We start from the raw sequence: 115,343 nt of genomic DNA, 5'->3' as shown, positions 1-115,343 counted from the left end.
CTCATTAAACTACCAACACCGTCAACCACTACCGCGTTTTTATCACCTTTCGTGCGCTTAGTTGCGATTTTCAGCTTAGGGGTTTCTTCTGGCTTATCTTGAACATAATTAAGGAATTGATTAATCCTGACATCACCCGCACCGATTGCCACCATCAAGTCATCTAATTCTTTAAAATTGAAGCGCGCGATAGCCGGCTCTAAGTCTTTGTATGTCAAATCCAGCTTTTGCAATTGGTTGTCGAGTATTTCTTTACCCGCTTGCAGATTTTTATCTCTATCGAGCTGTTTAAACCAATGATGTATTTTGCTTCTGGCACGAGATGAATGGATGTAACCCAACGAGGGATTTAACCAGTCTCGACTTGGCGCGGCATTTTTTTGAGTAAGTATTTCTACCTGATCGCCGGTTTTCAAGGTGTAGGTGAAAGGCACGATTTTCCCAAAAACCTTAGCACCAATACAGCGATGACCAACGTTTGAGTGAATGTAGTACGCGAAGTCCAGCGGCGTCGCCCCTAATGGCAAATCAAAAATATCCCCTTTCGGAGTAAATACGTATACACGATCTTCAACAACTTGATTTTTTAACTCATCGGCTAATTCGGTTGCATCAACGACTTCTTCTTGCCACTGTAACAGTTTGCGTAGCCAGCTAATTTTTTGCTCATAACCAGAATTACGCCCAGGTAACGCACCTTCTTTGTACATCCAGTGAGCTGCGACTCCCAGCTCTGCATCTTGATGCATCGCTTCGGTGCGAATTTGGATTTCCACAGTTTTACCTTCAGGTCCAAACACGACCGTGTGGATGGATTGATACCCGTTTTGTTTGGGCGTGGCGATGTAGTCATCAAATTCTTTGTTTAAATGCTTCCAGTTAGTGTGCACTATACCCAATGCACCATAGCAATCTTGTAGCTCATCAACCACAATTCGCATCGCACGAATATCAAACAGCTGTTCAAATTCGTAGCCTTTTTGCGACATCTTTTTGTAAATACTGTAGATGTGTTTTGGTCGACCATAAACTTGCGCTTTAATGCCCGCATCTGCTAGCTTTTGCGACACTAGGTTGACCATGTTTTCCATGTACGCCTCTCGGTCAAGGCGTTTGTCTGCCAGTTTCTTCGCTATGCTTTTGTACGTATCCGGCCTTAAATATCGGAAAGACAGATCTTCTAGTTCCCATTTTAATTGGCCAATTCCAAGTCGATTTGCAAGTGGTGCGAACGTATTGGCTGCAGATTTAGCTGCAATCACCCGTTCTTCTTCGGAAGCATTTTTAACCGCACGTAAATGACATATTTGCTCTGCCAGTTTGATCACTACCGCGCGGACATCTTCTACCATCGCCAGCAACATTCGACGAATGTTATCTACTTGTACTTTACCAGAGCTTTGGTGCGCTAACGTACTGATGGTTTCCATCTTTTCAACACCTTGCAACAGCAATGAGACATTACTGCCTAAGTGTTCTTCAACCACTTCAAGACTGATACTGCCAGACACAAAATAGGGCGTCAGAAAAGCGGTAGCCAAAGATTCACTATCGAAGTTCAAATCCGCTAAGATTTCAACCATTTCAATCGCATTATTGAGGTGCTCAGTTGACTCATCCGTCGAACAAAGTGCATAAGCCCTGTTTAACCATTCTCGCTGATCTGTAGTTAGCTGTAAAAAATTTAGGCGCGCATCAAACTCCAGCGGCAGCTGTGCTTGGTGTGACTGGCGAGTAGCAACCATGTTCATTACCTCCTTAGGAACAGGGCCATCGTTTCAATATGACTGGTGTGAACAAACATATTCATCAAACCGACTTTATTTAGTTCAAAACCTGCTTGGCTAATCACTTTACTGTCTCTGGCCAAGGTCACGGGGTCACAAGAGACATAGAGTATTTTTTTGAACTGAGTCAAAGGCAACTGTTTTAGTACCTCCAAAGCGCCAGGTCTCGATGGATCCAATAGCAGTATATCAGCGTGAGGATCAAACCATGGCGCGGAAGCTATCGACTCGGTCAAGTCAAAACGATAAAACTGACAATTCGTTATCTGGTTAGTTTGCGCATTTTGCTTAGCCATTGCAACCGATTGCGCTTCACCTTCGACACCAATCACTTTGTTTGACTGTTTTGCGAGCACTAATGAAAAATTACCAACACCGCAAAACAGATCTAACACCTTTTCAGAACCCGATAACTCGAGCCAATCAACAGCCTGCTGTAACATTTTTTCATTCACTTGTTGATTCACTTGAATGAAGTTAGCTAATGTAAAAGACAACTTTAGACCAAAGTTAGCTAACTGATAGTACGGAGTACGAGCATAACTAACCGCCGTTTCGCCATCATCAAAAACAACCACATATTCTTTAAGCTCATCGACAAATTTCTGTTTTTGCTCGTCACTAATTGCGCGAGTATGACGCAGTAAAACAAAGTTGCCGTTATCAGCCTGACACAACTGAATATGGCTCACTGATTTAAAAGCCGACATTTCATTGAGCTTATTTCGCAATGTGTCAAACAAAGTATCAAACGGCTTAACTAACACATCACAGTGTGAAACTTCGACTATTTTTTTGGCCTGCTTTTCACGAAACCCCAACTGTAAATGACCCGATTGTTTATGATGTAGACTTGCTATTCTCGCGGCTCGACGATAATGCTGCGGCTCGGAGCGAATACAAGGTTGCCAAGGGAGCTGGTCAATACCCGCAAACTTGGCAAATAGCATCGTCACAGCTTGTTGCTTGGTTTCAATTTGCGCATCTAGTTGTTGATGTTGCAAGCTGCACCCCCCGCAACGCTCATAATACTCGCAAAATGGTGGCACTCGCTCAGGTGATGGGGTTAATACTTTTACTACTGTTGCTTCAAGCAATTTGGACTTGTCTTGTAGCACCTGCCCTTTTACTTTTTCCCCAGTTAATGCCCCCTCGACAAAACAAACCTTGCCTGCGACCCTCGCCACGCCTCGCCCCTGATGATCCATTGAATCAATTAATACTTCGATATGACGAATTGGCTTAGTTGACTTTTTAGCTCGAAAAATCTGTGCCATGACAGCCCTCTTTGTTTGCTAATCACGCCTGTTAGGGATACTCTTAGTGTCAGATTTATCAGTCTTTTTTTGATATGACCAAACTAAGTTTACGTGACAGTATTTTATTACTTACTTTGCTTCCCACTCTATTAGTGGGCATTTTGCTTGGCGGGTATTTTACTATAAACCGCTATACAGAGCTTGAAGAAATTATCACACAGCAAGGTAATCGCATCGCAGAATCCATCGCCTTATCCGTGGAACACCCTTTATCACAAAAAGATAAGGCTAGACTGCATAGATTGTTAAGTCAGGCGCACAACAAACATGCACCATTGGTAAAGAGTATTGCGCTGTATGACGAAAATAATCATCTCCTGTTAACCAGTAACTATCACTCTGAATTTGATGCGTTAGCTTTCCAAGCGCCTCTAAAACAGCTGCATGCCACACAAACTAAACAGTTTGATAATACCATTGTGTTTTACACCCCAGTAAAAGACACCACGGTTGAAAATACTGACTGGCGTAACACTCAACCTGCGACTCGAGCGGTGTTAATGGTCGAGCTTAGTAAGGATCAAGCCCTTATCGCGCAGCAGCGTGCACTTATTGTTAGCGCGGCAATCATATTTTTGGTTTTCTTGCTTAGTATTGCGCTTGCAATACGTCTATCTCGGTCTATGAGTGGACCAATCGCCAGCTTGCTTCTAGCAACCGACAAGCTCAATGAAGGAAAGCAAAACATTGGCATTAACAACCCTATGTATGGTGAATTTGAATTGCTACGTGAGGGTCTAAATACCATTGCAATGAAAATGTCGCAGCAAAGAGATGAAATGCAGAAGCACATTGATCAGGCGACAAGTGACTACCGAGAAACACTTGAGCAGTATGAAACACAAAATATTCAGCTCAATATTGCCAAGCGTGAAGCGCAAGATGCCAACAAGGTAAAATCTGACTTCTTAGCAAAGATGAGTCACGAGCTACGCACGCCGTTAAACGGGGTAATTGGCTTTACGCGACAACTCTACAAAACCCCCTTGAACAAACATCAGAAAGATTATTTAGACACCATTGAGCTATCAGCGAATAGCTTATTGACCATCATCAGCGACATCCTCGACTTCTCTAAACTAGAAGCTGGCGCAATGGAGCTCGAGACTATCCAATTCGAGCTGCGCGATGCCGTTAATGAAGTAATGACACTACTTGCCCCAAGCGCCCATGAAAAACAGCTAGAGTTTTCCATTGCTATCAATAGCCAAGTGCCTGACAACATTATTGGTGACCCGACTCGATTTAAGCAAGTACTTACCAACCTTATCAGTAACGCCATAAAATTTACTGACAAAGGTTCGGTTAAGGTAGATATTGGCCACCGTGTTATTGATGAAAATCAGACTTCTCTGTTAGTTTCGGTAAGCGACACTGGTGTTGGTATCGCCCAAGACAAACAAGACACTTTGTTTACGCCTTTTGCGCAAGCCGATACCAGTATTACGCGTAAATTTGGTGGTACAGGCCTAGGACTTATTATTACTAAGCACATTGTAGAGGCGATGCAAGGTCGAATCACTTTAAACTCAGCGCCTGGCAGCGGAACTTGTTTTACGTTCAACGCCATTTTTGCGTTGCCTACACGTATCTATAATGACGATCTACCGAATAAGCCTTTGGAAAACAAAAGAGTGTTATATTTCGAACCACAAGAACATACGCACTCAGCAGTACTTAGTCAGCTCGAAAGTTGGCATATGAAGGTAACACCTTGTGCCACTGAAGAAGAGTTCTACAAAGCACTTTCAAAGGACTTTAGTTATGATATTTGTTTGATTGGGACCATGGCGAGCGTTGACCAGATGCAAAGCGTGAAAGGCTACATCAAGCAAGCCAGAAGCGCGGTAGATTACCTGTACTTAATGGTTAATACCATTTCCCACAATATGCGAGAGGCACTGATAGGAAGTGGTGCTGATGCTTGTCTAAGTAAACCTCTAAACCACCGTAAGCTTTGTGAAATGCTTGCGGCGCCATATCGACTGGATCACCCAGATATGACCGCAGAGGAAACGGAAACCGACAATTTGCCATTAAAAGTGCTTGTAGCAGACGATAATGATGCAAACTTAAAGTTAATTTGTACGCTTCTTAATGAACAAGTAGAGTCCGTTGATACGGCGCATAACGGTGCTCAAGCTGTGAGCTTATGTAAATCCAGAAGATATGACTTAATTTTTATGGATATCCAAATGCCCATTATGGATGGGATCAGTGCCTGCAAAAGTATTCGCGAGTCGTCAGTCAATGAAGATACGCCCATTATTGCTGTCACTGCACATGCCCTAACTGGTGAAAAAGAGCAGCTTATGGTCGATGGCTTTAGCAACTATATGACCAAACCCATTGATGAAGATATGCTCAAGCAAATTATCTGTGACCACAGCTCGTCGCTACCGGTGAACAAACAGAAGCACTCTGAAGCACTACAGCATAGCGTGCCTCCATTTGAAAGCTCTCAGCTTGATTGGACACTAGCACTGCAACGCGCTGGTAATAAACCAGATCTCGCGCTCGAAATGCTCAATATGCTGCTATCGAGTGTGCCAGAAACACTACAACAATTAGAGACAGCACAACAACAAAATGACACTCAATCACTATTACGTGTTGTTCATAAATTTCATGGTGCCTGTTGTTATACTGGAGTACCCAATCTCAAGAAGCTTGCCGAAACCATTGAAACCGCGTTGAAGCAAGAACAACCTGTTGATGCCATTGAACCAGAATTATTTGAGTTAGTTGATGGATTGGCAAGCTTGCAACATGATGCTGAACCATCGAAAAGAGAAACGATCAGCTAATAAATTTGAGAAGCAAAACCTGACGCCAGGCTAAGTTAAAACAACTGAATAATGAAACTGTTATATCAATTGCATTAAATAATACCAACCCGCTTAACTAAGTGGTCTATTTTGAAACGGATTGGCAGAACAAAAAAGAGCATGTATTAATTACATGCTCTTTTCGCTTATCGGCAACAACCTTTATTGGTTATTATTCGCCTTCTGAGCTACCAGTTTCTTGATTGTGTAGCTCTAAGCTTGCCGACATCGCAGATTCACGCGTTGTTTTGGCTGAATCATTTCGCAGCTGGTCAATACGGTTTAGATAGTCTTGATCGACGTCACCTGTTATATAGTGACCGTCAAATACCGATGTTTCAAAACGTTTGATCTCTGGATTTTCCTGAGACACTGCCGCTATCAAATCTGGTAATGATTGGTAGATCAATCCGTCTGAGCCAATGCTATCGTTAATATCTTCAAGTTCACGGCCATGTGCAATCAACTCTGAAGCTGAAGGCATATCGATACCATAGACGTTAGGGAAACGCACTTCTGGTGCAGCAGAGGCAAAGTAAACATTCTTAGCGCCTGCTTCTCTGGCCATTTCGACGATCTGTGCAGAGGTTGTACCACGAACAATTGAGTCATCGACCAATAGCACATTCTTGCCAACGAACTCCCGGTCAATCGCATTAAGCTTTCTGCGCACTGACTTCTTACGCATTTCCTGACCTGGCATAATAAAGGTGCGACCAATATAACGGTTTTTCACAAAACCTTGGCGATATGGTAAATCCAATACCGATGCGATCTCCAGTGCGATATCGCAAGAGGTCTCTGGAATAGGAATTACCACGTCGATCTCTTTATCCGCCCATTCGCGTTTAATTTTTTCACCTAACTTGGTGCCCATGTTGACGCGAGTTGCGTAGACAGACATTTTATCAATGTTTGAATCTGGTCGAGCAAAGTAAACAAACTCAAAGATACACGGTGCTGACATCGTTTTATCTGCACAGATTTTTGAGAAGAATTGACCGTCTTCAGTAACATAAATTGCTTCACCAGGAGCCACATCACGCACAAACTCAAAGCCATCAATAGATAATGCAACGCTTTCTGAGGCAAACATGTACTCGGTACCTTGTTCTGTCACTTTTTTACCGAACACCAATGGACGAATGCCATGTGGGTCTCTAAAAGCAACAATACCGTGGCCGATAATCATTGCGATACTGGCATATCCACCCGACACATAAGAGTTTACTTCTTTGATAGCTGTAAACATATCATCAGCGTCTAGCTTCATTTTGTCGCGTTTGCCTAGCTCATGAGCCAAGATATTCAACAAAATTTCCGAGTCAGAAGTAGTGTTGACATGGCGACGTGCTTGCGTAAATAAACGCTCTTTTAAAGACTCGGCATTGGTTAAATTACCATTGTGAGCAAGTGCGATACCAAAAGGTGAGTTTACGTAGAAAGGTTGCGCTTCTGCTGAACTTGACGTTCCTGCGGTTGGATAACGCACATGACCGATACCAATGTTTCCTTGTAAACGCTTCATGTGTCGAGTATGAAACACATCTTTTACAAGACCATTAGCCTTTCTCAGGCTGAACGTATTGTTGTCAATGGTAATTATGCCAGCCGCATCTTGGCCGCGATGTTGCAAAACAGTTAAGCCGTCATAAATCGCCTGATTAACAGGAGAAGTTCCGACTATCCCAACGATACCACACATTAAATATTTCCTCGCCGATTAACGGTTTGCTGAATCTAGAAAGCTTGAGTTATTTTCGAGATAGCTGAAAAACCACTCAACTACAAACCCAAATTCAGGAATTAACATTGATGTCTTCCACCACTGAGTATCAGGTGCACTGGTGAAGGCATCTAGGAAGAACAATAAGGCGCTCACGACCAACACGCCCCGCAAACCTCCAAACACTAGTCCGAAGATTCTGTCTGTCCCTGAGAGTCCGGTTCTTTGTACCAACTCACTGAGAACATGGTTTATCAACCCACCCAACATTAATGTTGCAATAAAAAGTATGGCAATTGCAGCGGCATTTCTCAAAAGGGGTTCTGAAATGAATGTAAGGAAGGTAGATAGATATTGATAAAATAAACTGGAGATAAAAAAGGCGCCGATCCAAACGACAAGTGACATCGCTTCTTTAACAAAGCCTCGTAGCAGACCAAATATTGTCGATAAACCAACAATGGCCAAGATGGCGTAATCAACCCAGATCATAAAAACCAATAAGTCGTTAATTTGGGGCGCATTCTAAAAGACTTAGCCAGCAAATGCCAGATCAATTTGCGACTTGAAATTGGGTTAAACGACCATTGAGCTTAGTTAATTTCTTTAATTCCGGTAGCTTAGCTTCTAATTCAGCCTTATTTAAATCCGGCCCTACAAAAACTTTAGTTAATGTTCCATTGGGCGTTTTCACCGGTTGCGTAAACGCTTTAAAGCCATTGTCTTTTAACTTTTTAGTTAATGCTTCAACATTAGACTTATGTGAAAAGCTGCCCAATTGAATCACGTAAGCCATTTTGGTGAAACTAGAGCTTTGCGGGCGTGCTAGTGTCGACACTTCCACAGTTGATGGACGCTCAGCAATTTCTTTAGCAGGCTCAGCTGACTGCTTGGTAGTCTCTGCCGATGAGTTGTTACTGAGCTCTGTTGTAGACACTTGGGAGTTGTTATCTTCTAGCTTATCGTCATCTGCTTGAATGTCCTCGAGTTCAGGCTCCTCGAGTTTTGGCGCAAGCTCGGCCTGCGCATTTAATTTTTCTTGTAGATCAATGGTTTTGAACTCAGGGCGCTCGGGTATTGCTTGAAATCCTTCTTTGTAGTGGATTTTTTCTCCATCTAAAATATTTGGAATAAAAATCACAGCTGCAACGACAACAATACTGGTACCCACAAGGCGGTTAATAAACACTGAGTTCACTGCTACACTCTCTAGTTTTGTAGATGTTGGATCGCATCAGCGACCGTCAAAAACGAACCAAACACAATCAATGCAGTATCGTCTGAAATAGTTGGCATAACATGCGTTAGTGCCTCAGCAACAGAGTCAAAGCATTGGGCTTGTACTGATTGATCAAGGTAACTTGCAAGATTAGCGGCATTCTCGGCTCTAGGTCCAGATAACGAAGCTAAGCTCCAAATATCAACCTTTGCGGAGATACTTTCAAATACCGCTGCTTTATCTTTATCCGCAAGCATAGCGACTAAGGCATGAATTTTAAAGCCCCTGTCGCGTAGTTGTTGTAATTTTCCAGCAAGATAACGAGCAGACTCAGGATTATGCGCCACATCTGTATAAACTAAAGGTTTTTCACTGAGCTGTTGGAAGCGGCCTTCTACAGATAGTGCACTTAGACAATGGGCAATTTTCGCTTCATCAGGTAACAAGTCTAACTTGGCCAATACTGTCAGAGCAGTAGCCGCATTCTGCGCGGGTATTGCGGGGTTGGCAAACTCATAGTCATAATCTTGGTATTGCCACCTAAACCGATCGATGTTTGGTGTGAAAATGAAATCTCGTTTTGATAACACCAGATCTGCGGCTATTTCTTTGCCGTAATCGATTACAGTTGCTGGAATATCTAAATCACCGACGATGGCCGGCGTTCCGGTTCGAAAAATACCTGCTTTATCGTAACCAACTAATTCTCGGGTATCACCTAAATATTCTTTGTGATCGAGATCGATGGTGGTGATCACTGACGCGAATGGAGTAACGATGTTTGTCGCGTCGTATCGACCGCCCAACCCCACCTCAAGTAACACGTAATCAACCGCAAAGCGTTTAAATATCGCCAACGCACCTAAAGTACCAAATTCAAAATAAGTTAGTGGTAGGTCCTTACGGCCTTCGTCTAACAGTTGAAATGCATCGATATGATAGTGATCATCCAGTTCTTTACCATTGATCCGCACACGTTCATTGTAACGAATTAGATGTGGGGATGCGTAAGTGCCGACAGAATAGCCTTGAGCGAGCAACATAGATTCTAAACAACGAGCTGTCGTGCCCTTGCCATTCGTGCCGCCAATTAGAATTATCTTGCTGTTGGTGTCGAGAATATCAACTTGCGTTGCGACTTGAGCGACACGCTCTAAACCCATTTCAATTGATGCTGGGTGGACGTTATCTAAATAACAAAGCCAATCATCCAACGAAGATGATTGGCTAGGTGGAATTTTTGACATAGTTAGCTCAAATTAAAAAATTTTACGCTACTCTATGCTCTTGTTCTGTCGAAGGCAAGCCCATAAATTTAGCAAGAATACGTGCTAATGAATCACGCATTTCTCTGCGGTCGATAATCATATCTACAGCGCCATGCTCCAATAAAAACTCACTACGCTGGAAGCCTTCTGGTAACGTTTCACGAACCGTTTGTTCAATAACACGCGGACCAGCAAAGCCAATTAATGCCTTTGGTTCAGCCACGTTGATATCACCAAGCATAGCTAACGAAGCTGAAACACCACCCATGGTAGGATCGGTTAATACCGAAATAAACGGTAGCCCTTTTTCACTCATTTTCGCCAACGCCGCACTGGTTTTCGCCATTTGCATTAGTGACATTAAAGCTTCTTGCATGCGTGCACCGCCAGAGGCAGAAAAACACACTAACGGCATATCATGTTCTAAACACTCGTTTACTGCATCTACAAAGCGTGCTCCAACGACTGATGCCATTGAACCACCCATAAATGAGAACTCAAACGCCACAGCGGCAACTGGGATGCCTTTAAGGCGGCCTTTCATTGCAACGAGCGCATCTTTTTCACCACTGACTTTTTGTGCAGCGGTGATCCTATCTGAGTATTTTTTAGAATCTTTAAACTTCAGTACATCCTTAGGCTCGTGCTGCACACCTAGCTCATGACGATCACCATCATCCAAAAATGCTTCTAAGCGCTTACGAGCACTCAAACGCATGTGATGATCACATTTGGGACATACATTTAATGATTTTTCTAATTCTGCTTGATAAAGGATTGAATCACAATCCGTGCATTTTGCCCAAACCCCTTCAGGGATTTCTTTCTTGCCACTTGATTTTGTGGTTCTGGGTAAGATTTTTTCTAACCAACTCATGTGCAACTCTCTTTAGTGCTCTGACTTTTTCATCAGCCTAAAATAATTCGCCAATTAAATCATGAATTAACTTGCTACGATATAAAAAACTGGTCTTAAGAGTCCATGGGCTTAGTCTGCTAGTAAGACTAAATTAGTACTTACTTCGCCACCTAGAACACTCACATCAGCACCACGTTATTTACATTCAAATACTGCTGCCAGCTAATTTACCTTTTAAATCAATTAAAAAGCCTACAGAACTTATGAAAACAAATCATCAGGTAAAAACAACGGCCCTAATGGCATTTTTTCTATTCCCCAGGCTTCAGGGTAATCTACATCAACTAAATACAGTCCGTTTGGCTTAGCTGTCGCGCTTGCCAAAGTTCTATCCTTTGCCGCGAGTAACTCTGCCATCCATTCAGGCTCTTGCTTGCCCGTGCCTATATCTAGTAAACAGCCCGTGATATTTCTTACCATATGGTGCAAAAAAGCATTCGCTTTAATGTCAATCACAACGTAAGGACCAATTCGTTTCACTTCGAGATGATGAATATTTCGAAACGGTGTATTTGATTGGCAATGCACCGCACGAAATGAAGTAAAGTCTTGCTCGCCAACCATAACCGGACAAGCTTTTTGCATTCGTTCAACATCTAACTCGCCGTGAAAATGCGTTACACCACTGCGCAAAATACCGGGTCGATAAGTATGATTGTATATCACGTAACGATATCGACGTGCAGTGGCCGAAAAACGAGCATGAAACTGCTCATCAACTTCTTGCGCAAAACGCACGGCGATATCATCGGGTAGCTGCGAGTTCATACCCAGAGTAAATGCTCCCATAGCGCGCGTCGAATTCGTGTCAAAATGAACTAGTTGTCCTGTCGCATGCACACCTGCATCTGTTCGACCTGCACAAACGATTTCTACGGGGTGATTACAAATTCTGGATAACGCGGTTTCTATTTCTTGCTGGACACTATTTACGTGTTGTTGCCGCTGCCAACCGCTGTATTGTGCACCATTGTACTCTATGCCAAGTGCTACTCGCATAACCTATCTATCACAAATTTTTCCAAAAGTTCATTTTAAGCTATTGGCTACATGAATAAAAGCGCAATAGAAATTCCCCAACATTCAAGTCAACATATAGACAATAAACACACAAAAAATGCACCGCGACTCAAGTTCAACGGTGCATTTTAAACAGCCTCGCGGCTAAATTAGAGCTTAGGACTTTAATTGAGCCTTTAGCTGCTCAGCTTCTTGCTGAACCGATTCTGGACCATTTTCTATAATCTCATTTAAGGTTGATACCGCTGAATCAAAATCTTGGATCTCTATATAAGCCTTAGCCAAGTCTAGCTTTGCAGAGAAACCTTCGTCTTCTAAATCCACATCCGTGGCATTTTCACCAGCAAGTAGTCCTTCAAAGTCTCCTAGTCCCACATCCATATTCGGGTCAGTGTATGGCTCAGTGTCTCCCTCAAGCTCATCACTTTGCTCTAGTAGTTCTTCGATTTCTAAGTAGTCTTCATCGTCTAAAGAGTCGTCTATCTGGTCGCTCTCAGCTCCTTTATCGTCAATGATTTCGTCTTTCAGCAAACTGTCAAAGTCAACTTCAAAATCAGATGCGTCTGCATCTCCTAAACCTTCTGGTTCATCTAGTTCACTTAATAACTGATCAAAATCTTGCTGAGTAAAGTCAGCCATAAATTCCTGTTCTATGGCCGCTTCATCAACATCAATTGCTTCTTCCGGTTCTTCTGTGAGCTCCACATCGTCTTCAAGTAAAGATTCAATTGCAACATCTGAATCCGGCTGGAGCTCAGCATTATCTGAGTCTGCTGATGCTTGTTGCGGTGCGATTTCTCGTTCTGATACGAGGTCGTTCTCTGCTTCATCTTCTCCAGTAAACTCAGGATCTGCTAAGGCACCTTCTTCACCATATTCGGGAAGTGCACTATCTTCATCCGACGTATCGTCTTCAGCCTGTTCTTGCTCAGAGTTAGCGTCAGACGTCGGCGTTTCAGTTATTACGGCACTTTCATCCTCAAGTTGCTCATCGGTTTGCTCAACCTCTGGAGCACCGTCTTCATCAATATCGAGCGCAAAGTCCGGCTCTTCTTCTCCTGCAAACTCAGGATCTGCTAAGGCGTCTTCTTCTCCATATTCTGGAAACTCAATATCTTGCTCATCATCAGATACTTGTTCATTTGGTGTTGCTGAAAGCTCACGGTCTGAGGCGGTATCCTGTTCCACCTCAGTGGTTCCATCAGGCGAACTAGGTTCTGTGGAATTATCATCCTCTATGCCGCCTGTAGTTGGCTCATCAGCAGCACTAATACTTTCCAGATCCAGTTCAAAATCAGTATCAACCTCTTCTTCACTTGCAAACTCAGGATCAGCCAATGCATCTTCTTCACCATATTCAGGGAAGTCAATTTCATCTTCTTGGGTGTCGTCGGCTAATTCTTCTTGAGGTACGAGAGTCTGTTCTGTGCCTGTTGGCTGCTCGACCTCAGAGTCATTTTCATCATCAACACCTTCCGATGTTAGCGCATCTACTGATAACTCTTCATCATCTTGCGCTAGTTCAAAGTCTTGCTCTTCTTGCTCGAAAGCATCATGCAAATCATCGTCTAAGTCATCTAAATCCGGATCCAACGCCATGGCTTCAGCTAATGCTTGTTCAGACTCGCTGATCTCCCCAAGCTCTAACTCTGGGTAACTATCAAGCTCAGCACTTGGCGTCAACGTGTCTTCTTCGGGAAGCTCCTCTTCCAAGGATAAATCGATATCCTCACCTAGTGGGTCGTCACCTAGTTCAATTTCGACTTCTTCTTCATCATATTCCTCAGATAATTCATCTGAATTAAACTCAGAATCTTCTTGCAGCTCATTGAGTAATTCATCAACACTTTTCAGATCCGCATTGTCCAACTCATCTAATTCGCTTAGCGGTGAGTCTAAATCATCATCATTTTCTGTATATGAAGTATCTTCAACTATGCCTGAAAGATGACCTGCTTCAGTAGCATCACCGACACTTGCTGACTCTTCAAGCTCTGTGTCTGATTCAGGATCTTCGGCCAGCTCGGCTTCCGGCACTTCATCTACCAACGTATCAAGTTCATCTTCTGCAAGTTCTGCTTCTGGTTCCGCATCCAGCTCCGCCTCAGGGGCTTCATCTAGCAAGGCATCAAGCTCATCTTCTGCCAGCTCGGCTTCTGGTTCCTCATCGAGCTCTGCCTCAGGAGCTTCGTCTAGTACGGCATCAAGTTCATCTTCTGCAAGTGCTGCTTCCGGTTCCTCATCCAGCTCCGCCTCAGGGGCTTCGTCTAGCAAGGCATCAAGTTCATCTGCTGCAAGTGCTGCTTCCGGTTCTTCATCGAGCTCCGCCTCTGGGGCTTCATCTAGCAAGGCATCAAGCTCATCTTCTGCCAGCTCGGCTTCTGGTTCCTCATCGAGCTCCGCCTCAGGAGCTTCGTCTACTAAGGCATCAAGTTCATCTTCTGCAAGTGCTGCTTCTGGTTCTTCATCGAGCTCCGCCTCAGGAGCTTCGTCTACTAAGGCATCAAGTTCATCTTCTGCAAGTGCTGCTTCCGGTTCCTCATCGAGCTCCGCCTCTGGGGCTTCATCTAGCAAGGCATCAAGTTCATCTTCTGCAAGTGCTGCTTCTGGTTCTTCATCGAGCTCCGTCTCTGGGGCTTCATCTAGCAAGGCATCAAGTTCATCTTCTGCCAATTCGGCTTCCGGTTCCTCATCGAGCTCCGCCTCAGGGGCTTCGTCTAGCAAGGCATCAATGTCATCTTCTGCCAATTCGGCTTCTGGTTCCTCATCGAGCTCCGCCTCAGGGGCTTCGTCTAGCAAGGCATCAATGTCATCTTCTGCCAGCTCGGCTTCTGGTTCCTCATCGAGATCCGCCTCAGGGGCTTCGTCTAGCAAGGCATTAATGTCATCTTCTGCCAATTCGGCTTCTGGTTCCTCATCGAGCTCCGCCTCAGGAGCTTCGTCTAGCAAGGCATCAATGTCATCTTCTGCCAATTCGGCTTCTGGTTCCTCATCGAGCTCCGCCTCAGGAGCTTCGTCTAGCAAGGCATCAATGTCATCTTCTGCCAATTCGGCTTCTGGTTCCTCATCGAGCTCCGCCTCAGGAGCTTCGTCTAGCAAGGCATCAATGTCATCTTCTGCCAATTCGGCTTCTGGTTCCTCATCGAGCTCCATCTCCTCAGGGGCTTCGTCTAGCAAGGCATCAATGTCATCTTCTGCCAATTCGGCTTCAGGTTCCTCATCGAGCTCCATCTCAGGAGCTTCGTCTAGCAAGGCATCAATGTCATCTTCTGCCAATTCGGCTTCTGGAGCTTCTTCTAGCAAAGCATCCATATCCTCTTCAGACATTTCAGATTCTGGCAGCTCTAGATCAGATTCATCCAACTGCCCATCAAGCAAGGCATCAATGTCTTCGTCTGCAAGGTCGTTTGAAAGGTTATCATTACTTTGAGCTTCATCTAATAGTGCGTCAATATCAGGCTCATCGTCTTCTAACTCACCTGAAAATTCAGGCTCTAAGTCTAAATTGCCGTCTAACAACGCATCAATATCTTCCTCAGAGCCAGAGAATTCACTCTCAATTTGGTCGTCTGCTAACTCTTCACTTAGTGCCGCTAGCGCGTCGTCACTAACATCAATTTCCTCACTTTGTGGCTCGTTAAACAGGTCGTCTAAATCGCTATCACTCAATATGTCCTGATCATCATCCAAACTACCTGGTGCATCGCCGGCATCACTGCTATCGTCGAAGTTCTGCTGCATGAAATCGTCATCATGCTCATCATCGAAACTGATATCTTCGTTAAGCAGGCTATCCAACTCGTCTTGGTCTAATGTGTCGTTACCTTCTTCGAAATCTTCTTCTAAAGTATCAAACGAGATTTCGTCGTCTTCGGGCAACATATCATCGTCAAGTTGTACGCTATCATCCAAAGAATCTAAGTTATCATTACCACCTATATCAAGTGGGTCCATTGCAGTAGCTGCGGTTGCGGTTGCCGCTGAAGCCATCGCCACATTTGATACAGAAGATTGAGGCAGAAAATCATCGTCGTCGGTCTGCTGTGCAGAACGCTTTTTGCCTCTAAGGAAAAAAATCAATCCACCTATACCGAGTAGAGCGGGTAGCATACCCAGTAAAATAATACCGAATGTGGATGAGAAGAAGTTTGATAAACTAAACTCTGATTGTTCCTGCTCTTGGATAGATGCCTGCTGTTCAATCATTTCGCTTTGTAGCTCAATCACCGCCTTCAACTGGCGCTGTATTTCACTATCTCTACCAAGCTGGGTTTGCACATTTTTTAGCTCACTTGAAATGTCTCCAAGCTTTTCTTTTAATTTAGTATTCTCTTGCAGGATCTCTTCTACACTACGAACCGAAGACTTAAATTGCTTTTGCAGATCCAGCAAGCGCATGTCTTGTTCCATTTTCAAAGAGCGAAGCTGGTTGGTAAGCTGCTCTTTGGCATCATCTACATCCACCTTACGCGCTTGGGTCACCTTATTGTCTGCTGCATCGATGGCCGCTGGGTCCAACTGACCTTTACGCTTCATTTCCCACAGTTTGTCGTCTTGATCAGACTTTAATTGCGCTAATTGAGGATTAACTCTGCGGATCTCAGCTAAGGTCGGAATACGCAGGTATGCGCCATCGCGCATGTGGTTGAGGTTTTTATCTAGAAACGCATTGGGGTTTTTGTCATATAACGCTTTCATTACCTGGTAAATGGTAACGGAGTCGTCAGGACGTATTTTTTGCGCGATACGCCATAAAGTATCTGTTGGCTTGATTGGACCGACTGAGCGCCCTTGAGCCCCATAATCAACCCCTTTGGGGCCCTTTAACACTGTGTCCTCAAGTGTATAAACTGGTGTCGCAATCAGTGCAACTATCAAGATACTTAAAAAGGCTAAACCGCGCATGCCGATCCTTTATATAGATGTTCAACTAGTTCGCTAAACGACATTTGTTATTATGGCTCTGAAGCAAGCTCTATTCCAAATGCAAACTATAAACCAGATATGTGGGAATATCCATTGCAACGTATTGAAAGTTAAGATTCTTATTTAGCTATATGCAGAGCATCAGATGATGGGAAAAACTGAATATTCGTCAATAAGTTGACATAACGGCAAACTCCTGCCGAGTCGGAGTTTGCCGATTTTTCACTGTTATTGTCTTTACAAATAATTTTCGATTAAGGCTTCAGCAATTTGAATACTGTTGGTTGCTGCGCCTTTTCTTGTGTTATCTGAAACAACCCACAGATTTAATCCTAATGGATGTGATATATCCGCTCTGACACGGCCAACATATACGGTGTCATTACCACTCGCATCAGATACTGGTGTTGGATAATCTTGTTCATCTTCAATGAGTTCAACACCCGGTGCATCTGCAAGTAGCTGCTTGATATGCTCGAGATCGTAAGGCATGCGTGTTTCTAAATGAATCGCCTCTGCATGACCAAAGAACACCGGCACTCTAACCGCGGTAGGATTAACTAACACACTAGAATCACCGAGGATTTTTTGTGTTTCCCACACCATCTTCATTTCTTCTTTGGTGTAGCCATTGTCTTGAAACGCGTCAATTTGCGGTATTACGTTAAACGCAATTTGCTTAGTGAACACTTCGTTTTCCATTGGACGCGCATTCATCAAATTAGCCGTTTGCTTCGCTAACTCATCAACAGCTTCTTTACCCGCTCCTGAAACCGCTTGGTAGGTTGAAACATTAATACGGTCAATACCATAGGCGTCATAAATAGGCTTCAATGCAACTAACATTTGAATTGTTGAACAGTTAGGATTTGCAATGATGTTACGATTTCTAAAATCAGCTAATGACTCTTTATTTACCTCAGGTACCACTAATGGCACATCATGGTCATAACGAAAGTGTGAAGTGTTATCAATCACTACACAACCAGCTTCTGCAGCAATTGGCGCGTACTTTTCTGATACTGAACCACCAGCCGAAAACAACCCGATGTGGGCGTTGGAAAAATCAAATTCTTCTACATCTAACACGGTAATTTTTTCACCGCGAAAGTCTATATCTTCACCTGCACTGCGGCTACTCGCTAGTGGAAAAAGCTGATCAACAGGAAACTTTCTTTCTGCCAATGTTTCGATAATTTGCTTGCCTACGAGTCCTGTTGCACCAAGCACTGCCACATTGTATTTTTGCGACATGACTAATCCTCATTCTTTGATTTATATTTGCTGCTATTGCGGCCGTTATCCACGTTTAATCGTAAAACCCAACTCTGAGAGTTGCGCTTTCCACTCCCCGCCATTGTTGACGGTAATTGTACTAAATTCACGTCTTACCGGATAGCTCTTACGTAACGCGTCAAAACCTGCATGGTCTAATTTTGCTCGCAGAATGCCATCATCTCGACGAATATCATAAACTAAGTGAACTAGGCTAATCACATCTGAGTCATCAAACGTATCACTCAGCCGACAATCGGTCACAGCAGGCGTAGGCAGAAAATCTCTGATTGTTTTACCGGCTTGCAAACCAAAATGCTGACAAACTGCTTCATAAAGCATTTGTGTGCCACGAGCTTTACCTTCTAATGTATGTCCAGCAATATGTACCGATGCATAACGCGTATGCTCAAGCAATGGCTTTAAGATATTTGGTTCATTTTCCCAAACATCTAAAATTAATTCTAACGGCTGGCCCGCTAGCTTAGCATCGAGTAGAGCCTGGTTATCTATCACGTCACCACGGCTTGCATTAATAATAACCATGTTCGGCTTAAGAGATTGAATACGAGATGCATTTAATAAATGAACTGTTTTATGTTCACCTTCCTTTATCAGTGGTACGTGAAATGTCACGATGTCCGCTTGAGCTAAAACGGTGTCGATTGACTGATGCTCTGGCAAGCTGCCTTGTTTAAAACGGATCGGATCACAAAGGATAACGTTAACACCGAGAGCCGCTAACTTTTTTTCTAGGCAGGCGCCGATATTCCCAACACCAACGATGGCTACGGTTTTATCTTTAATGGCTTGCCCTGTTTCTTGCACATAAGCTAGTAACGCACTGATCACATATTCAGCAACGGCAATCGCATTACATCCCGGCGCACTGCTAAAGCCAATATTTTTTTGCTCTAATAGTGCGGTATCAATATGATCAACACCAATTGTCGCAGTACCTACAAATTGTAGCTTTTCCACGCCTGCTAATAATTTTTCATCTACCTGCGTGACTGAACGAGTGAGCAGGATATCCGCCTCAGCTAATGCCTCTGATGTCAATGTTCGACCATCAAAGCGCTCAACATCGCCCAGTTCTGAAAAAAACTCTTCCACCAGAGGCATATTTTGGTCAGCTAAAATTTTCATCGCCGCTCCTACAAGCTTTAGTTGGCGCGCAGTTTATCAGCTGTCAGGGCTAAATGCAGCACCTCTGGAATAATCAACAGTTAGCCTTTTTATCGTTGTCAGTGTCTTTACTACACCCTAACGCAATACCGAAAAACATCACGCAACATGCAAATACCAATGCGGCTTTTAAGCTAAGCTGTGACGGATCATTCAGCATTGAACTAAACACCATAGCAAGCATATTGATACAACAGAGCAATAAAGCCGAGCGCGTAAACCCTCGGTAACCAAAAAACGCAGCCGCAAAACAGCAAATAAGATTTACCACAACAGCCTGAGGATAAATATGAAAGGATGCCACCATGGCAAAAAAACTCGTCAAGACAAACGTGTAAATAATCGTGAACTGCATACATTTCCTCCATGAAAAGTATTGTAGGTCAGTAAGTTAGCTTTGTATGAAAAGAGTATTCGTCGTCTTTAATCTATTGACAACAATAGCTGAGTGTAGATGGCAAAACACAAATAGCAACTGCCAATTTGTACTGCGACTGGCAACGAATTTTGACAGTCTCTCTAATATCAGCGCTAAAAAATTCAAGTTGGCTTTATGCTAACAGTCAGCAGATTAAATAAACTCTGTTCAATACCCAACTTTATTTATCAATGTTCACGTTACAAGCCTGTAACTGCTCTGAGAAAATCATCCAAATATGAGGTTAGTAACAATGTTTACCTGTTTTTAGATAAGTATTGTTCATATAAACGGTTGATTTTAAGTTTATCGTCAACACTGAAACGCTTGAAATAATAGGTTTAACAAGCTAGTCTAACCTGGTGGTCAGACCTCTTATAAGGAAGAACAACATGACTTTAATATTCGTAATCGCGTTGTTAGTCTTGCTGAGCCTAGCAAGTTATCATCGCACTAGCTGGAATACCGCACTCGGTATCGCAGCTGCCACTATGCTAGTAGGTACCTTTAATGGTGCTTTTGGCATTATCTCTTGGCTCATATTCTTGGCTATAGCGGTGCCATTATCCGTCACTAACCTTCGCCAACAATATATCGTTGCTCCCGCTTTCAAGGCATTTAAAAAAGTAACTCCGACAATGTCTGAAACTGAAAAGTCAGCAATCGATGCTGGTACCACTTGGTGGGAAGCAGATCTGTTTTGTGGTAATCCGGATTGGAACAAACTTCACCAGTTTCCTAAGCCTCGCTTGAGCGTTGAAGAACAGGCATTTCTAGATGGTCCTGTTGAAGAAGTCTGCGCCATGTTGAATGACTGGGAAGCAACACATGAGCTGACAGACCTACCGCAAGATGTATGGCAATACTTAAAAGATAATAAGTTTTTTGCCATGATCATTAAAAAGCAATATGGTGGTCTAGAGTTTTCTGCTTATGCTCAATCTTGTGTGCTACAAAAACTAACCAGCAAATCAACTTTGCTGTCTTCAATCGTTGGTGTACCAAACTCTTTGGGCCCAGGCGAACTATTACAGCATTATGGTACTGAAGAACAAAAGGACCACTATTTACCTCGCCTAGCCAAAGGTGATGAAATTCCTTGTTTTGCATTGACCTCGCCAGAAGCAGGATCTGACGCTTCATCTATCCCAGACTTTGGTATCGTCTGTAAAGGAGAATGGGAAGGTAAAGAAGTTCTTGGAATTAACTTAACTTGGAATAAGCGCTATATTACCCTAGCACCTGTCGCTACGGTACTTGGCTTAGCCTTTAAGCTGAGAGATCCAAATGGCCTACTAGGCGATAAAGAAGAGTTAGGCATTACCTGTGCTCTTATCCCAACAAGTACACCTGGCGTTAAAATTGGCCGTCGTCACTTCCCATTGAACGTGCCATTCCAAAATGGTCCCACTCAAGGCGAAAACGTCTTCGTACCACTCGACTTTATTATTGGTGGTCAGAAGATGGCTGGACAAGGCTGGCGCATGCTGGTTGAGTGTCTGTCGGTTGGCCGCGTAATCACGCTACCGTCAAATTCTGCAGGTGGTATTAAGTCACTGGCAATCGCTAGTGGTGCTTACAGCCGTATTCGCCGCCAATTTAAGTTACCGATTGGTAAAATGGAAGGGGTTGAAGAAGCTTTAGCTAAACTCGGTGGATACGCCTACAGCAGTGATGCGGCCGTTACCATGTCTACGGGAGCAGTAGATTTAGGTGAAAAGCCTTCTGTCGTTTCGGCCATTTTAAAATATCACCTCACCGAACAAATGCGAGCGTCAACAATCCATGCCATGGATATTCATGGCGGAAAGGGAATATGTTTAGGCCCCAACAACTATGTTGGTCGAGGCTATCAAGGCGCGCCAATTGCCATCACCGTAGAAGGTGCCAACATTCTCACCAGAAACATGATTATTTATGGTCAAGGTGCTATTCGTTGTCACCCGTTCGTTCTTGCAGAGCTTGAAGCCTGTGGTATTGAAGACAAACAAGCTGCTCTTGAGAGCTTTGATAAATCACTAATGGGTCATATTGGCTTTACGCTTTCTAATTTGGTTAGAACAAAGTGGTTGGCTCTGACTGGTGCTCGTTTTACCAAAGTACCATTTAATGACGAGACTGCGGTTTATTACCGTAATGCAGCGAGATATAGTGCCTCACTAGCGTTAATGTCAGACATTTGTATGGCGGTATTTGGCGGCTCACTAAAACGCAAAGAGCGCATTTCAGCTCGCCTTGGTGATTTGCTAAGTTACCTGTATTTAGTATCTGCAACTCTAAAACGATTTAATGATGAAGGTCGACGCAAAGAAGACTTGCCATTCGTTCAGTGGTCATGTCAAGAGCACCTGTATTTATGCCAGCGTGCCCTAGCCGACCTCATTAATAATATGCCATCTGCGGCACTTCGTGGCGTGTTAAAAGTGCTATTGTTCCCATTCGGTCGACCAGTACGTAAACCGACCGATAAAATGGAACATAAGTTAGCTCATTTACTACAAGTGCCTAACGAGTCTAGAGAGCGCTTAGCTGCACACATCTACCTTAAAGATGAACCTTTGTGTTTACTGGGTAAACAAGAACAAACTCTGAAAGATATTTTAGCTGTTGAGCCACTGTTTGATAAAGTGTGCCGAGGCACAGGCAAAAAGCTACCATTTATGCAACTGGATAAAGTGGCAGAACTTGGTCGAGAAGCTGGCGTACTATCTGAAGAAGAAGCACAAAAACTGGCTGCTGTTGAAAGCAAACGACTTGCTGTTATCAATGTCGATGACTTTGATCCAGCCGATCTTTTAGCGGGTAAAGCAAGAGATCGTTCATCCAAAGCTGACGCTGCGTAACTTTTTATCAAAAGCCACTGCGTGGATAGCTCAAAGGCCCTTGTTAGGGCCTTTTTTATTGCACCTTAGGCAAAACCTCGGGCTCATATAAATCAGCAATTCCGAATAACACTAAATTCAAGTTATGGAATAGAATTCTAAGTGTAGATACCGTTAGCATTTTAATTGTCGAAATTTGGTTGATTTTTATTAAAGATAATGTGTTTTTTAGGCTTTGATGTTGACATACATTGAAATACACATAAGTTAAAAAGGAGTGCAAATTGATTTAAGGGTGTTGACTACGATGGATAAACATGAAGATTCATATCATTTTATTACCCTATTTGGTTCTTGGGAGTACATTCGCAGTCACAACCTTTTGATTGACAGATGTGACCTTACGCCAAAATACCTTGATCCAAGACTTTCCTCATTACTTAGCGTTTTTTTAGAGTCTCAAGGAGAAATGTTAAGTTTTCAACAACTTGATGCCTTATTACCCGAGCAAATTAGCACCAATCCTGAAAATTTATATTCATTGTTACAAAAGCTTAAGCGTGTTTTAGGTGACAGTGAAAGAAGGCCTAAATACATCAAAACGATTCCAAACGAGGGGTACTGCTTTTTCAGTGAAATAGAAGAGTATTACCAACAACTTATGCTGCCTGATAGCAACTCTTCTATTGCCTTCACTGATTACAAAGTCAGCTAGATAAAAGGAAGGTAGCTTAAAACGAACGTCGCTAGCCACGCGACCAAGAGGTGCTTCGTGCTCCTGAAGGCGCATATTAAAAGCATGGGGGTTAGCGCAACAGCAATAAGTGAAGCCCATGAAAACCCTAACATTAAAAGGGTGACAATAGATGCGATGCCACACACAGTTGCACCGACCAGCCAAGCACTTTTCTCCACTTGTGGGTACATGAGTAAACTTTTCCAGTAATGTACCCTGCCAACAACCTCAGGTTTAAGATCTATCATGATACTACTCCACCACAATAGATTAATTACAAGCAGCCCTGGTGTGTAGTAAGTGATTAAATCAGGGCGTTCTACTTTTACGGTAAAACCAAACCACAGAACTAACATCGTAAAAACAATACGCCAAATTACGACATTCAAGTTTTGGGAAAAATAACGTAACCAGTATGTACGTAGCGACGTAACGACCATACTAAAATCAACAAACTTTGGAGAAACAAGTAATGAAATCACCAATAACGCGTAGCTTAGCACCAAAAACAATGGTAATGATTCTATTACTGCACTAACTATCGCCAATGCTACCAAGCTTAGCGTGACCGCTAGCGGCCGATAGATGAACGCAACTGCAAAGGCAAATTGTGTGACGGTAAACCAAACCAATTGCCAAGCCTGAGTGATTTTATCAACGCCTATTGCAATTAGGATAATCATAGACATAAACAGCAACGGGTGTGCGGCCGTAGTTAATAGCACATCACTGACAATCATATGACGCTTGTTAGGGAGAATGGTTGAGTGATAACTACGATGAGGGGAATCTAAAATGGCCGAGCGAAATACATAAAATAGAAAGCTCTGAAAGGTCAACAACGTCCAAGCCATTAATACCGCAGTATGCGGATGATCACTTTGAACAATTTTTCCAATTCCCATAAAAAGCGTAGCCACTGCGCCAAACACGTACACTTGAAACAGCAAAGCGATCATCGCGCCAAAGCGTTGCACCTGCTCCAGTAACTCTTTACTTGCCACCAAAAAGCTGCGTTTACGATATTGATAATATGCCAACATGGGGAACTCCGAGCTAAAAAAGTGGTTTAAGCGCAAAGCCATGCTGCAAAAAGGGCTCGGGCTCATGACTGGTCAATAGTATTTGTCCCTGAAAAGTATCGACTAATGATAGGATTTGCTCCACTCCATGATGATCTAACGCGGCCGTCGGTTCATCCAACAACAGGTATGGGGTGTTTCTACAGATTGCATTAATTAACTGAAGTTTTTTCTTATTCCCTGATGATAACGCTGCGTATTTAGTTTGCAAAAATGAGGAAAACTGAAACCTCTCAACCAACTCATCGGGAAAAGCACATTCCCAAACACGGCAACTAAGGCTAAGTAATTCTTTTGCCGTAAGAAACTCAGGGAAGGGAATACAGTCGGACGCTAAAGCCACCACTGTTTGATGATTTTTTACTGCGATACCATCAAACAAAACTTCACCTGAGCACGCATCATCTAATCCAGCAACAATGCGAAATAACGTAGTCTTCCCCATTCCATTATTCGCTTGAATACAGAGTCTGCTTTGCGCGTATTCTGCTGAGAAGTTATTAAATACCGGTTTAGCCGAAAACTGCTTTGTTAGGTTTCGTATGGTGATCATGCTCAGAAAACTGCTCCTGCTCGCGCTGTGTTTAAGCTCACGAGTGAGCCAAAGTGGACTGCACATTAACTCATCAGAGCTGTTTAAAAATGTTCATAGTTTGAGCGAAAACTCAAAATATAAAACACCATTTTTTTCATGTAGTTATACATAGACTACCACAGAAGTTTGGACCCAGTATAGTACACCGAGCAAATTCTCTACAGATTCTTACAATTAGCCTACATTCATCTATAAACATTACCAGCGAACTTGTATACCCTGCTTTTAGTTGATTAGAAAATAATACTGAAGTAGTTCGTTCATCAGCCAACTTCTAGTATCGGTTTAAATATTACAAAACAAAGTATTACAACTCACAATCAAAGGAGCTTGATATGTTTTTCCGACCAGCAATCGTGACATTTGCACTATTACTAAGTGCGTGTTCTTCAGAGGATATCGAAACGGCAAATTTTGGGTCCGACATATATAAGAATGACTACAATCTAATTAATGCAACAGACTATGAAGTTGCCTTTCATATTGCTAACACAGAACTCGATGGTGATGAAAGAGATGTAGAGAATAGCAAATATCATGTAAAAACTTTGATCTCTGATAGTGATCCCGTACGTATAACCCACGAACACAATACAAACAGAGAAATTAGCTTCTTTGTGCAATCGGTCAATAAACTGGGCATGCTTAAAAAACGAAAGCTAAAGGTCAGCAATGATCGCGATTATCACTTTATTGCTATGCAAGATAACAGCGACGCTATGGATCTTAAGGTACTTAGGCGCGAAAAGAACGACCACGACAATAAATTCACCGTACGTGTGTTAGCAGCGTCTGACCTGACTCTTAAAATAAATGATGCAGTTGTCGAATTAAATGAAGGCAACGTGAGCAACTGGTATCAAGTTGAACAGTGTGATTCTGATATCCGATTGGCTGAAGGTGATTTACCAATAAGCTTATGTAACGCTTCACTCGACCGATCATATTTACTTGTTGTGAATGAGTCTGGACTAAAGAAAATCGCATTAGAGTATTAACTAGTAATTTACGGGGAACTTTGCCAGCTCCCCGTCCAAAAAATAAGGAAAATCGATTCTCAATTATTCAAAAAATCGTCTTAAAAAAAACGACTAGATGAAACAATAATCAACATCAACACCCTTGTAGCTCATGTAGTACGGGATGTTTAGCAGCAAAACTCATCCGACCACAAAAAAAATTAAAACTTTCATAAGTCAGTTTTATTACAATTTCCTGCCCAAAAGTATTAGAATCTATACTCTAATAAAAAATTATTACTATATAATTCATAAACCTAATCAGCACTCGAATCCCCCTTAATCAATTTGTCACATTCAAACATTTCACTTTTGTTAATTAAAAATTAAACCAGGGTTAAGTTAATGGTTTTGCTCTGTTGACAGCTCGGGAACTCGAGCTTAACCTAGCCGCCGTTCTTAAAATTCAACAATAAAAAACGTTATATTCGATTTTTTATTTACAACCTTAATCTTTTTGTAACATAAGTAACAACAATATGTTCGTATAAAAGGGACGTTGGTTTCGCTGTACTCGCCTCGCCTAACTTAACAAAAGCTAGGTAATTTGTATGACATCTTGTTCATAAACAAGCTATTGCCCTTAGTCAGAGTAGGAACGCTATGAACCAATATAATGCCGAGAAGGACGCTATCCGCGTAGAGCAACAACCAGGTAGTATCGTATTTATTGCCAAAGATCAGACCCTTTCTTTAGAGTCTGTGCAACAGTACGCTGCTCAACCTTTGTCAAAGGTGAAACTGGATGAAATAGAGCTTAAAGATAGAATTCAGCAAAACCGTCAATATTTAGACAATAAGTTGCTAAACCAAGAAGATATTTATGGTGTAACGACTGGCTTTGGTAACTCAGCTAGCAACCGTATCTCTACATCGCTCTCTGAAGAGTTACAACAAAATCTCATTGCCTACCACGGTTGCGGTGTTGGTGAATACCTGTCCGAAGAAGACTGCGCGGCTACATTGCTTATCCGCATGAATTGTAACGCCAAAGGCTTTTCCGGTGTAAGCTGGGAGCTGCTCGCACAGATGGAAACTTTCCTAAATAACCGCATCATTCCTGCCATTCCATCTATGGGCTCTGTAGGGGCGAGCGGCGACCTTACGCCACTTTCATACGTCGGGGCTGCGCTTGGTGGTAAACGAAAAGTATATTATCAAGGTCAACTACGCGAAACGGCAGAAGTACTTGAAGAACTGAACATCACTCCTTACAAGCTCAAACCAAAAGAAGGTTTGGCGATCATGAACGGGACTTCAGTAATGTCAGCCATTGCGACTAACGCATTACGAGATATCCGCAGAGCTATCGATTTAAGCTGCAAGTTGATAGCGCTGTATGTCGAACTTATCGAAGGTCGTGCGTCACCATTCCATAAACGTGTGCATGAATTAAAGCCGCATAAAGGACAGCAACTCTGTGCTGAGAAAATTTTAGAGCGCTTGACCAATGTGGAATCAAGATTAGGACGTCGTAACCGCACTGATGACAATATCGAGTTTGGTAAACAAGAAGCCTTTAGACTTCAAGATAGCTACTCTATTCGTTGTTCACCACAAGTGATTGGGCCACTAATCGATGCTGAAATGTGGGCCTCACAAATTCTGACCACTGAGATTAACTCGGTAAACGATAATCCACTGTTTGACGACGAAAATGATCTGATCTTAAACGCTGGTCACTTCTACGGTGGCCATGTTGCGGCAATTTGTGACACCTTAAAACCTCTAGTCGCAAACATGGGTGCATTGCTAGAAAGAGAATTAGGTATTCTTGTCGATGACCGACTTAACGGTGGTATTTCAAACAACCTAGTAGCAAAAGAAGACTTAGGTGAAAAAGCTTGGGTACACCACGGTTTTAAAGCAATGCAGATCACTTCATCTTCACTCGTTGCTGAAGCCCTGAAAAACTCAGGACCTATGTCAATTTTCTCCCGTACAACCGAAGCGTTAAATCAAGATATCGTTAGTATGGGAACTATTGCTGCTCGTGATTTACGCCGAGTTACCGACCTCATCAAGCCCGTTATCGCAATTCAAGCGATGGCTATTCGTCAAGCTTTCTATGTTGACGGAAAAGATAGTAAAGCCAGTAAGTTAAACGATTTATCTAAGGCTTTCTTTGATGAAATCAGCGCGCAGTTTGAGCCGGTTATTGAAGACCGCCCAATGGATGCTGAAATCAACAAAATGGTCGATGCACTGTTTAACAGTTAAGTATTAAACCGCTTTTCTATATCTCACTAGATGCATAAACAGAGTTTGCTGAGCGTGAAATTTGCGCTCAGGGCTCTTGCTTTGTCCAAATTTGGTGAGCAAGAAATTAATTACCCTAACATTCAGAAGGAAAATGACATGAGCACGCTTGAATCTGTAATGCAGTTTATTAAACAAGACATCATCGTAGACAACCTAGAAGTTGTTGACAGCATTGATGAAATTGAGAACGACGCACAACTAATTGGTGATGGTTTAGACCTAGATAGCATCGAAGTACTGGACCTTGTCGTGTCTATCGAAAAGAAATACCACTTCAAGTTTAAAGATTTTCCAGAGCAACTCATTCAAGAAAAAATGAAAAATATCAGCACGCTAGCTGAATTTGTTCATGAGCAAGCAACTGCAGCAGAGCCTGCTTAAAAATCAATTTCAAGCTTGGAAGGAAACCATGCAAACACCTAGCGCCGTTCGCTCACAATTGATTGAACTGATTGAATCTGAATTAGAAATTGAATCGTCACAACTCTCTCAGCTTGTCGATGATGACAATTTATTAGACGCTCCACTGTATCTGGATTCAGTTGATCTGATGCAACTCTCGTCCGCATGCAAAAAAACCTTTTCAGTGAGCGACTTGGGTGAACTCAGCACGGTGACCATCGGCTCCATTGTCACAGCAATTTGCTCGGCAATGGAGCAACATCAAGTGGCTTTATCGCAAGCGACTTGGTTCGAGGAACAACGCTCTCTCACCCAGCACCAGCTTGTGACAATCATTGAACAGTCCAAGCGATTTAATTTCAGTTACCCTGTTGGCAGTCATGTCTATGTTCAAGATAGCAAATCTATCGATGTGATTGTTTCGACCTTGGTATTGTTGGCTAACCAATTTGTGCCAATTCAATCCACCGCAAACTCAGATCAACATACGCAGTTTAGCTGGAAATCTTTGCCGCAGGATGACTCATACAGTGAGTCTCAGGAGTTAACTTTATCTGCGCAATTGGAGCAGCTAATTGATTGCAAAATTGGCTTTGAAACATCAGGAAGCACAGGTGCACCGCAGACTTGGTTTAAAACACTGCGTTCGTTACAGCAAGAAGCCAAATGCTTTCAACAAACCTTTGGTTTCGACAATCTAGAATATGTTACCGCTTGCGTAGATATTCGTCATATGTACGGGTTTGTTTGGGCATTTATGCTGCCATTACAGTTAGCGCTACCGGTGTGTTATCAACTAGGGACGTTACCTTCGTTGGCTCCGTTTCCAGAGCATCGAAACCTACTTATATTGACCCCTACGTTGTTCGACTTTACCTATGAGCAACTCACGAATAAAACCCACTACTTAGTTAGCTCTGGGGCACCGTTTAAAGGCGAGCGCGAACAAAAACTCGCAACCTATATTGCTGAGCATAATTTGACGCTATCCGCCTTTGAAGTACTTGGAAGTACCGAAACGGGAGGGATTGGTTTTAGAACACTAGGCCAACATCGTGAATATTTCACCAAATTTAGTGATGTCGAAATATCCACTGAAGGCGATAACTTAGTGCTGCGCTCTCCATTCTTGGTTAGCGACCAACATGAGTTTTTACTCAAAGATAAGCTGGTATTTATTAATGAGAACCAGTTCACACATGGCGGACGAGCCGACCAAATATTCAAGTATGCAGGAAAGCGCTACTCATTGCAGAGTATTGAACAGGTCCTGTCAGAAAACCTTAACGGTTTAAAAAACAAAGTCTTTTTCATTGAGGATTCAACCCATAGCAAAGGCGGAGAGCTTATCGCATTTGTTGAACAAAAAGCGTCAAAAACGACCGACGCAGCCGACATTCGCGCTTGGTTTAATCAGCTTCCGGTTCCCAAAGTGCATTTTTTGCCCGAGTTTCCGGTCAATGAATTGGGAAAAACCACGCTATCGGCACTGAAGGAGTGTATTTATGAATAATCACGTCACTAAGACCATCGTCACCGGATATGGTGTTATCTGTGCCGCTGGTAAAGATTGCCAATCTTTACTAGAAAGCATTAAAAATAAAAAAACCGGTATAAACCATATTAACCGGTTTAATACCGATGGCTTGCCACATAATGTCGGCGCAATTGTATCTGGTTTTGAAAACACCAATGCTACAGAGCTCGATAAAGATTTAGCAGCGGTGTATGCCATTGAAGCCATCAATGAAGCATTACAAAAAGCACAGTTAGACCTGACGGCTGTCCCAAGTACGCGCATCGCTTTAACATTAGGAAATGCTAACTGCGGCATGTTCTCCTTAATGGCCTCGATAAACCAAGGTTATGACCTAGCGTTAATGCACTTTCCACCTCATCAAATCACCATGAGTATTTGTCGGCACTTCAACATCTGCGGGCCAGTGATGACATTTACTTCTGCATGTACTGCCAGCAGCAGTGCCATTGCTTTTGCCAAACAACTAATCGAAAACGGTCAAGCTGATGTCGTCATTGCTGGCGGTGCTGATGCCTTAAGTGAATTGGTTTATGGTGGTTTTCAATCAGTACAGTCATTAAGTGACACCCCTTGCTCACCTTATGGAACAAACATGGGGTTAAGCCTAGGTGAAGGTGCTGGATTTTTGATTCTTGAAGCAGAACATCACGCTCATGCACGCGGTGTAAAAGGCAGATACCAACTGCTGGCCACCGGTTCAAGTTTGGATGCTCACCATGCAACCGCCCCCAATCCTGAAGGCGATGGTGTTCGTCGGGCTTTTGAGCAAACATTAAGTTACTCACCTGTACCAAATACAGATATTCGCTACATCAATAGTCATGGTACTGGAACACCAGCCAATGACGGCGCTGAACTCAATGGTATCAGCAATGCTATTGGTGCTGAAACTATGGCAGAGATAAAGGTATCCAGTTCAAAAGCCTACTTCGGTCACACGTTAGGTGCTGCTGGGGCGATTGAGCTTATTTCAACCTTAGTTGCGCAAGAGCAAGGTCTACTGCCTGCGACATTACACGTCGATGAAATCAGAGAATGTTGTCAAGCATTCGATATTGTAAAGAACGACCCTATAGAGCTGACTGCCGATGTATTTGCGGTGACTAACTCGGCATTTGGTGGTCACAATACCAGTATGATCTTAAGTCAGCAAACGGTTGAACAACCTGCGATCACCAAGCACAAAGTTTACCTGCTTGGTGCTTCTATGCTGAATGAACAAAGCCTTACAACGTGTCGACAAATTGAACAGCAACGTTTTACGCGATTCGAATTAAAGCGCCAGTGTCCCGAACTTTATCAGCGCCGTATGCCAAACGTCGCACAGTTTGCGTTAGGTGCATGTCATTATGCCTTAGAAGATAGCCATCTTGAGTTTTCTGCCGATGAGCGCAGCAAATTTGGCGCATACTATGCCAATCCAACCGGATCATTGGAGACGCTAGATAAGAGCTTAGAGTCCTACGAATCTGGAATCAGTGAACTTAAAAGTACCCACTTCCCAAATACTGTCGTGAACGCCACTCTGGGACAAATTGCCATTGGTTTTGGCATGAAAAATTCAGCCAGTTGTGTCAGCGATCTGGGTAACGACTTGCTACAATCGCTTTGGAGCGCTAGCTACGACATGCGCGAAGGGCGCTGTGAATACGCTATCGCTTGCTGCTCACAAGATGATACGGAACTGTCACAGCAAATCTGGCAAACCGTTTCTTTTCCATCAAAACTTGGTAACTTCGCCACTTGTGCTGTTCTTTCAAACGGAGAAGGCCTACCAGATGGATACCAACCTATCGCTGAATTCATTGATTTCATTCAGATCAGCAATGTCAGTGATGAACAATATTTCGATGCGTTACTTGACCAGCAGTCAGGCATGTTTTCAAAAATTGGCTGTATCGTTCTAGCCAACCACTTACCTGAACACAGTGCTAAATTACTGAGCGCCATTGACCGACATTTACCCCAAGCGGAATTAGTACAGTTCGAAGCACAACAAGAGTTAGAACACTCCAGCGAGCTTGCCGCTGAAGCCCTATTTTTTGCAGTAAATCAACAAAACTCCAACCCAGCGTTAGATCAAACCCTGTTGCTCAGCGTCAATCTGGCGGGATGTATGACGGGATGTATTTTACGAAAAGTAAGGAACTAGTATGACGACCGTGATCGAAGTTAATCACTTAAGGAAGGTCTATAAAAGAACCGGGAAAGTTGCGGTAGACGATATCTCATTCAAGGTTGAAGAAGGCCAGTGCTTTGGTCTGCTCGGACCAAATGGTGCAGGTAAAACCACGACTCTTGAGATCTTACAAGGACTGCGTAGTGCGACTTCAGGAGAAGTCACACTTTTTGGGCTGAACTGGCAAAAAGACGAGGTGAAACTAAGAGGATTAATGGGCGGCGTAATGCAGCACAATAACCTCTACGAAAAGCTTAAGGTGAGAGAGTGTGTCGAACTGTTCGCAAGCTTTTACCCAAGCTATACACCTATTAATCAATTGCTTGAGCGTTTCAGTTTAACTGAAAAGAAAGAAGCTTGGTTAAGCGAACTCAGCGGCGGACAAAAACAACGCGTGTTTCTGGCGATGGCGGTTGTTGGGCAACCAAAATTGGTGTTTTTAGATGAACCAACCACGGGACTTGACCCAACCAGTCGCCAAGAATTTTGGCACATCATCAAAGACCTAAAAGCCAGTGGTACGTGCGTCATGCTAACGACTCATTACATGGATGAAGCTGAGTTTCTCTGTGATGACTTAGCCATTATTAATTCAGGAAAAATCATCGAGTCCGGTGCGCCAAGTGACATCATTAACCGCACCTTTGAAACGCCAGTCATTAAAGAACCCAGAAAAGCCACGTTGAACGACGTGTTCCTAAAACTTACCGGTTCCTCTATTTCGAAGGAAGAAAGTTATGCATGAGGCAAATCAAGCCAAGCTCTATCCTTTTTGGCAATTAATGATGGTCAATGTACGGCCATTTTTCCGCGACAAAGCGGTATTACTATGGACCTTTGGACTACCTATTTTCATTGCACTGTTATTGATCCAAGCCTTCTCTGGCGGGCCAAAAATGGGCCCGGTCAATGTCGTTATCATGCACGCAGAGCAAATGGAACAATCTTGGCTCAAAGCCATAGAACAAGATCCGCTCGTGACCGTCACCAAGCTTTCGCAGAAAGACTCTATGCAGCTTGAATCGGTATTTGGTTCCGCCCAAGTAGACGCTGTAATTGAAAAGCCTGATGCATTATTAAAGCAACTACAAACACAAGCGAATCCAGAGGTTTACCTTGCGCCCAACGCAATGTACTCGACTCATAATTCCGATGAATCGCTAATGGCACGCAACTACCTGTTGCAGCTCAAAGACAAAGCCAATGGACAAACCATGCAAAGCACTGTGGTTAGTGTCGTCGGTTATCGTTATACCGATTGGCTTATTCCCGGCATTATCGTTTTGCAGATCCTTGGTTTAGCTCTGGTTTCCATTGCTAATAGCTTAGTCTCTGATCGTCAGAATGGCTTTTTCAAACGCTTGCGCCTATCACCGTTTAAACGTCGTGATTACATCATTGGCATCGTCATGGCTCGCCTGTTTTTACTGGTTTTCCAGATGGTGATTTTATTTGTCGCCTTTCATTTCCTATTTGGCTACACGTTACAAGGTAACTTACTGAACATCCTAGTGGTTATGTCAGTGGGTTCGTTTTGTATCTGTATGTTGGGTGTGTTGGTTGGGGCTCGCAGCCAACGTGTTGAAGTGTCATCTGGCATAGCAAACTTGCTGTACTTTCCCTTGATGTTCTTATCTGGCATCTATTTCGATACAGCTAACTTCCCGACAATTATGCGTGAAATCGTGTCGTTCTTCCCAACCACGGCGTTTTTAGATGCGCTTCGTTTGGTAGCGAATCAAGGTGCTGATCTTGCCGCAGTGAGTCGCCAACTAATCATATTGACAGTTACCAGCTTGATTTTCTTTATCATTGTTTATTTCTGTTTTGACTGGGGAGATGAAAAGTCATGATCACAGACAATTTACCACACAAAGCGCCGTTTAAGTTTGCCGATAAAATTATTGAGCATTCGAAAAATGAAATGATCGTGGGCCTAAAATTTATCTCCCACAATGAACCGGGATTACAGGGACATTTCCCTGACGAGCCTATCTTCCCTGGCGTATTGATCATTGAAACCATGGCTCAAATCAGCGGTTTGTGCTGCGACAAGGGCAAGTCAGGAGGCATGCTTTCAACCATTGAGAAAGCCAAATTTAACCGCCCTGTACGTCCGGGTGAAATTTTAAAGATCACAGCAAAGCTCGAAACCGAGTTTGGTGCAATGGCGCGCTTTAAGACCCTTGCTCATGTTGATGATGAGTTAGTGGCTAAAGCAGAGCTCACCATCGTTTATACAAATTAAGGAAGTTGCTTGTGTTTTCAAAACAAACTGTTGTTGTAAGTGGTGTTTCTAGAGGCATTGGTAAGGGCATAGCTCAAGCCTTTTTAGCGCAGGGCGCCACTGTATTTGGGATCTGCCGTTCAACCACACCTATTAGCGGTTTGCAGCATGAGCGCTTTACTCAGCTCAGTGGCGATATTACTGATCGCGGCTTCATTGATGCCGTCGTCAATCAAGCAATTGCAGACACAGGAAGTATTGATGTCTTGGTTAACAACGCCGGGATCACCAAAGACAACCTGTTCTCGCATATGAGCTACGACGAATTTCATCAAGTACTGAGCACCAACTTCATTGGCACACTTAACTGCTGCCAAGCTGTGCTACCACGTATGGTAAGGCAAGGCACGGGCAAAATCGTCAATATGGTTTCCCAAAGTGGGATCAGTGGTCGAGAGGGTCAAGCTAACTACGCCACCTCAAAAGGAGCAATCATTGGTTTGACTCGCACCATTGCTCGTCAGTATGGCCATTGTGGTATTTACTGCAATGCCCTTGCTCCCACTTTTATCGCCACAGACATGATTGATGATATCCCAGAAGCGGTGATCAGGCCGGTATTGCGTCATACAGCACTTGGCCGGGTTGGTACGGTATCAGAAATCGCGGATGCCACATTGTACTTATCTTCTTCTGCTTCCAATTATCAAACAGGTAGTGTGCTCAGACTTGACGGAGGTCTAGCGGTATGATTTCTCAAGCTTTTATCTTATTGCATCCTAGCGGTGAATTTGACAGCAATCTGATTGCACATCTGCAATCGAAAAAACACCCGGTACTACTTATCAGTGCCGCCAAACACATTGTTGATGAATACCCCAGAATAGAAAACATCGAGATTTCAACACCGATAACTGAGCTGCAGTTACGTGAATTGCTTAATTGGTTTGAGATCAATGCAGCACATCAAGAAGTTGCTATTTTGCACTGTGCTAATCGAGTCAATGAAGCAGAATTGCTTGCAGAGCCACACGTAGGCAAAGCTATTGTCGCTCAGCTAGAGCGGGTCTTCGGTACCTTAAATGTACTTGCAGACAGCTTACGCCTGAATGGTGGTAACTTGGTGTTTTTAACCCAATCCGATACTCAAAACTACGAGTTAGAAGCGACCTCAAGCGTCTGTAATCACGCTCAAAATGCGCTAATGATGACACTGGCTCGCGAGTATCAAGGTAGCAAATTTGCAGTCAACAGCTTTGTCTTACCACTACTGGCTACCGATAGCAAAACAGCAAGGACTGAAAAGCGCAAACTGAAAGGCGGTATCTTGGGTGCTAGACCTGCAGTCTTCAGCTATCACGAGCTTGCAGAGTACCTAGTCAACTTCTTAAAAACCAATACCATGCTCACGGGTCAATCCATCGCCTTTACGCCAACCTTGGAGCTAAAGCTATGATGGGCGTAGACCTATACTGCTTTCATCATGCTGGCGGTTCATCATTGTTTTTTAAACAATGGGCCAGTTTGTTACCTGCCGATTGGCAGGTACATGCCATTGATTTACCTGGCAGAGGTATGAAAGCGGGTATGCAACCTTTAAGGGACTGGGATGAGGTACTTAGTCACCTAAGTAGTAGCACGCAAATTTCGCCGCGCAGTGAGCGGCTTTGCGTGTTCTTTGGACACAGCTTAGGAGGAATGGTGGCCTATAAACTAGCCGACCATTTCACTAACGCGGGGGTAAAAAGCGCAGATCTGATTTGCCTTTCCGCTTGCAGAGCACCTTCAATCACGTCTAAAACACAGTATTCATCGTTACCACACGATGAGCTATTAGACACACTGTATGAGCTGGGACTAGTACCAAAACATCGCTTATCTGAAGACGTAAAGCAAATCATCGCGGGTATGTTCCAGAGTGATTTTTATCTCGCTGAGCAGCCTGTGACGACAAACATCAAACTCACTAGCCCTACAGAACTTATTCTGGCAGATCAAGATCACCTAGTTGACACCGATTCATATCAAGCATGGTCAGCATTTTGCGACAGTGATTTTACCCATCACATCGTGAAGGGGGATCATATGTATTTACAAGACCAACCGGAAATCACGACCAATCTCCTCGTCAACGCGGTAGAGCGTCATTTTATAAAACTACAACAAACAAAGATCCACAACCCAAACTGGCAAAAGCCATTGTGTTAACAGGAATAGTAATAAGGATCATATGATGAACTCAATGACAACGAGCGAAAGCATTCAATCACTTAGTAGTAGACAGCTGCATGTATGGCAAGCACAACAATTAGACAGTGATAACCCAGTCTACAATATCACTTGTGCGCTGCAGTTTAGCGGCGATATTAGCCTTGATTCACTCGCCACCGTGTTTGCCCAGTTACAACAACGGCATCCGATTATTTCCAGCAAAGTTATCGAGGTCGATGGGGAACCAAAGCTGCAACTACTCGATACTGCTCCGGTGCTGCTGCCTGTACCTCAATCGCTAGTGACACTCTCGGATGAACGCAAAGCAAAAGCCCTAATTGAACAAGTCATCGACATCAACAAAGAAACATTCCAATTTTATACCGAGCAACAAGAAGACAAGTTGCTATTGGTGATCAAAGGCCATCACATTAATTTTGACCAATGGGCATTGCAAGTGCTGGTCAGCGATTTACTGGCTTTTCTTGAAGCCCAAGTGAATGGCCAAACAGCAGAACTGGCAGCGCTTGACTATCAAGTGATGTTCAAAGAAAAACCCGAGCCAAATGACAGCACCGCTGCTAGTCATGATCTTTATCCGATTGATTTCTGCAACGCTGGTGTGACGCCCGCAACCAATCACTATGATGGTATTAGTTTCCGTGAGGAAAGTGCCGATGCGCTTGCACATATCAAAGCCTGTGCAGCCGAACACGGCGTAACCAGTTTTAGTGTGGTTCTTGCTAGCGTATTCCTGACCCTATTCCATACTACTGGCCAAACCGACTTAACTATTGGCGTACCTATGGCCAGAAGAACACGTCGTACGCGTGCTATTCTTGGTCACTACTCGGATGTTGAAACGGTATCAATTACTGATATCGACCATTATACCGGTTCTAAGCTAATCCAAGATGTCGCTGCACAACTCACCCAGTTATTGTTATCTGGACAGAAAAACCAAGACGCAGCAAAACACATTAACGTAACATGTAACTACTTAGCCAAGCTAAAAAGCAACGGGATCCGCGCAGGGATCACGCCGTTAATGATTGGCCGTAAAGGGGTTGAGCTATTCCTAGGTGATGCACAAAACATTCGCGTACAAGGTATTCCTGTCGAACCCGGTGTATCTCAATTTGATATTGAATTTACCCATTTTGAAACTGACGGTGGCCTGTGTAGAAAAGTAGTTGCCAGTGAAAATACCTTCACGCGCGCTTCTTTAAACCGCATCACAGATATTCAAGTTCGCTACTTAGAACTACTAACCCACTCTGGCGACTTTAATGTTGCAGAGCTACCTATTCTCACTGAATCTGAACAAGAACTCGTGCTTGAGCGCAGTAACCAACAAAACCAACACTTTTTCAGTGACACAACATTACACCAGTGGTTTGCCAAATCTGCTGAACAATATCCAGAAAATCACGCACTGACACACAATGGGAAAAGTTTAAGCTATCAACAACTAGAGCAACGCGCTAACGCCCTAGCCCATCATCTACGAGAGCAATATCAACGACATACAGGAAAGCACCTAGAACCTGACACCTTGATTGCTTTATACATGCAACCATCGTTTGAGATGTTAGTGGCTATTTTAGCTGTGTGTAAAGCTGGCGGCGCGTATGTGCCGCTGTCACCAGATCATGCCAGCGAACGAACTGCTTTTATTTTGTCCGATACTAACCCAGCCTTGCTTATTAGTGACAAAAATGCCGAACAAGAGATCTTAGCCAAATGTACTGAAGCTCAAGTAAATCCGCATTTGGTATTTGCGACAGACGTCACAGAGCTCGTTCACTCCGCGCCAGAAGTAAATGTGTCACCGCAAAATTTGGCCTATGTCATTTATACCTCAGGGACGACGGGACAACCCAAAGGCGTAATGCAAACTCATGAAAATGTAGTCCGTTTATTTACGGCCAATGAGCAAGATTACGGCTTTAACGAAGCTGATATCTGGGTGCTTTATCATGCTTATACATTCGATTTTAGCGTATGGGAAATGTGGGGCGCGCTGCTTTATGGTGGCAAATTGTGCATTGTTGACCCACATCTGATCCGTGACTTTGATGCCTTTGCTGCATTTTGTAACGAGCAGCAAGTCACAGTATTAAACCAAACACCAGCAGCTTTTTACGAATTCAGTGCCGCAACATTACGTGCCAAATTACCACAGACGAAACTGCGTTACGTTATTTTTGGTGGAGACAAGCTGAACCCTGAAATGCTCATCCCATGGTGGAACCAGTTTGGTGATAGTCACCCTTTACTGGTTAATATGTATGGCATCACCGAAACCACGGTACACGTTACCTACAAAGCGCTGAGCTTTGAAAATACCAGCAAGGCTTCTTACATCGGGCGTCCAATTTGGGATATGAAAGCCTATGTTCTCAATTCAAAAATGCAGCTTGTTGAACCAGGTGCAATGGGTGAGTTGTATATTGGTGGCGCAGGTCTTGCGCGCGGTTATCTCAATCGCGATGAGCTCACAGCAGAGCGCTTTATTGAAAACCCGTTTGCAACTGAGCTAGATATCGAACGAGGTCATCAGCGTCTGTACAAAACGGGTGACTTAGCACGTAGATTAGCCGATGGAGAATTAGAGTACATTGGCCGTAACGATAGCCAAGTTAAGATCCGTGGCTATCGTATTGAGCTCGGTGAAATTGAAAGCGCGATAAACGCCCACCCAGCAGTCGCTCAGGCTGTCGTGATCGACAGAGAAAACCAAGGCTCAGCCTATTTAGCGGCTTATATCAAGTTAGCGGATGGGCAACAAGGCGATACACTAGATGAAATTAGCTCCTTTGTTGCGGGCAAATTGCCAGCCTATATGCAGCCAAAAACCTGGACTTTACTGAGCGAAATTCCACTCACAGGAAACGGTAAGTTAGACCGCAAAGCACTCCCAGATCCACAATTTACGAGTCAACAAAACTATGTTGCCCCAAGTAGCGAGTGTGAAGCATTGATATGCAATGCCTTTGCAGAACTACTTGGCCTAGAGCAAGTGGGTATTCAGGATGACTTTTTCTCCATCGGTGGTGACTCGATCCTGAGTATTCAATTGGTTGCGCTATTACGTAAGCAAGGTATTGATCTACAAGTTAAAGATATTTTCGATTGTGCCACAGCCAGTAAACTCAGTGAGCGTGTTGCAACACTACAAGCAACGCAACGTGAGATACTTGCTGAGCACGGCGAATTAAGCGGTGCATTTGATTTACTGCCAGTACAGACTTGGTTCTTCAACAAAGGTCTTGAGTTTGAACACTACTGGAACCAAAACTTTGCCATCCAAGTGCCAAAATCATTGTCAGAAAGCGTGGTTGAAGAAGCGCTTCACTCTCTTGCCATGCAACACGACATGCTGCGCACTACGTTTGTTGAATTTGAAGGAAAGCTACAACAGGTATACGGTGAGTTAAGTACTATGGCGCCGCTGTTCGTTGTCGATGGGGATGACCCTGAATTAATCAACAAACTTAATCAAAAACAAAACCACTTTGACTTGGCAAACGGTCCTCTTTGGCAGGCTAGCCTAGTACGTCGTGCCAGCGAGCCTTACGACTTACTACATTTTGCAGTGCATCATGCCATCATCGATGCGGTATCTTGGCGAATTATCGCACAAGACCTACAAACGCTACTCGACGGCGGTGTACTACTAGAAAAACGCACTAGCTACCGTCAGTGGGTTGACGTGATGCAAAGCTATCTAGAAAGCCACCCTCAAGAAACCGCGTTTTGGAAAAACATCGCAGCGCACACCGCAAGCTATCCACCTTGTATGGCAGCCACCAGCTCAACAGTGTGGCTAGAACTGGATAAAGCACAAACGGCTAGCTTCTTAACCGACGCCAATCAAGGCTTTAACACTCAAGGTGAAGAACTGCTACTGGCGGCGTTATCACAAGCGCTTAGTCACACATTTAACCAGAAACATCATTCTATTACGCTTGAAAGCCATGGCCGCGAAGCATGGCGTGAAGATGTTGACATCAACCAAACTGTTGGCTGGTTTACTTGTTTGTATCCAGTGAACTTAACACAACAAGCATCACTGGCCGACACCATTGTTGATGCTAAAGAGGCACTGCGCCGTATTCCGAATAAGGGCTTAGGTTTTGGTCCGCTGCAACAACAAGCGCAAAGTTTGCAGTTACCGCCAATCAGTTTTAATTATCTCGGCCAAATGGGTGGTCAGTCGCACGCACCTTGGCAGCTAGATAACAGACTACAAACAGCAGCAATTGACCCACGAAATAAGTCAACACTGTTGCTTGATATCAATGCACTTGTGCAAGCAGAGCAACTGAGAATAAAAGTCGACTCACAACTAGATGGCACCTTGACCATGGCATTTAAGGCCAATTTACAGTCAGCTATCGAGCAAGTTATCAGCGCCGCTTTAGAAGCCAAATCACAAGGCGGGGTAAGCACCCCCAGTGATTTCGGTGCAACTAACTTATCAGTGTCTCAATTAGCACAACTGCAATCTTCATTCGTGACGGAGCAAGACGCAACGCCAGCTCCAGCAAGCTCAGAAAAAACTCAAGAATTAGAGATCTAATACCATGTTGAATTTATGCCAAACACTAGCAAACGATAACATCGCGATTTGGGCAAATGGCGACAAGCTTAAAATTGCGCATGGTGATACAGGACTCAGCCAGCAGTGGATAAGCTGGCTCAAAGACAATAAGAACCAACTGCTGGCGTACTTAAATAAAGCTGGAATTGTGTCAGAGCAGGACTTCAATACCGCGCTGAAAAAAGAGCAAGAACAAGCGAATAATATTCGCGCTATTTACCCAGCTACAGCAATGCAAAAAGGCTTTGTATATCATCATCTAGCACAACCTAATGATGACGCTTATCGAGTACAGTTGGTCATCGACTATCAACAATCGTTAGACTTAGATTTATATAAAAAGGCCTGGATTTTGGCGTCTGTCCGATACCCTGCTTTACGTTTAGCCTTTAACTGGGATGACGAAATCATTCAAGTAATCAAAGGTGGTGCAGGCTTCACTGAGCAACACTTCACTTGTTTAGATTTCAGTGCCGATGATGCAGTTTCACAAGAGCAACAACTGCAAGCCTTGTTGGCTGAAGACAGATTGCAACCATTTGACTTAGCCAAACCCGGCTTAATGCGTTTCTATCTCATCAAGCGCAGTGCGGAGCATTACACGTTAATCAAAACTGAGCACCACAGCATCAGTGACGGCTGGAGTTTTCCGGTGATGCTACAAACCGTGCATCAAAACTATGCGCAGCTACAAGATGGTATACCGGTAATTGTGGAAGAAGAAACCGCCTATCTTGATGCGCAAGCACTGTACAAAAAAGAACAATCGAAAAGTGAAAGTTACTGGCAGCAAGAAAAAGCCAACTTTGGCGAGCCTAACGACGTTAATCGCTTATTAACTAAAAATATAGACTTATCTGGTTCTACCGAGATAAAGCAAGCTGGTGAATGCCAACTGGTATTAAAAGACACACTGTATCAAGACTTAAAAGCCTTCTCACAACAACACGGCTGGACCATGAACGTGTTGATGCAGTTTGCATGGCATAAAGTGCTACAAGTCTACTGTCAAGATCAACAAACGTTGGTAGGTACAACAGTTTCAGGCCGAGAGTTGCCGGTCGATGGTATTCATGCCAGTGTCGGACTGTACATAAACACCCTACCACTGGCGCTTGATTGGCATGCGGATGCCAGTGTTGCCGAACAGTTGCAAACCCTCAAAGACAAAATTGCGCAAATGAATGGTCACAGCAGTATCGCGCTTTCTCAGCTGCAAGAGCCAAACTCTAGACTTTTTAATAGCTTATTTGTATTTGAAAACTACCCAACACCCGCGGGCCAAGATGTGCTGCAATGGTCGTTTAACAAAATGGTCGAAAAGGTAGACTATCCACTGACCATTAGCGTTGTTGAGCAACAAAATGTACTGCTATTAAAGCTCAGCTACTGCCAAACGACTTTAGTTCAGTCAAAAGCACAGCGCTTACTTGAACAGGTGCAAATGATATTGCAAGCCATCATTGCTGATCCACAGCAAAACCACCAAGCAATTTCATTAGTCACAGAACAAGACCAGCAACGCCTTATTGCAAACGTTGATGAGCAAGCTGATTATCATAGCAAAACCATCCATCAACTTTTTGCTGAGCAAGTTCAACGCACACCAAACAGCATCGCACTTGTCGAAGGTGAATGCTCACTAACTTATACCGAGCTTGCAGACAAAGCACTGCAATTGGCGCAATACATTGATCAACATATAAAAGTAAACGCGTCACCACGATTCGTGGGCTTATTCTGCTCCCGTTCAATTGATATGGTGATTGCCAAGCTAGCCATTTTGCAAGCGGGCTGCGCCTATGTACCACTTAATCCAGAGTATCCGGATTCACGTATTCAATACATGCTGGATGACACGCAAACCAGCTTGATTTTAACTGAGTCTGCCTTGTTACCTCGCATTGAAAGCCTGTTAGCTGAAGCAAACTTTTCCGCCAATATCGCTGCACTTGATACTCTTGAGCTTGAAAATAGCAGCCATGTCATAGACAGCTCAGTGAGCGTACTTTCTGAAGCGTATGTCATCTATACCTCGGGCACGACGGGTGAACCAAAAGGGGTCGTAGTGCCGCATCAAGGTGTGGTCTCGCTGGTACAAAACACCGATATGATTGACTGTGGCGAACAGGATGTGTTTATTCACCTCTCCAATCCAAACTTTGATGCCGCGACCTTTGAAATTTGGGCTGCACTTCTGAGCGGCGCCAAATTGGTGGTTGCACCCAGTGAAGTAGGTGCCGATCCTGACGCCCTTTCGTCATTAATTAAAACCCAAAATATTACCGTCCTTTGGATCACCCGTACCTTGTTTGACTCATTGTTTATGCAACGTAACGACATTTACGATGGCCTGCGTTGTGTGATCACCGGGGGTGAAGCAATGACACCGGCAATTGCACGTGAAGTGCTGGCCAGACACCAGCGTCCAAACATACTGATAAACGCCTACGGTCCAACAGAAAGTACCACGTTTGCAACTTTCTATAATGCCGAGCAGATCCAGCCGCCTGTGCCTATCGGTACCGCAATTAATCATCGTCATATTCTGCTACTCGACACTCAGTTAAACCCCGTTGCACAAGGCGTTGCTGGAGAGATTTATATTGCAGGTCCGGGGCTGGCTCTTGAGTATCTCAACAAACCAGAGATGACCGCAGCGCGCTTTATAGATAACCCGTTTGTCACTGAGCAGCAGCAACGCGTCGGACAAACTAAGTTATATAAAACTGGTGATTTAGCCCGCTGGTCTGAAACCGGTCAACTGGAGTTTTTAGGCCGTAACGACCACCAAGTTAAGATCCGTGGCTTCAGAATTGAGTTATCAGAAATCGAAGCGCAACTAAACGAGCTTGCGGCTATTAAGCAAGCCGCAGTGACAGTATACGAGCAAGCTGGAAACAAGCAGTTGGTGGCTTATGTGGTACCGCAACAAGGCGATATTAATGTTGAAGCCATTAAAGCACAATTGGCCGAAGACCTGCCAACCTACATGATCCCCAGCTATTTTGAGCAGCTCAACGCCCTACCCGTCAATAACAACGGTAAGCTGGATCAACGTAAATTACCCAAACCAACTATCAATACCAGCAGCAACTTCCAGGCGGCAGGTTCTGAGCTAGAACAACAGCTTTGTGGTATTTGGCAACAAGTTTTGGGTTTAGAAAGTGTTGGGGTGAATGATGACTTCTTCAAAATTGGTGGTGATTCGATAGTCAGTATTCAACTGGTTTCTACGCTTAGAAAAGCAGGCTTTAACTTGCAAGTCAAAGATGTGATCAGTGCTCCGACTATTAAGGCACAAGCTCACTTGATCACCTTTGAGTTAGACAACCAAGTCACCATCCAAGCAGAGCAAGGGTTGTTGTCAGGTAACTTTACGTTACTCCCTATTCAACAATGGTTCTTTGACCAACAACTGCCTCATCCACAACACTGGAACCAAGCGTTTACCATTAACTTACCTGCCAATATTACGCCTGAGCGCGTTAAAGACGCGCTTCACAAGCTAGCAGAGCATCACGATATGTTGCGTTGTCAGTTTGTACAAACAGAACAAGGCGTGCAGCAGTGCTATCATCCACACGTCAGCGACTTTGAATTGCCGCTGATGGATATGAGTGAGTTATCCAAAGAGCAGCGCTTTATGCAACTCACCGAGCTGCAAAGTCGGTTTGATTTGTATAACGGACCGCTTTGGTGCGCAGCGTGGCTATGCGAACAGGAACAACCTAACCAGCTATTTTTTGCCTGTCACCATGCACTGATTGACGTGGTGTCATGGCGCTTGTTCAATCAAGACTTGCAAACTCTGTTACAAGGTAACGAGCTGGGAGACAAGTTAACCAGTTACCGTCAGTGGGTTGATGCAATTGCGACATACCCTCAAGCCAACCCGCAACAACGTCAGTATTGGCAACAAGTACAGCAAGGTTACTCAGCATTCGAAGGCACTGACGAATACCACCAATATCAGGTTGCTCTTGACCCACAAACCACAACACGGCTGTTAAGAGAAGCGAACCAAGGACTGAATACCGATATTAATGACTTATTGCTATCGGCGCTTGGTCTGGCGCTAAGTAAGACCTTCGCGAACACTGTAAACCATATTCAGCTTGAAGGACATGGTCGCGAAGCCATTGCTGATGACTTAGATGTATCCAATACGCTGGGCTGGTTTACCAGCATGTACCCAGTCAAATTAGAAACTGACGAAGATATAACTACCTTGGTGGCTAACACCAAAGAAATGCTACGCCAATTACCAGACAAAGGTGTGGGTTACGGCGCATTCTGCCAAGCAGGATTGATTGATGCAATCACGCCACAAGTTAGCTTTAACTACTTGGGCCAACTAAACCAAAGCCAGCAACAAGCGAGTGATTGGCTGTTAGACGATAGTCAAGCTGGATACGTGATGACCGAGGCCAATGCCAAAGCCGACACATCACTGCTACTGAACATCAACGGGGCAATTCGCGGCGCTGAGCTGAGCTTTAACGTCGTGTCTCGTTTTGACCAGCATCAGTCTCTGGCATTCACCGAGCATTTCAAAGTTGCGTTAGAACAAGTCATTGATGCGATGTGCGAATTAGCAAATACAACCCCCATGCAAACACCGAGCGATTTTGGTCTGCAGGATGTGTCTTTTGCGCACTATCAGCAACTTCAACAACAGTATCAAATTGAAACCCTATGCCCAGCGAATAGTTTGCAACAAGGTTTTGTTTCTCATGCGATTAACTTCCCTGATGACGATGCCTACCGCGTCCAGTTAGTGATGGATATTGAGCAAGACTTACAAGTTGAACAATTTATCGAAGCGTGGCGATTGGCGTCAGTTCGCTTCCCAATACTGCGTACCGCATTTGACTGGCAAGAAACTATGCTGCAAGTCGTCAGCCGTGAAGCCAGCATTGGTGCTGATAATTTCGTTATCGAGGACTTATCAGCATTAAGTCATGCAGAGCAAGAAACGTCTATCGCTGAGTTACAAGCAAAAGACCGATTAAAAGCCTTTGATTTGACTAGGCCAGGCCTGATCCGCTTTATGCTTATTAAACGCAGTGAATCTTTGTATACCATGATAAAAACGGAGCACCACACCATTAACGATGGTTGGAGTGGTCCTTTGATGCTGCAAGCCGTTGGACAGTATTATCAACAGCTATGTGCGGGTCAAACACCCGTAGTAGAAGCTCAGTCTACGTATATTGATGCACAGCGATTCTACCAAGCTAATGCACACAAAACACAGGCGTTTTGGCAACAGCAACAACAACAGTTTGGCACCGCTAACGACATCAGTTCCTTACTTGATACCTCGCTTGACTTGTCACAAATGAAAACCCTGAGCGAAGTTAGCAGCGCGCGCTTTACCTTAACGGGTGCAGAATTCAATAAACTACAGCGCACATGTCAGCAAGCGGGTGTCACTTTGAACGTCGCACTACAGTTTGCGTGGCATAAACTGCTACAAACCTTCAGTGGAGACGAGCAAACCATAGTGGGAAGTACCGTATCTGGTCGTGAAATTCCAGTCACGGGCATAGAACAGGCGGTTGGCTTGTTTATTAATACCTTACCACTGGTTGTTAATTGGCAGTCCGATTTACCCTGCGCTGAAATCCTTAAATCGATTCAAAAAGGCGTGGCTGATTTAAATAGCTACAGTGATATCAGCCTGTCCAAGCTACAACGTGATGGACAGCGTTTATTCCATACGTTATTTGTGTTTGAGAACTACCCTACGCCTGAAAACACCGGCGCTTGGAAATTCCGCGAATCTATCGAGAAAGGTGACTATCCGCTGTCGGTGGTGGCACAAAGTGAAGGCGATACGCTAGAATTCGTGATGCACTACAACCCAGAATGGCTCACCTCCGCACGCGCTGAGTTTATTCTAGCGCAAGTACAATCGGTGCTAGCCCAACTACCACATTGTTTAACGCAAAATCATCACGCCATTAGTTTGGTGACTCCTGAGATGCACTCAACACTGAAAGCCTGGCACGACAATGCAGAACCATTTAGTACCGAGCAAGATGTCGCCAGTTTGGTTGAACAACATGCTGAGCTTCTACCCGATGCAGTTGCTGTTAAAACCAGTTCCGGCTTAACCCTAACCTACCGCGAGCTAAACCAAAAAGCCAATGCGCTGGCGGAGCTAATAGTTGATACGCATCCAGAGGCAAACAGTGGTCTGTTACCCGCGAATACCCCCATCGCGATGTACTTGTCTCGCGGAGCAGAAATGCTGATTTCAATGCTTGCGATTATCAAAGCTGGCGGCGCTTATGTTCCTGTGTCACCTGATTATCCAAGCAGCCGTGTCGAGTTTATTTTGTCTGATACGGGCACCAAGTTAGTGTTAACGCAAGCACAATTCCTCAACCAGTTACAACCGGTGATGGGACAAGCGGAGGATCTGTGGGTTGACGCTCAGGAGTTAGACCTTGTGGAGAAAAATCCAACTCGCCCGCACGACTTGTCGAGATTGGCTTACATCATCTATACCTCGGGAACCACGGGACAACCTAAGGGCGTAATGCTGTCACAACACAATGTGTTGTACTACTTGCACGCTATTACTAGCAAACTGGGTGAACATTACCGTAACATCGACTTCTCGTCTAACTATTGCTTTGACTTGTCAGTTACGACCACTTTATGCCCACTGCTAGCCGGACAAACAGTATGTGTGTTTGAAGGCGATATTCTGGATGCCAAAGCGTATCAAACACACCTGCAGCAACAGCAAGTTGGTTTTGTCAAAACCACACCAAGCCTTGCGGTATCCTTATTACCGGATAGCCCATGTCATGTTCCAGCCTTGCTGTTAGGCGGCGAAGCTCTGACGAAGCAAGCCATTGCAACGTTAGCACCACACGTTGATGCCATTTTCGATGAATATGGTCCGACAGAGGCCACCGTTGGCGCAATGTTGGCTCAGGCTTATCCAAGGGTGCACCAAGGTATCGGTCGTGCCTATCCGAATGTCAACTTACATGTGCTCAACGACGCGTTAAAGCCGTTACCCATTGGGGCGCCCGGTGAGCTGTATATTTCAGGTGCAGGGGTTGCCGCTGGTTACTTAAACCGTGATGAGCTCAATCAAGAGCGCTTTATTGCCAACCCGTTTAATCAAGATCCGGCCCATGCCAAGCTTTACAAAACTGGCGATTTAGTTCGCTGGTTAGAAAGTGGTGATTTGGTCTACCTTGGCCGTAACGATGAACAGGTTAAAATCCGAGGTTACCGTGTCGAACTGGGTGAGATTGCGGCGGCATTAAATGCCCTGCCCAACATCAAACAAGCAGTGGTCGTTGATGTTAAACAGCAAGGTGGTAAAGCCCTTGCGGCTTATCTTGTTACAGACTCAGGTAATACGCCGTCAGTGAATGAGTTAAGAGCAGCATTGGAAGAACAACTTCCTGAATACATGGTGCCCAGCAGCTTTACTTTCTTGGAGCAAATCCCTCTGACTGGTAATGGCAAACTCAACCGTGCCGCATTACCGGCACCAGCGCTTGAAGCACAAAGTCAATATGTTGCACCGCGTAACGATATGGAACGCACCTTGTGTGAGGTTTGGCAGCAAATTCTTGGCATAGAACAAGTTGGCATTGAAGATAACTTCTTCCGTATTGGTGGTGATTCAATCTCTGCAATACGCCTCATGAATGCCTGTAACAAGGCGCTGGATTTAAACATTCCAATTGCAGCGTTGTTTGAGCACACCAATATTGCGGCCATCGTTGCCAATGTAGATTCGCTAAACGACGAAGTGGACATTAAAGCCGAAGTCCAATCACAAGAACAACAAACTAACAGCTTAAGGATTTAACCATGTTGTCATTGCTGGCTGAATTGAAAGATCACAACCTCTCGATCTGGTTACAAGATGGTGGATTAGAGTTGTCATTTGGCGCGACAGCGCCAGATGCAACGCTGATCGGCAAATTAAAGAGCAACAAAACGCAATTGATGGATTATCTCGAGGCTAAAGCGGTATTTTCTAAACAGGCGTTCAACGACTTGCCTGAACTGAATCGCCATCCGCTGTCATTTTCACAAGAGCGCTTATTATTTATTGAGCGCCTTGAAGGCGGTACCAGCGCATACCATATTCCGTTTTTGGTGAAGCTATCTCAACATGTTGATTTGACGTTACTAAGCACGGCAATTAATACGGTGTTATCACGCCATGAGGTACTGCGCAGTGTTTACCTACGTGATGATAACGGCAACGATTACCAACAAGTGATCAAAGCTGAAATCGCGCTAAAAACAGCGCCTATCAACTCTTTAGCAGAGCTAAATGACGCGGTTAAAGCCGTGATCCAAGTCCCGTTTAACTTAGAAAAAGATGCCATGTTCAAAACCTTTGCATGGCAGCTAGGTAGTGACACATACGTGTTGTTTTTGTGGCACCACATTGCCTTTGATGGTTGGTCTGCTGAAATCTTTATGCGTGAATTACATCAAGCGTACTTTATGTTGGCCGCTGGTAAAACCCCTGAATTACAACCGCTTGATCTACAATACAAAGACTATGCAAAATGGCAACGTAAATACATTGCTGGCGAAAAGCTTGAGCAATTATTGGATTACTGGACCAATCAACTACAAGGCGTAGAACAGTTGGAGCTGTATTCGCCTTTGCCTCGTCCTGCACAGTTTCAGTACCAAGGTGCTGATTATCATATTGATTTAGGAGCAGCTCGTAGCACAGCATTAAAAGACATTGCCAAACAACAACAAACCAGTCTTTACGTGGTCATGCTAAGTGCATGGGCACTCACTCTGCAGGCAAGCAGTGGCCAGTCTAAGCTGATCATTGGCACCCCGTCAGATAACCGTCATTTATCTCAAACACAAAATTTGATTGGCTTTTTGGTCAATAGCTTAGCGCTTAAAATTGACTTGGCAGCAGCTTTGTCATTTACCCAAGTAATTGAACAAGTACACCACACCTTGTTGGCCGCTAAGGAACACCAAGACTTACCGTTTGATAAACTGGTCGATGCGTTAAAGCTAGATCGCGACCCATCTCGTCATCCGTTGTTTCAAATGATGTTTGCGCTAGAGCACTTTAAAAATAACAGCGACGACAGCACACAACAGTTGTTTACCCCGCTGGAAGAAAGCCAAGTTAAATCACTGCATAAAGTCGCTAAATTTGATATCAGCTTACTGCTACAAAATGGTGAGCACAGCATTCGTGGTGACATTAACTATGCTACAGCCTTGTATCCAAGTGAATGGATAGCAACGCTCGCGAAACGCTTTGAACTCATACTCGACCAGATGATTGCAAACCCTCAGCAATCCATAAAATCGCTGAACTTACTCGATGAGCAAGCCAAGCAACAACTTGCTCAGTGGCATGACAACCAACACACTTTCAATACTGAGTATGATTTAGCGTGTTTGGTAGAACAACACGCTGCAATAAAGCCTGACGCTTTAGCGCTTAGAACAAATACGGGTAAAGAGTTGAGTTATGCTGAGCTCAACCAAAAAGCCAACGCCCTCGCCGAAGCAATTGTTGCGGCGCACCCAAACGCTGAGCAGGGTTTACTACCGGCGAACACGCCGATTGCGTTGTATTTCTCGCGCGGCCCCGAAATGCTTATCGCCATATTGGCAATTTTAAAAGCTGGCGGCGCGTATGTTCCTGTTTCACCAGATTACCCAACCAGCCGAGTTGAGTTTATTCTTACTGACACCGACACCAAGCTGGTATTGACTCAACAGCAGCACCTAGCAGCTCTATCACCGTTATTAGTCAAGGCGACCGCGTTAAGTGTTGATATGACAGCGTTAGCTGACAAAGTCCAAAACCCAGTTCGCCCCCATGAACTACAAAGACTGGCGTACATCATTTACACCTCAGGTACTACAGGACAACCAAAAGGCGTGATGCTGTCGCAACATAATGTGTTGTATTATTTGCACGCACTGACCAGCAATCTGGGTGAGCAGTACCGCAATATCGACTTTTCTTCTAACTATTGCTTTGACTTATCGGTCACAACCACACTATGTCCATTGCTAGCTGGTGAAACTATCTGTGTCTATGAAGGCGATATCCTTGACGCAGCCGCATTCCAATCTCATTTACAGCAACAACAGGTGGGCTTTGTTAAAACCACACCAAGTTTGGCGGTGTCATTATTGCCGGGTAGTAAATGCCATGTACAAGCGTTGATGCTTGGCGGTGAGGCACTCACAGAGCAAGCTATCGCTGCGCTGGCCCCCCATGTTGATGCCATATACGATGAATATGGACCAACCGAAGCCACTGTAGGTGCAATGCTGGCTAAGGCCTACCCAAGAGCGCATCAAGGCATTGGCCGCGCTTATCCCAACGTGAATTTGCATATTCTAAGTGGAAGCCTTCAACCTATGCCTGTCGGAGCCCCGGGAGAATTATATATTTCAGGTCCAGGAATAGCACAAGGCTATCTCAACCGTGAAGAACTCAATCAAGAACGCTTTATTGCCAACCCGTTTAGCCAGCACCCAGCCCATGCTACTTTATATAAAACCGGGGATCTGGCACGTTGGTTAGATAATGGCGACTTGATCTATCTTGGCCGTAATGATGAACAAGTAAAAATTCGCGGCTATCGCGTTGAACTTGGCGAAATTGCCGCAGCACTGAGTGCTCAACCAGGAGTCAAACAAGCCGTCGTAATTGATATCGAGCAAACCAATGGCAAGGCACTTGCTGCCTACATTGTCACGGAACCAAACGAAGCGTTTTCTATCACCGATTGTAAATTGACTTTAGCTAGCGAGTTACCAGAATATATGGTGCCAAGCAGCTTCACTGTGGTTGACCAGATCCCATTAACAGGTAATGGTAAGCTTGACCGTAAAGCATTACCAGAGCCAACGCTGACGGCGGAAAATCAATATATCGCACCACGCACTGAACTAGAAGCCACACTATGTGAAGTATGGCAACAAGTGCTTGGACTAGAGCAAGTCGGCATTGAAGATAACTTTTTCCAGATTGGCGGAGATTCAATTGTCAGCATTCAGCTAGTATCTCGCTTAAGAGAAGCCGAAATTCGGGTTCAGGCAAAAGAAATCTTTGCAGCGCCAACCCCTGCTCGACTGGCAAGACTGATCACTGCAAACGCTGGCAAACAAGTAGCAATAGACGCCGAGCAAGGCACGTTAACTGGCGATTTTGATTTGCTGCCTATTCAGCAGTGGTTCTTCTCACATCAATTCGCAAAGCCACAACACTTTGCACAAACCTTTGCGGTTGCAATGCCAAACTCGCTGTCTGACGAACAGCTTACTGAGTTACTAAACCAACTGGCACAACAACACGATATGTTGCGAGTTCGCTTTAAACCGCAGACCGCAGGATTTGTGCAAACCTACAGCGAACAAAATACCATGGCCCCGGTGCTCACACTGGATGCTGAAGCCGTGTCTGAAAAACACATTGAGACCAAACTCACTCAAGTACAGGCCAGTTTTGAGCTGCAAAATGGGCCTCTTTGGCAAGCGGTGAGGATCAAGCATGCGATGGCCCACAAAGACCATCTTATTTTGGCTTTCCATCACTTGATTATGGATTTTGTGTCGTGGCGTATCTTGATTGAAGACCTCAATAGCCTATATGTAGGAAAGTCGCTGGGTAACAAGACCTCCAGTTACCGTCAATGGGTCTCGAGCCTCACCAGTTACGCTCAGCAAGCCCACCAGCAGCAACAATATTGGCAACGAACACTGGATAAAAACCAGCCATCTCTGATTGCTTCACAAGTAGCAAAACCACAGCGTATTGTGCTGGATGCACACTATACCGACGCGTTACTGAGCGACGCAAACAAGGGTTATCATACCGAGCCGAGAGATCTACTGTTAGCTGCCTTATCGCTCACTTTGGCCCATCTTAGTGGAGACAATAACCACGTGATCGCGCTGGAGGGTCATGGTCGTGAAGCCATCGACGAGCATATTGACGTCTCACGTACCGTTGGTTGGTTTACTTCATTCTACCCATTGGCACTGAATGCAGGGCAAAGCGTTGAGCATGCGATTGTTGACGCCAAAGAGTCGATACGCCAGTTACCTGATAATGGCGTTGCCTTTGGCAAATTGTTCTTTGATAAAAAAATCAAAGGCCATCTACCTAATGTCGCGTTCAACTACGTGGGCGTGATAGCAGGAGCCCCGAGTAACCCAACGAACATGCCTGATTTCCACCTCGTAGAGGCAAAAACAGGTCAAGCAGTAAGTCCTGAAAACCAAGGAAATTACGTTCTAGACATTAATGCTGCCATCGTCAATGAAACACTAACACTCAACTGCACCAGCAAACTGGATGATGATACGTTTGCGCTATTTGAAAAGCAGTTTAAAGCCAGCCTAAATGCGGTACTGACTCACTGTCAAAAGGTGTTCAATGACGGTGCGAAACACACACCGAGCGACTTTAAGCTCCAGGGAGTAAGCTTCACTCACCTCACTGAGCTGCAAAATCGCTATGATTTACAAGCGGTTTATCCTGCGACTAACTTGCAGCAAGGGTTTGTATTCCATCAACTAAATATGCCTGAAGACACGGCCTATCGAGTGCAGTCGCAAATGCAATATTTTGATGTGATTGACCCTGAGCTGTATCAACAAGCTTGGGCGAAAACATCGGAAAAGTACCCTGCGATGCGCTGTGCATTTGATGTAGAAGAGCGGATGTTGCAACTTATCGTTAAGCACGCGACTGTCGATGAGCACAACTTTCAGTTTATTGACCTCAGCAATTTACATCGTAACGAGCAACAGCAGCAAATTGATGCGCTAGCATTACAGTCACTAAATACACCATTTAATTTTGCACGCCCTGGGCTTTATTCATTGGTGTTAATCAAACGTGCTGAACAACATTTCCACCTGATCAAAACCGAGCATCACAGTATTTGTGATGGTTGGAGTGGCCCGCTCGTAATGCAGACCGTTCACCAATATTACGCGCAACTCGCTGGTGGTGTCACACCTCAGGTATTCGAAGATACAGCGTATTTAGATAGCGCAGAGTATCTGCGTGATAACCAAGGTGCAACGGAAGCGTTTTGGCAGCACCATATGAGTGACTTAAGCAGTGCTAACGACATTAATGCATTGCTTAGCACGCACACTGACCTACAAGCACTGCAAAATAATCAGCAGCCAGCACATTTGGATTGGACCTTAGATGAAGCGTTGCTAACCACACTTCGCCAGCAATGCCAGCATCATTCCATTACCCTCAATGCTGCGGTGCAGTTTGTATGGCATAAGTTGTTGCAGATCTATACCCGTGATGAATTTACGTTGGTTGGCACCACTATTGCGGGACGAGACTTACCCGTTGAAGGTATTGAGCAAAGCGTTGGGGCTTACATCAATACCTTGCCGCTTTATTTAGATTGGCCTGAAAAAGCCACGATTGTAGAACAATTGCAGAAGATCCAATCTGGCATTTTAGATTTAAATACTCATTCCAATATTTCTTTGGCTTCACTGCAAAAGTCATCAGGTCGCTTATTCCAAAGCTTAGTGGTATTTGAAAACTACCCCGATTTAGACGACCAACATGCCGAGCAGAACAAAGCGCGTTGGCAGTTTGACGCTGCACCTGAACAAGTAGAATATCCGCTTGCTTTAATTGCCAGAGAACAGAATGGCCTGTCATTATCGTTGATGTATGATGCCAGCTTGCTTGATGCAGAGCGTGCTGATGTCTTAAAGCAACAGTTAAGTCTGCTACTATCACAAGTGGCACATGACCCCATGGTGATGCATGAGCAACTAGAAGTGATCACCGCAGCTCAAAAAGTGCAAATTTTAGAACACTGGAATAACACGCAAACTCCACTCAGTGAGCATCAAAACGTGGTTCAGCTGTTTGAACAACATGCCACGCTATCACCAACACAGGTAGCGGTTGTTGATGGAGATCTTCATTTAACTTATCAACAACTTAACCTGCAAGCTAATCAGCTCGCCGCTGAGATACTTGAGCAAAAGCAGCAGGTGATGGGCGAAAACGTTCAAGACGACTTCCCTGTTTTATTATTCCAACACAAAACCGCTGATTCTATCATCGCGATTTTGGCGATATTGAAAGCCGGCGGCTGTTATGTGCCATTATCACCAGATTTTCCTGAATCTCGAATCGAGTTTATCAGTCGTGATTGTGGTGCGAAATTACTGGTGACACAAACTGGTTTGGTTGATGCCGTTGAGCAAAGCTGCGTTGGTGCACTGCGTCGCTTATATAGTGATCAATCACTTAGCGGAAGCTCTCAGACACCACTAGACCCCTCGATCATTAGCCCCCAGGATTTGGCGTATATCATTTATACATCTGGCACAACCGGGAATCCTAAGGGAGTAGAAATACCGCATCAAGCACTACTCAACTACGCAACGGATACGTCATTCATCGACGCTGATAAGCTGAATAATGTGTTGAGTCTATCCAGCATGACATTTGATGCGTTTATCTTTGACTGTTTTGTCACGTTGACAAACTGCGGTGCAATACATCTAGCCGAAAAAGACACAGTACTAGACCCAAGCAAGCTAAACGCCTATATCAATACAGCGAATATCGACAGCTTGTTTATTACCACGGCTCTATTCAACCGCTTTGCAAAAGAAGGTTTGTTTGCTAACTCCGCATTGAAACAAATCAACTTTGGTGGTGAAGCCGTTGATGTAGAGATGGTGAAATTAGTCCGACAACAAGCACCTGACTTAACGTTATTTCATGCTTATGGTCCAACAGAAACCACCGTTTATGCGACCGTCTGTCGTTTAAATAGCCTCAGTGATAACACAGCACCAATTGGACATGCTTTAGCGAACAAGTCTGCCTATGTGCTTTCTCCTGCTGGAAAACTGCTGCCAGCAGGGATCATTGGCGAACTCTATATTGGTGGTGCTGGTATGGCACGGCGCTACTTGAATCGCCCCGATCTAAGCGAGCAAGCATTTATAATTAACCCCTATGCGACCGAGTGGCAGCGACAACAGGGTTGGCAAAAAATGTATAAAACCGGCGACTTAGTGAAGTGGCGCGCCGATGGTTTGCTTGAATATGTTGGTCGAGACGACTTCCAAGTTAAGATCCGCGGTTATCGCATTGAACTGGGTGAGATTGAAACTGCCATTAAACAGCAAGCAGATATCAAGGACGCTACCGTACGCGCTGTTGAACACGAAGGGATTAAACGTATCGTTGCTTACTTAGTGCCTGCCCAAAAAGCAGAGTTTAATGAACGACCACTTCGTGAAGCTCTTGCGCAGGTTCTTCCTAGCTATATGTTACCAAGTGCCTTTATGACTGTCCCTGAATTGCCAGTAACCATCAATGGTAAAATCGACAGCAGAGCACTGCCAGAGCCTGTCTTTACACAGCAAGATACGCGAGTAGAACCTAGCACTGTACTCGAACTTCAGCTTTGTAAAATTTGGCAGCATATTATTGGAGTAGCAGACATTGGTATCGAAGATAACTTCTTCCATATCGGTGGTGATTCCATTTTAAGTATCCAATTAATGTCAGCGCTGAAACGCGAAGGATACGCCATCAGCACCAAAGACATTTTTGAGCAACCTACCATAAAGCAACTTGCTGCTTTTATCGAACAGTCTTCAGTACAGGTTGAAATTAACGCAGAACAAGGCGAGCTTGAAGGTAATATCCCACTCCTTGCCGTACAAGAATGGTTCTTATCTTCACACTATGAGGATAAAAGTCACTTCAACCAGTCGGTGATGCTTGGTTTAGATAACAAAGTTAGCTTAGCAAACTTAGAAGCCGCACTAACACAGCTTCATCAGCAGCATGATATGCTTCGAGCAACTTATGAATGCGATGGTACTTCTTGGTCACAACGATACCGAGACAGCAAGCAATGCCCGGTACCTAAGCTATTGAAGTGGGACGCTAATACGCTAACATTTGATGCACTACAAACCCAGCTTACCGATGTACACAGCAGCTTTTCACTGCATCAAGGAGCGTTGTGGCAACCTGTTTATCTCTACAACAATCAAGATGGCATCGACAGGTTGGCTATTGTTATTCATCACTTAGTCGTTGACGGCGTTTCTTGGCGGGTGTTGATTGAAGATCTAACTCGTTTACTTGAAGGTGCAACACCGTCAGCTAAAACCAGTAGCTACAGACAGTGGGCCGAGCTGCTCGCAGCACACCCATTTGAGCCACAAGTGGAGTACTGGCAAAGCATTACCCAAGACGCTCCTACGCTTGATGCTGTCCATAAATTGGAACGCAGCACACTTAGCTTAGAACCAGAGCTCACAGAAAAGCTGCTCCGTGAAGCACCGAGCGGCTTTAATACAGAAATAAACGATCTCTTGATGAGTGCATTTAGCAAAGCCTGGTGCGAAACCCTGCAAGTCTCTCGCTGTCACCTGACCCTGGAAGGCCATGGTCGCGAGCATTTGCAGGATGACATTGATACTTCTCGCACCGTCGGCTGGTTCACAAGCCTCTTCCCGGTGGCACTGAACTATGATGAAGATTTAGCGTCGCTTATCGTTAATTGCAAAGAAACATTGCGTCATATTCCAGACAAAGGGTTAGGATTTGGAGAGCTTGCCAGACGTGGTCTGCTTAACTTTGATGAATTGCCCAAGATCAGCTTTAACTATTTAGGTCAACTAGACAGTAAAGCCAAAACCACAGCACAAACACTACAAATGCTGGGTGAGCCATCCGGTGTCGCCAGTGCGCAGAATAATCATGATGATATGATACTAAGTGTCAACGCTGAAATTAGACAACAGGCGCTGAACATCACTTTTGCCAGTAAACTCGGTAAAACTGTAACCGACCACTTTAAAGCAAACTTTGTTGATGCACTAAATGCAGTCATCGATATTGCTTGTCAAGCAGCAAACTCTGGTGGTGTCCAAACACTCTCGGATATTGAGCCTGCAGTTATTGTAAATCCTGCGGCTCAAGGCTCGGGCTGGTGTTTATTCCCTCCTGGAGGCGGTGGTGCTGAAAGCTACCTGCAATCTCTTGGACCGATAAGTGAACAAAAATTATTATGCTTCAACAACATCTATGCAGCTCAACAAGTCCAAGAAGACAGCTTTGCATACCACTTTTATCACTTTGCTAATTTGGCACAGCAATACCACCGTCATTTAAAGCAGGTACAACCATCTGGACCTTATCGATTATTTGGCTGGAGTTTCGGAGCCACTTTGGCGGTAGAAGTCGCTAAATTACTTGAAAAGCACGGCGACGAAGTCTCTGATTTGGTGTTTGTCGACCCCTGCTTCAACTATCGACACGTAAATGACAATGTGTTTGCGCAGCACCCACAGTGGAGCAGCATCCGGCCAGATAAAATCAACTATGACTATATCAACAATGCGCCGCTACGTTGCTCAGCAAATATCACTTTATTTAAAGCAGGAAAGCCCGTGGAAACTAATGCGGATATGACCCAGCAGCAGCTGATGGTGAATGAAATCATCAACTACTACTGCCTAACACCTGACAACTTAATTGGTGAAGTGATCGCCGACAGCAATATCACCATTCGTCAGCTTCAACAAAGTCACAACGACTGGATTAGGACACCAGAGGATCTCCAGTTGGTCGCTGATACTTTAAACAAAGTTTAACATTTATTTTAGTTAGTTCTTGGTTAACAAAAAGTAAAATAACCCTGTAATAGAAAGACTTATACAAGTCTTTCTATTACTTAATCGATATTGCCAGAATATCTTAGCTCTATTATCACTTTGTTTTAAAAACACTATTTTGTTTTTACGACTGGAAATTTTTCTTAATTAGAGTTATAAACCTAATTCCGGCGATGTTAATAATATGTTTAAAATAAAATATTAAGGAAACACATCATGGCTAAGGAAATTGTAGACGTATTGATTATCGGGGCCGGGCCCGCAGGTACCATGACAGCGGCAAAATTAATAAAGTCTGGGCTTAAGGTCAAAATCGTTGAACGCACTCATTTTCCAAGATACGTCATCGGCGAGAGTCTACTCCCTCAAAGCATGCAACATCTTGAAGATGCGGGTTTTATGGATGCACTGGTTGCCCGTAACTATCAAAAAAAGATTGGTGCAAATTTTAGACAAGGTCAATTTCAAGAATTCTTCGATTTCTCAGAAAATTACACCGAAGGTTGGACGTGGACATGGCAAGTACCGCGTGATGATTTTGATAATGTACTTGCTGAAGAAGTGCAAAAAATGGGCGTTCCGATCGAGTTTGGCAGTTCCGTCATAGACGTCAATATGGAGATTGAGCATCCCATCGTTAAGGTTAAAAATGAAGCTGGTGAAAGCTATGAGGTGGAAGCTCAGTTTGTGGTTGATTCTAGCGGTTACGGCCGAGTTCTCGCCAATTTACTGGATTTAAACGAACCTTCAGCATCACCTACAAGAGGGACTTTATTTGCACAGTTTAAACCCGCAGCTGGCGTCGTTACTGGCGAAGAAAACAACAAAGTCACCATCTTAGTTCACAACAAAGACGTTTGGATTTGGCTTATTCCCTTTTCAGATGGTCGTGTATCGGTTGGCTTTGTCGGCTCTCCTGAATACTTGGAGAGCGAAGCAGGCGATGCAAAAACGCGCTTTTTAGCTTATTTGGGCACGAATAGCGACGCGATGGAAATGCTGGAAGGCATGGAACTGTGTATGGAACCTAAGGAAATTAAAGGGTATTCCAGAGGTATCAAGCAACTATACGGTAAAAACTTTGTACTGACCGGCAATGCCAGCGAATTTATCGATCCAGTATTCTCAGCTGGTGTCATGTTTGCAATAGAATCCGGTGCACGCGCCGCAGATTTAATTGTAAAACAGCTTAATAGCGAGTCAGTAGATTGGCAAAACGACTACGAGCAGCATATGGTGAATGGCATTGAAGTCATGCGAACCTATATCGACGGCTGGTATGACGGTCGACTTAGAAGCCTATTTTTTGCCCACAGCAAGCCTGAAAAAATTAAGAACCAGATTACTTCTGTATTGGCAGGTTATGTTTGGGATCAAACTAACCCATTTGTGAGCAGAAGCGAGAAAACACTCAATTTACTGTCTGAAGTACACGGTAATCTTGAAGTGGTTTAACTAATTTCTAGAGGTTAACAATCTCTAAAATAAACATCTCCAGATGTAGTGTTCGAAGTTTGTAGTGGCACTTGGAGTCAATTCAATCAAGGATAATATGATGAAAAAAAACCTACTACACACGGTATTAACAACGGCACTACTTGCTGGTGCTAGCGCGGGCGTACAAGCTGCTGAATACAAAACAATTCTAATTCATGGCTTTCAACCAGACCAATTAACACGCCCAAACAACACAGACGTTGATTATGAGGGTCAAGAATATTGGTCATCATTTTGGAACCAACACGCTGATGCTCGCATAGACTGGCCATCATACGAGCGTTTACAGGGAAAGATTGCTACAGATTACATTTGGCCGAAACTACGTGCGTTTTCACAGAGCAACCTTTGTAATCCTGGCTGTGTATTTGTAACTCACTCAACGGGTGACTTAGTTGCAAGATACATCATTGATAATCAAGCAACTTGGTTAGAAAATGCTGGATTACAACCACTTAATATCGTTGCTACTTTTGATATGGCCGGTGCTGGCGGCGGCAGTGAATTGGCTGACACCGCAGTTAGCGCTGCAACCTCTGGTGGTGTCGTTGGCGAGCTAACTCGTCAGGCCGTTGAGCTATGGCTTGGTAGCATGCCTGAAGAATTGGGTATCCTATGGGACTTGAAAGTAAATAATGCTCGTCAAGTTGCACAAAACCCAAGCGACAATGCGCCTCGTTTACGCTTTGTTGCTAACTCAGACGAATATTACAACCTCACTGCCGGATTTTTACCGGGCAACGATGATGGTGTAGTCGCAACTCACTCATCATGTGGCGCAAGCAATAAAGGCAGCTTTGGAAGCTGTAGCTCAAGCATCGCACTTAACGGCCAACTGAAAAGCCAAAGTGACGCGGTAACTAGCTTTATGCCTTATCACTATCCAATGCTAATGGGTGATGACTATACCCACGGTAACCTTCCAGATGCGGGTTATCAAGGCAAAGTTGCTCCAGTTAGAACTTCATTTAATGCAGGTTATAAAACCATTCGCTACAACAGCTATGAAGAAACGACTGGTTCTTGGTTCTGGAAAAAAACTTATCGTTATGTTTCTGAATCAAATAACCAGAGTTTTTCTAGACTGATTTTGAATTCTCTTTAAGTTTCTATAAATTATGAAACTAAGCCAGCTATATGCTGGCTTTTTCCCCACACCTCTAAGGAGTGTTATGAAAAAAGTCCACTATGTACTACTTGCGGTATTTTCTGTTTGTTTGATCGCTATCATTATCACCCTTTTTGATCCCCCTCAAGTTGATCCGCAACAGGGTTATATTCAACCTGCTGAGGAGCCAAGCCAAGCACAGCAGACTGCGAGCAAACAAGATGAGATTGATCTCGCAGTAACGCAAGATACAGAGCAAGATATTATCGACACATTACCTCTGCGTGAAGCAGCAAAAGGAGTCGCTGCGATGTATGAGCAATCTTTACGCTCTCCGCCTTACTCCCAGCCATTAAATCCTGCTGATTTTGACCGTTTAAACCCCAATCACTTTTATCCCGTAGAAATGCCGGTTGGCAACACGCAACAAAAAATCGCACTCTCTTTGAACAAATATCGTTTCATTCATCCAGACAAAGTTCAGATACTGGTGCAAGGTGACATAACAACAGCCAATGCAGAACTGTTCGTTATTGATGAAAAAAAGCAGTTAGCTGAGGTGCAACTAGTCCAAACGCCAAGTGGCTGGGTTGCTGAACTAGCAGGAAATAGCACGTGGCCAATTGATTTAAACTTACTGGTTCGCGCTAACACCAACAGCGGACAACCCGTCGCATTAACCGCGAGCTTCAAATACTATCAACCAAGTGCCACACTGCTATCTGTCGGCAAACCTTCTGCGCAAGGTCCAAACATGGAAATCCCTATCGAACTGGATGTCAAAGCGGCTGGTACGTTTCGCATTAGAGCAAACTTATTCGACACTTCCGATACACCAATTAGCCATTTAGTCACCAGAGAAAAGTTGGATGAGGGTAAGCAAACGGTGATGCTTAAGGCGCACCATACCGTCTTGGCTGGGCATTTAAACTCCGATAACCCAGAAACCATGCGGCTAAAAACCTTTGTCATTGAAAAGGTTTCCCCAAGGCCCGGTGAAGTCGCTCAGTTTGGAGACAGTAAAATACAACAACAAGAAATACGCTTCACAGATTTTAATCTTTTGAGCAACGCACCATACAAACCGAATGAAGCCGAGCAACGTCGACTTCAGTACTTACAAAATATGGCAAGTAAAAAATAGCCTCAGTCTTAGGGGCTGTTGATCTTTGCGGTTTGATTTTTGTTCCCCTCAGTGGGTTTTGAGCGCAGCGCTCGACTTGCCGCCTAGTAATCTAAGCAAAAGTTGAGCAACAATGCGCAAAGCGCACTGAGGTGACCTCAACTGGGGTTAGCTTGGATCCATGAGCTCACGAGGTCTAAGCTCGGCGACTCGATAAAGAACCACTGCACTCAACGCAAATAACGCCATGGTTATAAACAGTGTCATTCCAGTGGCAAAATCGAGGATCAAACCACCTAGGATAGGTGCTAATGCATAACCCAAGGAGCACAGCCCAGCGGCTCCAAAGTAACTCGCTTTTAAGTGTTCAGGTGCTAAACGGTCGATATAAATATTGATATTAGTGAAGATCAACGCTTCACTGAAGCTCAAAATCCCTACCGCAATCATCCAACCAACATAATTATCCACTGCATTAAAGGCCATGATAAGTTGTGAGATAATCAAGACGCCACCACCGACATAAAGACGGTTTTCTATTTTCCAATTGCGCGTCACATGCATTAGCGGAAATTGGCAAACAATAATCACGCATGCATTAGTGATAATTAAGCTGGAAATTAGCCAAGCTAAATCTGGCACATCAGCGCGAGTCAGAAACTGCACCAAACTAGAATCCATTTGCGCATAAACGATGTAAATTAAGGTTGTGGCAATAAGTACAAGTAAAAACAAGCTATCTTTGCGTAAAATACCTAGCCATACCGTAAATTTGGGTACCGTTTTACTCAAATCAATTTGACTATTTTTTACCGGACCCGCTTTTACACCTAAATACACTAGTGCAATCAACAACCCGACATACGAAATAGATGTGTATATAAAGCTAAACTGTTCGCCATTTAACCCAGCCCACAAACCGTATAAAGGTCCAAGTGCTGCTCCCACGTTAACCACAAAGTAAAGAATATGTAGTGCAAGCTCTCTATCTTCTGGGTTTTTCAACTCCTCAGTCAGCAATGCTTTACTCGGCGCATCCCATAACGTCCTTGGCAAACACGCCAGAAATACCGCAATAGCAAACAGCCATAAACTTTGTGCCACAGCGAGTAAAGCAAACGAAACAACTCCCACTATCACTGCTGTGTATAACAACTTTGTGCGACCAAAACGATCGGCTAAATTCCCTGCGTAAAAACCAAGTAACACTGCAATGGTAGCCGCCAAGGTAAGAAAAAAGCCCACTTCCGTGGCTGATAGTTGGTAGTTTTGATAAAAAATAACCGCTAAAAATGGCCACACCATATAGTACGCCGAGCGAACAAAAAAGTTACCAACTATCATTACCCACACTAGTGGGGTAAATCGCTTAAGTTGCTTCAACAACGATGGTGATGACATAAATACTCCTTTAAAACGGCAACCTATTCTTGAATTTGCAGATCAAATATCGACCTTAACTAGAAACAATAGATACCTTAAAAGCTCAACCAATCTTGAGGTAAAGTGGAAATTTTAGCACTTTTGTAAAAAATTAGATGAAACCAAGTAGCAAGCTAAATAGGGAGGAAAATATATAGAGCTTAAATAACGGTTTCAATTACTTAGCTATTTAAAACGAGTTATAGATAAAAGTCTACATCACCATTGCAGGCTTAATATTGCAGAATTAACATGAAATAAAGTCGTTTTTATGGTTTATTATGAAGGAAAGCGTCTCGAGTATTGAACTATGCGGTATCTTATTTGGGGCATTATAGGGATCATGATGTCATTTCCCACAAAAGCAACTTTTCCCTCTTCTATTGGGATCTACACTGAGTTTTTTCCTCCATATCAGGTGGAGAAAAACAACGGCCTGATCACGGGCTTTAACACCAATCTGGTCAGACAAATAATGTGGGAAGCCGATATCAACTATAAGATCTACATGCTTCCTTGGCATCGTGCTTTTGAGTTCTCCAAACAATCCCCTTATGACCTTCTCTATTCCGTCGCAAGAACAGCTGGTAGAGAGCATCAGTTTCAATGGATAGCGCCACTTTGTAGCTTGTCGACCTCTTTTTATCATAATGGTCGTACCCCATTGCCATCAAAAATTACCCTAGATAGCCTAAAAGACTATGTGATTGCAGTTCCTGCAAACCAACCCTCAACGGCATATTTAAAGAATAAGGGCTTTATTGAAGATAAAAACTTAATTATCGTCAATAGCTTAACTCAAGGTGGAGGATTGATGGAAAAGGGCAGGATCGATTTCATTTTTGGCGCAGAAAGCTTTATTGAAAGCATGGCCAAACGGTTAGGAATGCAACAGCAATGGCAGAAGGTATTTGAAGTCAACGAGCTTAGTAAACAGCTCTATCTTACCGCCAACTTAGATGCACCAAAAGATTATGTTGAAAAACTTAAAGCAGCTGCTGAAAAGCAGCGCAAGCTAAGCCGCAATCAGCCTAGCCGCTGTCACTAACAAAACTTAAATTTGTAAATTGAATTGCCATTAAGTCGTGTCCATAACCTGCGCCTGCGTTGATCACATGCGGCTTTTAACCTTATTTGTCGCCGTCGCCTGTGCTGGATTATCTGGCCAAAAATGCTTTGGATAGCGCCCTTTCATTTCTTTTTGTACTTCGCGATAACTACTTTGCCAAAAGTGCGCTAAATCCTGCGTTAACTGTAAAGGTCTTTGCGCAGGAGAAAGTAGCTCCATTAACAACCCAAGCTTGCCATTGCATAACCTAGGTGTTTCGGTTAAACCAAAGACTTCTTGCATTCGCACTGAGAGCTTAGCCGGACCTTCTAGTTGGTACTGCACCTTAATACTTGAGCCACTCGGCACTGTTATCTTTTGTGGTAATAATGTATTCAAAGTCTGTTGTACTGACCAATCAATCGCTGCGGTTAACGCTTCTCGTAACGATACTTTGCGTAGCTGTTCTACCGTTTTCACTTCATGTAAATACGGTCCTAACCAGGTTTTTAGCTCCCCCATCAGCTGCGTTTGAGTGAAGTCTTGATAAACACCTTGTTCGTATTTCGCTGCTAATTGAAAACGAATAAGTAGCTGCTCACAGTCATTGTAATCATGGAATATGTTCAGCCCTTTGTGAGTTACTAGCGAAACCCAAGCCTGTGTTCTGGCGCTGATATCTATAGTTTTACTACTTGGCTTGCTGGAAACTACCCAATGTCCCAAATAGGTTCTGTCTTCATGAACAAACCGTTGTGACCTTTCATCAAATTCACAAATCGTTAAATCGGTGAACAAATGGGGTAATTCACTCTCTATTTCAATTGGGGAAAATGCCGTGGCGGAAAAAATTGTCTGTCCATTGTGTCCACCTAAAGACGCGATGGCAAGGTATTCAGCATCTAACCAATGCTCAGGGTGAGCATTTACACCAGCGCCATTTGCACAGACAAAGCCTTGTCCACGTCGTTTAGCGAGCCTGTCTGGAAAAGCCAATGCCACAATGAGGGGTAAGTACTCAATGGTTAAATCAGCTTGAAGCCTCGCCGACGATTTCTTTAACCAATACTGTAACTGTTTTTTAAATACCGGATGTGGACGTTGATATTGGCTTTGTATGGCGACCGATAGCTCAGCTGAACCTTTGATTCTGGCATCAAGCCATGCCAGAAAATAGCAAGCAAGCTCAGTTATTCCTGGGTGGCTAGACTCAAGCTTTTGCGCCTTTAGTAACATATGAGCCAACCTAGGTTCGGTGCCGAATCGTTGCATGCTCGCGGCAAATTTGGTCAACTTATATTGCTCGTCCAAAGCTTCTAACATTTTTAATAGCTCGTTTGCTTGCTGTAATTGAGCTGTGCTTGGGACATCTAACAGAGGGAGCAGCGCGACTTCACTGCCCCACATTTTTGCTTCTAATACTAAGCTACTAATATCTGAACTCAATATTTCTGGTATATCGTGCTCTGCTAATCGATCAAATTCTGCCTGTGAACCTTGTCGATACACAACGCCTGGAGCTAAACGGCCGGCACGACCTGCACGCTGTATGGCCGATGACTTGGAGATAGCAACGGTGACAAGTTCAGTTACTCCGGTTTTCAAATTAAACTGCGCAGCACGACGCTTACCTGAATCAATCACCACACGAATACCTTCAATAGTCAGTGAGGTCTCTGCAATATTGGTAGTAAGTACTACTTTACGTGTACCCTTTGCAGCGGGTGCAATCGACTGTTGTTGCAATTGCTTATCTTGCTCGCCATAAAGGCTGGTTAAAATCACATTATTGGGTAAATTCGACAGCGAATTTGCCACCTGCTGAATTTCACGTTTCCCAGGCAGAAATACCAACACGCTGCCTTGCTGCTCAGACAGTGCTCGTAAGATCAAATTTGGGATAGCTTCTAGCCATTCGCTTTTTTTAGCCAGTGGCTGATATATCGTCTCTACTGGATAGCTTTGACCTTGAGAAGCAATCAGATGGCACTGTAAAAACTGCTGATAACGCGCACCATCTAACGTGGCAGACATGACCAGAATACGCAAGTCTTCACGCAATGCCGCTTGTGACTCTAATGCAAAGGCCAGCGCGGTGTCCGCAGCAAGCGAACGCTCATGAAATTCATCAAAAATAAGTAAATCAACACCTGCCAACTCAGGATCTGCTTGTATCATCCTAGTTAACATACCCTCAGTCACAACTTCTAAACGGGTTTGTGCGGAAACATTCACCTCTTGGCGCATTCTTACACCGACAGTGTGGCCGACTTCTTCTTGTAGTTGTGACGCTAAGAACTGTGCAATGTTACGTGCGGCAATACGTCTTGGTTCAAGCATCACAATTTTATTAAAGTGTCCGTCTAGGATCAGTTGTAGCGGTAACCAAGTTGATTTACCAGCCCCAGGTGGCGCTTGTAGTAACACGGTAGGCTGGGTCGTAAGTTGTTGTACTAGATCTGAGTAAACTTGTTGGATAGGCAGCACGAAATTTCACTCTCAACGGCGGAAAAAGCTAAAGCCGTTACTATACCACTGCCAGTCAACGGTGATCTACGCAGGGCCATGCTAATTTAGCTGCAAAAGTCGCTTATATTCTGTGGCTCAGATACTACCAATTGTACTAATTCTCTAGTCTATTTGGAGAAGGAAATACTCTATTAGCTGCGTCTAAAACTTCTCTTTTAGCACAAAATCTTTTCCCCTAGCCTACACGGAAGTAGCTACCTTAGCGTTAGCAGGATGCGAGAGCGGTGCCAATAACGCTATTTTTCCGCTTCAAAATAGTCCGTTTATTTAATGCGCTTGCCATAAACCACCTGAATTAACGATTAAAATAAAAAAGGCTAGCGCAATAACGCTAACCTTTTCATGATTAGTTTTTTAAGCGCGTAACGCTAAAACAACCGTTGCTCTGTGCTAAAACCGATATTCAAAACCAAGCGACACCTCATCAATATCGTTTTTAGATAGAAAATAATAGCTATAATCAAGTCCTAATGTCAGCGATGTTGAAATCTGGTAATGAACCCCACCGCCAAGATAGCCACTGGTGCCACTATCCTTATAAGTTCGCTTAATACTTCCATCTCGCACACTGTCAATTTCATAGTCCCATTGCCACACACCAATGAATAATTTCCCCGTAAAGTTATTCTCTAATTGCTTAGCGTAGTCTAGTTGCACCGATATCCCTTCAGGCAATACCGGAGCAACTTTAGACAGTAGCTCATGAGCTAACATGGGATCGTTCACCGTGCCTTCAAAGCTCACGCGACCTTCACCTAGATCAATATAGCGCAGCCCAGCGTGCCAACTATCAGCAAATTTATAGAAGGCGCCAATTGACCAGCTCATGTCTTTATCGTCTATTGCTGTCTTTACCAGATCTGAGTGAGGTAGTTCACTGTCAGCATTCGCCTGCCCTAACGAACCAACAAGCTTCCAGTCATTCGTGGTCGCGTGCGCCTGCAAAGCAGTGACACTGCCCACTACAACAATCACAGGAAGCAAAGTGTTGCATCTACGAATCAGCAGCGCTGACACTAACAAGACTAACAACCCGGTCATCGCTCCTCCTGATGAGCTGTTTTCTATGCTAGTAGTCGTTTGCATACTGACACTGACCGATACACTACCTTGTGCCGTCGCACCGTATTGGTCGCGCACCACGTAGGTGATTGTATCAGTACCTTCAAAGCCAGATTTTGGCGTATAGCTTAAAGTATTGTCGGTGTTAATTTGCACAACACCTTGAGCAGCTGTTGCAGAAACTAACTCAAGCGCGGTTCCCTCAGGATCACTGTCATTAGCAAGCACATCAATGACTAGCGGTTTGCCGTTCGTGGTAGCACTATCATCCACAACAACCGGTGCCTTATTAACAATGATAGAAATAGCCGCCGTGCTGTTGGCTGTTCCACCTTGGTTGTCAGTAATTGTGTATTGAATTGTGGCGGTACCGATAAACCTTGGCACCGGTGTGTATCGGAGCTGGTTGTTTTCCACAACCACAGTACCAAAATCAACCGATGCACCGGTAACTGACAGCGTATCTCCATCTGCGTCTGTATCATTTGCCAGTACATCTATCACCACAGGTTGGCCTGAAACGATGGTTACTGCATCAGTATTTGCACTTGGTAACGCATTATTAGTTAAAAGTACAGCAACACCTCCTGGGTCAACAATGGTGCCATTGGCCGTTCCATCATCGTCATTTGGTCCACCGTCAACAATTCGCAATTGGACACACCAGCTACCTTCAACCAAACCACTGAGCCACAGTTCATCCCCTGGAGGTGGACAAAAGCCTGGCTCTCCTTGAGTTGATAGCACTTGGTTATCATCATCCAATACAAAGTTTATCCATTGCCCTTGATTGAACTTACGATACACGGCACCAGCAGGAACTGGGGTGCGTTGTGGTAACACGATGCTGTAAACATCACCTTCTTGAGGTAAACCTGTAGCGATATAATCAAATACCCCACCAAGGTTCTGTGCACTCGGATCGGCTGGCAGTTCTTCAACCAGCAGCTGTAGTCCTCCCGTTTCATTCCGTGCTACGGTTGCGCCTTTGCGAAGGCAAACTCCAGGATCACCCTCGACTAAATATTGGGTTGATTCAAGCGCTTGCTCCTGCATAACGTTGCAATCAGAAATCGCATCTTGGAAATCTGGTATACCGTCACCATCAGAATCTGCATAACCCTCTTGGTCGTCAGGGATTAAATCACCATCGGAGTCTTGACCTGTAAGTGCATCTAATGCCTCTATAATTTCAATATAGATGTCTTTCTTGGTCGCTAAACTCGGGCTGCCATTATCCTCTGCTGTCACCGTCACTTTGTATATGCCGGTGGCTACACTTAGCGGGTTAAATGCAAACTGTTGAGGTTCAGTTGAAGTGTTCTGTAACTGTGCTGATTGCCACGAAACACTCACTAGATCGTTTGGATTCGGATCTGAAGTCTTCGCCGTAATCACCACTAAGCTATCCGACGCTGTAATTAAACTGCGATCCTCTCCATCTTGAGTCACTGTGGTCACAATATCTGGTGCAACGTTGCTTTCGACAATAGTGATTGTCGATGAAGACTTCGCACCAAGATTCAGTGAACCATCTAAAGATATCACTATGGTCTCATTACCTTCAGCTTCACTATCAGCAAAAATGTTGAAGTTAATACTGGTTTGTAGACCTGAGTTAATTACGACTTCGCCAGATTGTAAATCATGATCACTACTGTCGGCAGTGCCCGAGACTGAATAAGGGATGATTACAGGGTAACTGGGTGATGTGCCGTTTAGATAGACATTAATAGAATGGCTGGTATCTTCTGCTACTCGGCTATTTTTCTGGAGCGATACCAGCGGCGTCACGTTAACAGTTTGACTCGCCGTCGCCTGAACTCCTTGAGCACTTTCAGTCTGCCAATAAACTAAATGCTGGCCTGGTGCAAATACGGGGATTCTACGCGCTAAAGACACAGGTAACGGGTTACCATCGGCATCAAACGCAACTGCCGTGCCCAAATCTACTTTGGTATAAAGGCCTTTCGCATTAACGGTAATGTCATCTGGTGCGTTAATCGTTGGCGCATCTCCACCTCCTGCATTCGTGATATTAACCGTTGCTCTCGCGGATGCTCTTGCTTTACTTGCATCCTCAATCACATAAGTTACTAACACCGGACCCTGTGCGTTGGCTACAGCTTGGTAAATTAAACCGCCACCAGAAATACTCACGCTACCTAGTGATGTCTTAGCACCAATAATCGTAAGCGTGTCTCCATCGGCGTCGGTGTCATTATCCAGTACAGGTAATGCGTACTGATTTGCCGGAACCGCCTCAAAAGTAAAACTATCGTCTTGTGCTACTGGCTGGTCATTAATCGCAGCAATGTTGACAGTCACGGTAGCCGTATTGGACTCTAACTCTCCATCGGAAGCACTGTAACTAAATGCATCAGTACCGTTAAAGTTAGGAGCTGGCGTGTAAGTCAACACATTGCCTTGCACGGATACTTGCCCATTTTGTGGCTGACTCTGCACTTCAATCGTAAGTGCATCACCATCAAGGTCTGTAACATCTGCGACAAAGCTCGTGGTGCTGTCTTCATCAATATCGCGTTGCATATCGTTAGCAACAGGCGCCGCATTCACGGGCTGAACAACAATCTCAAATGCGGCTAAGCTCGCTTGTAACTCACCGTCACTGACTGTTATCACAATATTTCCGTAGGTACCCACATCTTCTCGAGTAGGCACACCTGACAAACCGCCAGTTGTACTATCGAAACTTGCCCAGCCCGGTAAATTACTGATACTAAAGGTGAGTCCCGCTGAATCGACATCCGAGGCAGCCGGTGTAAAGCTATAGGCTTCATCTTGACGAACCGATGTATTAGGCGTGCCACTGATAGATGGCGCATCGTTTACCGAGTTTACTAAGATATTGAACGCTGTTAACGCGGCAGTACTTTGACCATCACTAACCGAAATTACGATATTGTTGAAACTGCCACTTTGCCCCTCCGTTGGCGTGCCAGTAATTGTGCCCGTTGAGGTATTGAAGCTCGCCCAGCTTGGTAGGTTGGTAATACTGAAAGTTAACGTATCATTATCAGCATCACTTGCTGTCGGTGTAAAGCTGTAAGCTACATCTTCATCCGCAGATGTTGACGGCGTACCCGAAATCACAGGGGTATCATTTACTGACGTAATGGTAACCGTGATAGTCGCTGTATTCGATTGACCACCTTCACTATCTAGTATGCGATAAGTCAGTGAGTCCGAGCCATTGACATTGGCATTTGGCGTATAAGTAATAGTCCCTGCTGTTTGGTCTATCGCCACGGTGCCAATAGTCGGTTGAGTCACAACCTCAATATTGCCTGAAGGGTTAGTATCCTCTACGTCTGTGGCATTAGCTCTCACTGCTAGCGCCGCTGTCGACGTATCTTCACTAATGCTTGGAGTGAAATTAGCTGCCACCGGTAAATCATTGACTGGTGTAATGGTTATAGATACCGTTGCTTCATTAGATTCAGCCAGTTCCGTGTCTTTCACAGTGTAAGTAAATGAATCTGCACCATTAGCATTGGCATTTGGTGTGTAAGTTACATTACCGTTACTAATTGATACTTGACCTTTCGTCGGTGCTGTTTTTACCGTCACTGAAGTAATATCCAAAGCATTTTCTGGGTCGCTATCATTTGTTAGCACATTCACAGACCCCGCAGTATCCTCGTTGGTTGTCAGAGTGTCATTGCCCGCGGTAGGTGCAACGTTGTATTGCTTAGTCACGGTATCGGTGAACGCATTGCTCTGATTACCAGCGACATCCGTCACCAATACGCTGAGCGTTAATGTACCCTCATTAAGCGTTGTTACATTAATTGCAGTAACCTGCTGACTGGCACTGGTAATAGCAGTTGCGCTGGTGCTGTTTATCGTGTTGGTCCCATCAGATAATTGATAAGTGAAGCTACCTGAACCTTCAAGTCCCGTTAACGTAAAGCTTAATGCAGCTTCATTATCTGCGTTTATGGTAGTTTGGTCGATTGCAGCGGTGACGCCGGTTGGTGCCGTTGCGTCAATCGTTACCGATATACTTGAGCTATCGGTAGTATTACCCGCAACATCAGATGCTCGGGCAAAGATACTTTGACCTCCAGCGGTAAGCGCGGAGCTCGGTGTAATACTCCACGCGCCACCACTTGCAGTGGTACTAGCAATTATTCCGTCAACGTTAGAAATAAGCGTAATCGTATCACCAGTGGTACCCGTTCCCGTGAAGGTTGGTGTGGTGTCGTTGGTTATATTATCAAAATTTGAGCTTCCGCTATCACTAGCCGCCGTTAAATCTGGCGTACTTGGCGCTGTGGGAGCTGTGTTATCAATTGTTACACTCAACGCCCCAGAGCTACTACTCACATTGGTTGCAGTGTCAGTCGCCGTTGCCGTGATGGAGTGCGAAACCCCTGAAGCAAGTGCACTTGTGGTGATTTGCCAATTTCCTCCTGTCGCTGTCGCACTACCAATTATCGTGGCACCACCACCAACTTGATCGCTATATAACCTCACTGTTGAGCCGCTTTCAGCAGTACCGCTAAAGGTTGGCGTGGTATCACTGGTGATGTTATCAGTGGTAGAGGAACCTGTATCCGAACCAACATCTAAATCTGGCGTAGACGGTGCATTTGGAGCCACATCATCGTTCACCGTAATGGTAAATGATTCTTGATAGCTTGCCGTACCATCACTGGTTTGCACACAGATCACATAATCACCAGGCGATGTGGACGCTTGTGTTTGTAACGTACTAGAAGAGAATTGAAAGCTGCCGTTGCCTGTATTGGCGCTACAGCTTCCTCCATCAGAAGAGCCTGCGGTTACTAGCGTATATGTGTGGCTGTCGCCACTTTCAACATCAGTGGTGCTGGCCGTGGCGACCGTAGCAGATACCCCCGTACTGGATTGATCTATGCTGGTTGCTGTTAGCGCAATGTCGGTCGGTGCATCATTCACTGCACTGATAGTCACTGTGGCCTGATTAGTGCCTGTGCTATTCGTGGTGCCATCACTGAAAGTGTAGTTAAGGGTAACCGAAGAACCCGGATCTTCTGAACTATTGCTGTAACCGATTGCCTGCAAAGCACTGTCTACCAAAGCAGATGTTGCACTGCTATTGAAAGCAAGTACCAATGTTCCCGATGAGTTGGTCGTCACAGTACCGATTGACGTACCATTGTAGTCAAACGCGTTACCTTCGGTTAAAGTGCCAAGCAGTCCAGTGTTACTGAATACATCTTCAGCATTCGTACCACCTGAGCGAACGATAGTCAGTGAGGCACCATCGTAGTTACCATTACCACCATTAAGTGCGTCTAGCTCGGTATCAGCAACAGTAACATCGCTATCTATCACAACCGTTGAACCATTTTCAGTGAAGGTACTACCACCATTTAAGCTTGTGAACACCGGTACCGCATTTGCGGCTTCAAAGGTTATCAAGGTATCACTACCAGAATCAGCGACTGTGAACACTAAGTCATTCCCCGGCGCATTGGTGAGTGTGATGCTTATTTCTGGACTAGCAAATGTCGTAGCATTGGTGTCTACTTCTAGTGTGCCAGTACCATTAAAGCGCACATTACTGGTTGTCATGCCTATAAGATTAGTAATGGTGATGGTGTCACCTGCCGCTAAGTCAGCAATGGTATCTCCATTTAAATCACTAGCTTCACCTACAAAGTTGTCATTACCATCATTACCTGTCATCGAGTCAGTGCCAGCCCCCGGGCGAATGGTATCAGCCCCACTACCACCGGTGATGGTGTCTGAGCCATCTAAATCGGTGGCGGTGATTTGCAGTACATCACTCACAAATGCAGAGGCATTGATGGTTAAATCCGCCGTGATAGCACTTCCGCTCGTATTGGTCACAGAAACCGTTTGTCCATCGGCGCTGAAGTTATCTGTCAACGTGACTGAGGCTGTGCTGTTTGTGCCTATTGCAATCCCTTCAATTAAGGAAACTGATGTTGTGGAAAAATCAAACGTGCCGCCATCCATTAATTTAAGCGTTTCTGTACCCGCAGCTCCGGTAATGGCTGTCGAGAAATCACTGAGGTTAGCAGCATCAATGGCAACAGTAGCCGCGCTGCCTAGGTTCAGCGTGCCAATATTGGTGAATACGCCACCACTTACATCGGCGCCGTCACTAGCTAACACATTGTCTGCAACGGTAGCGTCACCCGTTAAAGTACCAGAGTAAGCACTGCCACCAATGGCAAAGGTAACTGCATCTGTGGTCGATGTCGCCGAAACACTGGTAGTACCGTTGGTAACGGTAACTGTTCGAGTATTAGTACTATCATCACCCACTGTATAACTTTCAACGCTGGATAATGTACTGAAATCACCATCTCCGCTGAGTGTAATCGTTTCGCTTCCTGCAGCTGTTATTGTTCCTGTAAATCCGCCATGCTGAGTGGTCGTCATAGCTACAGCTGCACCAGACGCTAGTGTCAAATTGGTCACCGAATTAATTGTTGCTCCGGTAATATCCGCGCCAGAACTCAGTGACAATGTATCTGACACCGTATTTTCACCAGTGATAGTTCCTGTATAAGTTAAGGAACCCAAATTAAATGTGATTGCATCTGATGTTGAAGTACCTGTGACAGAGTGACCCGCATCGCTTACTGTGACGGTTCGAGTGTTAGTTGAATCATCAGATAAGGTGTAGTTTTCCAACGCAGATACTGTGGTTAAGTCACCATCTCCTGAAATCGACACAGTTTCCGTTCCAGTCCCAGTAACCGTGCCAGAAAAAGAAGCAAGCTGTGATACTGTGATGCTTGCTGAACCGCCACTGGCGACCGAGAGGTTTTCAAAGCCACTAACCGTCGCGCCAGTAATACTGCCACCATTAGCAATCGACAAGGTGTCGGTACCACTGCCACCAGCAAGCGTACCAGTTGCCGTAAGCGTACCAACGTTTACCGTGTCGTTGCCGCTACTACCCGTTAGGTTTTGTGCTGCGCTACCCAAAGTAAAGGTATTGGCTGCCGATAACACATAGGTTTCGATTGCGCTGTTACCCGTTAAACCATCACTTGAATCACTAATAGTAATGCTCTCTGTACCCGCAGCCGTCACTGTAGAAAAGTTGTCATGCTGCGCTTCTGTCATCGTAACCGATGCGCCGCTTGATAAAGTAAGCGATTCAAAACTGCTTAGCGTTGCGCCGCTGATATTCGCACCAGAACTCAATTGCAATATGTCAGTGCCAGTACCACCAGAGAGCACGCCGGTGGCTGTAAAGCTCGTCACGTTTACGGTATCTGCAGCACTACTACCGGTAACATTTTGAGTGGCCGCTGCCATTGTAAAGTTCATGGCGCTGCCTAGCACATAGGTTTCAATATCACTATCCCCTGTTAAGGTTTGATCACCATCTCCACTTGAGATAGTGAATTGGTTAGTGCCCGAGCCATTAATGGTTGTAAATGCATCGTGTTGTGTTTCAGTGAGTGTCAACGACGCATCGTTGTCTGGTGTTAACGTCTCAAAATTTGTCAAAGAGGTAAAATTCGCAAGGTTCGAGCCGGTTGGTACACTTAATGTATCCGTACCTGTTCCGCCATCGGCCGTTGACCCAGAAATATGACTTGTATCTGCAATCGTCAGTGTTTCGTCATCACTGGTAAAAGTAATCGCAGGGGATAAGTTAGTGCCATTAGTGGTATTAAAACTGGCTGCAGTACTGCTGGCAGCGGTGACATTACTGACCGATACCGTTGCGGTGCGTGAAGTACTATTATCTGTTCCGTCATTAATAACCACAGTGACCGTTCTGGCGGTCTCATTGGGTGCACTTGAAGTATTGTTGTAGGTAATCGCTTGCAAGAAGGTTTGTACTTCTGAGGCGCTCGCCGTTGCACCTGAAATGGTAATGGTGTCTTGTAAGGTAACCGCAGACGAACCGGAAATACCTGTTAGCGCGTCTTGTGCTGCTGCGCTGACATTAAGCCCTTCAGACGCACCATCTTGATCATTAGTGAGGGTGACAGTAATGGTGGTAATCGTGTCACCATCCGCTTCTGTCACAGCTGCATTGGGAGCAATACTCACCGCTCCGCCCGCTTCAGAGAAAGAAGCGCTGCTGTCGTCACTGCCTGAACTTGAGTCTAAATCAACGACAGGTGCGCTATTGGCTGTAGAAAAGTTGAAGGTCGTATCATCGCTGATACCTGCAAAACTATTACCCGCGGTATCATCTACCGCAGTGGAATCAATGCGGATCGCGTAATTGCGGTTACCGGTTAAACTACTGGTTGGGTTGAGATAAATCTTGTCACTAGTAATACCGATACGCCCTGCACCTGGCGTCGTGGTCGTACCGTCGCTCTCAGTGGTCACACTGAATACTTCAAAGTCACTGCTGCCATCGACATCACGAATGGTGATGTTTCCACTGCCCAGAGCAATATTTTCATCGAAGTCGATAACGATGTCATCGCTTACAGAGACGCTCGTTGCATTATCACTGGGCGTTGAATTAGCACTATCAAATGTCGGTGCTGTTACATCCGCTGTGGTAAAGTTAAAGGTGGTATCGTCGCTAATACCCGCAAAACTGTTGCCCGAGGTATCATCTACCGCGGTGGTATCTATACGAATTGAATAGTTAGTACTGCTTGATAAACTGCTTGTTGGGTTAATATAAATTTTGTCACTAGTAATACCGATACGCCCCGCACCTGGCGTCGTGGTGGTACCGTCGCTCTCAGTGGTCACACTGAAAACTTCAAAGTCACTACTACCATCTATATCTCGAATGGTAATATTACCGCTGCCCAACGCAATATTTTCATCAAAATCAATAATAATATCATTGCTAACTGAGACATTTGTGTCTCCATCACTGGGCGTTGAATTGGCACTATCAAATGTTGGAGCTGTGACATCCGCTGTGGTAAAGTTAAAGGTCGTATCGTCGCTAATACCGGCAAAACTGTTGCCCGAGGTATCATCTACCGCCGTAGTATCAATTCTAACTGAGTAATTCGTGCTACCCGATAAGCTACTCGTCGGGTTCAAGTATATTTTGTCGCTGGTAATACCAATGCGCCCCGCACTCGGTGATGTAGTAGTGCCGTCGCTCTCTGTCGTGACACTGAATACCTCAAAGTCACTGCTACCATCAACATCTCTAATAGTAATATTGCCGCTACCTAGCGCTATATTCTCATCAAAATCGATAATAATATCATTGCTAACTGAGACATTAGTATCGCCATCACTGGGCGTTGAATTGGCACTATCAAATGTCGGAGCCGTAATATCGGCTGTGGTAAAGTTAAAGGTGGTATCGTCACTTATGCCCGCAAAGCTATTACCAGAAGTATCATCCACCGCCGTAGTATCAATTCTAATTGAATAATTAGTGCTACCCGATAAGCTACTGGTCGGATTTAAATATATTTTGTCATTGGTGATCCCAATACGACCAGCGCCTGGAGTAGTGGTTGTACCGTCGCTCTCAGTGGTCACACTGAATACTTCAAAGTCACTGCTACCATCGATATCTCGAATGGTAATATTGCCGCTACCTAGTGCAATATCTTCGTCAAAATCGATAATAATATCATTGCTGACTGAAACATTAGTGTCGCCATCACTGGGCGTTGAATTTGCGCTATCAAACGTAGGATTGGTGTTATCAACCGCTGCCGCGGTAAACACAATATTATCGATGCCTATCCTTGAGTTATTGCCAGTACCTGTGACATGGCTAAATGTGACCGAGTTCACCGCTGTCCAATCAGAAGGACTGAGCGTTGCCAGAAAATCTCCAAGCTCAGCATCGCTAGATGTAATACTTACCGCTGTACCACTATCTGGTGTAAACACATAGCTACCATCTGAAAGGTCTGCAAACTCCGCCATATCAAACTGGGTAATACTGACTGGAGAGTCAAAGGAGAGCGTCCAAGTTCCGCCATTTGGCGTTACAGTGGAAGGAACCATAAAACCAGAAGACACGGTTATATTTCCACCATCTGATTGGGTTGCGGTTAGCGTGATACCACTGACCGTGGTTGTTAGAGTTGCAGTACCAGAGCCTGAGACTGTACTGAATGTATAGGTATCTGCAACAGCCCTTGTGCTAAATAAAATAGCAATTATGAATACAAGTTTAGCAACACGCTGGTAACCAAAACTTGTGCTCAATCGGCTATTCCCCCGACAAAAAATCGAATTAAAATGCATGATTCTACCCTTAATCTAGAGCCAAATAATCGTTTACTGCACCGCCATTTAACGGCATTAATTCCTTTTTGCTCTCTGCAACAAACCAATCCCAATACCTAAAAACTCATATCTAGTCACAAAAATACAGCCATAACTTCAATTATCGCTGAATAATTACCTAATAAATAAACAGCGAAAAAGCAGTCAGCAATTGTTGACTGCTATCGTGTGGTTTAGCTTCTTGATGGATAAACGCCCATCAGTGCCATCAACCAATTCACGGGCAGTATTGGGCTAGTCAAATCAACCGGCAGGTTACCGCCAGTCTGACCCACTTTAACTGTGCCTCCCGTCGATCCGCCCCCTTCAATCACCAAACCTTGAATATCAACTAAATTAAGCGCAGCAAAACCAGGCTTGGCAAAGGCTGCACTGGCGTTCGACGCCAGATAGGTTTCTGATGAAGGCTCTGTTATTGAAGCTGTATTGGTAGCCACTTCCATTCTTCCGGTTACTTCAGGGCTGGGGTTGGGCTCAAAAGCCGCTGCATGATTATGCTCAGGCATTTGTGATATTTGCAGTGTAGTTCGCTCTCTACCCATCTTAAACCCTTGCCTGTATTCTAAGCCCCCGGGCATGAGCCCTTGCCCAACAGGGCTTCTGCCTCGTAAATCAGGTATACCAAATGACGTACGGGCATCTCCCCCATAAATAGAGCCAAGCAATGAAAATAGAGCGGTGTTTTCACTTATTGCTTGTAGTTGTCCCAAGCACATTGCCCAACGCTCAATCGTAAATGTGCCGCCAAACGGCATCATTGATCCAATAAACGGTTCGCTAGCCATATCAATTCCTCTATTTTTATATACTTACCTTGTTTTAACTGTGCGCCTTTCACTGCTTGAGCCAATACACAGCCTCTTTTCGACGAAGTAATCGTCGTTACTGCCTAATACACTTGTTTAACTACCAGTCAGTTCAGTTATTGTGGCTGACCTTCACTTTCTTTACTTTGTTGGGGCAAACCTGGATTAAATACCGGTGGAATAAACAGTTCAGGTAAAGAAACCTGACGTGCCTCGCCTGACATCACTTTGTCCAAACAAATTGTACCCAAGTCATTGACACTTAAATTTAACTCTGCGTCTTCAGTGCTCGTTGGAAAGCGCCAGTACAATTCTGTCGTTTTGTATCTCAATAGCGCCATTTGCTCATACTTATCAAAGTTGCTTGGATCTTCACAAAACCGGTCATGACAGCTTTCTAACTTCTGCTCTCCTAAATACTGCACCAATAAAGAACCCATACCTGGCACATCTACAATCTGGCTCTGACCCCTTTGAATAACCAACTCTGAACGACCTTCCTTTGGAGCAACCTTTTGTGCTCTACTTGGATCAGGTAACTTGCCATCTTCGTAAGGATGGACTAGCAGCTCATATTCAAAACAATTGGTTAAATTTATCTTTATGTTCATCTCTATCTCGCTTCTGAAGTTAATGTCAGAGCATAGTTAGAATGCAGGATTGATAAAAACATCAGCCGGGCTACTATCATGTCCATCTAAACTAAGCTTGTTATGTAATTGGGTTATAGATACTCAACTCCCAAAGTCATCACCAGCGCCACTTTCTAATTCCATTCCTGGGTCTAGACCAAATAGCAGCGCAAATCGATAGCCATCAAAATACCCTTGCTGCGCACCAATAATTTCAAGCTTTATTGCGCCATCCCTTGTTTTGACGACTAATCCTACATTTTTATCTAGTTGTATAATCGTCCCCGGCTTCACACCAGAGATTGAACAATCGACTTGGCTAGCTTGAATCAATTGAAATACGCTTTGACGGAATCTAAGCATCGCGCAAGTCACATCAGCATTACCGGCCCGAACCATATTTACGATTTCACAGGAGCGCTGTTTATACCAATCAATAAATAGGTCTTTTTGCGTAACTAAAGGAGCGTACTTGTTGCTCGTAACTGGCTGTTTTTCCCACGTTAAGTTATTTTCTTGTGCCAACTGAATATAATGTGAGACTAAATATGGGAGCGCTTGCGCAACTTTTTGATGCAGGCATTTTATGGTTTCAAAGGGATGTATATCTATCTCGATACTACAACCAATATCACCGCTATCCAGCTCTTCTGTTACCTTGTGTAAAGTAAGCTTGGTCGATGTTTCGCCATTGCGAATCTGCCAATACAAGGGTTGTGGACCTCGATAATTGGGCAGTGGACTAGGATGAATATTAACGAGGCTGTGGTCAAAATATTGAATTAACGTAGATGTTACTTTATGCCTGAAAAGATAAATAAGTCCGCTGTTTACCTGTAACCTATCAAGGTTCGAAATAAGCGTTTTGTCATCTTGTTTTGAATAGTTAAGGGTCTCGATCTGTTGCTGTTTAAGCCAATGCTGAAGTTGAATTAGGTCGGAGTTAGGCTCGCCATCGGGCAGTACCACACACTTAAGAAGACCCGTGCGATTTAAATGCTCAATCACTGGCAAGCATAGACAACTGCCAGTAAAAACGGCGTATTGCTGCATGGTGACCCCTCCTATATTTTGACTGGCACAAAGCCAGTCAACCCGCTTAATTGATAATAAAACTGCACCGCATCGCCACTGCTCGCAACAAAGTGCGTATGCTCAACCTCCCTAGGTTTGGCATCAACATAAAAAGTCATATCGGGTCTAGGATTGGTAATGCCTGAGTCGTACTGACCCACTACCTCTTGTGAAAATGTCTCGATATGCGCATAGATAGCTAAAATCCGTTGATCCATATCGGCAATACCCGTTGGTAATACAATCTGGTTTGCGGGTATCACCTTAATGCCATCGGCTAGTTCTACTTCACCCATATCTAACAGGCTTGATTTGTTTATGCTCAGTATTTCGCCAAGCTCTACTCGATCTTGCTGTGCTGCTCTGTCTACATGTATTGAGTGGCTGTACTTCACATCTTTCCACTGCTGGTTAAACTCAGTCTCGCCAATGACCATCATGCCCCTGACTGATACGTTCTGTGGGATCATCCAACCGTCAATATTCAGAAATTGAACAAGGTGCTTGGCAATACTCAGCTGGCCCTCTTTAGTAAAACCATGTTGCATCGCCTCTAGAATAAGCAAATCTATCTCTAAGTTTGGAACGTATTTGGTTGCGTCAGCTTCTTCAATTTGCAACACGTAGTCTTCAAGTTGCAGATCTTGAACTAGCTGCTGAAGTGACAAAATTGCACCGGGCTGCACATCCACCAAAATCACTTTGATCTGCTCACTGCTGTAGCGCTTTTCATGTTTGTAATAGCTAAGCAATGGCAACAGTAGAGGAGCAAATGGGCCACATGCAGGATAAAGGATAGTGACGCTTGGTTTATTCTTCAGTTTGGCAGCAATTGCTTTATCAATACCTCGCGCATACCCTTTGATACGGTACACATCTTTTATCGTATGTTTGCAGTTATGCGGAGACATGATCAGGCCGGTTTCCGATACATACTGTCTCGTCAGCACATCTTGGCTTAACTCTGCCATTGCTAATGACTGTACTGCTTGGTCATACATGCTTTCAAACGCTTTCACTAGCTGCTGGTGCGCAACCTTGGTATCGCTTAACACCAAACTCATGGCGTCAACAAAAGATTTTTGTAAGAGTTGTATTCTTTGTTCTGTGGTAATTTTTGACTTTAGTAGCGACTCTAATTGGGTACGAATTGAGTGCTTTAGAAGCTCATCAACACGGGGATCGGCATAGCCGACAGATGTCTTGTTCTGAAATTGTGCTTTTTCCATCAATGCTACCTAGCTAAATAAGGGTCCTTGACAAAAACTACTTAGTTATCAAGTTCAGTCGTTGTTCATTTCCTAATAAATTCAGTCTAGTCAAACACCAAGAAAGCACTAAATTTTATTATTCTTTATTTACTGCAATTTTAACGATAATTGATTCAAATCATCCCTTAACCGGTTACTACTAGAGCGTGTTGATCTTTCAAGTTTATTTTTGCAGCAGTTTGATTGGCATTTATACAAGGCAGAGCCTACGTAGCATAGTGATTCTATGTGAGTCAGGCGATTACGTAGTAGAAATGCCAATCAAGCGCTGTCCTTCGGATTCAACTCAGTGCGCTTTGTGCATTGTTGCTCAACTTTTGCTTAGATTACTAGGCGGCAAGTCGAGCGCCGCGCTCAAAACCCACTGAGGCGAACAAAAACCAAACAGCAAAGATCAACACGCTCTAGCGCCTTAAATGACACGGAAATTTATTATCTACGTCTCACTAGGTCGCAACCCAAGCGGGGGTTTTTAACTACCTGACACGATTAAATTAAGTTTAATTATCTGATAATTATGGATATATTTTTTAATGAATATAAAGAAGTCGAACGCTAGAATTGTGCATAATTAGTCATTTTGACTAAATCAGCTAAGAGGAATGGAGTCATCATCAAAACGCACAGTCCAATGTGGACTTTGCGTGCAGTGCGATGCCTATTTAAGTAACAAACTTTGCCGATAAAGCAGGATTGGTGGCTAGCTATTGATGTACCCAAAGCAATACTCTGGTGCACATATTCAGGAAAGGAAAGTGTAGCCTCATACAAAAACCGATAAGCCCCCAAACAGATTTGGGGGCTTGATTGACCGCTGTTTAAGCGTCGTAACCCAGATTAGGGCCTAGCCAGCGTTGCGCCTCATCCACCGTCATATTTTGCCGCTTGGCGTAGTCTTCAACTTGATCTTTCTGAATGCTGGCAACCGCAAAGTATTTTGCCTCGGGGTGAGAGAAATACCAGCCGGACACTGCAGCTCCTGGCCACATCGCATAGGAGCTGGTGAGCTTCATACCGATGCGGTTTTCAACGTCTAGTAGCTGCCAAATCTTTTGTTTCTCAGTATGCTCTGGACATGCCGGATAGCCCGGTGCAGGGCGAATACCTTGATAGTTTTCGCGGATCAACTCTTCATTACTCAGTGATTCATCCGCAGCATAACCCCAAAACTGCTTACGTACTTGCTCATGAAGATATTCGGCAAATGCCTCAGCAAGTCTGTCCGCAACCGCTTTAACCATGATTTTGTTATAGTCGTCCTGTTTAACATCAAAAGCCGCAGCAAGGTCATCTTCTTCCAGACCGCCAGTAACCGCAAAGGCACCAAAATAATCCGCAATCCCTTTTGGCGCGATATAGTCAGCCAAACAGTAGTTGGCAAAATCGGTTTTTTCTGTCTGCTGACGCAGTTGACAAGACGTCGTTAACACTTGGCTTCTTGATTCATCAGTATAGATTTCAATATCATCGCCAACTCGGTTTGCAGGGAACAATCCAATCACACCGAGCGGCTGCAATGCACCTTCTCGTTCCAATTGGTCCAGCATTTCATTGGCATCTTTGAATAACTGTGTTGCTTCTTCACCTACCACTTCATCTTTTAGAATACGAGGGTATTTACCGGCTAATGACCAAGTCATGAAGAATGGCGTCCAATCGATATACGTACGTAACGTACTTATGCTGACATCTTTAAACTCTTGTACGCCCAACTGTTTTGGTTTGGGAGGCGTATAGTTTTGCCAATCTAATTGTAATGCGTTATCACGGGCTCTAATCAGACTGACCGGTTTCGAACGTGGCTTTTTGCGCGCTTGCTGCTCACGTACTTTCACGTATTCTTGCGCCGTTTTCGCTAAAAACTCTGGCTTTTGCGTTTTGCTGAGTAAGTTGGATACTACACCAACCGCACGACTGGCGTTATTAACGTAAACGACACCTTTATCGTACTGCGGCTCAATTTTCACCGCTGTATGTGCTTTCGATGTGGTGGCCCCACCAATCAGCAACGGTATTTCAAAGCCCAAGCGGGTCATTTCTTTAGCAACGTGTACCATCTCGTCCAACGATGGCGTGATCAAACCGGATAAACCAATAACATCGGCCTTTTCTTCAATTGCTGTTTGTAAGATTTTTTCCGCAGGTACCATTACCCCAAGATCTATAACTTCGTAATTGTTACATTGTAAAACCACACCAACGATGTTTTTACCAATGTCATGTACATCGCCTTTCACCGTTGCCATGATCACCTTACCGTTGGTTTCACCGGCTTGTTTTTCAGCTTCAATGTAGGGATCAAGGTACGCCACTGCACGCTTCATCACACGTGCCGATTTAACCACCTGAGGTAAAAACATTTTACCCGCACCAAACAAGTCACCCACCACGTTCATGCCATCCATTAATGGACCTTCGATAACTTGGATCGGCTTATCAAACTGTTGGCGACATTCTTCAGTGTCATCATCGATAAATTCGGTGATCCCTTTAACCAAAGCGTGCTCTAATCGCTTGGCTACAGGCCATGTACGCCACTCAAGGTCTTCTTTTTTCTCAGCTTGCGCTAGACCAGAAAACTTCGGTGCGATTTCCACCAGTCGTTCGCCTGCACCAGGATCTTTATTTAGGATCACATCTTCAACAGCATCGCGTAGCTCTTTAGGAATATCGTCGTAAACTGCGAGCTGCCCCGCGTTAACGATCCCCATATCCATCCCTGCTTGGATAGCGTGATATAAAAATACCGAGTGGATAGCTTCACGAACCGGATTGTTACCACGGAACGAGAAAGACACGTTAGACACACCGCCAGAGACTTTACAATGCGGGAGATTTTGCTTAATACGTCGCGTGCCCTCGATAAACTCAACCGCGTAGTTATCATGCTCCTCGATACCCGTAGCGACGGCAAAAATATTCGGGTCAAAAATGATGTCTTCCGGTGGAAAGCCCAACTGTTCCACCAAAATTTTGTATGAGCGCTGACAGATCTCAAACTTGCGATCGGCGGTTTCTGCCTGCCCGACTTCGTCGAACGCCATCACTACCACGGCAGCACCAAATCGTTTCAAAATTTTAGCTTGATGAATAAAGGGCTCTTCGCCTTCTTTTAACGAGATAGAGTTAACAATCGCCTTACCCTGAATACATTTCAGGCCGGCTTCTATCACTTCCCATTTAGAAGAGTCCACCATGATCGGCACTTTGGAGATATCTGGCTCCGACGCAATCAGGTTCAAAAACTTCACCATTGCCGCCTTTGAATCCAGCATGGCTTCATCCATATTGATATCAATCACTTGCGCGCCATTTTCGACCTGCTCGCGAGCAACGTCCAATGCCTTTTCGTAGTCTTCTTCTAAAATTAACCGTTTAAACTTGGCCGAACCCGTAACATTGGTACGTTCACCGACATTGGTAAATATTGCAGATGCTTGTGTCATATCGGCTACCTCAATTCAAGTTACAGGCTTCAAGCCCAGCAAGACGCATACGCACTTCTAGCTCAGGAAGCTGACGTGGCGATGTGCTCGCCAAGCCTTTAGCAAAGGCGCGAATATGTTCTGGCGTGGTCCCGCAACACCCCCCCACGATGTTGATAAACCCGTGCTGACCCCAGTCAACAATTTCTTTCGCCATTTCGTCCGCTTCTAAATCGTACTCACCAAATTCATTCGGTAAGCCCGCATTTGGATGCACAGACGTGTAGGTCTCACATACACGTGAGAGTTCTTCAACATAGGGGCGCAACAGATCTGGACCAAGCGCACAATTAAGACCAATTGAAATTGGCTTGATATGACGAATAGAATTGTAGAATGCTTCAGTGGTTTGCCCAGATAGCGTTCTGCCGGATGCATCGGTGATTGTGCCAGAGATCATCACAGGCAGTGTAACGTCTGCTTGCTCAAACGCCAGTTCCACGGCGTAAGCCGCTGCTTTGGCATTTAGGGTATCAAAAATGGTTTCAATCAAAATGAGATGTGCGCCGCCCTCAATCAGTGCCAAAGTCGATTCAACATAGGCCTCAACCAAACGATCAAAGGTAATATTACGAAAACCTGGATCGTTTACATCGGGAGAAATTGAACAAGTTTTGGAAGTTGGGCCTAAAACACCGGCCACATAACGTGGTTTACTCGGATCTTTCGCGGTAATTTCATCACACACCGCACGCGCCAGTTTTGCCGATTCTACATTGATCTCACGGCTTAGCGATGCCATGTCATAATCTTCCATTGAAATCGTGGTGGCGTTGAACGTATTGGTTTCAATAATATCTGCGCCCGCTTCCAGGTATTCACGATGGATTTGTTTAATAATCTGCGGCTGTGTCAGGCTTAACAAATCGTTGTTGCCTTTGATCAGAACATGCCAGTCTTTAAATCGCTCACCACGATAATCTTCTTCTTCTAGTTTGTGCTGCTGGATCATGGTTCCCATGGCACCGTCGAGGATCAAAATTCGTTTCTCAAGTGCAGCTTTAATTTCAGCGCTCACTTGCTCGCCATTTACAACTAAATTACTCGGCATAATTGTTAGTCCTTACGTCTTGGCTAACTAGGTTTATATCATACGGTGTGGTTTGGTAAACGTAATAGTTTAACCAGTTGGAGAATAACAAAAACGCATGGCTTTGCCATGTTTTTGAAGGCGCTTTAGTTGGGTCATCCGCTGGGAAGTAGTTTTCTGGCTTTGGCGCATCGGCCAATTTTTCACAATCTCTCAAATACTCTTTTTGCAAAGTATCCGCATCGTATTCAGGGTGTCCGGTTAGATAAACTTGGCTACCAGAATGGTTTTTCACCAAGTAAGCGCCAACTTTATCAGAGCCAGCCAACACCACCAGATCTCTACATGCTTGTACTTTTTCAAGCTCAATATGCCCGTAGCGCGAATGCGGCACCAAAAACTCATCGTCAAAACCGCGCGTCAACGCGCCATGATCAAAGTAACATTGATGCTTAAACACGCCACACAGCTTGTTGGCTTTGAGCTCTCGCTTTAGACCGTGATGATGGTACATCGCTGCGTGTGCCGCCCAACAAGAGAATAATGTCGAGGTCACGTGATGCTCTGCCCAATCAAAAAATTCACATAGCTCTTGCCAATAGATCACCTCGTCGTATTCAAGGTGAGCAAGCGGCGCGCCAGTAACAATCAGTGCATCGTAATTTTTGTCTTTGACATCAGAAAAGTAGCGATAAAACATATCTAAATGCTGCTCTGAATTATCCGAGCTGCGATGAGTGTCTAGCCGCAAAAGGTCAACATTGACTTGCAGCGGCGTATTTGCCAGCAAGCGAATAAACTGTACTTCTGTCTCTACCTTGTTCGGCATCAAATTTAGAATCGCCAAACGCATTGGCCGGATCTCTTGCGTCGATGCACGGCTTTGTGGCATCACAAATACATTTTCTTGGCGTAATCGCGCGATTGCAGGTAGAGCATCAGCAACAGTAATAGGCATACAGTTCTCCAGACTGATTGAATGCTGACATTATGAACCGAAACAAAAAAAATTCAACCTCTAGATGTATGGACGTCCATACGTTTTTTGAGATGTCGCAAATATTTTTTATGGATGTCGGTTTACCGTATACTCGCACTCTTTCATTAATCAAATAGAACAACATGCTAGCAATTGGTTTAGGGGAAGGTGCGGCGCTTGCTGCTGCCTTTGTATGGGCGTTTTCAACGCTAATTTATAAACGTTTTAGCCATCACTTAAGTCCATTCGAGTTGAACGTTAACAAAGGAATTATCGCCTCTAGCTTGATGGTCATTTGCCTTGTGATGATGCAGGATACTCAGTACCCGCAAACACTTCACAGCTGGGGCTGGCTTGTTGTCAGCGGTATTGTTGGTATCGCCATTGGTGATAGCGCCTATTTTGCAGCGCTACGAAACATCGGCCCTGCCCGTACTTTGGTCATTGAAAGCCTTGCACCTGCAATGGCGGGCGTACTCAATATCTTGCTGCTGGGCGTATATTTAAGCAAGACCGCATGGCTTGGTATTGCGGTCACTACCGCCGGTGTGATGCTCGCCATCAAGCCAAGCAAAAGCCAGCCCGTACTAGACAAAAAACATTATTTTCTCGGCGTACTCTTCGCACTGACGGCTGCTTTTTGTCAAGCTTCGGGAATGGTGCTGTCAAAAGGTGCATTAAATAATGAAAGTATTGGTAGTCTGTGGGCTGCGCTTATTCGCTTAGGATCGGGTACCTTGGCTGTAGCGCTATTAGTTTCCGTATTAAAACAACACAGTTTATCAAAAGCCTTAACCCTAAAAGGTACTGACGGTAAACACTGGCTGTTTATGGCGATTTTCTTGGGCACTTTCATGGGCCTTTGGCTCCAGCTCTTATCAGTCAATCACACCGATCCTGCCATTGCACAAACTATTTTTGCCACTGCACCTTTGATGGTGATGAGTTTTGGTTTATTACGCAAAGAGCCAATGACTAAAACCATGCTTTGTGGTGGCGCACTAGCGCTATTTGGTGTGTTTCTCTTGCTGAGAGGTTAATAACGCTAATCTACATCAATAGATAATCAACTTATGGAAAATTGTTAGTAAAAGGTTACACTTGAGCGCATATTAATTCATCAAGGAATGTCCTATGCGCTCACTGCTTCTGCTCGCTGCTCTTGGTCTTGGTCTTGTAGGCTGTGCTCAACACTCAAAAGAACACACACCCACTGTGTTGGCGGCTTACACTATGCTTGCTCCGTCAACCTCTGACGCTGTGAATATTTACGCCCGTGTTATTGTCGATGGGGTACTCACTAATTCAGGACAGTGCCCAGCTTTATTATCTGAATCAAAAACCGTGGTAATGAAGCTGCGAGGCCAGCGCCCCGATGCAGATAATTTTCCGGTAACGGTATGCGAGGCAAAGCTGCTGGAAAACACCCAATATCAAGTTGCGGGCACCGACGATATTTTAGGTCCCGTCACACTCAACCCAACTCATATCCAAATTTATGGTGATACTGGCTGTAAGCAAAAACATTGCGCTGATGATTCAGTCGCAGAACCATTTAACACACTCGCCGATATTGGCGCAGGTGAAGCCCCTGAGTTGCTGCTCCACATGGGAGATTATAATTATCGCGGCACCGGAGGGGCTTTATCCGGCGACATTTATGCCTACGATGCGGGTGACGGCGATTTTGGCGGTCCTACTTGCGGTTTAGAAGAAACTTACTACAGCCAAAATGCCAAAAACAGCCCAAAGCCGGATACGTGGGTTGCATGGCAAGCGGATTTTTTCAGTGCGACCAAACTATTGTCATCCACCGCTCCTTGGGTATTTGCTCGCGGTAATCACGAATTGTGTAGTCGTGCAGGCATTGGTTGGTTTTACTTTTTTGGCCCCGGTGCCGAACTAGCAAACGGCATCGCGCCACAACGCTGCCCAGATCAAGGCGATTTCAATCAACCACCAGCTACCGCAAGTGCGCATATTCAGATGATTGACCCTTATGCGTTAGAACTGGAAAACCTCAAACTCTGGGTCATGGATACCGCCAATGCTTGTGACGACAAAGCAACCAATTCGCTCACTGCGCAATATCAAGATCAATATAAGCAACTTCAACTCAATGCTGCGATGACACTTGAAAAACCGATTTGGGTAATGAGCCACCGACCAATTTGGGGCGTCAACAACCCTCAAAAGAATGAAACCCTAAACGTGATGTTGCAAACGGCAATATCGCAAACAGAACAAGCCAGTCTGCCTGACTCGGTAGCCCTGTCACTGGCAGGCCACATGCATATTTTCCAATCTTCCACATTTGTTGAAGGTGCCCGTCCTCCACAATTGGTCATTGGTAATAGTGGCGTTAGTCTAAGTAAAAAACTACCGTTTACTCAGTTTGGCTATACCTTAGATAGTCAAAAAGCAACGGTTAATACCCAAGGCAAGCACGGGTTTTTAGATGTACATATTCAATCAGGCAATGACTGGGAAGGAAAAATGCTGGGTAAATCCGCTAAGTCTTTTCTGAAATGCTCAAGTAAGCTTGCAAAAGCTGGCGCGGTTTGCGAACCAGCAAAATAACGTCGAACCGAACCAATCGCTGCGCAGCACTTTGCTGTGCAGCCTCTGTTTTCAATTATCAACCGTCTCTTGTTATCTCCCTCTCGAATTAGCAAGTTTTCCCACTTTTGAAAATCTCACTTTCGAAAACACAAAAACAACCATACTCTTCTATCGATAAAAATATTAAAAACCATAAAAATCAATGTATTAAATATTGGCATAAAGGTTGATTTAGATATTTCAAACTCAGTTAATGCAATAAGAAATAATATGGATATACAAATCAATACGACACCATCAACCAAAAAAACCTGGCAAATCGCGGTCGGAGTATCGGTTATTCTCAGCCTTGTTATTTGGCTGTTGGTCAATCCAAAAGCACAAGCGTCACTGGATGCTGCACAAGCTTGGTCAGCAACCGTGCAAAAAGGTGACTTGGCAATTACCGTTTCTGGCTACGGTCAGCTGAAATCCAAAAAGCCACGCCTAATCACTGCCATGAGCAATGCGACAGTGGAAGAGTTGCTGCTACGCCCAGGTAGCGAGGTAGCACCCGATTCCGTGATCATGCGCTTGCAAGATGCCGCTTTAACTCAATCACTTAAAGACGCCGAGCGAGCACTAAAGCAATCACAAGACCAATATGCACAAACCCAAATTAATCAAAAACTGGCAGTGTTAGCATTGCAGTCTGATCTGGAAATATTAAAAGCCGATCTTGAAAGTGCAGAGCTGGAAGTTGAAGCGCAAGGCAAACTGGTTGGTCAGGGTGTCGTGTCTAGATTGGATTATCAACGCGCGGTATTACAACATCGTCAACTCAAACGACGCATTGACATCGAACAGAATCGCATTACAGAACTCAGTACACTACATCAAGCCAATTTACAGCTGGCACAATCTAATATCGATTCCCGCCAAGAAGCGCTGGAGCTGGTACAGGATCGCGTGGACAAACTCACCGTTACCGCCGGTATCTATGGGGTTTTACAACAACTCGACGTGGAACTAGGACAAAGCGTCAATTCAGGTACTCAACTTGCCTTGGTTGGTAGCAGCACCGATCTGTATGCGCAAGTACAAGTACCACAAACCTACGCACAGCAACTTAAAGTGGACCAAGCGGTCACAATTGATACCCGCAAAGACAACATTAACGGTACGATTGTTCGCATCAACCCAATGGTCAGCAACGGCAATATTGAGGTCGAAGTTGCCCTGCGTGAACCGCTACCAAGCAGCGCCAGACCTGAGCTAAGCATTGCAGCACAAATACACATAGAACAACGCCAATCGGTGCTTTACATCGAAAAACCGATCGGTGCCAAACCATTCTCAACGGGCTTATTGTTCCGCCTAGATGAAAGCGGTCAACAAGCTCAAGCAATTACAGTAGAATTCGGAGCAGAAACCACGCAGTATATCGAGCTGGTTGCTGGCGCTGAGCAAAATCAGCGTTTCATTTTGTCGGATACGAGCCGCTATCAAACTGAATCCGTGATTCAAATAACTCACTAAGGAAAAACCATGAATAATAAACATGTTATTGAACTACAGGACATCAAAAAGAGCTTTATCCAAGGCGGACTCGAGACACAAGCGCTGCGCGGCGTAAACCTACAAGTCACCGAGGGAGAATATCTCTCTATTTCTGGCCCTTCTGGATGCGGGAAATCTACTTTACTAAATATTTTAGGGCTGCTTGATAACCCGAGCTCTGGGCGTTACCACATTGCAGGTGTCGATGTGAGTGGCCTAGATGTAAACCAGCGCGCAACGCTCAGAAACAAGCATATTGGTTTTGTTTTTCAATCGTTTAATTTGATTGATGAGTTGAGTGTATTCGACAACCTCGCGCTGCCACTAAGATACAGCGATCAAAAACTAGCTAGCCAACAACAAAAAGAACGTATTACACACTGTCTCGATTTAGTAGAAATGGGCCATCGGATCAACCACAAACCCAACCAGCTTTCCGGTGGACAACAGCAACGTATCGCTATTGCCAGAGCGTTAGTGAACCAACCAGACGTCCTGTTGATTGACGAACCAACAGGAAACTTAGATTCGAAAAATGGTGACGCAGTGATGAAGATGCTGACTGCTCTCAACCAACAAGGCACCACCATGTGTATGGTTACTCACGATCCGCGATACGCGGATATGGCAAAACGTAAATTGTACTTGCTTGATGGCGTGATGGTCGACGAAGTGAATTTGGAGATGGCGGGATGATAAAACAAGAAAGTAAATTGGCGTTTTCCGCATTATCCAGACTGCCGGGGTTTAGCCTTACGGTGATTTTAACCCTAGCGCTGACTTTAGCCGCGTTGACTGTGGTGATAAATATTAACCATTTTTTGCTGACCAAACCCTTGCCCTACCCTGACGCGGATAAGCTTTGGGTGACCGATCAGAGTGAAACCATCAACGGCGAGACACAGTATGGTTTCCAAATGCTGCCGACGCAGTATCACATTTATAATGATACTCAGTTTATCGATACCATGGCACTGATGCACTTGGTGTCACCTCGCTTAATGGATGCGCCAGAACGCCCACGCGTTGATATGCTGCGTGTCTCCCCAGAATTTTTTAGTTTGCTTGGCATCAGGATGCACAAAGGACGAGCTTTGAATGAAAACGAGGGAGTAAGTGATGAGCAAAAAGTACTGGTTCTGACTTACGAAGCTTGGCTCAGTAAGTTTAATGCCGACCCAAATATCATCGGTAGCTACACCCAACTTAACCAAACTGCCTATCAAATCATCGGCATTGCCGAACCCGATTTTGAGATACCCGAAATATTTGGTGGCTTTCCTATTGCAGGGTTCAGCAGCTTTCCGACTGCGTTAAGTACAACGACCAATTGGGACAGCATTAGCAGCGTATTTAATGGCATTGCTCGATTAAAAGCAGGCGTGAATATATCTCAGGTTAATCAGGTACTCGGTGAGCAGATCAACACCCTTTATCAATCAAGAGAGGGCGTTGCGCCAGATACCAGCATCGGCGCACGATTTACACCATTAAAAGATAAAATCATTGCCCAAAGCGACGAACTGGCTATTTCACTATTGTTCTCCGCAGGAATTTTAGTATTAATTGCCATCACTAACGTAACCAACTTGTTTTTATCGCGTGCTGCGCAAAAACAGCGCACGATGGCAATTCAAGCGGCACTTGGCGCGAAACCTAAGCATATTTTTGTCAGCATGTTGTTTGAAACATCCATTTTGGTTGGTATTGCCACTGCTTTGGGTTTGCTGAGCGCAGAATGGATAAACGTTTGGTTAAAAGCCGATTTAGGCTATTTGTTTAGCCGTATGCAGCAACTCTCTTTAGATTGGCCCACCATCGTGGTCTCTCTCATCTTCAGTGCAATTGTTGCGGTTTTAATTGCATGGTTAACCAGTCGTCAGGTGAATTATCATGCGCTTACCGACACGTTACATGCCAGCGGTAAGGGAACTGGCGCACAAATATCCGCTCGCACACGTCATGTCTTGGTGGCACTACAAGTCACGTTTGCGACCTTATTGATATTCCTAGCAGCAAACAAACTCATTCCCGCTTACCAGCAAATGACCCATCCAACCGGATTTGATACTCAGCAATTATATTTTGCTCGCATTGATGACAGCGGTACTGACATTGAACGTTATGAGTTAAGTAAACAAATAAAAGATCAGTTATCTCAGCTATCGAGTATTACCAGCGTCAGTGCAAGCCATGCGTCTCCGCTAGTGATGGGCTGGGAAAACTATTTGTTTGATGCCCAAGCTGAGCTTATCGGCATCGTCAGTGTGTCATTTTGGGATGAAACTGGTTTTGACACCATCGGTTTACCCATTCAACAAGGCCGTACCTTTTCACCCATAGACCAGTCTGGTGCAGACAATAACGAAATTATTATTTCGGCATCGCTAGCCAAACGCCTCTACGGTGACGAATTAGCCATATGGAAAACCCTTCATGCTGACCGAGAAGAACCTAGACAGGTGGTTGGTGTAGTTAGTGATATGTATGTACCGCGTGGCGATAGAGGTTATACCTTGGAGCGTTATTACTTGCCAGTGCCAACTGGCGCGAGTAACTACATAATTAAAGCCAAAGGTGAACTCAATAAATCACAGCTAGAAGCCGCACTTAAACAAATTCATCCCAGTTTAAATGTCGCCCAATTACGAGCTGTGGATGACATGCTTTCACAGCGACTAAGACAAACTTGGCTACAAGCCATGTTAACGGTTGGACTATTGATACTCACTTTGAGTTTAGCGGGGGCAGGAATTTACGGCGTACTGAACTACAGTGTGCAAATGCGTCGTTACGAGTTAGGTATTCACTTATCGTTGGGTGCTCATACGCAAACTATTTTGCAAATGATACTCAAGCAAAGCTTGATACCGGTGGCTTCTGGCATGGCTGCTAGCGCGGTTATTGGGCTGATTGGGTACTTGGCTTGGTCGCGTTTTTCAGTGCAAGAAGTGACTTTTAGCTGGCTGTCTATCGCCATCGCGATGCTCGTTATGCTTTTCGTTGCGTTATTAGCGTGTTACCTTCCTGCTAGAAAAGTAATTGCACAAGACCCAATTCGTGCACTGAGAAATGAATAAGTAAGGAAAACAGCAGGTAAGCCGGAGCCGCATTCGCTTACCTGCGACACCATCATGCAAGGTACACTTTTAATTGTTGACGACAAAGCAGATGTTCGTCTGAGCCTAAACTTACTGCTGAAAAATCACGGCTTCCAAGTTCATCAAGCAGCAAGTTTAACTGAAGCCAAAAGTCAGCTGCAGTCGCATTCTATCGATGTTGTTCTGCTCGACATGAACTATGAATTCGATACCACCTCAGGGGAAGAAGGACTGGCGTTTTTGTCTGAAAATAAAACGAATAACGCGCCCTTATTTATCGCCATGACCGCGTGGTCGAGTATCGACTTAGCGGTTGCCGCCATGCAAAACGGTGCCTGTGATTTTTTTGCCAAACCTTGGGATAACCATGCGGTGCTAATGATGGTCAAAAAGCACCTTGGCCTTAAACAAATTCAGCAACGTCAACAGCACTCGCGGACAACAACCCTGGCGACGGAGAGTTCATCCACACTATTGTGGTTTAGTCCTGTAATGCAGACACTTAAAAACAAAATTGACCGCGTTGCAAAAACAGGCGCTAACATTTTACTGCGTGGTGAAAACGGCACAGGTAAATCACAAATGGCGCACTACATCCACCAGCAAAGTCAGTTACAAGGTGAATTTGTTAGCACCAATATGGCGGCAATTCCCGAGTCCTTGTTTGAGAGTGAGATGTTTGGGCATGTCAAAGGCGCGTTTACTGACGCCAAACAAGACCGTATTGGCCGCTTCGCCAAGGCACAGAATGGCACACTCTTTTTGGATGAAATTGGTACGCTCAACGAAGCTCAGCAAACCAAACTATTGCGGGTGCTTGAATCCGCTCAATTTGAAGCGGTCGGTTCAAGCCAAACTCAACAAGCCGATTGTCGAATCATTAGCGCAACCAACGCACCATTAGAGACGCTTATCGAGCAAGGCCTGTTCCGTAACGACCTGTACTACAGAATCAACACCATCGAGTTTGAAATCCCCCCACTGCGAGCGCGCTTGGAAGACATCATTTCGCTTGCAGCACACTTTATTCGCTTACACAGTGAGAAATATCAAGTTCCTGAAAAATCGCTGTCTGCTGAAGCAATACAAGTACTTAAACATTACCACTGGCCGGGCAATATTCGAGAACTCAGTCATGTAATAGAACGCGCAGTATTAATGTCGGATAACGAACAAATTCAAGAACAGGACCTGCAACTAAAAAAACAACCAGCAGAGCCAGATTCGGTTAATCAGTTGATGACCTTAGATGAAGCTGAGAAAAAACTGGTCAAAATGGCACTGAAACAATGCCAAGACAACGTGGAAGATGCCGCAGCACTGCTTGGGATCAGCAAAAGTGCGATGTATCGAAGACTCGATAAATTCGCCATCAAAACGCGGTGAGTCAAGTGAAAAAACCAAGCTATGAGCGAGCACTGAATATTACTTTTGCCACAGTGTGGCTACTCATCACCGTATTAAGCGCTGCTTTATGCACTCAATCTGACAAACCATTATTACTTAGTGCAACTGTGGCTATGTTATTTTTATTGCCGCTGGCGCTGATACTCTACAAAATAAAGCAGGTTATTACCCAACCCTTATATCGGCTGAGTTCGGTACTTGAAGCGATCGGTTTGGAAGACTATGGGCAACGTCTAGCCTGTACCGACAAAGACGGAATACTGCACGAGCTGCAACAACAATTAGATGGCCTTAACATCCAGCTCCAAAGCCATAAGTCCGAGCGGGATCATCAAGCCATCACCGTGCTAAGACTTATTGAACAGCTACCCAGTCCTATCGCGGTCTTTGATGAGCACTTAGGTCTGGCGCACGGTAACGAAGCATTCTCAAATTGGATTGGCAAACCGTGGCAAACACGTCGCTTAGCAAAAGCTGAAAAGTTTGGCTTAACCTTAACTGAGGGGCGTTGGCAATTTAACGATACCAGCTTACAAGCGGAATGGCAGATAAAACACAGTAAACTCAAAATTGCCAATGAGAATGCACATTTAGTCGTGCTGACCGATGTACACGCCGTAGTCAGTCAAGCACAAAGAGAAGCATGGCAAAAGATGATCAGAGTATTGAGCCATGAGATCCACAACTCACTGTCTCCAATCAAGTCACTGGCACAGTCACTCAAAGAAATGCCTACCACCGACGAGTTTGAAGACGATGCCCAGCAAGCGTTAGAAGTGATCGTTCAACGTAGCGACAGTCTGATGACGTTTGTTAATCGTTACGCCAGTGTCGCCACCCAACATCACATTAACCTACAACCTCTGCGTGCGAATGCGCTGTTGCCTCCCATCGTCCAACTGTTTGAACCTCAGTGCTCATTACAGCTGAAAAATGATTTTATGCTAAGGGTCGATCAAGCACTAATTGAACAAGTGCTAGTTAACCTTATCAAAAATGCCATTGAAGCCAGTCCTAAAGGCGCTCAGATTATCCTTTGTGGCTATCAAGATGAGCAATATACCGTATTAGAAGTGCTCGATCAGGGTCACGGCATCAAAAACAAAGACAATTTATTCGTGCCGTTTTACACCACAAAACCAAGGGGTAAAGGTATTGGACTCAGTTTATCACGGCAGATTGTTGAACAGCACGGCGGCAAGCTCACGTTAGAAAACAGAAGCCAGCAACAAGGCGCCGTCGCAAAAATCACTTTGCCACGGCGTTAAACTAACACTTGTGGCTGATCAGCCATTAAACTTTGCCCGTAAAACAGGGCTCTGTGCTCCAAATAACGCAGCCAAACTCTATCCATTTGCGATTGAAACAACTTACCACTGTGCCGCGAAGTCAGACCATATTGCAACAGCAGCTCTGCTAACTGTATCGCCGACGTCATGGCATGAAACATCCCTTGTGATGACAGCGGATCAAAACTCATTCCCGCATCACCGAGAGCATACCAACCTTCGCCTGCCAAGTGCTCTAATCGCGACGAGTTAGCGCTCACCATGTGTTTTAACGATGCCGACTGCGGCTCGATTAAATCAATCAAAGGGGCAAACCCTCTCACCTGCTTTGCTTTATCTAAAAACTGTGCCGAACAAGTAATATTTGCCGCTTTAATCACCTCAGCACAGGCTTGCCAAGAAAACACCCGAGGCTGACTTTGCGCCGTTCGCCCTGAAATTGGCGCGCTGTACCACCAGCCGTCAGACTCATCGCTGATCAGCGCAATCCGTTTGTTAGAGCGCACATTGGCAGTGAGCCACAGTGCCATTTGCTTGTCGTATTGATAACGCTTTTGACCTAGCTGCCTTACTACCGCATGAGAACGACCCGTTGCATCGATTAAAATGCTGGATTGTAGCTTGTGTGAACGCTCTGATTGCACAACGTCTAATTGCCACTGTGAAGACGTATAATTAACTTCCCCCAGTTTTGCAGGCCAAAAACAAACGGCTTCACTGTCGCTTAGCTCAGCTCTGAGTTGCTGTTCAAAATACTGACGAGATAAATGCCAACCAAGTCCATCGGGGTTTTTGACATTATCAATCATGGAAGGTTGCGCGACCCCCCAGTACGACAAAATGCCGTGGCTAAGCAAATGCTCAGGTGAGTCGAGCAAATGTAAAAGCGATAGCTTTTTCAGCACCCGTGCAGCGGCGGGTGGTAAGCACTCTCCTACTTTTTCAGGTGCTTGAGCGCACTTGTCAATCACCACCACACGGTACTTTTTGCAAAGTGCCAGAGCGGCAATGCATCCAGCAATGCCCGCTCCAACAATCACAATATCTGCTTTAACAGATTCCATAGCAACTCAGCGCTAGCGCTTTTTATTCAAGCGGTTAGCTTTGTCGGTTTGCGATAAATCAGGACGACACTTAGCCGCAGGTTGACCCGCGAATGTGGCTAACTTATCAGCCTTTGTTTTAGCATGTTGCTCTGACTTAGTCGGGGTTAATCCCACTTGCATGGTGGTTGGGAATCCGGTTACGCCAGTTTGGGTTTTTGGTAGCACAATCGCTAAATCCGCAAAACCGGTGATCATGCTGTTGATCTGCGCTTCATAATTGGTCGATGGGCCAATGGGCAAATCATCAAGCCAGAATTCACGGTCATTAAACGCGGCTTGTCTGGTGTTCATATCCAAACGCTCATCAACTACTTTTTGGTAGTTTTCTTCGTTGAGCATATTGTTTGGCACACGCGCTGGCCAAAAGGTTGGTAAGTAAGGGTCATAAGCTAAGTTGTAACCATCGCGACAACTGGCGGTGTCGGTTTGCCAAGGAATAGCCATCCATCGAGTAATGCCACCAGCGATTTGACCATTAACGATTGGCCCACCCGGTTGCAAGGCGATTTGTGAGGTCATCACCGGACCAAAATTAACATCATGAGTCGGGGCGGTATTTGCGGCATGCCTTAGACGAAACGCTTCGCTATACATGCCTGCAGTGCGCATCGGCCACGTCATTTCGCATCCCGGATGAAAGGCATCGGCAATACAAAATTCCATCGCCGCTTTGGTGAGCATATCCGGCTGTTCTGCCACTGGCAGTTCTTCGATACGTGTTGGCGGTTTGCGCGCTGGGTCATAATCCGCGACAAAGTGACCTTCTACCCACTGTGCAAGGGCATTGAGCTGGATAGCAGTCAATGTCACAAATTGACGCGGAGAATCATTAGCGTCTACCCCCATCGCATCGCCGTAAAGCCAAGGCCACTGCTGCGGAGAAAGTGCTGCATATTGCGGGTTCCAAGTTTGACGTGTGGTGGTGCCTTGATCCGGCGTAAAAGCGGTATCTAAGCGACGGAAGTTATTAAATAAGGTACGACGCGCTTCTTGCCACTTTTCACTCGGATCGTTAAGTCTGGCAAGCCAATGTTCAGAGGTAAAATCAAACGGGCTGTCCCAGCCAAACCCAGCGGCAAATCCGGCATTCACCCATTGTAGGTCGGTAAGGCGTTGGAAAATAGGTAGGATATCTTTGCTAAACGAAGGTTTGTAAGTTGGTGCTGCTAGCATGTCGGCATCTACTGCCACTTGGCGCATTAAGTCCCACATGGTGCGAACAGACTTTTGCATTGGCGCGTAATCTGGCGGCGCACATACCACCCATGCCGGTTTAACCGTTAACGACTGACCTTGATAGGTTACCTCAGCGGTAATTGGGCCGTCGGACGTATCATCATACCAGCCATCGTTATTACCAAAAGTTACCGCAGGTTCACCCTTGAGGTTTTCAGATTTACCATGACCACCGAGCATCAGTAAACGCCCTTTTGAGTCGGTACGCATTTCACCAAGGTAAACATCTTTACCTTCAAATAAACCAAAAAACTTAGAAGTTGCACCGTCGATATTGCAACCTTCAACCGCGCTTTCGCCACCATCAATCAGTAAGGTACTGCGGTCTTTAACTTTTTGGTTGCGCAGTAAACTAGGTGGTGCATCGGCAGCTTCTGGAATATCCAGCGCCAACTGAAATTCATACCAAGACGCTTTTTGGTTAGCCAGTCTCGCTTGCCAGTTAATGCTGGTTTCAGCATCGTGCAACAACTCTTTAACTACCTCGCCTTGGGCATTTAAACCATAAACCCGAAAACGCGCAGCTTGGCGCTTTAACGCCCCTGTGCTATCGCGGTAAAAGCTCATGTCGTTAGCAATGGGTTCATCAACTTCTGGGCCAATAAAGTATTCAGTTGGGCTGTTACCGACGCGCATCACGCCAATTGGCGGATAAATTGCGGCAGATACAATGGTTTGATCTTGGTGATGGGTGTGATGGGTCATAACCATATCCTTTGTGTGGGGGCAAAATAAGTCGCGGCAAAAAAGCCACAAAAATCCCGGACAAGTGTAGACATAGTTCATTGCTTAGCAAATTACGATTGATTACAGGAAGATGTTGTAGTTTGGAAGGAGGTCAGAGCCTGACTTATTACCCTCAATGGTAGTTTAGTAAGGATGACCTATTTGCAGAAAGGAATACTGCCTAAGTCGTTGACGCTTAATCATTAGCGCGTCAGTTACTCAGGCAGCATTAATTGACACCCCACGGAGCGCAGGGAGAAGGGAAAGTAACAAATTTGTAATGTGGAAGTTGAGCGGGATCTCAGCTTGGTAATTGCAAGGCCGTTATACCGCTATACAGATATAAATTGGTCTAGCGCGGCAGCGCGCATACCGTTTTTTTAATGAGCTATTCAACCCAAAGTTCAGTTTGTCTTTGTGCTGACAGTCGACAGGCTTGTGCAAGCTGCGCTTTTGTGACGTTAACGGTTTGATTGTCGGCCAATATCCATGGGGTTGTTTCACTGTCTTCAAGCAGTAATACCGCCCTTGCCATGCGTTGTTGACTCAGCTCGTCACCGTCAAACTCCATGCCGTCTACTTCAACGGTGATGGCGGCGACGTTTTCGGCTCGTTGGGCTTTAAAGCGTTCGCGCTTTACTCTTGCGATGTGTTCTTCTGAATGTGCAACGGTTGCAGGGTGGTAATAGGCGATGCGCTTTTCGTCATCGTACTCTGTTCTGGCTTCGCACTGCTCCGTGGTGAGTTCTTGGTCTATCTCAACAATCACTGGACGATATAGCTTTCTCCTGAGCGCAATATCAATAACAGGTTCGTCAGATATGGTTGGGACATCCATAGGCTCTTCAGGGTTTTCTGCATTATGAGCCTCAGCCTGTTGAATGGCTTGTTGTATCTCCGGTAATGATGCTTGCCATGCTGAATAGGCTTCAGTATGTGCTGCGTCCTCTTGTTCAATGGCGACTGCTAACACTTGGTCAATTTGCTCTCTTGGATGGCGGAGCATGATTTTGGTTTGCACATCCGCATAGGTTACGGGTGTTTGGTTTTGCGTTTCTAGTGGTTCCATTTTCTACTCCTTAACCGTTGTGGGCGATGCCGATTGGCAATTGGGTGTGGTGGCAGAATACTTTGACAGTGTTACCGTTAAGGTCGGTTTTGACGTTTTCACCATCGATAATTGGAATGGTTTGGTCGTCACCCCAATCCGTACCGTTGTGTTTAAGTTCTGCGCCGTGGAATTGCAGGTAAAGCAGGCCGTTTTTTTCTGTAGTTGAATAAAGCGACTTAACCAGCGGAGAATGATTTCCTTGTGCAGGTATAGCGATATCACCGTGTTTAGGCTGGTATCTATGATGAGCGTTTAGTTTGTTGTCATCTACCACCCTATAACCCGCGACCTCTCCAGCGAACACTTGAGCAGGATCAAGCGTTGCTTTTCCTATTAACCCCGTTAAGGAACTCGTTAGTCTATTACCTTCTCTAGGGTTGGAGTGAGTTGAAGCATATACATCACCAACTTTCCCAATTAGCATCGAGTTCTGTGCAGGCTCAGTAAAAGCGGAACTTGTCTGATAGCTCCATAATTCTACTGAGGCACTAGACGGTGCAACAATTCTGCAATTTTTTATGCTAACGATTGAAGAGCTAGTAACGCTCCAACTTTGCCCATTGTCATAAGTTACAATCAATGTCGCATTTTCGTTATTTGATTTGCGATTTAATGAATATTGTTTTGTACTACCATCTGGAATTTCTGGTATCCACTGTCCAATCACGCCATCGGGGAATGTGGCAGCGATATTTTCTGGCGAGCCGATAATGTCTACCCAAGGGAGAGAGTCGAATTCAGCACTTTGAGCTTCGGTTGGGAAAATAATTTCGGCTTTGATTGTACTTGCAGACCCCTCTGAAAACCAAAGGTAGTTTCCTGTATTTTGGTTAATCATAGCTAAATGTTGGTTACTATTTGCTATGCGAAGCTTATCAACAATTAACCATGTGTTAAGTGCTACTCCACCGCCAAATGTTGTCAAATCTGTATCGCCAGCATCTATAAATTTAATCGCAAATGGTGAGCAAGAAACCGTCGAATCTTTCGGGTATGAATCTAAATATCTGGCCGCATCATAGAATATGTCCTTGCCTATTAGCGATGAAGGGGTAACGTAGTTTCTTTGATAAACGTAAATTGTACCCATTGAGTGGTGACAAAAGCCGGTTTTTACCTTTGTAAAAGGTACTTTCTCTTTCCCGCGTAATGTGCCCGCAACCGCTTTGCGCATGGTGTCATCGCGTAGTTGGTTTACATCGAGTTTATTCGCGTTTAGGCGTAGGTCTTCAACTTGGCCTGCGTAAATGGTGTCGTGAAATTTGTACTGGTCTGGACGGCCGCTATACCCTAGGCCAAGGGAAGCCTTGGCAAAGCCAAGCTCCCCCATATTTCCTCCGCCATTATTTGCTAGTCGATTAAAACAGTCAAAAGTTGAGTTTATTGGGGTTAGCTGTTCATGCACTTCATACCATCTATAGTAATACCCTCCGCGAATACGACGTCTACCAGTTCCCATCGGGTTATAACTAGGATGATACGCCCCTTGGTTTAGGCGCTGGACAAGGGCAATCGGAATAGCAAAGCCAGAGTCTGGCCCCTCAGTAATGAATCGACCAATATCTGAATTACCTGGAGAATCCAAATTATTCGAGGTCATAAACATCGAGTAATTCGCTGGGTCATAATCAACCAAATCACGGTCATTGCCTGTATATTTAAATCTTCCTGCAACATTTGAATATGGTTTCCCATGTATACCAAGGAATTTTATGTATGAAGAGCCTTGTGCGTTGGGCCTTACTACTCTCCACGCATCACTCACACCTTCTATTACCCGCATTCTATAACGCACCTGAACATACGCTTTTGCTTCTGGGTCGTAGTAGATATTGTGTTCTGGTTCGCCTAGGAAGGTGGCTTTTTGTTCGTCGGTCAGGGTTGACCATTTCGCACCGTAACCTTTGGTGTTTTGGTCCCATTCACCAAATGTGGAATAGCCTTGTTCGACTAGGTTATTTAACAGTCCAACCCCTTTATAGCTACTTGCGCCGTATTGGACATTGCCCAATGGGTAGACCACATCTTTATCGGCAATTTTTTCATGCCAAGACTCTAAAAACACCAAGTCTTTACGCGAGGTAATGACCTTATTAGTGTCGGTCTCGGAAGCAAAGGCTACTTCAGCATTACTGTGTTGAGTCACAGTGCCGGTTGCCGAGTCATAGGTTTTAGTGCCATCAGGGGCTGGGGGGAAAGATATGGACAAACATTCGATATCTCGTCTATTGGCGGTATAAATTCCATTAAGCGAATGAACTACTCCATCTACAACAGCTTGAGCAGCCTTACTTTTGCTCACACCTGTCATATCTTTATAGTCTCTTCCTATAAACAGGTAACTTTGAAATCCAACCGTATCACTGGCATACATTCCGTGATTAATATGCAAGTTTTGATCAGGTGACGCCTTCCCCCATTCAACAAACCCGCTCCCTGCATATTGCTGCTTGCGCATCTCCCTTAACGCATCAAATTGCGCTTTGGTCATAACATGGGGATTAGGGTTGATGCTTTGTGCATCTGCAATCAGTGATTTAAGCGTGGGTACTTGGTGGGTATTGCCTGCGAGGTCTTTGAATGTGGTTTCGCCGGTTTGGGTTTGCCAATCAACTAAACTTTGATGATTGTGGGATAGGTTGTCGTGGGTTGCTTGATATTTATCGTTTAGCTGCTGATGAGCCGTCGTTACGTCACTTAACGCATTGACTGCATCGATTAATTCGGTGGTCATAGTTACCTCTGGTATTTACACTGGGAATAATTGGTTAATTGTTTGCGAACTGAGAGAGTCGTTAAGTAGCGCCGTAAATGCTTGGTTGAGGTTGGCATTTTGCTGCATCAAGGTGTTGATACTCAGCGCACACAATGCTGCATTGGCTTTGCTATGTAGCGCATCGAGCGATACTTGTGTCGATTGCTGCGACACTTGTTGGCTTGTGCTTTCAAGTTCCGATGCAGTCTGCTCAATGGACTCTGCCAATGAACCTACTTGTGACGCCTGTTGACTGACTTGGTCATGCCTCAATACCATGCGGTCGTGCATGATGGTAGCTCTATTTTCTACCTCAATGGCTTGCTGCTTTGAAGCGGCAGCTCGTTGCGATGCTTGTGCTGCTAACAATGACGATGCTTGGCTGTGAGTTTTATCCAGCGCGACCGTATTTGCGTGTTGTGCTACATTGGTTTGTTGTGTATCAATGGTTGCACGTGCGCTTTCAATTTGCTGAGCTTTTGCAACGACCTGCGCTAGATTTTCATCTACCTGCTGTGATAGCTGCTGCACACCATTGTGTTTGATGACAACTTGACTGTGTAATGCATTTGACTGCTGATATTGTTGGTTCAGCTCAGCAATATTTGGCTCTAGGGACTCCAAGCTTTGCTGATTATGCGCAATCGCTTGCTCCATATCAGCCAGCGCATCACTGGCTTCCAAAGCTGTCTGCGCCAGCTCGGCAATTTTTGTGGGCGTTGGGATTGCGGTTGTTTGACCAAGAAAATTAGTAATTTCATATTGGTCTTCCGTACTGGCAAACCACCCCGTTAATTCCCGCTCGCGGCGATGCCATTTGGCTTGTAGCTCGGTTAAGCTTTTTGCCAAGCGTGCCGTGGTGGTTTGGGTAAAGTTTTGCACTATGCCGTAACGCAAATTGCTAGCACTGCTAGGCGAGTTAAATGCTTGCCCGTCTAGTGTGGCAAGGCGCAACTGGGTGTCGCTGAGTACCTCGGCTATCTGTAATATGTAGTCTTGCTCGTTAAGCTTGATATAAAGCAAGTCCCCGGGTTGTGCCTTTGCAACACTGATAAATTGCGTATGGGCACCCTCTATCACAGCGCTGTTTTGCACAACGCTGATTTTGCCAATTGAGTAGGCCATAATTATCCTCTTTTGTAGATTACGGCGACCTGTTTAACTTGGTCTGGAGAGTCAAAGGTGACGTTGTGGCGCACTTGCGCGATGGTGTAGCGTTCTTCACTTTGAGTAGGTTGGCGCATGCCTTTGCCGGGCATGGAGCTGGAGCAAATTAGGTCGCCGGTTTGCAAGTTGCCGCCTTCGCCGCACACGTTCATAACCCCTTCGCCACCGGCGTTGATGCAAGCCACATCGTACACATAAGCCAACTGTTCCCAGTCTTCTAAACCAACAAGCCCAGCGGGTTGTGACTCTGTTAAATCACGACGACGTGTGTAAATGCCACGGGCAGTAACATCCATCGGAGTATTACTTATTTTGGCAGTACAAATCGCATTAGAGATATTGGCGATATGCACGAGTTCATCATCACACAGAATATCCCCAGGTTCTGGGGCGAACTCTTTCGGCAATAGGGTTTCATGCGCTGAGGTGTGAGGGCCGATTTCACCATTTTTGGCATAAAGCGCCCAAGAGTCTTTCGCTTCGTCAGGGGTTTCAAAATGTGGGTCGATATAAATACCATTTTTATGGTATTGGATATTTAAGCCCCATGACTCTTTCCTTCCATTATTATAAATGGCTAATTTTCTCAGAAACCCTTCTCCATCGGCTAAAAACCTTGTATTAAGTACCCCGCCTTGCGTGATTTTAAGCATCCCAGAATTTGCTGAAATAATAGAGCTTCCACCCGCATCCCAAGTGCATGAACGTAATGTGACGGAACTTATTTCTCCACTGGTAGCCTCAACTCTCCCTTTAAATGTGCCGCTGTTTGCCTCCACATGACCCGAAAACGAGCCACTCGTTGCTTCAACACGCCCCTTAAAAGTACCACTTTCTGCTTCTACTCTCCCCCTAAAAGTCCCGCTTTGCGCATCTATATGTCCTTTAAACGAACCGCTGTTGGCAACCACTTTGCCGTTAAAAGTGTATTGTCCTGCATTGGTGTCGTAGTACACCGACTTGTTACCACCGCTATCAAGAAACTCCACCACTCCTGCTTTAAAGCACATTTTATTTGGGGTAATGGTCATCCCTGTAACTTCACCATTATTATTGACACCGATTTCAGCACGGGCCTCTAACTGGTTAATTTTATTACCTTGCGCGTCTAACGTACTCGCCTGCGCTTGCATATGTTGAAATACACTGGTGGTGCCAGAGGCCGTTGTTACGCTGACATTTTTTACAAAATTAGCCAGTGCACCATGTTCATCTGCTTGAGAAAAATAGGTGTCTCCTAACTGTGAAATTTGCTGGTTAAAGTTAGCGTAAAGGCTGTTTGCCTGAAGACTTATCGCCCTATCGGCTTCGGTTTTGGTGTAGGTGTTGTTTTCTACTCGCGCAATGCTATTACCAATTTCTGAGCGCAACTGCTCTTGCTGGGTAGTAATCGCTTGGTCGGTTTCTGCCGAGGTGTAAAACGTTTGGTCTAGATACGCTCGATTGTTATCAACCTTGCTGTTTAGCTCAGTTTTTGCTTGCGATACTGCTTGCTCAGCGTCGGCCTTAGTAATGTAGTAGGCTTGAATGTCGGCTTGATTATCATCCACCTTAGCATCTAACTGGGTGACTTTAGCGGCAAGCGCCTGCTCTGTCGTTACCAGCGCATGCTCTACCGCCGTGATGTTCGCCTTGTTATCATCAACCTCAGCTTGTACTTTGCTGATCTTGGTTGCTAATGCTTGCTCTTTGTTTGCAAGCGCTTGTTCAACCTGGGTGACCTGTGCTTTATTAGCATCAACCTCAGCTTGAACCGTACTGATCTTGGTTGCTAATGCTTGTTCTTTGTCTGCAAGTGCTTGTTCAACCTGCGTGACCTGTGCTTTATTGGCATCAACCTCAGCGGTTACTTGCCTAAAGCGCGTCGCGATTGCTTGATTTTCATCCGCTTGTGCTGCAGCAGCTTCTTCTACTCGCGCATTGGTACTATCGGTTTTTCTTTCTAACGTTAGTGTGCTGGTTAAATCGGCAGCAAACGTGTACTCAGAGTCTAACGCCTGCTCTAATACCGAATTTGCCAGTTCATCCATTTCCTCTAAGCGTTTTTGGGTTTCTTTGAGCTCACTGACACTCAGCCCAGTTACTGTAAAACCTTGCCGTTGAGTTTGCAGATCGTGCCGCGCGGTTATCGTTAAATGGTTAGTGCCTTCACCGCTAAACTCAATGAATAGCTCACTCTCAGTGAAGTTTTCATTATCTTCTAGCAGCTCAGCATAAAGTGTTCCATCCTCTGCTAACGTCACAGCCAAGGTTTGATAGGCTAGTTCTTGCTTATCTTTTAAGTCTGTTAGCGATACTCGAACGTGATTAGTAACACTTTCCGGTTGCCAACCGGTTCCCATTCCCAGCCAAGAGGGGGACTGACTCAACTCAAAGGTTAAAGCCGCCGCATGCTCATACGGCGCAAGTTCTGGGGTTTTAACAACAAAACTATGCCATTGACTTTTACCCGACGCATTAAGTGTACGAACTCGTCCTTCGTAGCGTTTATTTGGCAACAATGACGACACCGTTAGTACTTGTGCAATCACAGTTTTTTGTTCGCCTTCACCAGCAAACTGCCATTCATAGTTGGTTTGTGTTGATGCCCCTGTGGTCGTTGCATATAACACGGCACTAGTTGAGGTAAGCGAGGTAATTTCTACCGTTGGCACTGCTGGCTCATCAACGGTAAACAGCAAGCTCGCCGCATCACTGCGAAAACCTAGTGCGTTGACGGCAAAAATTTGGATTTCGTATTCGCCTGCATCTAATGCCAGAGAAACAGAGTGTTGTGTGGTATCGCCAGCTTTAATGACTCGCTCGTCACGAATTACTTTGTACTCAAAATCATCGAATGCAGATTGCCACTCAATTTTCAGTTTGCTGTCTTCTACCACACTGGCTTGCAAAGTCGTGGGAGGCTCTGGCTTGTAGGATTGATACACTGTATCCGGGATAATGGTTTGCCTAACGCCCGGTTGCCAATTGTAATGGCTTGGTTGGTGCTCAGTCATGCTGAGTTCGACTTCGCCGTTACTCATTAATACTTGGTCGGTAAGGGTAAACAGCTTCTGCTCAAAGCCCAGTACCTCATCGCTGACACGCACAATATCGCCGATTGCCAATAGTGCGGCATCATCACGGGCAGTAAACTGAATACTTAGTTGATCACGGCTTTTACGTGCCACAAACTCGGCAATTCGCTTGGCCTCGTAGGCGTTATTTAGAGTATCAATTTTGATTTTTTTGCTGAGTAAAATCCCGTTATCTTCGGCCCGCCACTGCGTTTCAATGTCACTGCCTTTATCAGGAAATACCGCATCTTGTAGTTTACCGTTGCGGTTATTATCGTAGTACTGAACGGTGACTTGGTTGTAGCGGTCTTTTTTCGAGGCATCATCGACTGAGATGTCGCTGACAATAGTGTCTTCATTGGCTTGCCAAGCAACCGGAGGTTTGTCTACATCCAGTACCAGTGTTAGCTTGCCATTCACCACCGGCAAGCTGGCGCGCATTGCTGCCAGCAGCATTTCGCAATTTGATTTAATGGATTTGCTGGTATCTAAGCGCACATTTGAGGTATACAGCGGAATTTTGCTCCCGCCCTCATAACTATCCACCATAAAGTCACAAATGGTAGCAGCACGTTTAAAACTGTCTTTGTCTATTTCCGACTCGGCTAAGTTTTTGCCGTAAACGTCGTTAGTTAAATAGTCATAAAGCTGCAATGCTGGATTTGACGCAACGGGCTGTTGCTGACCCGTACGCACGTCAAAAATGGTTTTTTGTTCAATGTCTGCGGTAATGTTTGGTCTTGAGGTAAAAACAGGATCTTTAGCCCCCATCTCCAAGCGTACATAGCTATACAATAACTTTTCTGGCCGGTTAGCATAATGACTCCAACCCGTACTATTGAGTCTAGGTTCAGAAAGCGGGCCACCTTGGGAGTGAAAAGCATAAGCCCATCGATGGCCATCTTTGCCAGTAAACTTGCTTGACGTAATTGGCTCATCATCAATATAGATTTGAGTCACGTCAGCGCCGTTCACCTCACCCCAAACAATGATCAAATGCAGCAGTTCATTTTTAACCTTATTGCCTGCTACATCGCTGGTCGCTCGATAAATGATGGTGCCGCCAGTACGCTTAACCTTGCCATAGTAAACAGGAATGCTGGCGTCGGTGGCTGGTGCGGTGTAGTCAACACCTTGTATCTTTTGGTTTTGGGGTTTGGGTTCTAAGTCAATACCAACTAACTTAAACACCCCTTTAAAAATGCTAGATATTAATCCCATTGTGTTTAATGCCTTTAGTGCTGTTTTACAACGCGCGGTACTGTGCCACCTGACCTTCTGCCCGATCCTGACCGTGATTTAACCGATCCATTACCTTCTTTACCCCAAGGCACCGCATCGGTAAGTAGCGGGGTATATTTAAACGGATCGGTCTGTGAGAAGTACTTTTGATGACTTGCGGTGTTGGTTTGCCTGCCTGCGGATTTTTCAAAGTCGGCCCAAATAGAGCTAACCGTGTAGCTCATACTGCCAGAAGTATTCATATCCATTTTTGAAATGAGGCCCTTGTAAAGGCTTAACCTTCCCGCGATGCCACGATGGGTAGAAATTAGCTTAGATAGCTCAACTCTACGGTTCATCCAGCGCTCGTTTAATCCCAGTGCGACTACGCTGGGGTCAAGTGCATTGAAATTGAGTTTTAAATCGCCAATTCGAATGCCATTGCTGTGTTTAACCGAACCAAAGCTTTTAAACACGCCTGCCAAATATGTTTTACCGTTGTAATCAATATTCTCGTCAGCATCGGTCAGCGCTAAGGTTCCCCAATCAAATTCGATGTCTAACAGGTGACAAAACTGGTAATCCCCCGACAGTGCATTGGCTAATTGAGAAGACATTATTCAGTTACCTCCACCAGCTCAACGTTGACCGGAATAGGCCTACCAGCGGATATAGACAGCTCAGTATCGTCATCATCCGAGTAGACATAAAATTGTAATTCAGCACCACAGTAGATAATTGCGCCTGACGCTAGATTGCTTTTTAAGTTGGGGTAAATGGTTAAAATACCTGAGCTTTGATCATAATGAGTGACTTGATAGACCTTTCGATAGACGCCAAACTGCACAAAGTCACCGGCCGCAAAAGCGGGGACATCTTCCGCACTTTTGGTGATTACATCGACTCGAATATTGTTACTACCGCGCTGCGCGTACTCGGCGTTTTTTGCTCTTATCGCACTTCCGATTTGCGGTAATGGATTGGGCAAAAATGTCTTTTTCAACACACCGTCGAGACTAGCTACCTCAGCATAAAGCGACATCGCCTGTGGATACGGCATTGCCGCTGTGGTCAGCTTAATTCGCCAACGATGAGGCTGACCAAGTTTTCGAACTTGACGTGCAAAGCCATGTTTATTCTTGGTAACAATACTTTTTGTTTCAGAAGTAATAGTGGCTTTAGCAATTTGCGTTAGCTCTGTTAATCCCATTCACCTGACTCCATTGCATAGCGTACATCACGCATAATCTTCTGGCGTTCGCGCTTCATCACTTGCGCAACCCCATCGCTATCATTGGCATTGATGACGTAGTTAAATTTGACTGATTTATCGATATTTTGTGGTGCCTGATCGGCATTGGATGTTGACGTACTCAACCCTGCGGTAGTGCGACGACTAGTGACATTCATAGGCCCAGCAATAAGCTCAGGTCCATATTCACCAACCAGACCAATTTTACCTGCGGGGATTAAGCCCCCGTGGTCGTAGGCACCTGAGTAATTGGTCGATTTAATCGCCTGTACATTGGCCATACCTGCAGCAACCGCCGCAGCCGCTGCTGCAATACCTAGAGCAGGCCCGACATACGGAATTCCCGCTAAGGAAGCATAGGCATTGGTTGCTGATTCATAAGTTTTTATCGTCGTTTGAGCAATTGCTGCAGCTTTAGCTGCTTTAGATTGTTTACCACCAAACGCTGCGGCAACACTGGCAACACCACCAAAAAAGTCTGACGCTTGATTTAACCTTTGAGACTGTTGCTCACGTTCAATTTCAGCCAGTGCCTTATTTTTTTGTCTGGTCTGCTCAACTTCTATTTGAGTTTGCTCTTCAGCGAATGCTTGAGTTGCAGCGAGCTTCTCTTCATTTTGAGTTTCTAGCTCAGTATTACCTTCTTGAGTGCTGTCTTCTTCGAGTGATGCTTTATCGTCTTCTTCCTTTTCAGGAAAAATTGCATTGAATAAATCAGCACCCGAGTCAAAAACCTCTTTGGTAGCTGCTGCTATATCCTCGATTTGTTTTGGATCTGTTATTTCTGCATTAAGCTGATTACCCACTCCTGCCAATTGATGCAAAAATGAAGTAGCTTGTTCAATTAACGTTTGGTTTTGCTCTTCTTGCTGTTTGACAAGTTTATCTTGGCGCTCCTCAGCTTTTTTAGTTTCTACTTCGGTTTGCTTATTTTGCTTGTCTTCAGCACTTTTTACTTCCTTGTTATTAATAACTGGCTTTTTTAAACCAATGTCTTCGTTGGTCTTGGCCTCTTGATAAGCCTTCTTACGCGCCTCATTGGTTTTATCATGCTCTTCTCGTAATTGCTTTGCTTTAGCAATTTGTGCTTCAATCGCCTCTATTGAGGCATTTCTTTCATCCTCTATGAGTTTGAGACTAGCCTGCTTAGACTTAGCAATTGCCTTTTCTTGCGCTTCAAAAAGTGCAGATGAAGCCTTGGCTCTGGCAGCGGCCTGCTCTGTTATATTTTTGGTTGCTGCATCATAATCAAATTCGTCGTCAGCAAAGGGATTTAGCTGGTCTACAAGTTCGCGGCCTATTGCGCCTGCACGCGATAAAAGTATGTCTAGTTGAGCGAGTATAAACTCTTTAAACTGAGCCCCATACAACCCGGCTTGATCAGGTAATTTTTTTAAGTGGACTAACAGCATTTCCACTAGCATTTCTGCATTTGCGGGTAAATGCAGCATCGACTTAGCAATAAAGTCTATTGCCTTTTCAACATCATCACCGATACCATCAAATGTACCCGAAAATAGCTCAGCCAATTCATCAAGGTTATAGGCTTCTGCTATTGCGCCGAGGTAACCCGCAAGTTCTCCTGACGCCAACATATTGTTGAACTCATCAAGCGCTGAAGTAGCAAGGCTGATCGAGTCTTTAATTACATCACCAACTCCCGCATCGCCGATGTTTAAAAATAACTCATCCCACTCAGAGCCAAAACGGTCAATTCTTCCGCCCATGGTGTCCATTTCTTTCGCCATGGCACCAGCAAAATTATTGCGACCAAGTTCGGTTAGGTAAGTTTGAATGCTCTCGCTATTGTCTTTAATGTTGGAGGTTACGCCGTTGTACGTCAGCGTTAACATGTCACCGTTTTTCTGCGCCGTTACTCCTAAATTAGCAAATGCATCTTGCTGAGTTTTCGCCTGATTTGATGTTGCATTAATAACAGAGTTCGCCACATCTTCTAACGTCATACCTAACGTGCTAGCGATATCACCATAGGCAGTCATTGACTCTTGTGTAGGCGTCAATCCATTGTTATATAACGCCATAAAGGAATTTGTGGTTTCCTCTATACTATGTGGCGTTTCTTGCGCCATGTCTTTGAGGTTGGCAAATATCTCCTTACTTTTTGCCGCGCTCACCCCTATTGTGCTTATGCGAGCTTCAAGCGTTTCAAACTGAGTGGCAACTTCAACAACTTTTTGACCTGCCTCAACCATGGCTATCGATAAAGAGGCTGGACCACCAGCAGCCACGGCAAGACCTTTCGCTCCGTTTAGTGCCTTTCCAATCCCACTGCCAACACCACTCGCTACTTTACCTGCACCGCTTGCCGCTTTGCCTGCTAAAGTTCTGAACCTACCTTTAGGCTTTGCACTTTCTTCTAACCCAGCTGACGCAGTTAGCGGAGAATTTGATTTAGTCGTTAAACTACTGCCAGCTTTGGCGTTATTTTTCAATTGGGTTTCTAACTGTTTCAAATTTGCGACAGCTGAGCTCGATCGTGTTTCAAGCGTAGAGAATGCTTTGTTAACGTCTGAACTAAAAACTGAAAGAGACTTACCTGACTTTGTTAGTTGACCGCCAAGCCGATTAAATGTTTTGCCAGAATCATCTACGTTTTTTTTAAATGCAGAAAAAACCTTCCCAGATGCTTTGATTTGAGATGAAAAGCCAGAAGATGCTTTACCTCCCACCTGTATACTTTTAACAAAGCTCGCCATAGACTTTTGCGCAGATTTTATACCATCATCAAAGTAGCGACTGGCGCTTGATGTCTTTTTAAATTGCTCTTCTAGCTTTGAGAGTTCACGCGTTGCGGTGGTGGTTTCTTTAATTAGCAATGATAGGGAAAGCTCAGCGTTAGTTGCCATGCATGACACTCCAATAAATGCGGTCGATTGAGCGCAAAAGATCGACCTCCCAGGAGCGGAGATGTTTGCGCGTTAGCGATGACCAGTGGTGAATTTCGGTAAAATTGAGAGGTTTGTCGCTTTTCAGCTCTAAATACCATTGCCATAAATAAGCCAGCTCGTCTGGCAGAGCGACTTGCTCTGCCAGTTCGGCTGGCTTGTGACCTGTGGTTTTCCAGACCTGTTTTAGCGCTTGTTTACGGGTTAAGCGTGCGCCTTTGGGTATGGTGTTTAATTGGAACTCGCTTTTGGCGTAGTCGGCGAACTGCTCAACCCTTTGGCGAAAAAAAGTGCACGTTTTGCCGCAACTTTGTCTACCTGTTCACA

At 44.7% G+C, this 115,343-nt stretch carries 63 protein-coding genes (2 of these 63 running past the window's edge); 28 read left to right on the top strand and 35 right to left on the bottom strand.

The genetic code is table 11. From position 1 onward, the window contains the following. On the bottom strand, positions 1–1,745 hold the 5' portion of the coding sequence (gene relA, locus ACSLBF_RS05345; RefSeq protein WP_440055570.1) for a GTP diphosphokinase. 406 nt of this gene lie to the left of the window's left edge; 1,745 of the gene's 2,151 nt are visible here — the first part of the coding sequence; it begins with the start codon at positions 1,743–1,745; its stop codon lies beyond the left edge, outside the window. A gap of 5 nt (positions 1,746–1,750) precedes the next feature. Beyond that, positions 1,751–3,064, bottom strand: coding sequence for a 23S rRNA (uracil(1939)-C(5))-methyltransferase RlmD (gene rlmD, locus ACSLBF_RS05340; RefSeq protein ID WP_440055569.1), 1,314 nt, complete (start codon positions 3,062–3,064; stop codon positions 1,751–1,753). Positions 3,065–3,138: 74 nt separating this feature from the next. Here rlmD and barA point away from each other — a divergent pair, with 74 nt between their 5' ends. Beyond that, positions 3,139–5,913 (top strand): two-component sensor histidine kinase BarA, encoded by a 2,775-nt coding sequence (barA, locus tag ACSLBF_RS05335; protein ID WP_440055568.1) that lies wholly within the window; start codon positions 3,139–3,141, stop codon positions 5,911–5,913. A gap of 193 nt (positions 5,914–6,106) precedes the next feature. On the opposite strand, the gene purF is transcribed toward barA, so the two are convergent. The 10 genes from purF to ACSLBF_RS05285 form a co-directional block, all read right to left on the bottom strand. Continuing rightward, entirely contained in the window at positions 6,107–7,639 is a 1,533-nt protein-coding gene (gene purF / locus ACSLBF_RS05330; protein ID WP_440055567.1) for an amidophosphoribosyltransferase, read from the bottom strand. 18 nt (positions 7,640–7,657) lie between these two features. Continuing rightward, positions 7,658–8,152: a CvpA family protein gene (locus ACSLBF_RS05325; RefSeq protein ID WP_440055566.1), complete on the bottom strand. Its 495-nt coding sequence runs from the start codon at positions 8,150–8,152 to the stop codon at positions 7,658–7,660. A 61-nt stretch (positions 8,153–8,213) separates the two neighbouring features. Continuing rightward, positions 8,214–8,858: an SPOR domain-containing protein gene (locus ACSLBF_RS05320; RefSeq protein WP_440055565.1), complete on the bottom strand. Its 645-nt coding sequence runs from the start codon at positions 8,856–8,858 to the stop codon at positions 8,214–8,216. A gap of 11 nt (positions 8,859–8,869) precedes the next feature. Continuing rightward, the gene (gene folC / locus ACSLBF_RS05315) at positions 8,870–10,126 is read right to left on the bottom strand and encodes a bifunctional tetrahydrofolate synthase/dihydrofolate synthase (RefSeq protein ID WP_440055564.1); all 1,257 of its coding nucleotides are present in this window, start codon (positions 10,124–10,126) and stop codon (positions 8,870–8,872) included. A 22-nt stretch (positions 10,127–10,148) separates the two neighbouring features. Beyond that, complete coding sequence (accD, locus tag ACSLBF_RS05310; protein ID WP_440055563.1) at positions 10,149–11,024, bottom strand: acetyl-CoA carboxylase, carboxyltransferase subunit beta; 876 nt, start codon at positions 11,022–11,024, stop codon at positions 10,149–10,151. A 243-nt stretch (positions 11,025–11,267) separates the two neighbouring features. Further along, complete coding sequence (gene truA, locus ACSLBF_RS05305) at positions 11,268–12,065, bottom strand: tRNA pseudouridine(38-40) synthase TruA (RefSeq protein WP_440055562.1); 798 nt, start codon at positions 12,063–12,065, stop codon at positions 11,268–11,270. Between the two features lie 177 nt (positions 12,066–12,242). Next, complete coding sequence (locus ACSLBF_RS05300; RefSeq protein WP_440055561.1) at positions 12,243–16,991, bottom strand: FimV/HubP family polar landmark protein; 4,749 nt, start codon at positions 16,989–16,991, stop codon at positions 12,243–12,245. Between the two features lie 258 nt (positions 16,992–17,249). Next, positions 17,250–18,266, bottom strand: a complete 1,017-nt coding sequence (locus ACSLBF_RS05295; RefSeq protein WP_440055560.1) for an aspartate-semialdehyde dehydrogenase — start codon at positions 18,264–18,266, stop codon at positions 17,250–17,252. Positions 18,267–18,311: 45 nt separating this feature from the next. After that, positions 18,312–19,436, bottom strand: a complete 1,125-nt coding sequence (locus ACSLBF_RS05290; protein ID WP_440055559.1) for a 4-phosphoerythronate dehydrogenase — start codon at positions 19,434–19,436, stop codon at positions 18,312–18,314. A 73-nt stretch (positions 19,437–19,509) separates the two neighbouring features. Beyond that, entirely contained in the window at positions 19,510–19,830 is a 321-nt protein-coding gene (locus ACSLBF_RS05285) for a DUF6419 family natural product biosynthesis protein (protein WP_440055558.1), read from the bottom strand. Positions 19,831–20,285: 455 nt separating this feature from the next. On the opposite strand from ACSLBF_RS05285, the gene fadE reads away from it, so the two are divergent. Next, positions 20,286–22,736, top strand: a complete 2,451-nt coding sequence (gene fadE, locus ACSLBF_RS05280) for an acyl-CoA dehydrogenase FadE (RefSeq protein ID WP_440055557.1) — start codon at positions 20,286–20,288, stop codon at positions 22,734–22,736. A 286-nt stretch (positions 22,737–23,022) separates the two neighbouring features. Next, a complete protein-coding gene (locus tag ACSLBF_RS05275) occupies positions 23,023–23,430 on the top strand; it encodes a winged helix-turn-helix domain-containing protein (protein ID WP_440055556.1) in 408 nt (135 codons plus the stop codon). Here ACSLBF_RS05275 and ACSLBF_RS05270 read toward each other — a convergent pair. Beyond that, positions 23,427–24,494, bottom strand: coding sequence for a DUF6136 family protein (locus ACSLBF_RS05270; RefSeq protein WP_440055555.1), 1,068 nt, complete (start codon positions 24,492–24,494; stop codon positions 23,427–23,429). The two genes, ACSLBF_RS05275 and ACSLBF_RS05270, sit on opposite strands and share 4 nt — an antisense overlap. Before the next feature lie 13 nt (positions 24,495–24,507). Continuing rightward, positions 24,508–25,086, bottom strand: a complete 579-nt coding sequence (locus ACSLBF_RS05265) for an ABC transporter ATP-binding protein (RefSeq protein WP_440055554.1) — start codon at positions 25,084–25,086, stop codon at positions 24,508–24,510. 377 nt (positions 25,087–25,463) lie between these two features. Here ACSLBF_RS05265 and ACSLBF_RS05260 point away from each other — a divergent pair, with 377 nt between their 5' ends. The 17 genes from ACSLBF_RS05260 (at position 25,464) to ACSLBF_RS05180 (ending at position 63,026) form a co-directional block, all read left to right on the top strand. Further along, positions 25,464–26,126, top strand: coding sequence for a hypothetical protein (locus ACSLBF_RS05260; RefSeq protein ID WP_440055553.1), 663 nt, complete (start codon positions 25,464–25,466; stop codon positions 26,124–26,126). A 624-nt stretch (positions 26,127–26,750) separates the two neighbouring features. After that, positions 26,751–28,367, top strand: coding sequence for an HAL/PAL/TAL family ammonia-lyase (locus ACSLBF_RS05255; RefSeq protein WP_440055552.1), 1,617 nt, complete (start codon positions 26,751–26,753; stop codon positions 28,365–28,367). 138 nt (positions 28,368–28,505) lie between these two features. Beyond that, on the top strand, positions 28,506–28,790 hold the full coding sequence (locus ACSLBF_RS05250) for a hypothetical protein (protein ID WP_440055551.1): 285 nt from the start codon (positions 28,506–28,508) through the stop codon (positions 28,788–28,790). Then, positions 28,759–30,324, top strand: coding sequence for an AMP-binding protein (locus ACSLBF_RS05245; RefSeq protein ID WP_440055550.1), 1,566 nt, complete (start codon positions 28,759–28,761; stop codon positions 30,322–30,324). The genes ACSLBF_RS05250 and ACSLBF_RS05245 overlap by 32 nt, the downstream gene beginning before the upstream one ends. Further along, positions 30,317–32,503, top strand: a complete 2,187-nt coding sequence (locus tag ACSLBF_RS05240) for a beta-ketoacyl synthase N-terminal-like domain-containing protein (RefSeq protein ID WP_440055549.1) — start codon at positions 30,317–30,319, stop codon at positions 32,501–32,503. The genes ACSLBF_RS05245 and ACSLBF_RS05240 overlap by 8 nt, the downstream gene beginning before the upstream one ends. 1 nt (position 32,504) lies before the next feature. Continuing rightward, the gene (locus tag ACSLBF_RS05235) at positions 32,505–33,275 is read left to right on the top strand and encodes an ABC transporter ATP-binding protein (protein WP_440055548.1); all 771 of its coding nucleotides are present in this window, start codon (positions 32,505–32,507) and stop codon (positions 33,273–33,275) included. Continuing rightward, entirely contained in the window at positions 33,268–34,383 is a 1,116-nt protein-coding gene (locus ACSLBF_RS05230) for an ABC transporter permease (RefSeq protein ID WP_440055547.1), read from the top strand. Before ACSLBF_RS05235 ends, ACSLBF_RS05230 begins: the two co-directional genes overlap by 8 nt. Further along, positions 34,380–34,778: a 3-hydroxyacyl-ACP dehydratase FabZ gene (gene fabZ, locus ACSLBF_RS05225; RefSeq protein WP_440055546.1), complete on the top strand. Its 399-nt coding sequence runs from the start codon at positions 34,380–34,382 to the stop codon at positions 34,776–34,778. Before ACSLBF_RS05230 ends, fabZ begins: the two co-directional genes overlap by 4 nt. A gap of 11 nt (positions 34,779–34,789) precedes the next feature. Continuing rightward, the gene (locus ACSLBF_RS05220; protein ID WP_440055545.1) at positions 34,790–35,509 is read left to right on the top strand and encodes an SDR family NAD(P)-dependent oxidoreductase; all 720 of its coding nucleotides are present in this window, start codon (positions 34,790–34,792) and stop codon (positions 35,507–35,509) included. Next, the gene (locus ACSLBF_RS05215; protein WP_440055544.1) at positions 35,506–36,213 is read left to right on the top strand and encodes a hypothetical protein; all 708 of its coding nucleotides are present in this window, start codon (positions 35,506–35,508) and stop codon (positions 36,211–36,213) included. The genes ACSLBF_RS05220 and ACSLBF_RS05215 overlap by 4 nt, the downstream gene beginning before the upstream one ends. Then, the gene (locus ACSLBF_RS05210) at positions 36,210–36,965 is read left to right on the top strand and encodes a thioesterase II family protein (RefSeq protein WP_440055543.1); all 756 of its coding nucleotides are present in this window, start codon (positions 36,210–36,212) and stop codon (positions 36,963–36,965) included. The genes ACSLBF_RS05215 and ACSLBF_RS05210 overlap by 4 nt, the downstream gene beginning before the upstream one ends. A 22-nt stretch (positions 36,966–36,987) precedes the next feature. Continuing rightward, positions 36,988–41,553 (top strand): amino acid adenylation domain-containing protein, encoded by a 4,566-nt coding sequence (locus tag ACSLBF_RS05205; RefSeq protein ID WP_440055542.1) that lies wholly within the window; start codon positions 36,988–36,990, stop codon positions 41,551–41,553. A gap of 4 nt (positions 41,554–41,557) precedes the next feature. Continuing rightward, complete coding sequence (locus ACSLBF_RS05200; RefSeq protein ID WP_440055541.1) at positions 41,558–49,423, top strand: amino acid adenylation domain-containing protein; 7,866 nt, start codon at positions 41,558–41,560, stop codon at positions 49,421–49,423. A gap of 2 nt (positions 49,424–49,425) precedes the next feature. Then, positions 49,426–59,256: an amino acid adenylation domain-containing protein gene (locus ACSLBF_RS05195; protein WP_440055540.1), complete on the top strand. Its 9,831-nt coding sequence runs from the start codon at positions 49,426–49,428 to the stop codon at positions 59,254–59,256. Between the two features lie 237 nt (positions 59,257–59,493). Beyond that, positions 59,494–60,732: an NAD(P)/FAD-dependent oxidoreductase gene (locus tag ACSLBF_RS05190; protein ID WP_440055539.1), complete on the top strand. Its 1,239-nt coding sequence runs from the start codon at positions 59,494–59,496 to the stop codon at positions 60,730–60,732. A 97-nt stretch (positions 60,733–60,829) separates the two neighbouring features. After that, entirely contained in the window at positions 60,830–61,879 is a 1,050-nt protein-coding gene (locus ACSLBF_RS05185) for a hypothetical protein (RefSeq protein ID WP_440055538.1), read from the top strand. Positions 61,880–61,946: 67 nt separating this feature from the next. Next, positions 61,947–63,026 carry a hypothetical protein gene (locus ACSLBF_RS05180; protein ID WP_440055537.1) on the top strand — a complete coding sequence of 360 codons (1,080 nt, stop codon included), beginning with the start codon at positions 61,947–61,949 and terminating at the stop codon, positions 63,024–63,026. Between the two features lie 147 nt (positions 63,027–63,173). Here the strand turns inward: ACSLBF_RS05180 and ACSLBF_RS05175 are convergent, their stop codons facing one another. Then, positions 63,174–64,406: an MFS transporter gene (locus ACSLBF_RS05175; RefSeq protein ID WP_440055536.1), complete on the bottom strand. Its 1,233-nt coding sequence runs from the start codon at positions 64,404–64,406 to the stop codon at positions 63,174–63,176. A gap of 331 nt (positions 64,407–64,737) precedes the next feature. Here ACSLBF_RS05175 and ACSLBF_RS05170 point away from each other — a divergent pair, with 331 nt between their 5' ends. Next, on the top strand, positions 64,738–65,475 hold the full coding sequence (locus ACSLBF_RS05170) for a substrate-binding periplasmic protein (RefSeq protein ID WP_440055535.1): 738 nt from the start codon (positions 64,738–64,740) through the stop codon (positions 65,473–65,475). Between the two features lie 63 nt (positions 65,476–65,538). Here ACSLBF_RS05170 and hrpB read toward each other — a convergent pair whose 3' ends face one another. From hrpB to ACSLBF_RS05125, 9 genes are all read right to left on the bottom strand, one after another. After that, positions 65,539–67,962: an ATP-dependent helicase HrpB gene (gene hrpB / locus ACSLBF_RS05165; protein WP_440055534.1), complete on the bottom strand. Its 2,424-nt coding sequence runs from the start codon at positions 67,960–67,962 to the stop codon at positions 65,539–65,541. 432 nt (positions 67,963–68,394) lie between these two features. Then, on the bottom strand, positions 68,395–79,224 hold the full coding sequence (locus tag ACSLBF_RS05160) for an Ig-like domain-containing protein (RefSeq protein ID WP_440055533.1): 10,830 nt from the start codon (positions 79,222–79,224) through the stop codon (positions 68,395–68,397). Between the two features lie 254 nt (positions 79,225–79,478). Next, complete coding sequence (locus ACSLBF_RS05155) at positions 79,479–80,090, bottom strand: phage tail protein (RefSeq protein ID WP_440055532.1); 612 nt, start codon at positions 80,088–80,090, stop codon at positions 79,479–79,481. Positions 80,091–80,227: 137 nt separating this feature from the next. Continuing rightward, the gene (locus tag ACSLBF_RS05150; RefSeq protein ID WP_440055531.1) at positions 80,228–80,722 is read right to left on the bottom strand and encodes a hypothetical protein; all 495 of its coding nucleotides are present in this window, start codon (positions 80,720–80,722) and stop codon (positions 80,228–80,230) included. Positions 80,723–80,845: 123 nt separating this feature from the next. Continuing rightward, entirely contained in the window at positions 80,846–81,796 is a 951-nt protein-coding gene (locus ACSLBF_RS05145; RefSeq protein WP_440055530.1) for a formyltransferase family protein, read from the bottom strand. 11 nt (positions 81,797–81,807) lie between these two features. Beyond that, positions 81,808–83,046, bottom strand: coding sequence for a hypothetical protein (locus tag ACSLBF_RS05140; protein ID WP_440055529.1), 1,239 nt, complete (start codon positions 83,044–83,046; stop codon positions 81,808–81,810). Between the two features lie 860 nt (positions 83,047–83,906). Beyond that, positions 83,907–86,534, bottom strand: a complete 2,628-nt coding sequence (metH, locus tag ACSLBF_RS05135) for a methionine synthase (RefSeq protein WP_440055528.1) — start codon at positions 86,532–86,534, stop codon at positions 83,907–83,909. Positions 86,535–86,544: 10 nt separating this feature from the next. Beyond that, on the bottom strand, positions 86,545–87,624 hold the full coding sequence (locus tag ACSLBF_RS05130; protein WP_440055527.1) for a homocysteine S-methyltransferase family protein: 1,080 nt from the start codon (positions 87,622–87,624) through the stop codon (positions 86,545–86,547). Beyond that, a complete protein-coding gene (locus tag ACSLBF_RS05125; protein ID WP_440055526.1) occupies positions 87,614–88,561 on the bottom strand; it encodes a homoserine O-succinyltransferase in 948 nt (315 codons plus the stop codon). The genes ACSLBF_RS05130 and ACSLBF_RS05125 overlap by 11 nt, the downstream gene beginning before the upstream one ends. 164 nt (positions 88,562–88,725) lie before the next feature. Between ACSLBF_RS05125 and ACSLBF_RS05120 the strand changes: the two genes are divergently transcribed. From ACSLBF_RS05120 to ACSLBF_RS05090, 7 genes are all read left to right on the top strand, one after another. After that, positions 88,726–89,622, top strand: coding sequence for a DMT family transporter (locus tag ACSLBF_RS05120; protein ID WP_440055525.1), 897 nt, complete (start codon positions 88,726–88,728; stop codon positions 89,620–89,622). 94 nt (positions 89,623–89,716) lie between these two features. Further along, the gene (locus tag ACSLBF_RS05115; protein ID WP_440055524.1) at positions 89,717–91,162 is read left to right on the top strand and encodes a metallophosphoesterase; all 1,446 of its coding nucleotides are present in this window, start codon (positions 89,717–89,719) and stop codon (positions 91,160–91,162) included. A 252-nt stretch (positions 91,163–91,414) separates the two neighbouring features. Then, positions 91,415–92,662, top strand: a complete 1,248-nt coding sequence (locus tag ACSLBF_RS05110) for an efflux RND transporter periplasmic adaptor subunit (RefSeq protein ID WP_440055523.1) — start codon at positions 91,415–91,417, stop codon at positions 92,660–92,662. 9 nt (positions 92,663–92,671) lie between these two features. Further along, the gene (locus ACSLBF_RS05105) at positions 92,672–93,379 is read left to right on the top strand and encodes an ABC transporter ATP-binding protein (protein WP_440055522.1); all 708 of its coding nucleotides are present in this window, start codon (positions 92,672–92,674) and stop codon (positions 93,377–93,379) included. Continuing rightward, complete coding sequence (locus tag ACSLBF_RS05100; RefSeq protein WP_440055521.1) at positions 93,376–95,763, top strand: FtsX-like permease family protein; 2,388 nt, start codon at positions 93,376–93,378, stop codon at positions 95,761–95,763. Before ACSLBF_RS05105 ends, ACSLBF_RS05100 begins: the two co-directional genes overlap by 4 nt. A gap of 54 nt (positions 95,764–95,817) precedes the next feature. Further along, positions 95,818–97,170: a sigma-54-dependent transcriptional regulator gene (locus tag ACSLBF_RS05095; protein WP_440055520.1), complete on the top strand. Its 1,353-nt coding sequence runs from the start codon at positions 95,818–95,820 to the stop codon at positions 97,168–97,170. 5 nt (positions 97,171–97,175) lie between these two features. Continuing rightward, on the top strand, positions 97,176–98,459 hold the full coding sequence (locus ACSLBF_RS05090) for a sensor histidine kinase (RefSeq protein ID WP_440055519.1): 1,284 nt from the start codon (positions 97,176–97,178) through the stop codon (positions 98,457–98,459). Here the strand turns inward: ACSLBF_RS05090 and ACSLBF_RS05085 are convergent. From ACSLBF_RS05085 to ACSLBF_RS05035, 11 genes are all read right to left on the bottom strand, one after another. Then, complete coding sequence (locus tag ACSLBF_RS05085) at positions 98,456–99,544, bottom strand: NAD(P)/FAD-dependent oxidoreductase (RefSeq protein ID WP_440055518.1); 1,089 nt, start codon at positions 99,542–99,544, stop codon at positions 98,456–98,458. The two genes, ACSLBF_RS05090 and ACSLBF_RS05085, sit on opposite strands and share 4 nt — an antisense overlap. A gap of 12 nt (positions 99,545–99,556) precedes the next feature. Beyond that, a complete protein-coding gene (locus tag ACSLBF_RS05080) occupies positions 99,557–101,527 on the bottom strand; it encodes a LodA/GoxA family CTQ-dependent oxidase (RefSeq protein ID WP_440055517.1) in 1,971 nt (656 codons plus the stop codon). Between the two features lie 409 nt (positions 101,528–101,936). Continuing rightward, positions 101,937–102,617, bottom strand: a complete 681-nt coding sequence (locus tag ACSLBF_RS05075; RefSeq protein WP_440055516.1) for a DUF4376 domain-containing protein — start codon at positions 102,615–102,617, stop codon at positions 101,937–101,939. 10 nt (positions 102,618–102,627) lie between these two features. Then, positions 102,628–105,393, bottom strand: a complete 2,766-nt coding sequence (locus ACSLBF_RS05070) for a hypothetical protein (protein WP_440055515.1) — start codon at positions 105,391–105,393, stop codon at positions 102,628–102,630. Positions 105,394–105,408: 15 nt separating this feature from the next. Next, positions 105,409–106,539 (bottom strand): hypothetical protein, encoded by a 1,131-nt coding sequence (locus ACSLBF_RS05065; RefSeq protein ID WP_440055514.1) that lies wholly within the window; start codon positions 106,537–106,539, stop codon positions 105,409–105,411. Between the two features lie 2 nt (positions 106,540–106,541). Further along, complete coding sequence (locus ACSLBF_RS05060; protein WP_440055513.1) at positions 106,542–110,858, bottom strand: hypothetical protein; 4,317 nt, start codon at positions 110,856–110,858, stop codon at positions 106,542–106,544. Positions 110,859–110,872: 14 nt separating this feature from the next. Continuing rightward, positions 110,873–111,475, bottom strand: a complete 603-nt coding sequence (locus ACSLBF_RS05055; RefSeq protein ID WP_440055512.1) for a baseplate hub domain-containing protein — start codon at positions 111,473–111,475, stop codon at positions 110,873–110,875. Then, positions 111,475–112,068, bottom strand: a complete 594-nt coding sequence (locus ACSLBF_RS05050) for a hypothetical protein (protein ID WP_440055511.1) — start codon at positions 112,066–112,068, stop codon at positions 111,475–111,477. The genes ACSLBF_RS05055 and ACSLBF_RS05050 overlap by 1 nt, the downstream gene beginning before the upstream one ends. Next, positions 112,059–114,977: a hypothetical protein gene (locus tag ACSLBF_RS05045; RefSeq protein ID WP_440055510.1), complete on the bottom strand. Its 2,919-nt coding sequence runs from the start codon at positions 114,975–114,977 to the stop codon at positions 112,059–112,061. The genes ACSLBF_RS05050 and ACSLBF_RS05045 overlap by 10 nt, the downstream gene beginning before the upstream one ends. Further along, positions 114,967–115,242: a phage tail assembly chaperone gene (locus ACSLBF_RS05040; protein ID WP_440056195.1), complete on the bottom strand. Its 276-nt coding sequence runs from the start codon at positions 115,240–115,242 to the stop codon at positions 114,967–114,969. The genes ACSLBF_RS05045 and ACSLBF_RS05040 overlap by 11 nt, the downstream gene beginning before the upstream one ends. Before the next feature lie 5 nt (positions 115,243–115,247). Further along, positions 115,248–115,343 carry the 3' portion of a hypothetical protein gene (locus ACSLBF_RS05035; RefSeq protein ID WP_440055509.1) on the bottom strand. Its footprint extends 318 nt past the window's final position, so only the last 96 of its 414 coding nucleotides appear in the window; the start codon falls outside the window, past its right edge — the gene reads right to left on this strand; its stop codon occupies positions 115,248–115,250.

This window comes from Pseudoalteromonas sp. T1lg65 (assembly GCF_051930985.1).
Taxonomy (GTDB): Bacteria; Pseudomonadota; Gammaproteobacteria; order Enterobacterales; family Alteromonadaceae; genus Pseudoalteromonas.
The sequence above is the reverse complement of the archived record's forward strand: the minus strand, read 5'-3'. Positions and strand labels throughout refer to the sequence as shown.

What these genes read in the sequence shown, in the direction of transcription:
- ACSLBF_RS05235 (WP_440055548.1), top strand. Translation starts at nt 32,505, where the DNA reads ATGACGACCGTGATCGAAGTTAATCACTTAAGGAAGGTCTATAAAAGA.
- fadE (WP_440055557.1), top strand. Translation starts at nt 20,286, where the DNA reads ATGACTTTAATATTCGTAATCGCGTTGTTAGTCTTGCTGAGCCTAGCA.
- ACSLBF_RS05190 (WP_440055539.1), top strand. Translation starts at nt 59,494, where the DNA reads ATGGCTAAGGAAATTGTAGACGTATTGATTATCGGGGCCGGGCCCGCA.
- ACSLBF_RS05050 (WP_440055511.1), bottom strand. Translation starts at nt 112,068, where the DNA reads ATGGGATTAACAGAGCTAACGCAAATTGCTAAAGCCACTATTACTTCT.
- ACSLBF_RS05130 (WP_440055527.1), bottom strand. Translation starts at nt 87,624, where the DNA reads ATGCCGAGTAATTTAGTTGTAAATGGCGAGCAAGTGAGCGCTGAAATT.
- ACSLBF_RS05115 (WP_440055524.1), top strand. Translation starts at nt 89,717, where the DNA reads ATGCGCTCACTGCTTCTGCTCGCTGCTCTTGGTCTTGGTCTTGTAGGC.
- ACSLBF_RS05145 (WP_440055530.1), bottom strand. Translation starts at nt 81,796, where the DNA reads ATGCAGCAATACGCCGTTTTTACTGGCAGTTGTCTATGCTTGCCAGTG.
- ACSLBF_RS05215 (WP_440055544.1), top strand. Translation starts at nt 35,506, where the DNA reads ATGATTTCTCAAGCTTTTATCTTATTGCATCCTAGCGGTGAATTTGAC.
- ACSLBF_RS05240 (WP_440055549.1), top strand. Translation starts at nt 30,317, where the DNA reads ATGAATAATCACGTCACTAAGACCATCGTCACCGGATATGGTGTTATC.
- ACSLBF_RS05140 (WP_440055529.1), bottom strand. Translation starts at nt 83,046, where the DNA reads ATGGAAAAAGCACAATTTCAGAACAAGACATCTGTCGGCTATGCCGAT.
- ACSLBF_RS05110 (WP_440055523.1), top strand. Translation starts at nt 91,415, where the DNA reads ATGGATATACAAATCAATACGACACCATCAACCAAAAAAACCTGGCAA.
- ACSLBF_RS05060 (WP_440055513.1), bottom strand. Translation starts at nt 110,858, where the DNA reads ATGGGATTAATATCTAGCATTTTTAAAGGGGTGTTTAAGTTAGTTGGT.
- ACSLBF_RS05260 (WP_440055553.1), top strand. Translation starts at nt 25,464, where the DNA reads ATGTTTTTCCGACCAGCAATCGTGACATTTGCACTATTACTAAGTGCG.
- ACSLBF_RS05230 (WP_440055547.1), top strand. Translation starts at nt 33,268, where the DNA reads ATGCATGAGGCAAATCAAGCCAAGCTCTATCCTTTTTGGCAATTAATG.
- ACSLBF_RS05180 (WP_440055537.1), top strand. Translation starts at nt 61,947, where the DNA reads ATGAAAAAAGTCCACTATGTACTACTTGCGGTATTTTCTGTTTGTTTG.
- ACSLBF_RS05175 (WP_440055536.1), bottom strand. Translation starts at nt 64,406, where the DNA reads ATGTCATCACCATCGTTGTTGAAGCAACTTAAGCGATTTACCCCACTA.
- ACSLBF_RS05275 (WP_440055556.1), top strand. Translation starts at nt 23,023, where the DNA reads ATGGATAAACATGAAGATTCATATCATTTTATTACCCTATTTGGTTCT.
- ACSLBF_RS05325 (WP_440055566.1), bottom strand. Translation starts at nt 8,152, where the DNA reads ATGATCTGGGTTGATTACGCCATCTTGGCCATTGTTGGTTTATCGACA.
- ACSLBF_RS05205 (WP_440055542.1), top strand. Translation starts at nt 36,988, where the DNA reads ATGATGAACTCAATGACAACGAGCGAAAGCATTCAATCACTTAGTAGT.
- fabZ (WP_440055546.1), top strand. Translation starts at nt 34,380, where the DNA reads ATGATCACAGACAATTTACCACACAAAGCGCCGTTTAAGTTTGCCGAT.
- ACSLBF_RS05250 (WP_440055551.1), top strand. Translation starts at nt 28,506, where the DNA reads ATGAGCACGCTTGAATCTGTAATGCAGTTTATTAAACAAGACATCATC.
- purF (WP_440055567.1), bottom strand. Translation starts at nt 7,639, where the DNA reads ATGTGTGGTATCGTTGGGATAGTCGGAACTTCTCCTGTTAATCAGGCG.
- ACSLBF_RS05195 (WP_440055540.1), top strand. Translation starts at nt 49,426, where the DNA reads ATGTTGTCATTGCTGGCTGAATTGAAAGATCACAACCTCTCGATCTGG.
- ACSLBF_RS05255 (WP_440055552.1), top strand. Translation starts at nt 26,751, where the DNA reads ATGAACCAATATAATGCCGAGAAGGACGCTATCCGCGTAGAGCAACAA.
- ACSLBF_RS05245 (WP_440055550.1), top strand. Translation starts at nt 28,759, where the DNA reads ATGAGCAAGCAACTGCAGCAGAGCCTGCTTAAAAATCAATTTCAAGCT.
- ACSLBF_RS05170 (WP_440055535.1), top strand. Translation starts at nt 64,738, where the DNA reads ATGCGGTATCTTATTTGGGGCATTATAGGGATCATGATGTCATTTCCC.
- ACSLBF_RS05085 (WP_440055518.1), bottom strand. Translation starts at nt 99,544, where the DNA reads ATGGAATCTGTTAAAGCAGATATTGTGATTGTTGGAGCGGGCATTGCT.
- ACSLBF_RS05075 (WP_440055516.1), bottom strand. Translation starts at nt 102,617, where the DNA reads ATGGAACCACTAGAAACGCAAAACCAAACACCCGTAACCTATGCGGAT.
- ACSLBF_RS05300 (WP_440055561.1), bottom strand. Translation starts at nt 16,991, where the DNA reads ATGCGCGGTTTAGCCTTTTTAAGTATCTTGATAGTTGCACTGATTGCG.
- ACSLBF_RS05045 (WP_440055510.1), bottom strand. Translation starts at nt 114,977, where the DNA reads ATGGCAACTAACGCTGAGCTTTCCCTATCATTGCTAATTAAAGAAACC.
- folC (WP_440055564.1), bottom strand. Translation starts at nt 10,126, where the DNA reads ATGTCAAAAATTCCACCTAGCCAATCATCTTCGTTGGATGATTGGCTT.
- ACSLBF_RS05185 (WP_440055538.1), top strand. Translation starts at nt 60,830, where the DNA reads ATGATGAAAAAAAACCTACTACACACGGTATTAACAACGGCACTACTT.
- ACSLBF_RS05290 (WP_440055559.1), bottom strand. Translation starts at nt 19,436, where the DNA reads ATGAAAATTTTAGCTGACCAAAATATGCCTCTGGTGGAAGAGTTTTTT.
- truA (WP_440055562.1), bottom strand. Translation starts at nt 12,065, where the DNA reads ATGCGAGTAGCACTTGGCATAGAGTACAATGGTGCACAATACAGCGGT.
- ACSLBF_RS05150 (WP_440055531.1), bottom strand. Translation starts at nt 80,722, where the DNA reads ATGAACATAAAGATAAATTTAACCAATTGTTTTGAATATGAGCTGCTA.
- ACSLBF_RS05270 (WP_440055555.1), bottom strand. Translation starts at nt 24,494, where the DNA reads ATGTTGGCATATTATCAATATCGTAAACGCAGCTTTTTGGTGGCAAGT.
- ACSLBF_RS05095 (WP_440055520.1), top strand. Translation starts at nt 95,818, where the DNA reads ATGCAAGGTACACTTTTAATTGTTGACGACAAAGCAGATGTTCGTCTG.
- ACSLBF_RS05070 (WP_440055515.1), bottom strand. Translation starts at nt 105,393, where the DNA reads ATGACCACCGAATTAATCGATGCAGTCAATGCGTTAAGTGACGTAACG.
- ACSLBF_RS05080 (WP_440055517.1), bottom strand. Translation starts at nt 101,527, where the DNA reads ATGACCCATCACACCCATCACCAAGATCAAACCATTGTATCTGCCGCA.
- ACSLBF_RS05105 (WP_440055522.1), top strand. Translation starts at nt 92,672, where the DNA reads ATGAATAATAAACATGTTATTGAACTACAGGACATCAAAAAGAGCTTT.
- metH (WP_440055528.1), bottom strand. Translation starts at nt 86,534, where the DNA reads ATGACACAAGCATCTGCAATATTTACCAATGTCGGTGAACGTACCAAT.
- ACSLBF_RS05210 (WP_440055543.1), top strand. Translation starts at nt 36,210, where the DNA reads ATGATGGGCGTAGACCTATACTGCTTTCATCATGCTGGCGGTTCATCA.
- ACSLBF_RS05065 (WP_440055514.1), bottom strand. Translation starts at nt 106,539, where the DNA reads ATGGCCTACTCAATTGGCAAAATCAGCGTTGTGCAAAACAGCGCTGTG.
- barA (WP_440055568.1), top strand. Translation starts at nt 3,139, where the DNA reads ATGACCAAACTAAGTTTACGTGACAGTATTTTATTACTTACTTTGCTT.
- ACSLBF_RS05200 (WP_440055541.1), top strand. Translation starts at nt 41,558, where the DNA reads ATGTTGAATTTATGCCAAACACTAGCAAACGATAACATCGCGATTTGG.
- ACSLBF_RS05155 (WP_440055532.1), bottom strand. Translation starts at nt 80,090, where the DNA reads ATGGCTAGCGAACCGTTTATTGGATCAATGATGCCGTTTGGCGGCACA.
- rlmD (WP_440055569.1), bottom strand. Translation starts at nt 3,064, where the DNA reads ATGGCACAGATTTTTCGAGCTAAAAAGTCAACTAAGCCAATTCGTCAT.
- ACSLBF_RS05120 (WP_440055525.1), top strand. Translation starts at nt 88,726, where the DNA reads ATGCTAGCAATTGGTTTAGGGGAAGGTGCGGCGCTTGCTGCTGCCTTT.
- ACSLBF_RS05125 (WP_440055526.1), bottom strand. Translation starts at nt 88,561, where the DNA reads ATGCCTATTACTGTTGCTGATGCTCTACCTGCAATCGCGCGATTACGC.
- ACSLBF_RS05055 (WP_440055512.1), bottom strand. Translation starts at nt 111,475, where the DNA reads ATGTCTTCTCAATTAGCCAATGCACTGTCGGGGGATTACCAGTTTTGT.
- ACSLBF_RS05285 (WP_440055558.1), bottom strand. Translation starts at nt 19,830, where the DNA reads ATGCAGTTCACGATTATTTACACGTTTGTCTTGACGAGTTTTTTTGCC.
- ACSLBF_RS05295 (WP_440055560.1), bottom strand. Translation starts at nt 18,266, where the DNA reads ATGTCGCAAAAATACAATGTGGCAGTGCTTGGTGCAACAGGACTCGTA.
- ACSLBF_RS05265 (WP_440055554.1), bottom strand. Translation starts at nt 25,086, where the DNA reads ATGATCACCATACGAAACCTAACAAAGCAGTTTTCGGCTAAACCGGTA.
- ACSLBF_RS05100 (WP_440055521.1), top strand. Translation starts at nt 93,376, where the DNA reads ATGATAAAACAAGAAAGTAAATTGGCGTTTTCCGCATTATCCAGACTG.
- accD (WP_440055563.1), bottom strand. Translation starts at nt 11,024, where the DNA reads ATGAGTTGGTTAGAAAAAATCTTACCCAGAACCACAAAATCAAGTGGC.